Origin of the sequence: Paenibacillus sp. KS-LC4, from assembly GCF_036894955.1 — a bacterium.
GTDB lineage: Bacteria > Bacillota > Bacilli > Paenibacillales > Paenibacillaceae > Pristimantibacillus.
Genome location: NZ_CP145905.1, coordinates 4482373 through 4597715 on the forward strand (window position 1 = coordinate 4482373; position 115343 = coordinate 4597715).

The following is a 115343-nucleotide window of genomic DNA, read 5'->3' on the forward strand; positions in this document are numbered from 1 at the left end:
CCTATTGAGCGGAGTCGTCTCATTGACGGATTTGGCACATATTAGCGCCACCGTTAGCGGAGCAGCCATCACGATTATGGCGACGATCGTAATGGCAATCGTGCTGGAGAGCTTTGGCTTCTTTATTTGGGCTGCCGAAGGGCTTGCCATTCGAGCACGCGGCTCAGGACTCAGATTATTCTGGTATGTAAACCTAATGTGTTTTCTAATGACGCTATTTTTCAACAATGACGGCAGCATTCTTATTACAACCCCGATTTTGCTCATTATGTTGCATCATATGGGACTAAAAAATCACCAAAAAATTCCATACCTACTTTCAGGAGCTTTAATTGCTACCGCCTCCAGCGCCCCCATCGGGGTAAGCAATATTGTAAATCTGATCGCGCTGAAAATCGTCGGCATGGATTTGTACATGCATACCGTCATGATGTTTATCCCCGCTACAATTGGTCTGCTGCTGCTCAGCCTGCTGCTATTCTTCTACTTTTACCATCAGCTTCCCCGGCAAGTCCCCCATTCGATTTCAATTGTCCCTATTCAATCTGGCTACCATCCTCTACTCACGCCTAACGGAAGCAAGCCCGCATCTCCCAAATTCAGCAGCCGCTTTATGAAATTAATTCTGCTTTTTGTCTTTTCTGTCCGGCTAAGCTTATTTGCTGCCTCCTATTTGCATATCCCCGTTGAGTGGGTCGCTGTTTTCGGCTCCTTGCTGCTCCTTAGTTGGCGCTGGGCTTACTTGAAAATGCCGCCGAACGACATTTTGCGTAAAATTCCGTGGCATATCCTCATTTTCGCCTTCGCCATGTATATCATTATTTACGGCCTGCACAATATTGGTCTGACGCAATTACTCGTGCAGGTATTCGAGCCGCTTGTCATGGGGAGCCTGATGAATGCAAGCATTTTAATCGGAGGGCTTGTGTCCGCCATGTCTACACTCGTCAACAATCACCCCGCGCTCATGATCGGCACGATCACCCTCACCGAAATGAACCTCGATCCGCTTTCACTCAAAATCGCCTACCTCGCCAGCGTCATTGGGAGCGATATAGGCTCACTCCTGTTACCAATAGGCACGCTAGCCTCTCTCATTTGGATAAATCTTGTTCAGAGAGCCAAAATAAAAATCAATTGGAAGGATTATGTCAAAGTGACGATTGTCGTCATTCCGCCTGTTCTGCTGTTTACTCTCGCTCTTCTTGCTTTATGGGTTGGCTGGATCTTCCCTTCGCATTAGCTCACGACAGCTTCTACATGAACGGTCAGTCCACAATGAACTGCTGTATTCATTATTCATCTGTTATTTCTACAAAATACGAGCGTTGCCTCCAAATAACGGCAGCGTTCGTTCTCATTTGAAGCAGCAGCACTTTTATTTCACTGCTAAAAGGTTTACAAATGAGCCATTAAGGTTTAATATATATCCCTAGCCGAATTCTGGCACTCTATTATTAATCGCTTAATTTTTCAATTGAAAAAGCGGGGGAACCAACGACGTGATTGAAGCGACAGCTTAAATCGCAAGGGGTGAATCCGGTGCGTTCGCGCACTGGTAGGGCAGCTCTCTGGCCCGAATCCGACAGCTAACTCCGTAAGCGAACGTGAGGAGAGATGAATATGATTGTCCTTCATGCGCCGGACGCTCCGCCTAAGGCGAAGCACGCAATGAAGCTTAAGGTCAAGCGCATTGAGCTGTTTGTTATTCCAGCACTCAATGTAGACGCCGCTGGAAACCGGGCCTGCTTGCGGGTAACGACGGACAAAGGCATTGGCTTTGGCGAAACTTTTGTAGACGAAATGGAACGTCCTAACGATTGGGGTCTGTGGTGCAGCGCGCTGAGCAGCTTTATCGGCACCTTGTCCATAACAGGCCGTTCGCTTCGGGGCGAGCAAGCGGATCAGCACAGTGTGTACAACCTGTTCGATCACGCCATTCACCATCTCAAACAGTGGACGGCAGAAATTGAACCGGATGACAGCACCTCCGAGGAGCCTATTTTACTTAGCCGCTCGTTATTCTATCTTTCTATTTTTTAACTTATTTTGAATCAACCTAACACAAAAGAACCTTTCCCACCATCATTCAGCTGACGGGAAAGGTTCTTTTTTATCGGCTATCTAACCTTCCTTGCTATTTCAAATAAAATCCGTCATCGAATGGACGGCAAGCTCGCCCGGCGATGCAGCAATGAAAGCCCGATCTCCTTGCGGATTGCGCGCATAAAACGTAATCGTACGCGGTTCATTCGGCAGTAAATCGAAATAATTGTCACTGAAAATACCCTCGATGGTCGCGGAAAGTCGAACCTGCTTCGCCAGCGTATTCGTCTCCAGAATAAAGGCCGTACCGCCGCTTCCTTCAATCTCACTTACCTTAATAACAGGAGCTATAAGTTCAAGCTCCTTCATCGGCCTGAAATAATGCTCCTTTTCCTCCACAAGCAGTCCATCCTGTCTAAGCTTGGCAGCAAGAACAACTGAGCCTAGCTCAATATCTTCTGGAAGCAGCGCCTTCAGCTCAATGGAGCAGGCCATATGACCCTTATTCGGCTGAAGCGATATGGGAACAGCAAACTTCTTCAGCACCTCGCCTGTGAAGGACCGCAGCTCTAGCCCAAGCTCGCCGATGAAGGGCTCATTTCGATCTGACAATACATAGCAATCGACACAGCTGCCGCTCGTATCATCGAAGGATACTAGCATGTCACGGAAGCTGCGCCCCGCATAATATTGCAGCGCCTTCCAGCGCCCATAATAGTCCATTCCCGCCCATGAGGCAACGGGCCAGCAATCGTTCATTTGCCAATATAACGTCCCCATGCAAAACGGCTTTTTCCGCCTATGAGCCTCAATCGCCGTCTTCATCGCTTCTGCCTGTAGCACCTGGCTCAAATACAGAAATGCCGAAAAATCCTTCGGCTGACGTAAATACATCTCCATATATTCCTTGATCAGTTGGTTGCCGCGTGCGTTTTTCTGATGCGCCAGCATCACCTCCGATTCAATCGCCATATCCGCCTCCACCGCATATTGCTGCACCGTTTGCAGCTCAGGGAAGGATTGAAAGCCGTATTCGCTCATAAAGCGCCCTACATGGACGTTATATTTTTCAAAAGGCTCTATGTTATGCCAAACGCCCCAGTAGTGTATATCACCGCTCCTCGACAAGTTGAAAGCATGCTGCTCCTTGTCTCCCGTCAGCCCGCGCATCGGCGATGAAGGCCAATACGCAATACCATTGCCAAGCCCGGCGACCGCCTGCGGCAAAATCCGATGGAATATCGCCTCATAATCGGCCCACAGCCGCTCACGCTGCTCTGGCGTGTAATCGCGTTTCCAGCCCCAGCCCATATTTTCATCATAATGCGACCAGGCTGTGTCGATTTCGTTGTTGCCGCACCATAAGGCGATACAGGGGTGATTGCGCAGACGCCGAACGTTTTCCTCCGCTTCCAGACGGACATTTTCCAGAAATGCCTCATCTCCGGGATACATGCTGCAAGCGAACATGAAATCCTGCCAGACGAGCAAGCCGTGCTCATCACAAAGCTCATAAAACGCATCCGCTTCATAAATGCCGCCACCCCAAATACGGAGCATATTCATATTCGATTGCACAGCACTCACAATTTCATGACGGTAGCGCTCATACGTCACATCAGGCAGAAAGCTGTCGTTTGGAATATGATTCGCGCCTTTAGCGAATACCGGAACGCCGTTTAGCTCGATATAAAAAGCATGACCCTGCTCGTCTTGATCGGTTACCAGCCTCACTGCCCGCAAACCCGTCGTTACGCTGCGACTGCTCACAAGCTGCTCGACTCCATCCTTTGCTTGCACAAGCCGTGCTTCAAAATGATAGAGCTCCGGCTTGCCTAGGCCTCGGCACCACCAAAGCCGCGGCTCGGTAATAGATGCCGTCAGCTCCACCGACTGCACCCCCGCGTTCAGCTTAACCTGCTGCTCCCAGCGTCTGCCGTCTGCCTCGACCCGTACCAGCCCTTGCCAAGCCCGCTCGCATTCGACCTCTGCAACTATTTTGAGAGCCGCTTGAGCGGACGTTATTTTCTGCTGCTCGATATATAGATCGGTCAGCCGTACTTCCGACCAGGCAACGAGCTTAACCTCCCTCCAAATACCGCTTGTCACAAAGCGCGGACCCCAGTCCCAGCCATAATGATACGGAGCCTTGCGGGCAAATACACTAAGCTTCTTATCGCCAAGTCCACCCAGCTCTGACTGATCATTCGTCGCTGGAAGCGAGTAGCCCAGCTTCTCAAGCTTTGGCAAATCCTCGTTTATAGGCGAACGAAATTTGACGGTTACCTCATTGCCTTCCAGCTTTAATAGCGGCTTAACATTGATTTTCCAGCTGCGGAACATATTGTCCGCCGACAGCATATGCTTGCCATTTACGTACACATCAGCATACGTATCTAGTCCTGTAAATACCAGCTCAAGCTGTGCGTGTGCAAGCATATCCGGCGTCACGCCGAACGTTGCCCGATACTCCCAATCCTGCTTGTCAATCCACTGCAATCCATGCTCATTCGTCCCGTAAAACGGATGGCCTATTTTCTCCTGCCGCAACAGATCTAAATGGACGTTTCCCGGCACTTTCGCTGGCAGCCAATCCTTCTCCCCGCAAGCTCTAAAGCTCCAATCACCTAAAATTATATTCGCTTCGTTCATCGTGTCCTCCAAAATCGTGATAGTAGATTAGAATAGATTAGTTAAAATGTATGTCGGCCTTGTCAGCATTGAGAGCGGACACTTCCAGCGTCTCAGATCGCAGAGGCTGCCCGTCTGCTTGCTGCAAGGTGACCGTAACCAGTTCACCCGGCAGCAGGTCAAAATAGTTATCGCTGAAGCGAACGTTGCCCTGCTTCACAGTGATTTTCACCAGACGCGCAACACCGCCCGAAGCCACGATTGTAATCGTCTGCTCCTGCTCATTAAACGTCGCTGCAAGGGTGCTGTTCGGCAGGCTGAGCTCCCGATGATCACGTAAATAATAATAATTGTCCGGCGCGTCCAACAAAGGAGCGGACAGCTTCACAATGACCTGCTCTGGCGCAGCATCGCCTAGCACTTCTGCCTCTGCAAGCTCGACCAATTGAATTGCCGTATTTGGCGGCAGCTTGACGTCAAAGCTCTGCTCATACACCAAGGCGCCATCAAGAGTAAAGCACTGGAACAGCACTTCGCCCTCATGCGCTGACAGCCGGTCATTAACAGCCCATACGCAGAGCGGCTGCCCTGGCTCATAATCGAGCGACAGCAGGAGCGGATGGTAAAACTTTTTCGCATAATAAAAAGAAGCCTTCGGCAGCAGCTCATAATCAATCAGCGACCAGCTCGTGCCTGGCCAGCTGTCATTATGCTGCCAGACGAGCGCTCCGCTCGTGCGATGCTTATTGCGCCTGTAATGCTCAATGCCATATTTTAAGCCCTCCGCCTGCGTGAGCATGGAGAAGTTCATATATTCTTCGATATTTTGCGGAATGCCTGTATAACCTTCCATGAGCAAAATGCCCTTCTGGTGGTTCGTATCCTTGTTGCGATGCGCCAGCTCTACGCTGCCCCAATAAAATTCGCCTTCCGGGATATAGCGCTCCAGCGTATAGCGGTTCGCCGAGGCGTGCATGCCGAACTCGCTGCTGAACAGGGTGAAATCCTTTTTATAATTTTTGAACGTGACGCCTTCAATACTGTAATCAAGCAGCGGCGCCTCGCCGAATTTGCGCGGGTACACCGAGCCATGCCATACTTGCCAATTGTGACGGTCACCGACATCAGGATCGTTGGCATCATTGCCGCCATAAGGCGACGAAGGCCAATACGGCCTGCTGCTGTCATATTGCTCCAGCACCTCCGGCAGCAGCTCATGGTAGATGCTCTCCCCATAGAAGGGACAAGTAATATCCCCGCCAGCCGACTTCATATCATACAGCCAGTCAATTTCGTTGTTGCCGCACCATAAGGCAAGCGACGGATGATTGCGCAGGCGCTTCACATTATCAATCGCTTCCTGCCTCACATTTTCCATAAAATTACGATTGAAATCGGGGAATAGTGCGTTTGCAAAGGCAAAATCCTGCCAGACGAGCACACCAAGACGATCGCATTCCTCGTAAAAAACATCCTTCTCATAAATGCCGCCAGCCCAAATGCGCAGCATATTCATATTGGAATCGACAGCCAGCTCGATGAGATCGGTATAACGCTTGTCCTTCACCGCTCCAATAAAGCTGTCTGCCGGAATCCAGTTGGAGCCTTTAGCGAACAGCTTGACTCCGTTCAGCAGGAAGGCAAAGGCGGGCTTTCCAGCCTTATCCTCCAGCTGCAGCTCAATTGTTCGAATGCCGCAGCGCTTGCGATAGCTGTCAACCTGCTCGCCAGCCGCAAGCAGCTGCACCTCAAGCTCATACAAATACGGCTCGCCAAGATCATGCGACCACCATAGCTGCGGTTGCTTTACGACCAGTTCCGCCGCCGTCTCGCGTCCGCCTTTTACGGAAATCGCCGCAGATGCCGCGACCTCGCCCTCCCTCGTAAACAGCTTGATTTCAGCAGTCAGCTGCGCCTGCTTATGATAGGCAACCGCATCAACGGCTACTCTCAAGGCTGCTGCTTCCTTGCCAGCCGATAACGTTTGAACGAATACACTGTCGAGCTTAGCGACACGTCTGCGCTCCAGACGAACGCCGCCCCAAATGCCGACGGTCACCATTCGCGGTCCCCAGTCCCAGCCGAAGTTCATCGCAGCCTTGCGCAGCCATGGACGTTCCTTCGTATAGGAGGACCACTGGAATTGCTCCTTATCCTGATGATGCAAATGCAGCGGGTCAAAGCGGACAGCAATCGCATTTTTGCCCGGACGCATGACCCTCGTCACATCAAAAACATAAATGCGGTGCATATTTTCCGCTGTTCCGATTTCCAGTCCATTGACGAAGATCGTCGCAAATGTGTCCAGCCCTTCAAAAATCAGCTCATGCCGCTCCCCGTGACCGTCATGCCGCTCATGAATCTCATAGTCGAACTGCGCTCGATACCACCACTCCTTCTGCTCGATCCAGCGGCATTTGATGTCGTTATGCCCAAAATAGGGATGCTCAATAATGCGCCGATCAATCAGTGTGGAATGCACATCGCCGGGAACGTTCGCCGTCATCCAAAAACGGTCGTCAAGTCCTGGTGCCGCTACCTGAAGAGGAGGCTTCTCCCCTACCTCAAAATGCTGCAATCGCCAGTCTGTTATTTTCATAGGGCTCTCATCCTCCAATTTATCTCTAGCTGTATGTTGAAAAAAATACGTGAAACGCGAAAAGACCCGCCTCCAATCGCTTGCGATTTATCAGCTGGGCCTTCTCCGCGCTATGGCTGTTCCACCGTGCTTTTTTTTACAATTTCAATTCGCTATCCTTATTTGCTGAGCTTCGCTTCTGCGTCTTTCCCTTTATCGAGCAGCGTTTGGTAAGCTTCCTCAAGCGTTACTTGTCCGAACATAACCGCTTCCATCTCGGATTTGTACGTTTTCACGAAATCCTCGGCACCTGCTGGAGCTGGATAGAAAGGCAATGCTTTCGGTTTGGCCGCTTCCAGCAGCTCTTTAGCAAACAAGTCACCGGACGTAAGTGTCGGCTCAAGCTCCTTGAACACCTCTTCATTGATTGGAATACCGCGTGTCAGTCCAAGCGTCTTGCCGGATTCTTTATCGGCCACGAACCATTTAATGAACGCCTTCGCCTGCTCCTTGTTAGCCGAGCCTTCGCTCACAGACAGGAAAATCGTCGATTGCGCCCAGCCGCCGCCAGCTTCGCCAATCGGAATACTGCCTACTCCAAGCTTGCCGGGAAGCAAGGATTCAATAACGCTTGCCGAGCCGACAGATGCGGTTCTCAGCATCACTTTGCCTGAAGCCATCGAATCGAGCTGCGGATCATTTTCCTTAAAGGATAGCTGCTGGTCTGCTGCGGGCACGATGCCAGCTTTGCGGAAGTCCGCATAAATTTGCTGGAACTTCATCCAAGTATCTTTATCGAGATTAAACGTCGTACCGTCCTTGAAGATTGGCCCTTTGCCTTGAGAGGTTTGATAATATTGATAAAATTCCCAAATGTTCGTCATATCGTCAATGCCGTATTGGCCCTTCGGCAGCTTCTCGTGCGCCTCTTTCGCATAAGCGAAAAAATCATCCCACGACCAGTTGCTCGCTGGAAGCTTAACTCCCGCCGCATCCAGCGCCTCTTTATTGTAGACGATGCCTTGTCCGTTATAGCTGAGAGGAACGCCGTACACCTTGCCGCCAATTTTAATATTTTCCAAAACCTGTGCATCTACGACGCCAGACAGATCAATATCGGAAAGATCCGCCAGCAGACCCCGTTTCGCATAGCCTTGAATGTAAGCGGCATCCATCTGCAGCACATCTGGCAGCGTGTTCGATGCAGCTAGCGTCGGCAGCTTCTCCCAATAACCGTCCCATGCTGTATACTCAGGCGCGAACGTCACGTTCGGATTTTTCGATGTATACAGCTCCAAATCCTTAAGCGTGGCATCATGTCTTGCCTGCGAGCCCCACCACATCATCTTCAGCTTTGCCGCAGCATCGGCATTTCCCGCAGACGAAGCCGCTGGCGCCGTACTCGCTGGAGTTGTACTGCCACCGCTGTTTGAGCCGCAGCCAGAGAGAACGAGGGGAACCGAAATCAGTGTAACAGGCAGCCATTTCAACCATTTTCTTTGTGTTTTCATGCGTAGAACACTCCCTTTTTTATATAAATGTTGTTGAAGCCGATCGTTAAGCGCAAACAGCCGAAGCCGTCCTTTGGCGGTAAAGCTAACGTTTCGCGGTAAAGTTTCGCGGTAAAGTTTCGCGGTAAAAGGCTTGAAGCTTTACCCTTTAATCCCTGTTGTCGCGATGCCTTCTACGAAATGCTTCTGGGCGACGAAGAACAATATCGCCGACGGAACGACAGATAATAGTGACATCGCAAGCAATTGTCCCCATTGGACTTCGAATTGGTCAATAAACATCCGCAACGCCAGACCAACCGTAAATTTCTCGACTGAGCTGAGGTAAAGCAGCTGCGAGAAGAAGTCATCCCAGCTCCATAGGAAGGTAAAAATCCCTACAGTGACAAGCGCTGGCTTAATGAGCGGTGCGATAATGCGGAAGAAGATGCCATATACCGATGCCCCATCAATTTGCGCCGCTTCATCAAGCTCACGCGGAATGCCCCGTACAAACTGGACGACCAGGAAGACGAAGAAGGCGCCGCCGCCGAAGAAATGCGGGAGAATAAGCGGAACATAGCTGTCCGTGAACCCTAGCTTGTTGAACAATATATATTGCGGCACGACGGTTACTTGAGCCGGCAGCATCATCGTGAGCAGCAATATGGAAAACCAGAAATTGCGAAGCTTGAAGTTCAGACGGCCAAAGCCGTAGCCAACAAGCGCTGCTGTGGCGACGCCGCCAATGACGTTCCAAAACTCCATCATTAAGGTGTTTGCGAAGAAGGTGGCAAAGGTGAACTGGGGCGAGAAGCTCCAGCCGTTCGAATAGTTTTCCCACATGAAGACGGTCGGCCATAGCGACGGCTCTCCAAGCTCAGCCATGCTTTTGAACGATGCCCCAACCCACCAAATAACCGGATAAAGCATCAGCAGCGAAAATGGGAGCAAAATCAAATGGGTACGAAGTCCAGCTAGCTTTTCTGATCTCATTTGGCTTTCCCCCCATCCGATTCATAGAACACCCAATATTTCGATACTAAGAAATTAATAGCTGTAAAGGCCGCGATAATGACGAGCAATATCCAAGCAAGCGCTGATGCATAACCCATTTCATACTGCTTAAATGCCTTCTCGTATAAGAACAGTACGTACATATAAGTTCCGTTTGCCGGGCCGCCCTGTGTAATGATGAAAGCAGAGGTAAACATTTGGAAGGCGTTGATAATGCCCAGCACAAGGTTGAAGAACATAACAGGCGAGAGCATCGGAATCGTAATTTTGAAAAACTGGCGAAGCTTGCTCGCTCCATCAACGGAAGCCGATTCATAGAGGTCTTTCGGAATTTGTTTAAGCCCCGCTAGAAAAATAACCATCGTTGATCCAAACTGCCAAGCGTTCAGCAAAATCAATGTGCCTAGTGCCGTATCCGGATTGGATATCCAACCAATTCCTTCAATGCCGAACCAGCCAAGCACATGATTGACGTAGCCATCTAGGCCAAACATGTTTCTCCACAGTGCGGATACCGCAATGCTGCCGCCGATTAGCGATGGAAAATAAATGGCCGTGCGATACCAGTTGAGGCCTCTTACCTTCTTGTTAAGTAAAATCGCAACCATTAGCGAGAAAAACAGTTTAATCGGAACGGCAAGCAATACGAAGGTGAAGGTGACCGTTAGCGATTTTATAAACAGCCTATCCTTCGTAAAGATGCTCTCGTAATTATCCGTCCCGGTCCACGTTGGTGAATCCAGCAGCGAATAATCGGTGAAGGACAAGTAGAACGATTGTAAAATCGGCCACAGCGTCAGCAGCAGAAAACCGATTAGCCAAGGAGAGATAAATACGTAGCCGGCAATATCATGCCCCGTAATTTTCCAGCGGCTTTGTTTTTTTTCAAGCATGGCAAGACCTCTTTTCAGCGCGGGATAAATGGTCGAACTTTGTTGAACCCTGTATATCGTAAACCAATAGTAGTATGAAAGCGTAAACAATGTCAACCTAATTTTTATTGAATGTTATGTTTATAATAAATAACTGAGGTTTACTTAAAGCGTTTACAACAATAACAAGAAACAAAAATCTGCTTTATCCCGCAAAAAAAGACGGTTTAACGAGGAGATTTCCCCGCTAACCGCCTTTTAGTGAAGCTATATCGCCTTTGCTGATCTACAACTTAAAACCTAACAAATTTATCTTTATTAATTTACAGGATCACCTACACTTTCCCGAATAATTAAATCGCTTTGCAGCAAAATTTTCGCATAGGGCATAGGCGCGTTTTCCAGCCGCCATTGCAGCAGTTCAACGGCCTTAATACCAAGCGCCTCCTTCTCTGCATTTACCGTCGTAATCATTGGCGTTTCGCCTAATATTTCAAGATTGTTGTCAAAGCCCGTTAAGGAGCATTGCTCGGGAACCTGCTTGCCAAGCCGCTGCAAAGCATTCATTGCGAGCAAGGCAATTTGGTCATTTGCACATACGAATGCAGTTGGAAAACGGCTGGCTTCAAGCTCTATCAGACTGGACTGCAGCAAATTCAAATTAAACTCGTCCAGCGTCGGCTTTACTTTAAGCAAGCCCTCATTAGGCACATATTCAAGCCGGCACTCGTCCATAACCGAGCGGAAGCCGCTCCAGCGATCAATAAAGCTGCGGGAATAACCAAGCTCCCCGATAAATTGAATGCGAGTATGGCCTTTGCCGATCAAAAACTTGACCAGCTTGCGAATGATATCATAGTTGTTCATAAAGATGCTGTCGCATTCCAGCAGCTCATCCTCATGGTCAACCAAAATAAACGGAATGGCCTTGTTGCGCAACTCGACCAGCATCGGTGTAGCGATCAAGCCCACACCAATAATACCCATTAAGCCTTCAGGCTTCATGACGAGGTTGAAATTTCGCGGCGAATCATCCGATATAAGGACGGAGCCCAGCCCCTTTGCCTCCAAGCTTTTGGAAATGCCATCAAGCACTTTGCCCCAATAGCCCGACTCCTTGTTTTGGCTGCGAATATTCGGAATGAGTATGCCGACAATTTGATGCTCTTCCTCGTTCGTATGCTTGCTGCTTGGCAGCTTTTTGGCACTTTTCTGGTTCATGTAGCCAAGCTGCGAGGCCATTTCAAATATTTTGCTTCGCGTAACGGCGCTAATGCCCGATTTTCCCGATAGAGCTTTGGATACCGCATATTTGGATACGCCTACCCGATCCGCAATTTCCTGCATCGTAACCTTTTTTTGCTTCCCCACGGTCAATCACTCCAAGTCTAAACCAATGTAGTCAACTACTATTTTGTAAACCAAATAATTTATTGATTATCATAACAAATCCACTCCTCCCTGTACACAAGGTAATATTTAGTAATATTTTACCATTCTGTAGTTGCGGCGGCAGGACGATCAATGGCCTTATCCGACTCCCCCGCATTGCGACTTGCTTCCTCACGGTTGCTCTGCATTTCTTCAACCGATTTTGTTTTCAGACGCGCTGCTCCTTCATAGCTGCGCACCGGAATGGCAAGACCATTTTCCAAACGTTTTTTTGCGGCAGCAATTGCCTCTCCGTATTGCGGAAGCCATTGCTCCTGGGCAACAAGCATTTCATCGACCATTTGCCAAATCTCATTCGGGTTACAAACGGCTCCGACCAGCGGGTCCATCATCATCGCTTGGCGCAGCAGCTTGTCATCGCCCTGAATCGCCGCTTCGACAGCCAGCCGCTGAACGGAAATGCTCACATTGCACAAAGCCGCGCAGCCTAACGGTAAATCACCGACATGCGGCATGCTGATGCCGTTCCGATCCGCATAGCCCGGCGCTTCTATAATCGCATCATCCGGCAAATTGGCAATTACGCCATTGTTAACGACGTTGAAGTGGCCGCGGTACACCCGTCCCGTCTCCAGCCCCTCGATAATGTACGAGCCATGCTCCTGACCCCGATGCTCCTTGGCGTAGACCTTAGGCTCTTCCTTCATCCAGTTCGGGAAATCAGTCTCGAACCAGTTGCGCCCTTCTGTGCATACGCGCAAGTAACCGCCCGTTTCACCATTAATCCACGTTCCAAGATCGATCCAGTCGCGAATTTCCTCAGGACGCTTGCGGTACCAAGGCACATATTCGCTCAAATGACCGTTGGATTCCGTACTGTAGTAGCCGAAGCGGCGCAGCATGTCGATGCGCACCTTCTCTGTTTTGCTGAATTCCGGATGCTGTTCAAAGGCCTCCAGCAGCTTGCCCGTCATATCCTCGCCATTATGTTTAATTTGCACATACCACGTTTGATGATTGATACCTGCGCAAATAATGTCAACCTCTTCCCGCGGAAGGCCAAATACTTCAGAAATTTGCGCATGTCCGCCCTGAACACCATGGCATAAGCCAATCGTTCGTACACCGCCATATTTATTACAGGCCCACGTCAGCATCGCCATCGGGTTCGCATAATTCATCAGCAGGCAGTTTGGCTCCGCCACCTCGCGGATATCCTTGCAAATATTCATCATTTCGACGATGCCCCGCTGACCGTACATAATGCCGCCCGCACAAATCGTATCGCCCACACATTGGTCTATGCCGTATTTGAGCGGGATGTCCACATCGGTCTGAAAAGCTTCCAAGCCACCGACACGAATCGTTACAAAAATGTAACGTGCATCCTTCAGCGCTTCGCGGCGATCGGTCGTAGGCTCGATCTCAATTTCTAATCCGTTCTCATTAATATCGCGCTGGCAAAGCTGGGTAACCATGTCGAGATTTTGCGGATTAATATCCTGAAAAGCGACTTTGATATGATTAAATTCTGGTACAGTCAGCAAATCACGCAGCAATCCTCTAGTAAAACCAATACTTCCTGCTCCAATAAATGCAACTTTAAATGACATTGATTTACGCCTCCAATGGCTCGCAATGTAGTAGTGAACAATATGCTAATTGTAGCACCGGCAGCATGAAGGCGTTTGCACAATTATAACTTCTATTTTGCTTCTTTGTATAAAATTCTAACTTTATATCCTAAACGAACAATTAGCGCTCCACTTCCTTGCGCACCGCGCGGCGATAGGCAAGCGGCGTTTCATTCGTATATTTTTTGAAAAGAGTACTGAAATATTGGCTGCTGTTCACGCCAACATAATGGCAAATATCACTGACCGGAATATCGGTCTGCTCCAGCAGCATTCGCCCCTTCTCCATCCGAAAGCGCATGACGTAGTCCATAACCGAGCTACCCGTACCCGCTTTAAATATACGGTGGAAATACCCCGGATGCAGCCTTACCGCAGCCGCAATATCCTTAACCTGAATATCGCGGTCATAATTTTGCTGAATAAAAGCGAGGCTCTCGCCCACATAAAACTCCGATGCATCATGCGACTGGCTGGAGGCCTCCTGTGCAAGCCTGCCAATTTGAACAAGCAGCTGCGTCAGCTGAAGTGCAGTGAGAAGCGGCTCCGAGCGCCGCTTGCCGTCCAGTTCCAGCACGAGCGCCTTCAGCATTTGATACACATCGCTTGGATCGTAAAGCAGCAAATAATCATGCTGCACAGCAAGCAGCGCCGCAAGCGCATGATCTGTCTCCGCCAGTTGTTTAAGGGAAGGAAGTCCCACACCAGTATGGCTAAAAATAAATTCAACATTGAGCATCCGGCATGCGGTGCCCTCCGCAACAAGAAGGCGGTGTGCGACCATCGAGTCGATGACGATGAAATGCCCTTTTTCCATCGGGATGGATTTATTCGGCAGCTCTACCGTGCAATCGCCTGATATGACATACATAATTTCAACAGCGCTATGCTGGTGGTAAGCCATTTCGAAGCCATTCCATTCCTTAAAATAATAAGCTACTACACGAGGATGCTGCTCGGCCTGCATGAGTTGCCCCTGAAAAATACCCCTTCTTTCCACTTCATCGTCCCTCCTCTAAGTAAACACCTTCCAAGCTGCTTACAGCAGCCTGCCGTTATCTTTAGCGAACCACAGCTGCATCGTCAGCATGCTGAGCACAATTGACGTCAGAGACGACGAAGCCGACATCGCAAAGACGATCAATATTTGATAGCGGACCGCCTCAATCGGGTCTGCCCCAGCGACGATCATTCCTGTCATCATGCCTGGCAGCTGTACGAGTCCAACCGTCTTCATGCCGTCCAGCGTAGGAATGAGACTGGAGCGCACTGCCCGGCGCACGGCTTGGCGAATCGCCTGCTTTGCGGTCGCTCCAAGCGCCAGCAGCGTCTCAATCTCTCCCCGCGACGCTTCAAGCTCCCGTTTCATATGGTTTAAATAGAGGCCGCATACGATCATGGAGCTGCCGATAATCATCCCGCTGACCGGGATGATATACCTTGGCTCAGGCTCAATAATACGAAGCGAGAGCAGCAAGGCCAGCGTTACCGCCTCCGTGCCTGCCAATGTAAGCGCAATGCGCAGCCGGATGCCCTTAACCGGCATGGCACGGGAGCCGGCATTCCATGACGCAACCGTAATCATCGAAATAATAATGAGCACAATAAAAATCGGATGATTCGTCTCAAAAATAAAATGCAGCAAAAAACCGATAAACAGCAGCTGCACAGCGGAGCGAATCGTACCGGTAATAATCTCCTTCTCCAGGCCCAGCTTTTGCTTCATTGAGATAAATGTCGTAATGGCAACAAATACTAGCGTACAGGCGAGCGCAATATTATTCATGGGGGTCCTCTCCTTGCTCCCGCGCATGCTGACTTTCTAAAAAGCTGCGCCCCTGCTCCGATCCGGGATTTGTGAAAAAAGCTTCCGTAGCGCTTTGCTCCAGCAGCCTGCCCTCCGCCATAAACCAGATACGCTCGCTTATTTGCCGTGCCTGCTCTAGATCATGAGTAATCCAGATGAATGCCGCGCCTTCCTTCGAGCACCATTCGCGTAGAAACTGCTCTACCTGCCGCTTGCTCTTCGGATCAAGCGATGAAGTCGTCTCATCCAGCAGCAGCAGCGGGGAACGAAGCACTAATGCCCGCGCAAGGGCTGTCCGTTGTTTTTCTCCGCCAGACAAGCTTTCCGCCTCTTTGCTCCATTCGATATGCTCAAGGCCAACGCCTTCCATACACCGCCTCGCCAGCGCTTCATCGAACGGCTTCCCTTGCAGCTCGCTTACCGCTCGCAAGTTATGCTCGACCGATCCCGGCAGCATGCTCGGCGTCTGAGCAACGTAACACACGATGCGCCGCCACTGCTCGGGCTTCCACTCGCTGCTTGTCCGTCCCTTCAGCAATAGCGTTCCTGCATCCAGCTCACCAAGCAGCGACACGATTCGCAGCAGCGTGCTTTTGCCCTGTCCGGATGCGCCTAGCAGCGCAATACGTTCCCCGGCCTGCACCTGTGCTGTAATCCCCTCAAAAATCCATTCGGGAGGTTTTCTATATTTCGATACGTTATCCAAGGTTAATAAGGGGGTCACCTAGCTCTCTCCTTCATCCATAGCCTGCATTTCACCATTATACTCTGCTCCCTGTCTGCTCGAAAGGGAATAGCCAGACGACGATTGGGAGCAGTTGTTGGACTGTATCGGCACTCATAAGCAATTGTGTCATTTTCGCGGCTGTCCTTCGGCTAATGCGGCAAGAAACGGAGGTTTTTTAGTTGACAACAATGGGGGCTGCATGTAATGATAATGATAATTGTTATCAATTGTGAATATAAACATAAAGATGAGGTGTGGAGCCATGGCATTTCAGCAGCCATATAGCATTCTGATTGTGGATGATGAGGAGCATATCCGCAAGCTGCTCAAGCTATTTTTGAAAAAAGAAGGCTGGATCGTTGAAGAAGCCTCGGATGGCATCAATGGCTTGTTCAAGGCGATGCAATACAACTATTCAATGATTTTGCTGGATCGTAATTTGCCAGGGATGGACGGGCTTGAATTTTGCCGCGAGCTCAAGAAGAAAAAATCGACACCCGTCATTATGCTTTCCGCCCGCGGAGAAGAGGATGACCTGCTCGACGGCTTCCAAGCGGGCTCCGACGATTATGTCGTTAAGCCATTCAGCCCGCGCGAGCTGATGTACCGCATTAAAGCGATCATTCGCCGCACCTCGGAGTTTGCTTATCGCGCCTTGCAGCGCAAGCAGACGCCCGATCTCACGCTGCCAGGACTCGTGTTCGATTATGATTCGCGGCAAGTGATTGCGGGAAACAGCAAGGTGAAGCTGACGTTCCGTGAATATGAGCTGCTCCGGTTCATGGCAGCCAACATTAATCAGCCCATTTCCCGCGAGGATTTGATGCGGCGCATTTGGGGCTACCAATCACTCGGCGATTACCGAACGATTGATACCCACGTGAAGCGGATTAGAGAGAAGCTGAGCCGCGTCCACCCCGAATCTGCCTCCCTGCTTCAGACGGTATGGGGCATTGGCTATTGCCTGATGAATCCCGCGGCAGAGACCATTTAGATGAGCGGCTACAGCAGGCAGCATGGCATGACCTATCTATATTAGCCTGTTTTCCTGCCTGCCTTGTCCCCGCTCCCCCGGCTTGACCAACCCCGCTTCAAAACAAAGCAAAAGCTCCGCATTCGCCAATTAGCGCAAGCGGAGCTTTTTTAATATCTGTTAGATTTTACAGCTTCTTTAAATTGTGCGAGCGTGCGCGGCGCCTGCTGTTCTCCTCGCAGCTCAAACGGCAATGCTTCCCAGGCTTCCAGCACCATTGGCAGCGTGAGCCCAAGGCTTCTGAGACGCTCTCCTTCACCAAATACAGTCTCAGGCGTCCCCTCCAATATACAGCAGCCCTCATGCATAATAAAAATCCAGTCCGCCCAAGCATAGGCCATATTCATGTCATGCGTTGCCATAATCGGCGTTATGCCGCTGGCATGAATACGATCAAGCTCAGCTACCAGCCGCTGCTCCGATATCGGATCGAGATAAGCAGCCGGCTCATCAAGCAGCACCAGCTCCGGCTCAAGCGCCAACACGCCGGCAAGAGCGACGCGCTTCTTTTGTCCAAGGCTGAGATGATGCAGCGGCTTATGCGCCAGCTCCTGCAAGTTCAGCTGCTGGACGATACGCCCCGTACGCCTGTTTATTTCCTCTTCATGAAGCCCCGCATTGCGCAGCCCATAGGAAATATCCTCATAAGCGGTATTCAGGATGAGCTGATGCTCTGGGTCCTGAAAAACAAGACCAACACGCCGTCTCAAGCTGGCAAGCTCTCTGGGCTTGTAAGAAAGCGGCTCGCCGCGCCAGCTGACAAAACCGGATTGCGGACGATTAATGCCAATAAGCTGCAAAAAAAGCGTCGACTTTCCCGAGCCATTATGCCCGCACAACGCTATCTTCTTGTTCGCAGGAATGCGCAGCTTTAGCTCGTTTAAAGCGGCCTTGTCCGTTCCGGGGTAAGTATAGCTTACACTATTCATTTCCATGATTGTTGATGCCTGATCGTTGCCTGCCAGCTTATTCACCTCCATTCCGAAGCCATAGCTCTACTGCCAGTAAAAGGGTTAAGCCCAGCCCAGCTTCCGCCCAATATCGGAGGCGAACCGTCCGCTTTGCAGCAGGCGCAAGGCGGATCTCATTCGTGAAGCCTCTCGCCATCAGTCCGTTCGATAGCCCCTTATAGCGATGCATCGTCTTGACGAACAGCCTCACGGCAATAGCTGCCGTACCTTGCAGCTTGCCCTTGAAGCTGTTTTGGCCGCCGCGCGCGCGCTGTGCGATCAGCATAGCGCCCGCCGTATCCAGCAGCAGAAAGATGAAGCGATACATAATGATCATGAGCTCCAGTACAATTTGCGGCATTTTCAACCGCTTCAGCACCTGCAGCAGCTCGGGAAACGGGGTCGTCAGGGTGATGAAAAACAGGCAAGCCAAGCAAGCAAGAATACGCGTGAAAATATGTCCGGCCATCCCTAAGGATGCCTCCGGCACATACAGACTGATCGGCTCCCATGAAGCGAGCACCCAGCCTGTATTCTCAGCTGCCAGCCCTCCTGCTGCGCTGCCGCTGTTACCGCTGCTAGTGAATTCAATAAGCAGCGCTGGTAAGCTGAGAACGAACAGCAGGCAAGAGGAGAAAAGCATCACCATATAAAGCTTGGCGGGCACCCTTGCATAGCCAACCGTCCACAGCATAAGCCATCCAAAAATAGCCAGCTGCACGATCGGATGAGCAAGATAGGCAAGCAGCAGCAGCAGGGCTGCAAGTCCGCATTTCCAAAAGGCGGATAAATCCCGCAGCCGATTGGAATAAGAAATCGTATCCAGCCATTTCATCATTGCTGCTTTGTTTTCTCCGACTTCCCTTTAAATAGGCCAATCACATAGCCGATAATGCCAGCGCCTATCGCAGCTTGCAGCGCGAACAGCATGCTTTCTGTTTCTCCCGGCACCTCTGTCAGCGGAGACGCCCATGGCTCATAATGGGGCGCAATCGTCTGGATCATTTCCTCCGCTGCCCCATCCGCGCCGCCGAACTCGGCATTAATGAAGATTAATGGCGCAACGGCAAGTAAAATAACAATGGCTAAAATCCAAATATTTTTGGCACTGCGGCTCATTATACGCGTTCCCCTTTCATTCTCCGCTTCAAAATAGACAGCTCGTCCGTATTAAAAGATTGCAGCCAGTTCCAAATCAATACCGTCAGCAAGCCTTCACTAACAGCAAGTGGAATTTGGGTAATCGCAAAAATACCGCCAAATTTCATAAAGGACGCGATAATGCCGCCTTCGACAGCCGGAAAAGCAACTGCGAGCTGAATGGAAGTGACGATATAAGTTGCCAGATCGGCAACAGCAGCCGCCGAGAAAATCGCCAGGCCTTGCTTGCTGCCTGAGCGCATCAGCAGCCGATAGATCGCATAGCCCGCAGCAGGACCTGCAACCGCCATTGAAAAAGCATTCGCCCCAAGCGTCGTCAACCCCCCATGCGCCAGCAGCACCGCTTGAAACAGCAATACCATTGAACCCAATACGCTCATGGGCAGCGGCCCGAACATGACTGTTCCAAGCCCCGTTCCCGTCGGATGCGAGCTGCTTCCTGTAACGGAAGGAATTTTCAGCGCGGACAGCACGAAGGTAAAGGCAGCTGCCAAGCCCAGCATCAGCTTAAGCTCTGGCGCTTCCTTGGTAATCTTCCGAATAGCACGTACACCTAAGATGAAAAAAGGTATAAAGGCTACCCACCAAAAAATCGCCCAGCCTACAGGCAAAAATCCTTCCATAATGTGCATCGCATAAGTAGCTTGCGGCTCATTCACCAATAAAAAAAGCGTGAAGCCGATAATCAGCAAAGCGGTGCTTGCTGCCGTCTTTCTTTTTAACTTGACCATTTGTTTCATTACCCTCCCCATTGTTCTGTAAAGCTTGCAAGGTGAAACGGCCGAATGCCATCCTCTGGCGATCCGGAGCGGTTCAGACCGAGAAATATAGAGTAAGGATGGAAACCTCCTATCCGTTCTCTATATATTGAATAATAAAAAAGACCGCCTCCCCTTCGCCGGGAAAACGGTCATGTGTACGCAGAAATAGACGGTTGCGCCAGCAAACAGACTGGTAGCAATCGCTTTCGTTCGTACACCTATCCTTTCCGCGAAGGCACTGTGGTGCTGGAACGAGGTAGGTCTCCTGGCTAGCAGATCATCATTTTCCTTCGTCTTCCCCGGCTGCCCTTAAGCATGGCCAAGTGACTCCTGCTGGTGAAGGAAAACTCCCTGATTACAGTGGCGGGACCGCTCGGGATTTGCACCCGATTCCCTGTTACCCTTTGACGTGCGCAAAGGCACCTCGTTCCATGTCAATCCTCTTTATCATTCATTGGTCATTTTGTAGTTTGATCTTATCACAAAAGATTCAGGCTGTCCCCTATAAATGTAAATGGCCGAAATTGCTATTAGAAAAAGGACAAAATGACGCCTACGACAAAGCCGCATAATGCGCCGTTGACGCGAATCCACTGCAAATCGTTGCCGACCTTTTCCTCCAGCATCGAGACGAGCGCCTTGTCATCCATCCGTTCGAGATTATCCCGAACAAGCGCACCGATGCGGTAATGATTATTCTCAATAAGTCGCACGAGATAGCCGCGAATGCCGTTTTCCCAATTGGCTAGCATCTCTTGTTTGCCGTTCAAATAATCCGTTGCAAAACGGTATCCCTGTACGATTGCGCGCCCACCGCTGCGATGCTGCTCCTCCAGCTTATCCAGCACAAGCTGCCGCAGCTCCTCCAGACGCAGATGGATGAAGCGTTCCGTTTCTACGCTGTCCGCACCCTGTTCAATTAGCTGCTTCAGCTTGAGCATGAGCTCTTCGTTATCGGCAAGCTTCTCCGCCTGGGCTCTTACCTCAAGCAGCAGCTTCTGCCGATGCGGGCTCCCAGGATAAGAAAGCTCCTGCATCGTAGAGAGCAGCATGTTCTGAATCAAGCCGCCGAGCTTTTCCTCGTTCATAAAGCCGACGAAGGCTTGCAGCGCAAACCCCATGAAGCCGCCGACCTTAAGCTCCTCCAGCTTCTTAAAAGCGAGCTTGCCGAGCATTTCCTCGGTTTCACGCTTGCGAATCCAGTGGCCTACATGCTCAAGGCCATAATCCAGCGCCCGTTCATCCCAGCGCTCATGGACGAAACGATCCGCCAGCTTGCGTACGATTGGCGTAAAATCCTGCTTTTTCACATAATCCGCCAAAAAGCTATGCAGCACGCTGCTAATACGCTCCAAAGGCAATCGCTCAACAGCCGACTGGGCAAAATCGACAGCCGCCATTCTGAACCTGCGCTTGCCAATCAGCTTGGTCGCTGCCGATGCCGCACCAGCGAACAGCTTAAAGCCCGACAGCTTGCGGGTAATGCTGTCTTTATTCAGCAGTTCATTTTCCATCGCGCTAATGAGCGAGTTAACGATTTTCGCCCGGTTTTTGAGCAGCAAGGACGTATGCGGAATAGGAATGCCCATCGGATGGCGGAACAGCGCGGTCACAGCAAACCAGTCGGCGATCCCGCCAACCAGACCTGCTTCGAAGCCGCTTTCCAGCAAATGCGTCCAGGCGTTGTCTGGCAGCCACCATCTCGTCGTAATAAAGCCTGCCCCCATAACGGCAAGCGAAATGCCTGCTATATATCTTGATTTCATTATTGTCCTCCCTAATCGCGGCGCCCCAGCGCCTCCTGTTGCATATTGGCCTATTATACCAGATAATGAGGTGGCAAGCGCAAACGGCTGTGCCTGCCCTCGGCAGCACAAGCTCGTTTCGCGTAGAAATATAAGTATTAAATAAGAATAAAACTTATTAGTCTTATATTTCAAGCGCAAACGGCGTTGTCGGTTAATGACAACAACAGCTCGTTTCGCGTAGAAATATAAGCATTAATAAGAATAAAACTTATTAGTCTTATATTTCAAGCGCAAACGGCGTTGTCGGTTAATGACAACAACAGCTCGTTTCGCGTAGAAATATAAGCATTATAATAATAACAATACTTATGCATCCTTATATTTCAAGCGCAAACGGCTGTGCCTGCCCTCGGCAGCACAAGCTCGTTTTTCAACTACACCATTGTTTCGTTACCTATAAAGGGGATTAACTGTGTGCTCAGACTACGAACTATTTTTCTAAAAATGACTCCGCCGCAAATTCTTACGCTCGGCTTTCTCGCGATTATTGCGGTTGGTACTCTATTGCTTTCCCTGCCTTATGCCTCGGCAAACCATCACGCAACGCCGCTCATTGACGCATTGTTCACAGCCACCTCCGCTGTTTGCGTAACGGGGCTTGTCGTCGTCGATACCGGCATCCACTATTCGACCTTTGGCGAGCTCGTTATTCTCGTACTTATGCAAATTGGCGGGCTTGGCTTTATGACGATGTCTACGCTGTTCGCCCTTGCATTGCGCAAACGAATATCGCTGCGCGAGCGGCTGCTGCTGCAGGAGTCAATGAATCAATCCTCGCTGGAGGGGATCGTCCGCTTCATTCGGCGCGTGCTCATTTATGCTTTTGCAATCGAAGGGGTAGGCGCTCTCGTTCTCGCACTGCGCTGGTCAACGGAAATGCCCTTTGGCAAGGCGCTATACTTCGGTATTTTTCATAGCGTGTCGATGTTCACCAATGCTGGATTTGATATTATGGGCCCGATGAACGGTCCGTTCAGCAGCTTTGTCAATCATGTCAACGACCCAATCATTAATGTGATCGTCATTGCGCTTATTTTTCTCGGCGGGATCGGCTTTATCGTTCTGGCGGAAATGTGGGATTATCCCAAAACGCGCAAGCTGTCGTTTCACTCCAAGGTTGTGCTGTATGCAACAGGCATTTTGTTTGTTGCAGGTGCAGCCGTTATTTTTATTTTTGAGTTTACGAATACCAAAACACTAGAACCGCTTAGCATAAGCGGCAAGCTGTACAGCTCATTGTTCCAAAGTATATCGCCGCGTTCAGGCGGCGCCAATACGCTTGATATTCCATCAATGCGCCATGCAACGCAGTTTCTCATTATTTTGCTCATGTTCATTGGTGCGTCACCCGGCTCTGCGGGCGGCGGCATTAAGGTGACGACGTTTGCGATTCTGATAGGAGCGGTGTTTGCGATGATTCGCGGCCGCGAGGATGTTGTTTTTTTCCGCAGAAGACTGGCGAAGGATCGCGTGTACAAGGCGCTGACAATTACGATTGCATCGCTGGCGGCGATTATTTTATTTACAATGATTTTATCTACGACCGAGGATGTCGATTTCCTCGTTCTGCTGTTTGAAGTGACGTCGGCTTTCGGTACAACCGGATTATCGCTTGGCTTGACACCGCATTTGACCGTAATCGGCAAGGTGCTGATTATCATTATGATGTTCGCTGGGCGGCTCGGGCCGCTGACGCTGGCGTTTACACTCGTTCCAACGCAGGAGAAGAAGGAGCTGTATCGTTATCCGGAAGGTAAAATTATGATCGGCTAGCAACTGGCGTGGCAAAATTATTTTTCAAAGGACAGGCTACCGCATTATATATGCTCTGAGCTAGCTGAATACGTTCAGCTCTCAGGGTATTTTTTTTGCGCTGAAAATCTAGTATTATACATTTTTGGTGTTCATAATCCGATAAAAAGGATAGGACTATTTTACTAAAATGCTGCAAGGGAGAATCATTGAATGTCTGATAGGTTGAAAAATATTTTGAAGCTGCTGCAAGAGCTATGGTTTGTGCCATTTGTCGTTTATACCGCCGGACTTGTGTATGTACAAGGCTCCTTTCATCCTTATTTCGGTGATCTGTTTATATTCAAAAATATTTTAACATTTTACCCTGTATCTCAAAGCCTGTATTGGATTAACGGTATTTATTTCTCCTTCTTTTTAGCACAACCTGTTATAACGATAGCTATATTGGAGTCGCAAAAGGCTAGAAGAAAGCCGCGTAAGGCACCGAACCGCTCAAATGTGAAACTAAGGCGTTTTTTGTTTTTCTTATTCCGAAATCGGAGACATCGCTTTTTTTACCCACTACATAGTGTCATCTTTTTGGTCTTAATCTTTTCAATGCTTTTATTTCAAATTTTCACGTTGAATAAAGATTTACATCTGCCGTTAAGTATGCAAAATATACTTTTTTATAATGTTTTTTTCTTTATCCTATTTATTTCATATCAAATTAAAACCAAAGAATCAACGGCTAAAATAAGCATTATTTTCGTTGCAGCTCTCACTTTAGTTATTTCGATATACCTTAGCGGCATTCATGCGCAATATATTAATCTTACGAAATACGACGCTCAGAAGAGCAAGATTGAAATGTCCAGAGTCTCATTGGATAACGAAACGCTGACACTCATTAAAATGGATATTTCAGCTGATTATTATATCGGATACCACCTAAGTACTAATCGAACCATTTTTTTAGCTAAGGATAATATTAATAAAATCGAAAATTTTCAGGCCTCTTATGCAGGAAAAAAACAGCTCGCTGATCCATCTGCTGTAAACGATGAAGAGGCTGCCATTATTAAAACGTTGCAAAGCTATTATGATTTTAGAATCCACTCTGGGAAGTACACGAAAGCTTGTACACAATCATGCGCCTCATTCGACGCATTCAAGCAGCTTCAATCAAATGCCTACTTGGGCAAAACATCAGATTCCATTCAGTTAAAGTATTTGCAGAACAGCCCTTATCGCGGCAAAGATGTGAAAAACTATTATGGAGTAGACTTCTCCCTGCCAGAACAGATTGAAGGCGACGCGAATGTAAGAGCCGTCTACGTCAAAGAATATTGGAAGGACGACATTTTCTATCTAAAATATACACTGCAAAATGTCGCTGCATCGGATAAAAACCCATGGATCATCATTAAAGATGAGGACATATTCTTTGACTTTCAATAATGGAGCTCAAGAGATCGAATATAGCCTGGATACGCAGTGAGGATGTCTGTAGCAACAGAAGAATAGCAAACAGGAATTTGGCGGACACAGCAGCAGCTATTTGTTGCAGATAAGGGGAATGAGTAGGTTCGCGGACTCAGAAGCCGCTAAACGCCCACTTTATGAATATTTATAGCTACAAAAAACGTCTTAACGGCTTCCCTGTCCGTTCACCCTCCAAAATCGCCTAAAATAAGGAAATAGCGGCACCTGAGTCCGCTTAGACTAAAACCATCCCCCCTTCTGGGGGAGCATCATCTTTTATGCTTTCGCCGCTATCGCTCAGCACTGCACTAGGTTTACTGATTACCGGTTGTTGCGGCCGCACGGCACAGATAAACACAATGCCATGCTAGCCATCATCTGCTATGCGTAATGCATCCAAGCCATCTACTAAATTACTGCCCACTCGTCCCATTGTCATCACTTGGCGACAAGCGAATATGAAACGTTCGGTCATATGGCGTTAGCACATTGACGACAAGCGTCTGGCAATCTGACGGGAATGCCGCGCCACGAATCGATTTAGCCCAATGCTCATGGGCAGCGCCGTCCATTTCAATCCAATCATCGCCAGCCGTATATTTAACAGTACCCGCTTTCCAAAATTGCGTGCCTGTTTCCGCAGGAGCCAATTCGCCGCCAGCTAATTGCCCTTCCTTACCGAAGATGAAGGAGATTTGGGTTAAAAGTACATCCGGCTTGTCACATTGAACTCGAATATGCCAGCCGTCTGGTGATTCAATGAGCTCAATGCGTACATCATGCTTCTGAAGATGCGTTACTTCACGCAATTGATGCGGCAGCAAATACCATGGGCTGACAGCGCTGCTCGCTATTTCAGGCAAACGATCCGTCGGAATCGGCCCATAATAGCCCTTTGATTCCGTCCCCGTCAGAATGAAGCCCGATTCAAGCTGCTCCATATCGTTCATTTTGATAAACCCTGGCTCGAACGAGCTGCTAACCTGCACACCAAGCAGCCGCGCCGCTCCATGCCGAAGGGCAAAAAACGAATTCGTCTCCGTCATAACCGTTACACTCGTTTGACCCTCTCGCTGCCGGGCAACAGGTGCGCCGAATTCGGGATGCAGACGGCTGTGATAGATTTTTCCATCATGACCAGCAGACGCCATCTGATTTAAATAATATGGACGATTAAATTTTCCATTGATGACAACGCGATAATGATCGGGTAGACTGCCGCTTTCCACACCAGACTCTTTCAGCTCCGGATGAAGCAAATACCCTAGAAATACATTGTTCGAGATCGCTCCCGGATGGTTAAGCGCCTCGATTCCAAGCTCAGCCAACGCAGCAAATAGAGCATTCTGATCACGATGCGCCATAAGACTTGCTACGAGTGCATAGCTGGACATGTCAAACAATTGTCCAAAATCCTGGCGTCCGGAATAATCCGTTACGACCTCTCCATCCGGGTGAATGAGATAAGCCATCATCCGCAAATTGCGGCGAACCGGCTCCAGAAGCTCGGGTCTTCCAAGCAGCTCAGCAGCGTGGAACAGCATGACGTCGCTCACGCCGTTATAAATACCATTGCTGCGCTCCGTCCATTCTCCATCCTCCGTGCAATCCATACCCTCAGCCAGCCATTGATCGGCGCGAGCTATCAGCTCCGCATGGCCAGTCAAGCGATGCAGAAATGCAAGTGCCGCTGTCAAAACCCAACGATGGTTCGGTGTATGACAGCCGCCTGTCAGCAATGCTGGCGCAGAACGCTCCAGAAATTTTCTAATGTCCGCCCTAGCCTGTTCCAGCTCTGTCCATTCATGCTTCATCAGCAATTCAAGCAGCTGAGCAAGTCCAACAACGGCAAAAGCAGTATCTGGCGGCGAATGCATATTGGTCCAGCCGGGCGATATCGTTCCATCCTCGTGCTGTTCGCGCACAATAAATGCCGCAGCCAATTCCAAACGGCGCAGCAGTTGTTCGTCATGATAATAGTTGGAGCGTTCATCCACTAATGAGCACGCCCACATCGCCATAATCGTTGGCGTTCCCATGTGGGTCGGCCAAGCAACTCCATTATCCGGTTCGGCTATACCACCATAGAAGCGGCTGCCGATATCCATTATTTGATTGTCGATTCCTTGCTTGACCCAGCCATCGTTGACGGCAACCAGCTTCGCATGCATGTTCATCTTCCTTCCTCTTCATCCTTTAATCCACTAAGCGCAAGCCTTATAGCAGCCAGCTCCGCCTCAATCCGCACAGGTATTTCTTCGTACAGCTTTTCCCAAGGAACGAACAACGGTTCACGCTCCGCAAGCTCGTAAGGAACGAGCTCAAACGATGGCGTGAACCGATGATACGCCTGCTGATAAAAATATTCATCGTCCTAGATTTCAGACAGCTTGGCGAGCAGCAGCTCGTGGCTCTGTTCGATTTCCTCTGGTGTACATGCGGCTTTTAGCTCATACACCTTCACAGGAGCCGCCTCGATAATAGGAAGGAAGCGGTCGAAATAATGCATGTCCCCACTGTGTACATATGGACACCAGTGATCCGACAGCCCTACCGTCTCATGAATATGAATACCGACCACATTGTCCTTTATAGCTTCCATATCCCGTGCATTATCGTACAAGCCCATACGCTCCATCATCATGCCGTGGCCAAAATCGTACCACAAGCCGACTGGGGCGCCCTTCAGCCGATCAAATACCGTTTTCGCCTCGCGCAGTGTCGGCATCTGATAACAGCGTGAACGCGTCTCAATTCCAATGGATACGTCCCAGCCCTTGGCTGCGATGATTTCGCAAATTTCTTCCAGACTGTCGCCAATTCGCTGCACATAGTGCCCCGACAAGGACTCTCTGCGCTCCAGCATCTCGTTCCACAGCTTTACGTATGCAGGGGAATCCGGTCCATGGTCATGGTAAATTTTTTTGAGCTCATTATCAATGTTATAATCGAACGGTACTTCGCCCGGGTGGACGACAACAGCCTTCGCCCCATAACGATTCGCATATTCCGCCGAACCGATCAGCAGCTCAATGGCACGCTTTCGCTTCTCTTCATCCTCAAAGCCGAGCAGCACCGAATCGGTACCGTAATCAGGGTCTGGATCATGCGGAAACGTATTGTGGACACTCGATACTCCGATTTCTCCCCCTTCAATCATTGGCTCTATCGTGGTCAGCAGCTCTTGTGTAACGTTATAGTTCAGCTCCACGTAGCGAAAGCCGAGTTCCCGAATTTCATTGATCATGCTGCTGCCGACATCATGACGTTTAATATTCCAGCATGTCGAGAACGAAAATTGTCCTTTATCCTTTCCCATAAGCTCCTCCTGAAATAGAGACTCGTTTAACCTTTGACCGCCCCGAGCATAACGCCGCTAACAAAATACCGCTGCAGCCACGGGTAGACAATCATAATCGGCACGGTTGCGAAAATAACGCTCGCCGCCTTCAAGCTTTCCGGCTGCAGCTTCGCCTGTCCAGTTGCGCCCTCCATTACGAGCAGCTCGCTGACCATGTTGTTTTGAACGAGCTGATAAAGCTTTAATTGCAGCGGATACATCTCCGGGCTCGTAATATACATAAGCGTATCTGTAAAGCCGTTCCAGCGACCTACCCCATAAAACAAGCTTAGTGTAGCAATAACAGGCAGCGAGAGAGGCACGATAATGCTAACCAAAGTGCGCAGATACGTGCTTCCGTCAATCTCTGCCGACTCCTCTAGCGAATCGGGAATGTTTTGAAAGAAAGTAATCAAAATGATCATATAAAATGGGCTAATGAGACCTGGCAGCATAAGCGCCCACATGGAGTCTAGCAAGCCTAAATTACGAACGAGCATATACTCCGGAATAAGCCCACCGCTGAAAAACATTGTAATGATAATAATGAACATGACTAGCTTGCGTCCCTTTAATTTCGTTTTGGCAAGCGGATAGGCCGCCGCAATTGTCATGACCATACACATAATTGTAAATAATACCGTCAGTATAATGGTGAAACCGAGTGAACGAATCATCGACTGATCTGAAAATACCTTGCTGTAGGCATCCCAGTTCATTTCGACAGGAAAAAGGCTGACCTCGCCAGACATGATGGAACGCGTTGAGCTTAATGAAATGGAAATTATGTGAAGAAACGGAGCCAAGCATAGCAGCACGAATATTAAAATAGCGATTGTATTGACAATATCAAAGGATCGGCTGGCTTGTTGATCTCTCATGTCATATCGCTCCTTTCTAATCTGAATCAAAATAAAAGTTTATACATTTTTATATTTTAAATGATGCTTTGGTCTGCCAGTTTTTTCGATAAGTAGTTGGCGCCTAATACAAACACAAGCCCGACAACTGCCTGAAACAAGCCGACGACCGTAGCAAGCGTATATTGTCCAGATTCAATGCCGATACGGTATACGAAGGTGCTGAGCACATCCGAATAATCCCGTACAGCGGTATTACCAATAATATAAGGACGTTCGAATCCGATGGCGATCATATTGCCCACGTTAATAATAAGGAGGGTAACAATGGTCGGCTTTAGGGATGGCAGCGTAATGCTCCAAATTTTTCTCAGTCTGCCCGCTCCGTCAACGTCAGCCGCCTCGAACAGCTCCCTATTGATACCTGTAAGAGCTGCCAAATAAATGATCGTACCCCAGCCGGCACTTTGCCATACGCCGACGATCAAATACGTAATTAACCAATCGTTTTTGTCCGTTAGAAAAGGAATGGCTTCAAATCCTAGCGAAGTAATGAAATTGTTTACCATACCGGATTGAGTACCAAAAACCTGGTAGACGATCCCGCCGATAATAACCCACGAAATAAAATGCGGAATGTACAAAATCGTTTGTGAAATCTTTTTGAACCAAGCCGTTTTGAGCTCATACAGCATAATTGCGATAAACAACGGTGCTGGGAAAGATACAAGCAGGTCCAAGAAATTAAGCATGAGCGTATTGCGCAGCGTCTTGTAAAAGTCCGCCATCGCGAATACTTCCTTGAAAGCATCAAGCCCTATCCACTCAGAACCATTAATACCTTGGAAAAAGTTGAAATCCTTAAATGCGATAATGATGCCATACATCGGCCCGTATTTGAAAATTAAGAAATAAGCAACCGGTAAAATAAGCAGCATATATAATTGCCAGTATCTGCGTAAATACACGCTCATGTTCAATATTATCCACTCCTATCTGCTAACGATTAAGCTCGGGGACAGGACTTAGATTATCCATCGTCCATTGTCCCCGAACTGCTTATTGCAGGCGTTCTATTTATTTCATAGCCTCATAAGCTTTTGTGCGTTCATCCAAAATCGCTTGACCGCCTGCTGCCATGTAGTCCTTCATAATCGATTCAAATGTGCTCTCGAATTGATCCGGCTTCACCATCGTTGTTTTTACGACAATTTCATTGAACTTGTCACGCAGCGCCGCACCATATTTGGCTTGGGCTTCAATTGGATGGTCGAACAAGACAGGCTTAATGGTATCCGTTCTGGAAATCGTCAGTGCTTTGCGAGTTTCTTCTTGGAATTTCTCAGGCATCCCTTGAACATAGGCTTCAACGTTGCGCTCTGTATCGCCCAGTTGCTTTCCGTTGGAGATAATGGCCATGTCACCGCCGTTGTATACGCGGTTTTTCACATCTGTAGGAGCATCTTCATTCAATACCGGGATACCATCCTTCAGTGTATAATTTTCGCCTGCTACGCCGTTTTGAATGGTAAGCAGATTATCTCCTGAGGCCATCCAATCCAAGTACTTGACTGCTTCTACCGCGTTTTTGCTGCTCTTCGGAATCATGAGATACATACCAACTGGCGCATATTCCGGCTTCGGATGCTTGCCCTCAGAATTGGTGTACACATCAACGGAGGACAGCTTCGCGTCTGGAATGTTCGTTTGCAGCGTCGAGTATAAGCCATCTGGGTAGAATGGGTTCATATCATCTTCGCTGAAGAAACCAACCAAGCCCTTAGACGCATCCTCGTTCAATTTCTTCTTGTCTTCATCAAGGCTAAAGTCTTTGCTCATTAGTCCTTCGTTATAAAGCTTGTTCATGAATTTCAAACCGTCTTTGAAGCCCGGAAGCAGGATCGGAAAGTCATTTGATCCGAGCTGCTGGATTTGCGTGTAGCGCTGTTCGTCAGTGACAGGTTGAATGAAGGACCATAGGAGCGGCTCATATTGAGCAGATGCTAATGCCATACCGAGCGGAATAACTTTGCCGCCTGTTTGACCCGGATCTTTTTCTTTAAACGCTTTCAAAGTCGTGTAAAGCTCATCTGTCGTTTGCGGTACAGGCAGGCCTAGCTTGTCAAGCCAGTCTTGACGAATAAAAGAGGAATATTTCCCCAAATGCGAACGTTTCGCTGGCAATGCAAATTGCTGGCCTTTATAGTTTCCGTAAGCCAATGTTTCATCGCCCAGGAATTTTTTGAGGTTAGGACCATACTGATCAAGCAGCTCGCCAAGGTCAGTCAAACCGCCTTGCTGAGCGTAACGGTAAAAAGTACCCGAATCATATGTGAATACAATGTCTGGAACATCGCTTCCGCTCGCCATAAGAACGTTAAGCTTCTGAATTTCCTCCGAACGTGGAATCGGAACAAACTGAACATCAATGTTATTTGGCGTGCCGAAATTGTCCTGTACGTATTTTGTTAAATAGTTATTTGTAATCGTCAAACCGGATGGCGTATTGCCCCGATCGAATACTTCCACCTTAAGTGTAGCTTTCTTGCCGGTAGTCGCTTCGCCCCCTGCTGCTTCGCTGCCCTTTTCATTGTTACTTCCACATGCACCAAGCAGCATCGTACCTGCAAGCGTTAGTGCTAGTAAAACGCTGACTTTCTTTTTCCCCTTTAGAACTTTCATCATTTGATTCAACCCCTCTTTCTTTTCGATTATTTTGCTCCCTTCACTCGATTATTAAACGAGAGTATAAAGCGTATTTGAACACGCTTTCATTCGTCGCTTGCAAACCGTGATTAGGAAGTGGCCTCAGTATGACACGCTATTTGGTATGCTTGCAATAAACCAGTTTCGGAGCGGCAAACCGTTATGCCGAACCCTTGCGCTGCATGGCTTTTGAGGATTAGAATAGATCATTTTCCCGACATAAACCGATTTCCATAAACACCGAAAAAGCCCGTCATAAAGCCATTTCCGAGGATAAACTCTTTTCGTGACAAACAAAAAGAAGCAGCCGCTCGAACATACTATCCTGTTCGAGCGGCTGCCTCTAAAAAAGCTCATCCATTCGTATTTAGATGTAATTGATAAGGTAATTGATAAGCTGAACGACTATTTCTTTGCCGCATTAGTTCAGAGCTGAAGGACGCATTTTAAGCTTGCGAAATTCGCCTGGCGTTACACCAGTTACTCGTTTGAACACTCGGCCGAAGGTAATGGAGTTCGCATAGCCAACCTGAAGTGCAATGCCTTGAATCGTCTCATCGGTATTCACCAGCAAGCGTTCGGCTTGCTGCATGCGAAGCTGAACAAGAAAATCAACAAACTTCATATCGTACTCCAGCTTGAACAAATAGCTTGCGTATTTGCCCGATATTTGAAAACGGTCGCTCAAATGATTGAGGGACAGGTCGGGATCAGCGAAGTTTTCCTGAATGTAGGCCTTCATATCCGTTATCATCGTTTTGTAGCTTTTCGTCTCACTCATGGCTACATAAGCATCGTAGAGATCAGTCAAATATTCTAGCAATAGCTCCTTCATTTCCAGCAAGGTCGAAGCTGTCTTCAGCTTGGCAAGCAGCGCAGCAGTGCGTTCTCCTTCCAAACATTCATTGAGTGCTTCTGATAAATCCTTCAGCTCACGGCTCAGCATTTGCATGAAGAGCTGCATAAGCGAATGAGTATCTTCATCTTTAATGGCTTCCGTACCGAGTCGTTTAAATAATTGCTCTAAAGTATTGCGCCAGCTTTCATTCGTCGCTCTAAATTCCTGCAAACAATCGGTACACATTTGGATGTAATTAAACGTACCGTGCTGTCTTTCCTTTGGAATATCGCCACTAAACGTAATGGCATCCTTTCCAATGCAAAGCTGATATTCCATACCGTTAAGGGCATCGCGATAGGATTGTCCAATTCGGCTCCATTCGTTTGCGATTGAACCAATCCCAATCGACAAATTAAACCGCAAATGCTCCCCAACCCATTGCCGCGCAACCACAGCAGAAGCCTGAAGCTGATCCAGCATCCGGGAATCGTCATTCGAAACCGCGAACACAAAGGTGATGAGATTTGGCGCCAGCCATTCTCCCCATCCCTGCAAGCCTTCGTTGTGTGCAAGCTCCTGCATGACATTGCCGAGCGCAAATTTTAGAACATTTTGCTCATTAAGCGTGTTTTCAGACTGAAATTCATCGTAACGGTTCAGCTTTACAACCATAACGGCATACCGTCCAGCGACCGGCAGCAAAGCCAGCTTTTGCAGGCGCTCTTTCGTTTGCCCATTTTGCTCCCCGCTTATCAGCTCGTTAAAAAGCTGCCTGCGCTGAAGCAGCATGCTTTCACGCTGATTCTTTTCGTGATCCAGCGACTGAACGATTAGATTTTCTAGCGCACGGTCAATCATCGTCAAATCGTCTGCCAGAACCGCTCCTCCGTCACCGCTCCGCAGTTGCAACGCCTGTATTCGATTCATCATTAAGCGAATCGGCTTATAATTGCGGCGCGTCACCCAAATAATATAAACAATTGCAGCTACAAAAGTCAGAACCGCCATAATCACCCACGCATAGGAAACGACCGATACCCAACCAAGCAAATGGCCGTCCTGGATACCACTTTCGAAAGTCCAGCCAAGTGAGTCTGAGGTAACTGTCGTTAGAACACTGCCTTCTTCTGATTCTCCAAAGCTATTGTTTATAGGATACACAGGCTTATTTTCTCCATCGGTAATTCGCATAAATGAAACCTGATGGCTTGTCATACTGTTTATCAATTGCTCAACTACGTACAAATCAATATTAATAACTAATATGCCTTCTTTGCCGAATGGGAAAGGCGTCCTCTTATGCATCGTAATGACCCTGACGGGCTTTAGTATGTCGAATTCCCGATACTCTCGGCTCGCCGACCATCCTTGATAATCCAGATTTTTTTTCGCCTGCTTAATAAAATCACGATCTCCAAAATCCGGGAGAAAAGTCTGTCCGCTCGACGTAAGCACCAAACCATCGGATTCCCTATAAAGATAGGCTGAATCAATAAAGTCGTTTTCCTCCACCAGCGAACGCAAACTATGAACGACGCCATATGTGTCGCTCGTTTCGGAAGATCCGTTTAAAAACGCAGCGTAGCTTTTATTTTTGGAGGCCTCGTTCATTGTATTAAACTCTGCTCCACGTATAGCACGCTCGACGCTTTCCACCACATAGCCGGTGGTGATGTTGTCTGCCTTTGCCGTTTCAGACCGTGATATCTCGTTAAGTGCAATGAACGATAAAAAAATAATCATTGACACAGTAAGTACAAGAATCGGAAAATAAGATACAAGCAACCGGAAGTACCAGTTGTTTAGCTTAAGCATGTTAAACCCCCTACAATAGCATTGATTTTTGTAAGCGTTACCATTTCGTCAAAACCGAAACAAGTTAAGCGGTATACTTTGTTAATCTATTGTAGCACAGCCCCTCTAAAATCGAAACACTTCATGACAGCCAAAATAGTGGTTACTAAAAAGAAAAAAGCACAGGCTAGCCACCAGTGCTTTAAGTAAGCGAGACAACACAAACCGAAAAATTAGTTAGTAATATTATGCAAAGCTAAAACAGCAGCCTGTTTGTCCCGTAAAAAAAATATCTGATTTCCATTATTGCACTCATAAATAAAATCCTTCAAGCTCTTGCTGGCATAGCTATCAAAATCACCAACAATGGCCAGCTTCACATTGTAGTTTACATATTTTTGTAATATCTCGCCTGCAAGCCTGGTTTTGAGGTCGAAGAAATCCTCCGTTAGGTTTGCTTTCTGCAACAAAATTTTATTGCATTCATGGTGGTAATTAACAGAAGCCATTAAATCCAATGCATCTTGAGCATCGCGGATAATCACATCCATACTTTCTATAACCGCAACTTTAGAGCTGCCTTGCCGGTCTATGGTTATGTTCATTTTTAATAAGTCTCCCCTTTTTAATTTTTCATGCCTTTTTTTCTGCAATTGCATGGATTGGACTGAGCAGGTAATTTTACAAGAAAGATGCAGCCTTCTTATTTCTAGATTATAGAAAGATAAAAAGCGCCCCGTTTTGCGGACGCCTTGTATCTTTCTATGATTTGCCTATTCGACTGCTAACCATGCTGAACGGTATTTAATCTCACAAACTTTAGTAAGAAGCCTGCTTGACTGGGCCCCGTTCACTGTTTAGACCAAGCGTCTGTGCAGTCGACGTATGAATTTCGTTTATAAGCTCTGGGTTTTGCAAAAGCTGCATGCCATAAGAAGGAATCATTTCTTTTATTTTTGGTTCCCATGCCTTCATATGCTGCGGGAAGCATTTCTCCATCAGCTCCAGCATAACGGATACCGCTGTAGAAGCACCTGGAGATGCGCCAAGCAAAGCAGCAATCGAGCCGTCAGCGGCATTAATCACTTCCGTACCAAATTGAAGCGTTCCTTTGCCAGCCGCTGTATCTTTAATGACTTGTACACGCTGGCCTGCTATTACAAGCTCCCAATCCTCGCTTTTCGCATTCGGGACAAATTGGCGTAAAGCCTCCATCCGCTGTTCTTTCGATTGCATAACTTCCTTAATCAAATATTGGGTCAAGGACATATTTTTGACGCCTGCCGCCATCATGGTTACCAAATTATCTGTTTTGACAGAAGCCAGCAAATCCATCATAGAACCGTTTTTCAAAAACTTTGGCGAGAAGCCCGCAAACGGTCCAAAAAATAATGAAGCCTTCTTGTCAATAAATCTGGTGTCAAGATGCGGAACCGACATCGGAGGAGCTCCGACTGGTGCTTGACCATACACTTTCGCATGATGCTGCGCTACAATCTCAGGCTTCTTGCATACCATGAATATGCCGCTTACCGGGAATCCGCCAATGCCCTTTCCTTCAGGAATGCCGGATTTTTGCAGCAAATGAAGGCTTCCGCCTCCGCCGCCAATAAAGACAAATTTCGCAGTACGGCGCTCGACAGCACCGCTGTCTACATTGCGTACTTTCAATTCCCACGAGCCGTCGCTTGCACGTTTAATATCATCCACATTATGCTTGAATTTAATATCGACATTTTTACTTTTCAAGTGTGTAAACAACATCCGCGTTAAAGCGCCAAAGTTTACATCCGTACCGGATTCGATTCTAGTGGCCGCTATAGGACCATTCAAAGTCCGTTCCTTCATAATAAGCGGAATCCAATCCAGCAACTTTCCCGGATCTTCGGAATATTCCATTCCTTGAAACAAAGGGTTGTTAGACAATGCTTCAAAACGTTTCTTCAGAAACGCGACATCTTTTTCCCCTTGTACTAAGCTCATATGAGGCAATGGCGTAATGAAGTCTCGCGGATTACGAATGAGTTGGTTGTCCACAAGATAGGACCAGAACTGCTTGGATACTTGATACTCTTCATTAACTTTAATAGCTTTGCTAATGTCTACGGAGCCGTCTGGCTTCTCCACGGTGTAGTTAAGCTCACACAAGGAAGAATGACCCGTTCCTGCATTGTTCCATTCGTTAGAGCTCTCTTCTCCTGCGCTTGCAAGTCGCTCAATCACTGTAATTTCCCAGTCCGGTACTAATTCCTTCAGCAGTGACCCCAAAGTCGCACTCATGATACCGGCACCAATTAAGATAACGTCTGTTTTGGTTTGTCTGTTGCTCATTTCTACCGTCCTTACACACTAATATTTGAAGAAAAAATGTAAGCTATCCCGCCTGCTCAACCTATTAAGCGAGTTAATCAAACATCTTTCTGATTCACGTTCTATTTTTCTTATCACAGCAAGTTTCATTACTATTATTAAAGTATTAAGATATTTACTATTATAAAGCCTTTACATATCATTCACAACAATAGGGAACATGTTACAATGTGCTTCTGATATCTTACGTTCCCAGGGGAGAAAGGAATAGCTAAATACATTTGTACATTACTACTATCATATCACAAAAATCACTCACTGTTAGCACTGATTTTGAATATAACTAGCCAATAAACCCCAGGGCCAGTCTGTAATGATAATCAGCGAGACCTTTAGCAAATGGCTGATCGGGAAATCCTCTATGAAGCAGCTTTAATCCACCAGAGGTTAACGAAATATGATGATGAAAACGATAAAATGACATTCGGTTTTGGTCAAGCTGATCCTTTTTCAAATAACGGTAAAACTCACCAAAACGAATTTGTAAAAAAGTGTGCTCATGTTCAATATCGTAAAATTCAGCGCCTTCAATATCTATGAAATAAGGCTCTAATCGGTCGGTGACCAAAATATGATCTGGACCAAGCTCACCGTGTATAAAGCCGTAGCGGTTTCTAGCTTCAATTCTTGCCTCCAGCTCATATAATTTTTCGAGCAGCCTTGATTCATTTCTCCGAATATCCTCCATATGTTGCGACGCATAGGATAACTGCGCTTTCGCATTTTCCAGCTGTAATAAATGGCAGTTTCGCAACTGCTCTTCCTCTTGATTAGGCTTTCCATAGCCCTGTCTTTCGTTGGCATGCATACCAGTAAGCATATCTCCGATACGCTCAAATAATTGGTCTTGAACCTTTGTATCGGAGTGTTGAAAATAGTGTTCCGCCTTATGTCCATTTACGTACTCCACGAGGGCATAATCAAAGTGGTAGCGGCTTCTTTCCGTATTTAAATGATAAAGAGCAGGGGTCTGAATGCCATGTTCTTTTAAATAGCGATTATTCATTTCAAATAAATGACTGCCATAGGATTGGTCAGCTATAGAAGCGCTTGCTATTTCCTCTTGAAAAAAATTCATGCTAAGATCCCATACATATAAAACGCAGGAAAAACGATTGGTGCAGTCTATTTTGTAAACCGCTTTTTGTGCACCACCATGCATTTTAGTTACGTTAGCAACGATATAATCAGTACCAAAAACCTTTCCCACATACTCCTGTAAATCTTTAAGCTTGAGATGGCAAAATAAAGCCACGGATCAACACTCCATTCATCTTTTTTTGCCGGCATCTCAAATTTATTACAAATTTCACCAAAAGTATAGACTGTTTCTTTACGTTCTGCTATAATGTTGAATAAGCTCTCGAAAAAAATAGCCCTACATAAATAAGTAACCGCCAACAGCAGGCCCCTTGAGGAGCCGCTCTGGCGGTTACTTTTTTTAGTCTAATGAATGAAAACTAACGGTTCATCCATCCGCCATCTACGCAGAGGACGTGGCCATTCATATAGTTCGATGCAGCGGAGGCGAGGAAAATCGCCGGCCCCATCATATCCTCGGATTCACCCCAGCGCGCGGCTGGAATACGGTCGAGAATTTGCTTGCTGCGAACCGGATCCTCACGAAGTGCCTCGGTGTTGTCAGTGCTCATGTAGCCTGGAGCAATCGCGTTCACCTGCACATTTTTTGAAGCCCATTCGTTGCCCAGCGCCTTTGTCAGACCAGCTACTGCATGCTTGCTCGCCGTATAGCCCGGCACATTAATGCCACCTTGGAAGGACAGCATGGATGCAATGTTGATGATTTTGCCTGAGCCCTGCTCAATCATATGGCGACCAGCCAGCTGGCTGAGCACATAAACCGAATTCAGATTGACATCAAGCACCGCTTGCCAGTCTTCAAAGCTGTGATCCGCAGCAGGCGTACGACGGATAATGCCCGCATTGTTAACCAAGATGTCGAGGCGTCCAAGTCCCGACAGCGTCTGTTCGATAATGCCCGGCAGCAGGCTGCGGTCCGATACATCGGCTTGAATGGATACCGTTTTGCGGCCAAGCGCCTGAATTTCCTTCTCTACGTCAGTTGGAGGCGTGCTGTTCGTCACCAGCGCAATATCTGCTCCCGCTCTTGCCAAGCCTACAGCAATTGCCGCGCCCAGACCGCGTCCAGCACCTGTTACAATCGCTGTTTTTCCAGTCAAATCGAAAAAGCTCATCTCTGCACCATCCTTATCATCCTTCAAAATCAGGCCTTCTCTATACGCACGCCCTGCTGCTCGTATTTGTCAGCCACAGCTGCATCAATGTGCGAATCGGTTATAATCGTATGAACATCCTTCAAAGCGGCAAACGTAAGCAGCGCTCCCTTGTCGAACTTGCTATGGTCGGCTATGCAATAAATATCGCGGGCGCATTCCATATATACCTGCTTGAGCTTGGCCAGCTCCTCGGTGAAAATCGTCAGCCCGTACTCCAAGTGAATACCCGTCGTCGATAAAAACAGCTTATGCACATTTAGCCGCTTGACCCATTCCTGCCAGTCCGTTCCAATGAGCAGATTTTGAAAGCGATAGCCGCCGGGTATAACGAGGCGGATCTGCTCCTTCGCCGTCAGCTCGCGAATAATGAGCAGATCGTTGGTGAGCACGGTCAGCGGCATGTTTTTGAGCCGCTTCGCAATTTCCAGCGTGGTGCTGCCCGCATCCAGCGCGATAATATCATTTTCAACAATATGGGTTAACGCCTGCTCGGCAATTGCGACCTTCTCCTGCTGATGCTTGCTATTCGGATACTGCAAAGGCAGTAAGCTTTCATCATCTGGAGGGAGCACCGCTCCGCCATGCATGCGCTTGAGCAGCCCCTTCTCCTCCAGCTTCTCCAAATCTTCGCGTACCGTCTTTTCCGTCACCTTGAAACGCTCGCTCAGCTCGGATACTTTGACGCTGCCCTTCTCCTCCAGCTGAATAATAATTTGTCGATGACGTTCAGCGGCAAGCATGTTACTTAAGCTCTTCCATTTTCACAGCGTCCATATCCGTGAACGTGTAGTTTTCGCCCGCCATCGACCAGCAGAACGTATAATTGCTCGTGCCAACACCCGAGTGAATCGACCATGGCGGCGAAATAATTGCCTGCTCATTGGCAACGACCAAATGTCTCGTCTCCGAAGGCTCGCCCATCATGTGGAATACGCGTGCATCCTGGTTCACATCGAAGTACAGATAAGCTTCCATACGACGGTCATGTACGTGCGAAGGCATTGTGTTCCAAACGCTGCCTGTTTTGAGGCTCGTTACACCCAGCATTAATTGACAGCTTTGAATGCCATCGCCATGGATATACTTGTACAATACGCGCTCGTTGGACGTTTCCAGAGAACCAAGGTGAGTAGGGTTCGCTTCTTCCATCGTCATTTTGCGAGTCGGATATTCCGCATGCGCCAGCGCAGAGCAGAAATACAGCTTCGTTGGGTTCGCTTTATCCTTGCTTGCCAGTTGAACGTCACGCTTGCCTTTACCTACATACAAAACATCAAGACGGCTAAGCTCGTACGACTCGCCATCAACCGTAATAATGGCATCGCCGCCAATGTTCAGGAAGCCAATTTCCCGGCGCTCCAGAAAATATTCGGTTTTGAGCGTATCTCCCGCTTCCAGTACAAGCTTCTCGTTCACAGGAAACGCGCCGCCTACAACCATACGATCATAGTGCGTGTAAACCGAAGTAAGGCGATCCTGCTCAAACAGGCTTTCGATCAAAAATTCCTGACGAAGACGCTCCGTCGTATATTGCTTTACATCCGTTGGGTTAGTTGTGTGACGAATTTCCATATTAATAGTTCCTCCTCAAGGATAATAAAATGAAATGATCAGGCGCACCTGAATAGGTTTGAAAATGTTCGTTTTAATAATAGCACACTTTTTCAAACTTAAACAATCCCCTTAAAGCATTCTTCGCAAAAGGCACTAAAGGGGCGGCAACGACGCTATTCAAAAATGCCTTTTTTTATGTTAGGGTATATATCATTAAAGATCGCCATTAGAAGCGGAGCGAGCTGAATGTATTCACTATTTCGCAATGAAAAAATACAAATGGTCGGCATCGCGCTCGCAACAGCCGTCGGAGCCGAATTCAGGATCACTCCGTTTAGCGGGGATTTTTACCGCATCGGGCTCGGCGTCAGCATCTTTTTATTTTTTCTGCTGCAATTTCGCCATCTTTCGTTTGTGAAAACAGGCTTTCTAGCCGGTATTGCCGCTGTCATCTTCCAATCCGTGGAGTGGCTGATCTACACGAATTCCACTTCTCTAATAGCTGGCCTGCAAAATAATGCTCCAGCCGCCCTATACTATACCTTCTTTGCCTGGTGTCTTAGCAAGCTGCTGGGACGCGCCAAGGAAATTCAGCCGCTGGCGCTGGGCGCACTCGTTACAATTGTGGACTTCTCCTCCAATTTACTGGAGCTTCTGTTCCGTAATATTTTTCTCGGCACAGCGCCCTATCACTTCGATGAACTAGCCCTGCTGCTTATGACGGCTGTTATTCGCAGCTACTTTGTCATCGGTCTGTACAATAGCATGGCCATCCAGCAGTTCAAAATGCTTCATTTCGAGCAGGAGAAGCGCATCGAGCAAATGCTGAATGTCGGCTCCAGCTTGTATGGAGAAGCGTTCTACCTGCGGAAATCAATGGATAATATTGAAGGCATTACGGCGAGCAGCTACGAGCTGTACGACAAGCTGCGGCAGGAGCAGCCTGTGCTCGCCAAGCAGGCGCTCATCGTCACCCAGCAAATTCATGAGGTAAAAAAAGATACTCAGCGTATTCTAGCCGGGCTGCTCAAGCTGTTTGATCATGAAACGCTTACCCAGATGAGCCTCGTGGAGGTCATGCATTATGTGAGGAAGGGCACTATGGAATATAGCGAGATGCTGGGGAAAAAGATTGCCTTTCAGCAGCGGGTGGCGGTTGATTTGATTACGCCTCATTATATTGCACTGCTCTCTATATTGAACAATTTGGCGGCAAACGCCGTTGAAGCGATTGAAAGCAGCGGCTCCATTGATATTGAAATCAGCCAGCATGGCGACAAGCTAATGTTGATCGTTGCCGATTCCGGCAAAGGCATACCGCCAGAGGAGATGGAGCTCGTTTTTGAGCCAGGCTTCACCACCAAATTTGATCAAACGGGAATCGCAGCAACCGGAATCGGCTTGTCCCATGTGCGTGATATTATTTCTTCATTTGCGGGCTCGATTCGCGCAAAGTCGCTGGATGATGGGCCAGGCACCGCCTTTATTGTCGAACTGTCGCTTGCTGCGCTAAACCATCCTTATACAACGCCAAACTTGAAGGAGGCACACCATGTCCATTAGCTTCGTAATTGTAGATGATGATGCCGTCAGCAGGCGTATGCTGCACAATATAATTGAACAATCTAGTTTAGGCGAAGTATTGGGTACGGCTAAAGGAGGAATCGAGGCTGTCATGCTGATTGATGAGCTGAAGCCCGATGTTGTGCTGATCGACATGCTCATGCCCGATCAGGACGGCATTACGACGATCGACCAGCTCCGGGCTATGCGCTACGGCGGCAAGTTTATTATGATCTCGCAAATTGACAATAAGGATATGGTTGGAAAAGCTTATCGCAGCGGCATTGAGTTTTTTATCCATAAGCCGATTAATCGCGTGGAAGTGCAGGCTGTTCTACATAAGATGAATGAAAGCTGGAAATATGAGCGTTATGTAACGGAAATGAAGCAGTCGCTCGCCAAGCTTGATATTATAGAGCGCCCGCCAGCCGTACAGGAGCGCAGCATCCGCGAAGCAGCCCGCCACATTTTAATGGATATGGGCATTATTAGTGAGGCTGGAAGCCGCGATATGATTGCTGCCGTCGAATATTTATCCGAGCTGCCTCAGCCCGCTGCTTTCCCTCCATTAAAGGGATTGTATGAAGCCGTTGCGCGTACAAGCAAGCAGAGCCAGAGTGATATAGACAAGGAAAGCAAAGCAATTGAGCAGCGGATGCGCCGCGCCGTCATGACGGCGCTAACCAATATCGCCTCCATTGGACTGACGGATTACAGCAATCCGAAGTTTGAGCATTATGCTCCGCTTTATTTTGATTTCAAGGATGTCCGGCTGAAGATGAAAATGATGGATGAGGAAGCCACGCCCGATAAAGGCAAGGTTAATATTAAAAAGTTTCTTCAAGTGTTTTTTATGGAAGCAATGGAAAAAAACAAACAAGCGTAATCTTTCCTATATTTCAAGCGTAAACGGCTGCCGCCTTCCTCAGGTGGTCAGCTTACCCCTTTTTTCTCCAAAAAGATAAGGGAAAGCCGATAGGAAAGGAAAAGCAGCAAAACGCCTACCGCCAGAAAGGCTGCACTAGCTGCCGCTGGAAAGCTTAGCGTATCCGAGCTGCTGGACACCCCCCCAAAAACCATAAGAAAAGTCACAGGAAGGGCAACTGCAACCAAGCCAACTATCCGACTTGCACTAAAACCAAACCGGTAATAGATTGGATAATAAAGCGAAGCATAAACAGCAATAATGAAAAAAATGATTGGAATAAAGGAAGCCGCATACACCATTTCCCTTCCTACTAGTGCTATATTGATGGCGTATACGGAAGCGCTCGCGACAATCCCTATGAGTGCAAATAAAAGGACAGCTGCATATTTCGCCTGCACGATTGATTTACTGCTGACAGGCAGGCTGGCAATGACGATCATGCTTTTATTTTTGGCATCCAAGGTAGCGGAAAAGGTCATGAGCATAATAGCAGAAAGCGCAGCTACCAAAATGAAAGAAGCTTGGTTATACATCAAAAATCCAAATAAATACAAATAGAGCAGCACATACAAAAAGTAATAGCGCAAAATAAACAAATCCTTACGTAACAGCAGCAGCATGGCCCTTCTCCCCCTTAGCGGTAAAGTACATAATATCCTCCAGCGTAGGACGACTAAGCTGCGCACCATCACCCACCATAGCAGCTATTTCATGTCCTCGATCTGTCAGACCTTCAAACCCGACGAGCGATTCCCGAATGCCGATAAACGCTGCTTTAACGCTTGGAGCTTCAAGCAAGCCTACCGGCCCTTTCACTAACACATACCGCTCCTGAATTTGCTCCCTCGACTCGTTAAAGACGAGCTTGCCGCGATGCAGAAAAGCAATATAATCGGCAATTCGATCCAGATCGGTTGTAATATGCGTCGAAAATAAAATTGATTTCCGCTCATCCAGCATAATTTCGGCAAGTAAATCCAGCAGCTCGCGCCGGAAAACGGGATCTAGCCCCGCTGTCGGCTCATCCATTATAAGCATATCCGCTTGATGGGATAGCGCAAAGGCAAGCGCCAGCTTCATTTTCATCCCTTTGGAAAGACTGCTTATTTTCATTTTGGGAGACAGCTCGAAGCGCTCAAGCAATCGGGAAAAAGCGTGATCGTCCCATTTTTTATAAAACGGGGCAATAATATTTTTCATCGACTGGATCGATAAATGCTCATAATAATGGCACTCATCGGATACAAAGCCGATTCGCTGCTTAATTTCAGCCGCCTGTAAGCTTAGGGACTGTCCAAAAATCGTTATTTCCCCCGTATCCGATCGGGTAATGCCCATAATCATTTTAATTAACGTCGTTTTGCCTGCTCCATTCGGGCCAATCAGCCCGGTTATGTACCCCTGCTTAAATGCGCAGGACAGAGGCTCGATGCCGAACATTTTAAACTGCTTGGATACTTCGTTCAGCTTAATGATGTCGCTCATATGTCCAAATCTCCTTCCTCATATAGCAGCTCGATGTGCTGCTGAAGTTCACTCAGGCTCAGACGCAGCGCCTTCCCTTCTTTAATGACGGCGAGCATTTGCTGCTCCAGCCGCTTCATGCGCTGCTCTCTAACAAAATCGGCATTCACACCCGTTACGAACGAGCCTTTGCCAACGACCGAGTCAATAAGTCCTTCCTTCTCCAATTCCTCATAAGCCCGCTTTGTTGTAATGACGCTGATCTGCAAATCTTTGGCAAGCTGCCTAATCGAGGGCAGCGGCTGCCCTGAGCTAAGTGTGCCGTTTAAAATTAGACTGCGAATTTGCTGGGTGATTTGTACATAGATCGGATCATTTGAAGCGTTGGATAAAATAATGTTCATTTCCATCACCATGCTTAGCCGTTTAATGTATATATAGTATATATACACTATATTCTTCGTATATGTCAATAACGCTTGGCTATACTAAGCTGCGAGCGAAATAAACGCCGATTTTCTGTCTTAATAAATAGCTGCTTCCAGTTGCGTAACCTTATCTAACAGGATTTTTGACAGCTTTGTAAATGGAAAGCGCTTACCTTTTTCCCCGACATTATTTTCTGTCGGATTTTATTATTTTTTATAGTCGGATCATTAGAATAGGTGACAGAAGGTTAATAAGTCTAACATTAATGGAAATGGGGTTTTCATTTATGAAGAAAATCGGCTCACTTTTAATGACCAGCTTGCTTGCTCTTACCCTTAGTGCATGCGGCAGCAGCAGCGAAAATGCACCAGCCGCCTCGGATGGCACGGGAGCATCGAATGAAATTGTAACGTACACCATTGGAACCGATGCTACGTTTCCACCCTTCGAATACGAGCAGGATGGCAAATATGTCGGCATCGATATTGATTTAATTAATGCTATCGGTGAGCTCGAAGGCTTTAAGGTTGATTTGAAGCCGATGAACTTCAAGGGCATTATCCCCGCTATTACAGCTAATCAACTGGACGCTGCTATTGCCGGCATCAGCATTACCGACGAACGCAAGCAGGTTGTGAATTTGTCCGATACTTACTTTGAAGCAGGTCTGTCTCTGGTTGTCCATTCGGATAATGATTCAATTACGAAGCCGGAGGATTTGAAGGGCAAAGTCATTGCGATTAAAAAAGGAACGGCCGGCTCTGAAAAAGCTGAACAATTAGCTAAGGAATACGACATTACCCTAAATTATTTTGATAGCAGCCCTGCCATGTTCCAAGAGGTAGTCAACAAAAATGCGGATGCTACTATCGAGGATTTCCCTGTCATTTCCTATAAGCTTGCTGTTGATCCAAACGCTCATTTGAAAATCGTTGGTGAAAGGCTCACAGGCGATCAATATGGCATTGCAGTGAGCAAAGACAACGAGGAGCTGCTGCAAAAAATCAATGACGGCATCAAAAAGCTGAAGGAAAGCGGCAAATACGATGAAATCATTAACAAATATATAGGAACGTCTGCAAAATAAAGACGAAGACATCCTGTGAAATGAAGGAGCTGTGACTTTCATGATGTCCTCATGGCAAGTTATTGTAGATGCGATGCCCTTGCTGCTGCAAGGGTTATGGATAACGGTCAAAATTGTTGTCATCTCGCTGCTGATTGCATTCGTTATCGGATTAATTACGGGACTGATAAATACATCATCGAATAAAATTTTAAAGTTTATTGCAACGCTCTATATTGATATCATTCGCGGTACGCCGCTGCTCGTGCAAATGTTTTTCATCTATTTCGCCCTGCCAGCCTTTCTCGATATTCGCATACCTGCGGAGACAGCTGGGATCATTGCAATTAGCGCCAATGCTGGTGCCTACATTGCGGAAATTTTCCGCGCTGGTATTTTGTCGATTGACAACGGGCAGCGTGAGGCTGCTCGTTCACTCGGTCTAAGCCAGGTGCAGACCATGCGCCTCGTTATTTTGCCGCAGGCGTTCCGCCGCATGATTCCCGCATTCGTCAACCAGTGTACGATTAGCATCAAGGATACTTCGCTGTTGTCCGTTATCGGCATCAGGGAGCTAACGCAGAGCGGTGAAATTATCATTTCTACCAACTACCGCGCATTCGAAATTTGGGGCACCGTCGGCATCCTTTATTTCATCATCATTTACAGTATCTCACGCCTGTCCCGTGTACTTGAAAGGAGGCTGAGCCTGAAATGATCATTGTAGAAGGCTTGAAGAAAAGGTTTGGCGACAACGAGGTGCTGCGCGATATTTCCACCACCATTACCGAAAAGGAAGTCGTCTGCATCATCGGCCCTTCCGGCTCTGGAAAAAGCACCTTCCTTCGCTGCCTTAATTTACTGGAGGAAGTGACGTCCGGCATTGTGAAAATCGGTGACGTTACCGTCACAGCGCCTGAGACGAATATTGACAAGCTGCGGCAAAATGTCGGCATGGTGTTTCAGCAGTTCAATCTATTCCCGCATTTGACGGTGCTGGAGAATATTATGCTGGCTCCCAAGCACATTAAGAAAATGAACAAAGCAGAGAACGAGAAGCAGTCAATCGCGCTGCTCAATAAAGTAGGTCTTGCGTCCAAAAAGGATGAATATCCTGCTCGCCTGTCCGGCGGCCAGCAGCAGCGTGTCGCAATCGCTCGCGCACTGGCGATGAATCCGCGGGTCATGCTGTTCGACGAGCCAACGTCTGCACTCGATCCGGAAATGGTCGGCGAGGTGCTTCAGGTAATGAAGGATTTGGCTCACGAAGGTATTACGATGGTCGTCGTCACTCATGAAATGGGCTTCGCCCGCGAAGTCGCTGACCGTGTTATTTTCATGGATGGCGGTTATATTGTTGAGCAGGGTCCGCCCGCTGCGATCTTTGATACGCCGCAGCATGAGCGCACGCAAGCTTTTCTGAGTAAGGTGCTGTAGGAAAGCCATTCCCATAACATAACGATGGCTCAATAAAAAAGAAGCTCTCGCTCCCCATAGTCATGAGGAGTGAAGCTTCTTTTCATATTTTAGCTCAAAGCTGCTGGTTAGAGGCATCTTGTTATACCGCATATTGAACGGTCTTGCCATCCAAATCCAAATACTCAATGACAGACTTATTTGTTATTAGATTTATAAACAAGCTGCAGGCCTTATTATCCTTTTTCCATGCCAGTCGCACTTCATCCTTAGATGAATCCATTACGGTAAATTCCCCATTAAAAGCTTCATACTCATTTCTGAACCTGATTAGCTTTAAAAGTCTCTGCACGACTTCTTTTTTTAGCGACTGCTCAATTTCCTCCAGGCTGAAATTGTGGCGGTTAATTTCACGGCCCTCTCCGCTTTTCTTGACACCCTCCAGGTCATTTTCCCCTGCAAGTAAGCCAACATAATAAACCTGAGGTACTCCTGGCGCAAAAAATTGAATCGCTCTAGCAGCTAGGTATGCATCGTCCTCCCCATTCAGAACAGAATAAAAGCTGCATCTTATTTGATGTACGTCAAAACCATCGTCAGCCTTGTGCTCGTCCGATAAAATAAGACTGAGGTTGGAGCCTCTTTCTAAGCACACATCCACTAGCTTCCTTGCCTCTTGTGTATCAATGAGGTCATCCATATCTGGTTTAACTGGAATGCCATCATGACAGTCAAGCATAGTGAACTGCTTCTGAGGCCGGGTTCTCAGATAATGACACAGCTCATGGCTGGATTTATTCATTAAAGCATCGAGCACTCGGTACGGCAGTATAAAATCATAAATCCAGTAGCCGCGCTCTGCCAGCTTGTATTGGGTCGTATAATGTGCGTGTACCTCAGGAAGCAAATCTATATCTAACGAATTGGCTAGCTCCATCATCCAATCAAGAAATTCGTATATGTCCGGCTCTACGAAGAAACAGCTCGTTCCAAGCTTTTTAATGACATAGCCGACCGCATCGAGTCTGACTATTTTTACATTTTGCCGCTTAAAATTCATAAAAAAGTCTATCATTAATTGTTTGAACAGCTGAGATTTTATATCTAAATCAATTTGCTCCGAAGGATCTGTTTTTCCAAACGTCGTCCAAACCTTCTCTTCTTCGCCTGTTTCTGCAATCGTATAGGTGGAATAGGGAAGCGGCCGCCGCAAAAACATTTTGGCAATATCCTCTTGAACCGGCTCCCCGGACTCCCAAAGCTTATCCAACGTTAAAAATAAATCAGCATATTCGGATTTCCGTCCTTTTTGGAGAAAGTCCTGAAAATACTCCGATTGCCTTGAAATATGGTTAACCATTAAATCAACCAATACATCGAATTTTTCTCCAATAGCTCTAATATCATCCCAAGTGCCGAAGCTAGGCTCGATTTCCAGATAAGTCAATGGGGCGAATCCTCTGTCTCCTGACGATGGGAAAGGCGGTAGGATATGAATGCCGCCTTTAAACACATCTGCAAAATGCTTAAGAAGGACATCGTTTAGAGCCTTCAAGTCTCCTCCCATTGAATCGGGATAAGTGATGAGCTGTACCTGATTTTTCACGGCCATATTGCGCGCCTCCTATATTCCATAGCTTTCTTTTATGACCTCTAGCTTTGGCAAATCCACGACTGCACCCGTATATTTCAGCTGATAGGCGCTGACTGCCAAGCCTAGGCTTATCGCGTCTTTAATAGTGAAGCCTTTAATGGCCGCCGTATAAAAGCCTGACCAGAACGCATCTCCTGCTCCTGTCGTATCCACGACATCGGTCGCCAAGGAGCTGTATTTAAGCGTCTCCACTCCATTTGAAACGATTGCGCCATCCTTACCCAAGGTCAGAATGACTAGCTTTGCACCCAGCTCCAGAAACTTTTTCAACTGGTTCTCAGGAGTGTCTTTTCCAAACAATCTTTCTGCATCATCCTCAGAAGGCTTAATCACATCAACCTTGCCAATGATCGACTTCACATATTCGGTTCCATCCTCGCCACTTTTCCAGATCATAGGATGATAGTTAGGATCAAATCCTATCCAGATATGGTTTTCACTCGCTATCTCAATAACTTTTTCGATCGTTTGACGCGCGGGCTCCATGGAAAGAGGCCAGCATGAAAAGTGTACGATTTTTGATTTCAATAAGGATTCATGAAGAACGGTATCAAAGGTCAAATGATAATCAGCCCCTCTATAAAAAATAGGGACTGGTGTTGCTGTGCTCTTCGTTAAAACAACCATACTCGTTGAAGCATTAACTCGCTGGATCCCACTCGTATCAATATCCATCTTTCGCAATTGTTCGATTAAAAAAGACCCTAAACCATCTTCTCCTACAGCAGAGGCCACAAAAGAATGGATGCCTAGCTTCTTCACATTCATAGCGATATTCGAAGGCGACCCGCCGAAAAACTTATGAAACGTATCGCCTTCAAAACTTTCATCATAATCAGCAGCTATCATATCAATCAGAAGCTCACCAACCGTTAATAAATCATTCCCTTTATTTCCGAACGCTATTTTATCTTCAAACCCAAACACGTCATCTACTCCTCTTGTCTGTGCTTTATTTCAGAGCTCCCTCTGTAATTCCTCTAATGATTTGTTTTTGGAGCACAAGATAAAGAATCAGTACTGGAATAATCGTCATGATTAACCCGGCCATTAATGGGGAAAAATCGACGGAATAGGTTGAGAAAAATCCATAGTTAGAAAGTGGCAATGTCCTCATAGAGGGCGATTGCAAAATTAAACTTGGCAACAAATAGTCATTCCAAATCCAAAGCGTGTCCAGAACTATAAGAGTGACCATGACTGGCTTCAGCAACGGGACAACAATTTGAAAAAAAGTTCTTAATCTTGAGCTTCCGTCGATGAAGGCTGACTCCTCGAGCTCAAGCGGCACACCTTTCATAAATCCATGGAAAGTAAATACTGCAAACGGAACACCGAATCCTAAATACATAAAGAGCAGGCTTCCTTGTGAATTCAGAAGGCCAAGCTCCCCATAAATCAACACTAGAGGAATCATCAAAGCCTGAAAGGGAAGGGTCATAGAGGCCAGCATGGCAAAAAACAAGATAGAATTAGCCTTCCATTTAAAGCGGACGAACATATAGCCCGTCATGGACGAAAAGAAAATAATAATAAATACACTACTAATCGTAATGATGCTTGAATTTAATAATCCGGTCATAAAGTCCATATCATCAATGGCCTTCATGTAATTATCGAAATTAAATTGCTTGGGCCAAGACAATGGATTTTCTACAAATTGCTGAGTGGTTTTAAACGTATTCAATATGACTAGTAAAAAAGGCAATAAAAACAGCAATAATACGATATAAAGCAGGATTGATTTCAAAAAGGCTAATGGTTTAGGACTCCGCATTACGCTTCGACCTCCAATTTCTTCAAAAAGTACGCTTGGGTCAAAGCAATAACCGCCACCACGACGAATAATACAACGGCTTCTGACTGACCTACCCCATATTCATTGGAAAGAAAAGCTTTTTGGACAACATGATAGGAGGACAACTCAGTCGAATTAAAGGGCCCCCCCTTGGTTAAAGCCAAATTCAGATCGTAGGTCAAAAAAGAACGTGAAATGGAAATGAAAATACAAATGACAATCGCTGGCGCAGTAAGCGGCAAAATGATTTTACGAATTTTATCAAACCCATTTGCTCCGTCAATACCTGCAGCCTCTATAACATCAACAGGAACACTCATAAGTCCAGAAATATAAATAATCATGAGGTAGCCGATGAGCTGCCATGCCGAAACGATAACGAGTGCCCAAAAGGCTTTGTTCGTATCGGTCAGCCACGAGGTTTCAAATAGGGCCCAGCCGTATTTCTTTCCTAAATATGGTAAAACCTGAGAAAACAGAAGCTGCCACAAGTAGCCAAGCACTAGACCACCAATAAGGTTAGGTGTAAAAAAGCCTGTTCGGAGTAATTGCTGTCCTTTAAAGCCACTAGTTAAAGCAAAAGCAAGAAAAAATGCAGCAACATTGGCGATAATAACGGTGAAAAGCACATATTTCAAGGTAAACCATAATTGAGTGAGGAAGGTCTTATCTTGAAATACCTCCACGTAATTTGCTAAACCCAAAAAAGTATGGTCCCCGCTCCGTACATCCCAGTTTGTAAACGTGAGATAAAGTCCGAATAGAAAGGGGATCAGAACAACGGCAAAAAAGGCAAATATAGAGGGGCCTCCAAAAATTAGAAAGGTGCCTGTGTTATGCAGCAATTTCTTGTTTGTCATAGCTATTACATCCTCTTATCATTTAATTGGTAAATTCAACTACAGACCAGAGAAGGGGATCAGCCTATGCGCCTCACCCCTTTGATCTGTCAGGATTGATACTTATTTATTATTTCCCAGCGGTTGATTTCCAATAATCCTGCACTTCTTTTGTAAGGCCTGCCCGATCGACTTTATCCACTAAATATTTTTGCATAGAAGCTCCGGTTTTCGACCACCAGTCCGAAGGGAAATAGTTGATAACCCCGATATTAACCGTTTTACCTTCAGCCACATATTTCGAAATCGCACTAGACATCGGATTCGAGCTTTCCACCTTACGATCTTTATATGGCATAGCAAGGCCCGCTTCACCGATAATTGCTTTTTGACTTGCTTCGCTTGTAATCATCCATTCAACAAAAGCTTTAGCCGCTTCCTGCTGCTCTGGTGTTGAACCCGAATTATCAATGGCAAACAATTTTGGCTCCGTATAAGCCACTTGCGAATTTCCAAAATCAGCAGCATTATCGCTGATCGGAACAGGAATGATGCCGAAATCCTTATCACGTCCCTCAAGCGGTCCAATAACGGCCCATGACCAGTCACCCATGAAATAAAAGGCTGCTTCTCCCTTTGCAAAATCAGCACTGTCTTTATTGTAGTCGGCAACTAATGGATCAGCTTTCCTTGCATTGTATTTTTTCAACAGGTCGAATGTATCCATCAAACCGTTGTATGCTTGATTCGTTGACAAATCGACAGTGCCTTGTTTAAGCTCTTCTACAAATTTACGATTTTCCTCCACATTGTTGGATTGCAGCGAATAGGCCAAGCCTTGATAGTGAGCAGCTAAGGACCAATCTGCGCCGTGGATAATAACCGGAGCTTTGCCGGCAGCCTCAATTTTTTTGAATAAAGCCTCAAGATCACTTCTTGTTGCAAACGTTGACGGATCGAAGGAGCTGCCGATCACTTCATCAATGACGCGTTTGTTGTATAGCAATCCATACCCTTGAGCCGTATAAGGTACGCCGATGAATTTGCCGTCAAGCAATGCGCCATCTACAGCACCTGGCAGAGCAAGACCTTCATACTTTGCTTTCTCCGACTCCAGATCAAGGAACTTATCTTTATATTGATGGATCGTTCCTGCATCGAGATTGGCAATCGTTGCCGGCTTGCCGGAAGCTAGAAGAGATTGGAATTTTTGAAGCTGTTCTCCACCAATAGCTGTGGGAATCAGTTCAATCGTTACATTTGGATGCTCCTGGTTGTAGACTTTAAAAAGATTTTCAAAAACCGTATTTATTTCAGCAGAGGTATTGAAAAAGGTAAGCTTCACTTCCTTGGACGTTTGGGATGAGTTTGGCTCGCTGGACGCTGCTGCTTCATTACTGGTGTTGTTATTTTTAGAGCATGCAGCTAATAACGAAAGCACTAACACCATACAAATACCTAAAATAATTACTTTGGATCTTTTCATTGTGACTCCCCCATCATTAGTTTTGAAAGCGCAACCATCTTGCTTTCAATTTATATGTTAACCGTTTGACATATGATGTGTCAAGCGGTTGACATATAAATTATTATTGTATCGTTATTATCTCTCTACACGGCAGAAATTATTCCCGCCAGACGACAAATATGGACTATGAGGCTGAGGTTTCTGAATATGAAAAAGGGGACTTGCTCATCGCTCATCCCCGCCTTTCTAGGTCGTCCCTCTTTCAACTAAAGAGACGCCCAGCATATAATCTTTTTTTACTTCCTCACCGTTAATTTGCTGAATAATAATTTCTACCGATAGTTTGGCCATTTCCTCAATCGGCTGCTTCACGCTTGTTAATCTAGGCATGATTAAGGAGGCTAGAGCCACGTCATCATAGCCAATAATTTTAATATCGTCAGGAATTTTCCTGTTCATCTTTAAGCACGCTTGGATGACATAGGCGGAAATAACATCACTTGTTGCAAAGATGCCATCAACATCCTTATTTTCTTGCAAAAAATCCATTAGAAGCTCTACACCATTATCAATATCCGTATAATCATTGATTTCCAAGTAAAAGTTCATAATCTCGATGTTTCTTTCCTTGCACTCAGCTGAAAATCCTTCATATCTAAGTCCTGAAAATATGCTTTTATTATTTAATAAATCACCATTATAGCCCTTTATGCCTCCATATATAAATGCCAGCTTGCGGCAGCCCTTATCAAGCAATAATTTTGCCACCATTCCCCCGCCAGCCTTATTGTCAGAGGTCACTAGGGGGACATGCTCAGCGATACTTCTGTCAAATGATAATAAAGGCAATTTCAATTGCAAATAATCATCTGTCTCTAACAGCATACTCCCCATGATGATGCCATCCACTTGATTTTTTTTCAACATATCAATATATTGCTTTTCTTTTGTCCGATCATTTTGCGAGTTGCACAATAGTAATTTATAATCGTTTTGAAAAGCATAATATTCTATATGCTGCGTTAATTCACTGAAAAATGGGTGAGCAATCTCTGGAATAATAAGCCCAATCAAATTCGACTTTTTCCTGAACAAGGACCGCGCAAGCTCATTCGGTTGATAGTTCAGCTCCTCCATCACCTGGTAAACTTTTTCGCGTGTAGTATTGCTTATGTAGCCTCGATTATTAAGAATGCGAGACACAGTAGTGACTGAAACTCCCGCCTTTTTAGCCACATCATCTATTTTAGGCATCCGTTTCCCTCCCTTATCGTTTATACAGTATAACAGGAATGCTCCGCACACTTCCATTTTGAATACCTATAAGAAATCATTTTTTCCAACATTATACTCATTAGAAAATAAAAAACGGCTGCGAAAGCAACCGTTTTGTCGAAGCTTAACATCATGAACCAGCCATCAGCCTTGCATGTTCTGCGGATTTAATGCTCGATTTAAAGCATCAACGTAGGCTTTACTAGCCCGCTTACTGACTTCCGCTTGCGGTGCAGCTAATTCGAAAGCGTGGAAGCAGCCGGGATACATTTGAAACTCTACTTCTACACCCGCTTGAGCCAGCCGTGCCACATATTCAATCGTTTCATCCCGAAAAGGATCTAGTTGCCCAACACATGTATACGTAGGCGGCAGTCCGGCATAGCTTTCTGCACGGGAAGGCGCTGCATAGGGGGAAATGGTGCCCGAAGCATGCTCGCCTAAATACATGCTCCACGCTGCCCTATTATTGTCTCGATTCCAAACCGCACGGTTTGTGCTAATTTCATGACTGGAGGCTGTTACATTACGATCATCAATCATCGGATACAATGGCATTTGAAAAGAAATAGCAGGTCCGCCTTGATCACGGGCCATTAATGAAAGTGCCGCCGTTAAACCACCGCCCGCGCTAGCCCCGGCGACGGCCAATCTTGTTATATCTATGTTTAATTCACTTGCAGAAGCCATCCACTTTAGTGCGGCATAGCAGTCATCTATCGCCGCAGGATAAGGATGCTCAGGAGCAAGACGATAATCTACGGATACGACGACACACTGGGTGTCCAGAACAAATCTTTCGCACAAAGCATCGTCTGAATCTGGATGCCCAAGAACATACCCCCCGCCATGAATCCATAACAGGGCAGGCAAGGCTGTTCCCGTTCTGTTCACAGGTTCATAAATCTTAAGCAGCAAATTGGAGGCTGGACCTGAAATCATCTGGGTTCTCGTTGCCACATGAGGAGACTTCTCTACCTCTTGTACCGGGACGCCTCGAAAAAGCTGCAAATCATTTGGCAGGTCCAATGGTGGAAGCTGCTCTAACGTTGCTCGCAGCTCCGGTAATACTCTGCTTTCGAAATTCATATTCATCCTCCTTATATAATGAGCGTTTAGGTTGTTTCTCTCTCAATCAATTCAATCGGCAATATATTTTCCTGTGATACAGCTTCGCCTTGTATCTGACCCATGATGAGTCTCACAGCCATTTTTCCAATTTCCTTCGTTGGCTGTTTAATCGTTGTAATAGCGGGGGTTAGAAGCTTTCCTAATTGAATACCATCGTACCCTACAATCTTCACATCGTGAGGAACGGACTTCCCTAGTCGATGGCATTCCTTCAAAACCTGAGCGGCAATGATGTCACTGCTTGCGAAAACCCCATCTATATCTGGATTTTCTAAAAACATTTTGGTGACAAGCTGATCATATTCAGCATAATTAAAACCGTTCAAATCCGTTTGTAAAATGATATGCTCAATGCCTTTGATTGTAATCACTTTCTTAAACGCATCATGTCTCAATGTTGCCAATAGATTAAGATGAAGATTTCCGCTGATGTGTGCAATTTTTTTGCAGCCCTTTTTGATCAGCAAATTTGTAGCCAGCTCTCCGCCCTTATAATTATCGGATGAAATATAGGGAATCGTATCCGCGATTTGACGATCCAAGGTCACCATTGGCAGCTTGATAGAGGTGTATTCTTTAATGTCCATCGTATGGCTACCCATAATAATTCCATCTACCTGGCTGGCCTTGAGCATATTAATATACTCTTTTTCTTTGACCATGTTTAATTGCGAATTACAAAGCAATATTTTGTATCCGTGCTTGTCAGCATAATATTCGATATGTTTAGTCACTTCCCCGAAGAACGGGTGTGAGACGTCTGGAATAATAAGACCGATAATATTGGATTTCTTCAGAATCAAGGATCGGGCAACTTGATTGGGCTGATAGTTGAGCTCATCCATTGCTTCCTGCACTCTCTTCTTAAGCTTTCCGCTGATGTATCCTCTATTGTTGAGTACTCTAGAAACAGAAGTGACGCTCACCCCTACTTTCTCCGCGATATCTTTAATCGTCGACATTGGGCTTCCTCCAAACGTTATCCAGCAATTCGGCCGAACCTATAGCGTTTACTTCCAAAATGCCTAGCAAATATACATCGAGCTGTTCCTTTCTCACATTTTATTGCTTACAGATGTACCCCTAGTATATGGTTGGCATTTCCGTATGTCAAGCGGTTGACATACAGGATAAAGCCAACAGTGATTCGCTTTCTTTTCCATTAAAAGCAGCCTATCCTCAATCAAGAATAGGCTGTTTTCGCTCTTTTAGTCCAGTGAATAAAAGTATTAGACTGCCGCTGTTATTGAGCTGTTATTAAGCTGCCATTTTCCGTTAATTGCATCATATCTACGGACTCAGTTCCAAAAATATATCATTCTCCTATACCCAACATCCCATATTTTTTCGTTCCCCTCAATGGTTATCGTGAGCTCACTGCCCGCCTCGATAGGAATTTCAAACATCGCCGGGAACAGTTCCGGATAAAGGCGTTGATCCTCTCCTGAGCTGGTCAACACCTCGCGTCCATTAACGAAAACACGGACACTACCAGAATAGTCCAGCTGTTCAGGTATCCCATAATTTAAGAAGAAAATAATCTCCTCCTTATTCGTATAAGTGAACGTTTTTAAATTTCCACTTTCAGCCTCATACATATTATAGCGGGGGCTTACGTCTTGACCGCTTAATTTAAAGCTATTTGCTTGTATTCCGGCTGATAGGTTTCCAGAGTTGTCCATCAATTCCTTTATCGCTACAAAGGGGCCTGCTTCTTTAGTCAACGCTTTATCCACAATCCCACACAAGCCCCATACCCCTACTAAAAGAACCACAGAGGAAATGGCGGTTATTATCATATTGCTCCAACCATTTTTTGAACGAAAACCAAGCTTATACGCCCCAAAACCAATTACTGCACCTAATGAGTTTTGAATGGCGTCGTTAATATCGAAGCTGCCGAGAAACGAAATTGCCTGTGCGGTTTCCAGTACAATAATAGACAAAAAGAACAATATAATAAATCGAACAAAAGTGATTCGATATAATAATGGAATCCATAATCCAAAAGGGATAAAGGCTATGATGTTCCCAATCCCTACAAGATCCATGAGGTTAGGATGTAGAAGCTCAGATAGAGTTGGCAGCTTAAAAAAACTGTCAGGTAAAAAGATAAAGGTGTAGCCAGCGGTTTGCTCAGAGGCACCTGTTCTACCGAAAGCGAGAAACATAAAATAAAAAATTAGAACGGTATAGAGTATGGTTATGGTAAAAATAAGCTTACGTTGTTTTGTCATGGTTATCTCAACCTCTTTACTATAATCACATATGTAACGTTTTGTATCGCAAAATCATTAAACTTCTATGTGCCGTTAAAAAAGATATTCAATAGTTACCTAGGGAGTGTCTGAGAACTCTGAGGGCAGCCAATTTTGCCGAATTTTCGTTCCATGCAAGGCGCGTTTGTGAAGGCGTACCGGGGGTGCGCCTTCGCAAACGGAACGAAGCAGGGGGCGGAAAGGCGGTGAAAGGGGCCACTGAACGGGTTTTCAGACACTCCCTAAAAGGCTGTCGATTTCTCGACAGCCTGGACAGAAGAGTTACTTCTGCTGTTCCTTATATTTCAAATGTAAAATGGGGTAAGGGCGGCCTGCTCCATCCGTCAAATCTTCACCGATTATTCCGAAGCCGTTTTTTAAGTAAAACCTTGTTGCATAAGCATTTTGTTTATTCACATCGACGGAAGTGATCCCAAAACGATTGATGCATTTTTCTAAAATTTGTTTCCCATACCCTTTGCCCATTTTATCAGGATCGAGAAATAGTGCTTCCAAGTGATTTTCATTGATGGCGGTAAAACCAATGATAGAGTTTTCGATATACCAAAGACATACATCAAGATGAGGAAAATACATAGGTAATTCTTTTTTGATTTCCTCTTTATCCTTGACGCTCAAAAAATGATGAGTGGCCATTACCGACCGTTCCCAAAGATTTATAATCATCTCATAGTCATTAACGGTTGCTTTTTTGTTTTGTATCATTTCGTTCCGCTCCTTTTTCTTTTTAATTTATCACGCTCCTTTCATCACTTTTTTGTAGATGGTGATCGTAGTCCTCCAATTAATATATGATTCCACCCTTATCACTCCTTCCACAATTAAATTAATACACTGACATGCGCTAGCTTGCAGCTGACAGCTTCATAACTACAATGTTAGGACGATTGAACAGGCGCTGGGGAATAACACTGTTGCCGAGTCCTCTGCTGACCAGCATATTCGTCTGACCGCTTGTATATTGGCCCGCATCGTACACGGGCAGTAAACCTTGCCCCGGAGCGACAAGCCCGCCAATGAACGGCAGCCTGACCTGCCCGCCATGGGCATGTCCCGAGAAGGTCAAATCTATTCCAGCACGAGCATAGACATCAAACAATTCGGGACGATGAGAGAGCAGTATCGTGTAAAGTCCCTCCTTGACTTGCTTTCCTCCCTCCGCTTTTGTGGAGGCACCTGCATTCTCTTTCCCGGCTATGTTGTCAAAGTCTTCAATAGCTGTTTGAATATTTTGCTCCACCGCCTCCGCAGCATGTCCGCCATACGCTGAAAATTTCGGATCGTCGATGCCTAGCAATCGAATTTCCCCAGCTCCAGCCACTGTCCCATCACCAGCTCCATTTCTATTCAGCAAGGGTATGCTTGCCGCTTCATTCCGCAGGACATGAACGCCTAGCTCAAGCAGCCTTTTCTCCAGCTCCGGGTAACGCGAATAAGCATATTCATGATTGCCCGTCACATAATAAACCGGAGCCAGCTTCACGATTTCTGCCATTAGCTCAAGGCTTTCCTCCTCACCTCCACGCCTGCTATCTATTAAATCGCCTGTAACGACGATAAGGTTAGGCTGCTGTTTTGCCACCTTGCGAACGAGCCGCGTCTGATTATTGCCAAATCTTTTGCCATGCACATCAGACAGCTGCACAATCGTAAAATCTTTCAATCCCTGCGGCAGCTTGGACGATGACAGCTGAAATGATGACACCGTCAAAGCATTATTTTGAAAATAAAGAAAAATGACGATAGCAGTTGCTGTAGCTAGGTATATCCCCACTCTTTTTAACGGCCTGCGCATAAGCTCCTCCTCTTCTTGCTATTCCTTTATGAATTCCAGCTCTTTCCTCTTGTCTATTATACCTGTTTCTATTTCCGAATAAAAATAAGCGGGACGCCCGGATGCGCCCCGCTCTTGTTCTAGTGCCTTATACGTTGACCTTCTTTACGGCTTCACTCATCTCATGTGTCTGTTGCCGAAGCAAACTCGACGTTTGAGCCACCTTCTGGAACATGACCGACTGCTCGCTGGTCAAACGGTAAATCTCATCCGAGCGTTCCGAGACGCCCGATGCAATATGCGCTATCGCATGTACGGACGCCGCCGCTTCCTCAGAACCTGCTGTCATCTCCTCAGCCGAAGCCGAAACTTCTTGAATGCGCTGCGTCACGATACGGAAGGCATCCACCACTTCGGTAAAAGCCTGCTCTGCTTCCGCCGTAATAACTACGCCTTGGCCAATTTCTTGCGCGGTAACGCCCATCTTCGTACCGATTTGCTGAGACTCCTGCTGGATGCCGAGAAGCAGATCCGATATCATCTGCACCGATAGACTTGAAGCTTCCGCCAGCTTGCGCACTTCATCGGCCACAACCGCAAACCCTTTGCCGTGCTCGCCAGCATGTGCCGCTTCAATCGAGGCATTCAGCGCCAGCAGCTTCGTCTGCGTGGCAAAATCCCTAACCGCTTGCAGCGCCCCGCCAATTTCCTGTGAGTAGCCGCTCAGCACCTCCACCATCGCAGCTACATCGCCAGCTACTACAGATATGTTCTCCATCTGGTTTTTCATCTCTGTCATGCTTTGCTTGCCGGATTGCGCTGTAGCTAGTGCGCTTGCTGCTGCATCTGAAACTGCAGTAGAAGACTCGGATATGCTGGTAATTCCTTTTGCGATTTCCTCCATCGCATTCGCGCTGTCGCCTGCGCCTTGCTTCTGCGTATGCGCCCCCTGCCGAATATGCTGTACGGAATGATCAACCGTCTTGCTCATGACGAGCATCTCCTCCGCATTACGGCTGAATTGCTCTGTCGAATCTACTAATATATCCGTCGTTGCCGCCACACCTGCAACCATATCGCTAATGATTTTGTTCAAGTTGCCGGACATATGAATCATCGCTTTAAACGTGCTGCCGATTTCATCCTCGCTTCTGAGATGATACGCCGTCAAAATTTGATTGGCCTGTGCGAGCTCGCCATGCGCCATTTTATCGACACTGTCCTTCAATACTTTGAGCGGTCTAAGACCCTTCACGACGAAGCGCGATACAATCGCTATGGCCGCAATCGTAATGAACAGCAGCAGCGCATAAAAGGGAATGCTCGACTTAATAATATCCTCTTCAATATCGCCTATAACCGATATAGCCGTATCAATGCCGATGACACCAATTAAAGCACCATTGCTGTCGGTAATTGGAGCATACGAGGAAATGTATTTTCCGTATTCCTCATTATCAATAATTTGTGAGCTCGCCGTTTTCCCTTGGAGCAGCGCCTGAACTGCTTCAACAGGCATATCCGTCACTTCATTGATCGGCGATGCCTTATCGACATCCTTCATGCCGTCTACCATAATAAGCGGCGTGCCCTTGTCATCAATTTTCACGAAATAAACATACATGGCGCCTATGCGCACCCGAAAATCATCAAGCTCATCACGTATAGTCAAAAACAAATCATTTTCCTTCGGCTCTTTGGCAAACTCAGCATAAGTAACGGTATTCAGCTGGTTGACGTAGCTTTGTGCAATCTGGATGTTATAGCTGGAAATGGCCTCCTGTGCAGCTGACTTCATATTTGCCAACTGCAGCACGACGCTGCCGGCAGAAATAACAACAATGACTAGCGTAACGACCGCAACAATGCGCGCCACTAAACGTTTCTTGAAAAATCCGATCATTCGATCCTCTTCCTCCCGCATCAAACCCAGCCTTTTTTAAAATATAAGCATGTATAAGTTTTACACCTATAAAACGCTTATATTTCTCGGACTGAAACGCGCCACGCCGCCAGAGGACGGCTTTTGCCATTTCACCTTGCTAGTCCGCTACCCAAACCTAACATGCTTCAAGCACTATGTATGGTGAAAATATTAAACGAATATGTCGAAATTCGCAAGAAAATATTGGACCGCTAATTGCAATCGCTTAAGAAAGAAAAGTAGATTGCAGCGTCCATTTTTCAAAGTTGCTGCTTTAGCTGCCTACTTTTAGTTTCAGCAGCGATTTCCCTAATAAAAGGCGTTATCGCAAAAACATTTTCAATGTCCATCTCATCAAGTTTCGCCCAATAATAAATGGTATTTATATGAATATTAATATCCTTTGTTAGATGATATTTTATGAGCGCAGCTATATTTTTCTCTGTCTTGTTTTCCGAAATGGCATCGTTGTATGATTCAATAATAATGATCATTAAAGCAAATTTTTCTTCGAGATTTAAGTCCATGTTTTCATATGCATGCAGGAATTCAGCGACTCTATTGGAATCAGCAACCTCGTATTCCCAGTCTTGTGTGTATTCACTTGGGGATGGCAGCTTGATTTTCTCTACAAGCCCCTCCACAGCGCTTCGTGTAACATATTTAGGATGTCTATTGTCCATTATTTAGTGCCACCTCTGTATATCATAATTAAAATGAACACCGATATTTTTCTATCTATATATTAGGACAGGCTTTGTGGACACAGCAGGCGCTATTTCAACAAAATCACGGGTTTTGGAGCAGTATGCGGACTCAGGCGCAGCTATTGTGCTGCCGATCAGCATTTTGACGGGATGAAGAGGGGCATAACGGATCTCCTGTCCGCGTACGGCCTTAAATCGGCCCTATAGAAGCAATAGCGGAACCTCAGTCCGCAAAAAAGGAGGGGCTAACACTAGTGGTGCAGTTGCGGCTAGCTGTACCGTAACAGCAACAATCCCATACGGCGGCTTACTGAGCCTTGAATGGTTCCTTGCCCGAAGCAGCATGCTGATTCTAGTAGACTCCCACAGCCAATAAAAATGACGGAGCCCCTAAGCCCCGCCCTCTGCCTCTACCTCTACCTCTACCTCTACCCTATACTCCGGCTCTTCCTCTTCATTTTCATCTTCCTTGCTTACGCCTTCTCCACTTTAAAAACGAACTTCCATTTAGCGACGTTGCCGGAATATCGGCCTCGGTTTTCCACGACCACCACGTCCAGCGTATGCTTCTTGCTCGCGGCCACTGTTGAAGCGTTGAAAGATTTGTTAGCCGCACCCACATCAGGAATTTTGTCCTGCTCGACTGCCGTCGCCTCCAGCTTCACAAGCTCGCTTGGCATTAGCACGTTATTCACTATTTCCCCTTTTATACCATTATTCCATGGGCATATATTCTATAATGGCGGCTTGCAGCCGCTCTATAAGGTCTGCATTCATATATTCGTATTCATCGGGGATGTGGAGGCAAATGACCCTTTTCTCACTTAAAGCATGAGGAAACTTCTCCTGTATACGGCGCAAATGCTTTTTCTCCATGACAAAAATAACATCAGCCCAGCCGATGTGGCCTTCGGTCACTCGCACTCTAGCCTGCGGCTCCGTTCCGGCAGAACGCACCTCATGCCCATCAACACCACTCAGCACCGTTTCAGCCGTCAAACTGCGCCATTTGTTCCGGCTGCAAATAAATAATAGCTTGCTCATTCTACAGCTCGATGCTCGTGTAATGCTCCACGACCGGAAACGGATCATAATAATGATGCAGCAGCCGCTTCCACTCCTGATATTCCGCAGAGCCGCGGAAGCCCTCGGTATGATCCTCCAGCGTCTCCCATTTCACGAGCAGCACGTATTTATTTTGCTCCTCCAAGCAGCGCTGAAGCTCATGGTGGACATAGCCCTTCATACTGGATATAATTTGCGAGGCTTCCTTGAAGCTGGCCTCGAACGAATCAGCGAGTCCCGCCTTAACCTGTAAAATAGCAACCTCCAAAATCATAATTGCACGACCCTCCCGCTTTGTATTCAACCAGTTATTACTATGTTGCCGAAACAAATTGAACGATGCCAATAGACATCAACATCAATAACAAGACAACAACAAAGCCGATGGCAAATTTCAGTCCACCAGGCAAGCCTTGCCGTCTTCCATGCTCTTGCTCCAGCTTCTCCAGCCGCAGCTTAATTTCATCCAGCTCTCTATCCTTGTTCTCCTCCATCATGCGCCACCTCTTCCTCTCATGAATATCCTTATTCTACCACAATAGGAATGTCTATTTTTCACCTTGCTTATCCAGCAGCTGTTTTAATCGTCCGGGAAAATCAGTAATAATGCCATCTACCTGCTTATCAAGCAATGTCAGAAAATCCTGCTCCATATTCACTGTATAAGGATAAACCGCAATATTCGCCTTAGCCGCTTCCGCCGTATCCTCGGCATCAATGCCGCTGTAATGCGGGTGCAGCGAAAATACTTCGCAGCCCATCAGCCCAGCATAAGCTGCTGGCGCAATTAATGCCGCTCCATAAAGCAGACCGATCCGCAGCTCCGGCATACGTGCCTTAAGGCGCGCCAGCAGCTTATGATCGAAGGAGGAAACAATCGTGCGCTCCATACGCCCAGGCTGCTGCAAAAAAGCGTCCAGCGCTTCATCCAGCGCTCCGTTATACGAATCCTTTGCTTCCACATTAATTTCAATATGCTTGGGAAGCAGCGCATAAACCTCCTCCAGCAACGGCGCTCGTTGTCCGCGAAATGCTTCGGCAAATTTGCTGCCCGCATCAGCCTTGCTAATCTCCTCATAATTCATGCTCCGAATCAGGCCGGTCTGTGTCGTCGTGCGATCCAGCGTCGCATCATGGCAGACGACCAGCTTATCGTCGGCTGAAAGATGAATGTCCAGCTCGACCATATCACAGCCTTGATCGGCAGCTAATTGAAAGGAAACGAGCGTATTTTCCGGCGCTTCGCCCGCAGCTCCCCGGTGCCCGATAATAAGCGGGCGCTTCGCCTGTTCTTTGTTCTCTCCAGCTTTTCCTGCCGGTTGCTTATTCATCCTGCCATTATCCTCTCTACCACGTATTTGTGCATTTACAAACATTTATAAGCATTTATAAGCTTCGAACTGATGATTGGCTTATCCCTAAATCGCTAAACAGCGGCTTTGCCGCCAAAGAACGACGACAACCGTTTATGCTTGCTATCCTTGCTATTATAGCAAATGCTAACCGCCAATGTCGGCCTAGATGCTGCTACCCTGTAGCTTCATTCCGCATCCTACTGCAATTCGCTTGGCGTGACCACTATATTCGCTTTGATCATGGTGCCAGCTGGTCTAGTGCTTAGGCTTATTACCGCTTATTACCGCTCAATAAAGCCTTATAAAGCTGCGCGGAATGAAAATATTTCAATGCCTCTTCTCCCTGCCTGCCGCATTATTCCCGGGGAAAATGATGAACAGCGCGAAGCCAGCTTGCCCCTCAGGCCTGCCATGCTCAGCAAATAAGCAGCTGTGTGTTGTATTTTTATTTGTTAAAGTGTATATTTATACACAACAAGACTTTTACGGAGGTTAGACTATGCTTAATTCGAAAAATAAAGATACAGCTGCCTTGCTGGCAGAAGCCAAACAATCTGTGTTATTTACAGCGAATAGACCTGAGGTCGTCATGGAACGCGGGGAAGGCATGTACTTATGGGATACGGAGGGCAAAAAATACCTCGATTTCAGCAGCGGCTGGGCGGTCACCAGCTTAGGGCATTCCCCTAAGGCTTTGCAGGCGGTGATTGCCAAGCAAGCAGGACAGCTCGTGCATGCAAGCCCCGCTTTTTATAATAAGCCAATGGTTGAATTCGCTGAGCTGCTCACAAGCGTGTCCGGCTTTGATAAAGCTTACTTCACCAGCAGCGGCGCCGAAGCGAACGAAACCGCGATTAAACTCGCCCGCAAGCATGGTGCCCTAAATTTAAATGGCGCTTATGAAATCATTACCTTGACGAACAGCTTCCACGGAAGAACGCTCGCCATGATGTCCGCAACGGGCAAAGCGCATTGGGAAAGCCTTTATGCCCCTAAGGTTCCGGGCTTCAAGCATGTTCCTATTAATGATTTTGATGCGTGCTTCGCTGCGATTAGCGACCGCACCTGCGCCATAATGCTGGAGCTCGTCCAAGGGGAAGGCGGCGTCCATTCGGTAGATGCCCCTTACCTGCAAGCGCTGCGCAAGGCATGCGATGTATACGGCATTTTGCTTATTTTTGATGAGGTTCAGACCGGTATGGGCAGAACTGGCAAACTATTTGCCCACGAGCATTATGGTGTTAAACCAGACGTCATGACACTGGCGAAAGGTATTGGCGGCGGATTTCCGCTATCCGCGACACTAACCATGAAGCAATACGATATTTTTGAGCCTGGTGATCAAGGGGGAACGTATACAGGCGGACCGCTTGCAATGGCCGCAGGTCAGGCAGTCGTAGAGGAGATTATTCGTCTGGATTTGGCCACCAATGCGAAGCTGATGGGGGATTTGATGACGGAGAAGCTGGTCGAGCTATCTCACGAGTATGCAATCACCGATATACGCGGCAAGGGCCTGCTGCTCGCCTTCAGCGTCGCAGAAGGGCTAGCGCCACAGCTGGCAGCATGCTGCATGGAGGATGGGCTGATCATCAATGCGCTTAATGCCTCCACGGTTCGGCTTACACCAGCACTCACAGTAGTTGAAGCAGAGATAGACGACCTGTTCAAGCTGCTGGAGCGCGCAATGAGCAAGCTCGGATTGAAAGTGACGGAGAAAGCAACAGCTAGCGCCTAGCTGCAATAAATAATCGGCGTTGTGGAATCTCTGAAAGAAGATTCCACAACGCCGATGCGGCTAAATATAATGATTAAAATTTAAAATAGCTTTTCGCATTGTTGTAGCTGATGTTGCGGACAATGTCGCCCAGCAGCTCACGGTCATCCGGCACCTCGCCGTTTTCCACCCATTCGCCAAGCAAGTTGCACAAAATCCTGCGGAAATACTCATGCCGCGTATACGACAGGAAGCTGCGCGAATCCGTCAGCATGCCGACAAAACGGCTCAGCAGACCGAAGTTCGCAAGCGCCTTCATCTGTACGACCATCCCGTCGCGCGTATCATTGAACCACCAAGCGGAGCCCAATTGGATTTTGCCCGGGATGCCGTCGCCTTGGAAGCTGCCGATGATCGAGCCAAGCACTTCATTGTCCATGGCGTTAAGCGAATATAATATTGTGCGCGGCAGCGCTTCATCCTTCGCCAGCTCATCAAGCAGCTTAACGAGCGGATACGCAAGCGGGCTGTCACCGATGGAATCATAGCCCGTGTCCGGTCCAAGGCGATTAAACATCGCCGTATTATTGTTGCGCGCTGCATTAATATGCAATTGCATCGCCCAGTCATGCTTCGCATACAGCTTGCCGAGGAAGACGAGCGTATACGTTTTGTATTTTTTCTCATCCTCTAGGCTTACGCGGTTTCCAGCAAGTGCGCTAGCAAAAATCGCCGCTGCCTCATCCTTCGTCGTCTCTCCGTAAGGCACATAATCAAGGGCATGATCCGAAACGCGGCAGCCCACCTCGTGGAAAAAGGAAACTCTTGCTTCCAGCGCAGCCAACAAAGCATCGTAGCTATCCAGCTTCTGGCCCGCTGCCTGCTCAAGCTTCGCGATCCATTCAAGGAATCCAGCGCGATTAATTTCCAGCGCCTTATCTGGACGAAACGAAGGCAGCACCGCAACTGGAAAGTCCGACAGCTCTTTAATTTTCAAATGATATTCCAGCGAATCCGCAGGATCATCCGTCGTGCAGACGACCTCAACCTTGGAATTCACAATAAGATCGCGCGCTTTGAAGCCCTCGCCCGCAAGCTTGGCATTTACTTTTTCCCAAATAACCGGCGCATTGCGCTCATTAATTATCTCATCAACGCCGAAGAAGCGCTGCAATTCCAAATGCGACCAATGGTAAAGCGGATTGCCAATCGTCTGCGGTACCGTCCTTGCAAAAGCAAGGAAGCGATCATAGTCACTGACGCCTTCGCCGCCCGTTACATATTTTTCTTCAATGCCGTTCGAACGCATTGCCCGCCATTTATAATGATCGCCATACAGCCAAGCCTCCGTTATATTCGAGAAGCTGATGTTGTCGTAAATTTGCTGTGGGCTCAAATGGCAATGATAATCGATAATCGGCATATCCTTTGCATAATTATGATACAAATCCCGTGCAGGTTCATTTGCCAGCAAAAAATTATCGTCCAAAAACTTAGCCAAGTTAGTCCCTCCTGAATTTAACTAGTTCATCCACCTTCACAGCCAGTCCCGTCTGAATCGATTTATTGGCAGCGATTCCTGTCAAAATCGAACGGGCACCGTCTACATGATTCGCCGCACGGTTAAATTTATCCTCTAAAGGCGTGCCAAAAATATCGTTAAGCAATACCGGATCGCCGCCGCCATGGCCGCCGATTCCTTCTTCAACCTCCACATTGTAAGGAGCGCCGAACATTGGATATACGATAATGCGCTTGCCTTTCAGCGCACCCTCTTGTGATTTTTCACCGCCAGAATTAACATAGGATTGCTCGACAATTTCCATCTCAATCCGGCCCTTCGTGCCGTTAAACGCAATGCGGTAGCCTTCCCATGGCAGATACGCATTAAGCGAATAAGTCAGAATCGCATTGTTTTTGTATCGCACCATGACGCCCATCGTATCTTCAATATTGATGCCATCGCCGAAAACGCTTTGGTCGCGGCGGTATCCATCCTCATGCTCCGCATCAAGATACATCGCCTTGAGGTTCTCATTGCTGTCCATATGCAGTGCGAACGGATCTTCCTTCGCATTCGGATGGCCCGTTGCACGTTCATAGAACTTCGTTTCGCCGCGCGCTTCGGCATTTTCCTTACCATAGAACAGCAGGTCTCCGAAGGCAAAAACAGTGTCTGGCTGCGAGCCGATCCAGAAGTTGACCAAATCGAAGTGATGCGTCGATTTATGAACAAGCAGGCCGCCGCTGTTATTTTTATTGCGGTGCCAACGGCGGAAGTAATCCGCGCCATGCTGCGTATTGAGCAGCCATTCAAAATGCACCGAATTGACCTTGCCAATCGTGCCATCCTCAATTAGCTCTCTCGCCTTCGTATGATGCGGCGCATAGCGATAGTTGAACGTTACGCGAACATTTTTCCCTGTACGTTCTACGGCATCCAGAATTTCCTGGCATTTCTTCTCGTCCACCGTCATCGGCTTCTCCGTAATGACGTCACAGCCCAGCTCCATAGCACGAATGATGTACGTATGATGCGTGCGGTCAACACTAGTTACGATGACGGAATCCGGCTTTTCCTTCGCAATCATCTCGTCGAACTGCTCCGCCTTGTAGGTGTTTACAGCGTGGTAATCATATTTATCGGTTAAACGCTTATTGGCATGGTTTAATCTCGTTTGGTTTGTATCACAAAATGCAAGCAGCTCCGACGTATCTCTGAAATCGGTTGCAATTGCAGCGTAGAAAAACTCAGCTCTTCCTCCCGTTCCTACCAATACGTACTTTTTCTTTTGTGTCATTGCGGCTCACCCTTTGTCTGATTTTTTGAAACGCGCTGCGCCGTTAGAGGTCGGCGACAGCCGTTTTACCTTGATTGTTTAATACGCTTTCATTTTATCGCATATAAGTGTTATAATTCTCCTCATATAGTGCTTAAATAATAAAATATGCCGCATATTTTGCGTTTACTTTGAAAGGAGCATGGAAGGCTATGATTGAAAAAACGCCCGCTTCCTTTGATTATGGAAATTTATCGGATTTGTACATTGAATATATGAAGCGCTCCGAGCCGTTCACGATGCCCAATGATCATTTTCATGACTATTATGAAATTTATTATTTGCTCAGCGGCAAGCGCATTTATTTCGTCCATGACCGCTCTTACCCGGTGGAGCAGGGCGATCTAATCTTCATCTCCCGCCAAGTCGTTCATAAAACGCTGTACGCTGGCGAAGCCTCGCATGAAAGGGTCATTATCCACTTCGATCAGCATTTTCCAGAGTCCTTTGCGCCTGAGCTTCGCGAGCTGATCCTGTCGCCATTCGATCAGCATATTCATGTGCTGCGGCTGCCTCGCCAGGAACAGCTTGTCATGGAGCAGCTCATTCGCAGACTGCTGGAGGAAATTCAACAGCGCCCTCCCGGCTTTGAGCTGTATCCGCCAATCGCAGTTACCGAGCTGCTGCTGCATGCGGCCCGTTATTTGCAAAAGCACGAATTCGTCCCGCTTTCCCATGCTACACCGATGCATGCGAAAATTACCGAAATCGTGCGTTACATTAACCATCACTTCAGTGAAGAGATTAGGCTGAGCGCCATTGCCGAGCAGTTCTATATCAGCTCGTATTATTTAAGCCGCATCTTTAAGGAAATAACCGGCTTCTCCTTCTCCTCCTACTTGACCATTACCCGCATCAAGGAAGCCCAGCGCCTGCTGCGCGAAACCGACCAATCCATAACGGAAATTGCCGCCGCCACCGGCTTCGACAATTTCTCCCACTTTGGCAAAACGTTCAAAAAAATAACGCGCCTCTCGCCGCGGGATTATCGGAAGCATTTGTAGACATTTAGGCGAGGTAGGCCCAATGAAATGGAAAAAGCAGCTCCTGTTTAGGAGACTGCCTGCCTTTTCTATTTCAATTTCATAATGATGCTATCAAGCTCTTTAATCAAATTTTCTTTACTGATCGTTCGATCCTGAATAAAGGAGGTCATGACACCCCAATCACGAATTTTCTCAATCCATTCCAATATCGCATCCCGAGAGTAACCCTTATCCTGTAATAAGTAAAAAATGTATGAAAGCTCATTGCTAATGCTTGTATTAAAAACGGCTGGATCATCCGAATTAATTGAAATGACTAAGCCTTTGCCTGAGTATCTGTCATTTTCCAAACCATTCGTATTAAAGCTTGTCACCGGATGACTAAATAGTTTTTCAATTCCAGATATGGCCAGGTTCGACGTTGGATTGGTTTCAACGACAATCCCTTTATCGTTTAGTTTATTTCTAACGTAGCTTTGTAAGCTGTCTAACAAGCGGGCTTCGTTTTCCCCTATCTTTATTTGAATCACTTCGTACATGCGTTCTAAAAAACACTTGCAATGATTGGCATGAATCAGCTTGGACTCATTCCAATAAGAGGCTTCCCCCGTTCCTTGCTTGCAGAAATGCTGCTCTGGCAACGTCCATTCATTTCTCCACTTACCCGTTCTTCCTGTTTCAGAAACACATACCTGATGAATCATGGCTTCATCCGTTTTAAACGGCTTGAATTTCCCTTGATAAGCCTTCCACAGCACAAATAAAGTAATGCCCTCAACGTTATAATAAATCTTCTCGACCTGCAGCATAATTTCCCGTTCTATACCCAGCAGGTCTATTTCTAAATTGTGCTTTTTCTCTAAAAAAGCTTGTCCCCACAGCCAAAGGAGATTTTCCATATATTCAATTCGAGGTAGGACAACGACGGGATTTTCCTTGCACCAGCCTTCTGCATCAACCCCTAGAGCAAGACCATGACCGATTCGATCCGACACTCGATAATTAAAATGCTCGATAACCTCATCAACATGACGCAGGCCTGATAGAAGATGCCTGAATTCCTCGCCAACATGGTAGGTAAAGCCTAAGGTTTGAATCGGTTCTCCTGATTCCAACAGCCTGATTTTGCTAACGGGACTATTGCGAACGTGACGAAAAATAGGAGCAAACACCCATGGCTCTGTATTATTTTCCAGACTTGCAGCATCAAGCCCTACTATATATCTGGATAAGCCAGGGATTCTCTCTCTTAAATCATTAATAACGTCGACTGTTTCACGATATTTCTTCTGCAGGCTGCCATAAAAATAGTTCTCATGTCGTAAAAATGCTCGATTGACATCAGCATACCAGCATTTTTCATAAAACGTTTCATCTTGTGCTTTAAGAAAATGAAAAACGACACCCATCTGAGGAATTTGATCGTAGGGCAATTTATTATCCTGCACAATGCTCTTATACGTCTCGAAAAAAATGATTAGATTGCGCTTGAGTGACTGACTCATCTCATGAGCCGTACCACGAGTCGGAGGACTCACTCGGATTTCCAGCTTCTTTAAATTATTGTTGTAGATTTGATTTCGAATGGCATGCTCTAGCTGATTTTGAGAAATGGAGGTAGCTGCGGAGAAAAAATGACGAAAATAATCCAGCCCCTCCACAAAGTTGCCTTGTGTTACCCCTTGGTACACGATATTTTTAATACGCAAATATTGCCAAAACAGCTGGGTCAAGTGAGGGTCTTTATCCCTATCCGATTGTTCCATTATGTACTTCATTACCTGGAATAAAAAAACATTTTCATCGGTTGTGTGCAGATCCTCCAGACCAAATAAAAGCTTAACGATTTCCGTTGATGTATCCATATTTTTTCCAGAGTCGTCCGTAATGTCGCTTAATAGCTCTTTGTGCAGCTTTTTATAATTTTGCTCAATTGGAGCTCCGTTTCTAGTTAAATACCACTCTATACAACGATTGTATTTATCAAACTGCTCGATGAAGCAATCATGCTCCGCATTTGCTAAATATTTCGAAATCATAATGCGAATCAGGCCGCTCATTCGAATCGAATGCTCCAAATGAGGATCCGCAACCATTTTATCTAATTTAGTCAGTTTAATTTTGCTGCTTTCCAGATTGATATTCATTAAATCCTGCCACATCATATTGAAATTGATGCCTGCGCTAATATGAATATGCGTTTCTGCCAAACCACGCTCCATTATTCTGTCCAACTGCATGTCTCCAAGATTAATCAGCCAATAATAGCCATTCAAATACTCGGGCTTGGTCATCTTATTATTAAGCAAATACATCACTACTAATATGTCAATGCAGAACATACGGGACAGCACATTCCAAACCTCGATTTTATTGAGGCCCTCAAAGGCACTAAACAGCTTTTCATCGTTCTCGCTTTTCCAATATTTCAAAGCTATTTTGCCATTTCGATGAGTAATGAAGGACTTAGTGAGCTTATTTAGCTGCCCAATATAAATTTCATCCTCTGAATAAACCTCGGCAAACACCTTCATCGGAAAATATTGCTCCAGCAGCAAATTTATCGTATCAAAGCTTTTAATATAGTGGCTTCCCACAAGCTCCTGCTGCACTTTCTTTTTCAACTGCTCGTACTGCTCATACTTCTTGTATTTCTCCTTACCTTCCCCCGAATTAGTCGAAACATGAATTAAATTTCGGAACAACGGCTCCTTTACAAACAGAAATTCGGTAAGCGGAAGAGTCGCCATCTTGGAAATTAGCCCTGTAAAATGCTTAATCATTGCTGTTACCAACTGACATTTCTTTATTATATAGATAGGCTAATGCCTGAATAAGAAACTCCAACTCCTCTTGGTAGACACGTCGCTTAGCATCATTCTCTACTCGCCTTATTTCCTGACTCACTTCGTTTGGCGTACTCTCGTATATTAATCCTCTTAATAGCTCTTTAATTTCAATAATTTCTATTGGGTTGTGATTCTTATCTTCATTCAAATATTTTTCAATTGTGCGTACAAAGCCATCAAGCTTGATTTTTTTTATTTGGCCATTTGACAATAGCTTTCTCTGAATACCTCTAAGCTCCAGAACAATCTGTTCTTCTTGGAACTTATTAATTAAAGTATTCAGACGAGAAATGTCAATATCCTGATTCGAATATTGTTCCTCCAGCTCATCGAATTTAGAAAGCAATTCATCTTTAATTCTATATATTTTTAATAACGCATTATCCTCAGTTAACACTGCCGCTATTTCGCTGAATTTGAATAATCCAATATTACGAAAGAAAATCTCCATAACCTTCTCGATATTTTCCCCTTCTATCGACATTTCTTCAATTATCCCATCCGATATTTGAAGCTTTACTCCTCTCCTTTCAGCAATGGTATTAAGCTTTAAAGACAATTGCCCATTATTGAGCTTACTAATCACGTTGTTCACAATCTCATATATATAGCTGTAAAAATTGACTACAGCAAAGTTTCTAAAGGCGTTATACGACTTAGTTCGTGTTGCAGATTTCATACCCTCTTCCAAATAAATCAATGGCTCAACATACGCCCCATAGTATAAATCCTCTTTTTTCGCTATTAAAAATGAAAAGTCATGATACTTCTCAATTTGTAAATCTCTATACTCTAAATCTTTTACACGCTGTTCGCTATAATTAAATGAATGCAAGTAATTCTTAATGTTTTCAGGAATTCCTTCAGCGATAATTTTAGAATAAACTACTCTCGCTCTTTTCTCTTTCAATCTATTTAATAAAATTGTCTCGTTTTGTTTACTATGATTTATTATAAACATATTCATTCTTTCAACAAGAAACTTTTGGAAAATACCTAACTTTTGTATGGCGTTTTCCACATTAAAATCAAATTCATCTTGTTGTCTTCGTCCTAACTTCATTAAATTATCATAGTCAATGTATAAATCAACTTTCATAATAAATCTGTTATCCCAAATAATATTGTGTATGTTTTTAAGGATATCCTCAAAAAAGCTTTTTTCTTGCACTTCGTTCAATTGATCTGGAAAAACCGTCGCAAAATAATTACAAACCGTAAGATCAACTAATGTTTGAAGTCTCTCGTTGTAGTCTTCAAAATCGATCATCAGAGAATTGTAAATCTCCCTTTTTGAATAATCTAAGAATATCTGATAGGACGGATTTTTCTCTTTGAAATCAAAAGCATAATGACTGATTACTTCTCTATATCTACTCTCGTAAAAATCAAAATCTATTTCATCAAAAAGAGTTTGATGTATTGGTGAACTAATATCTTTGAAGTCCTCTAATATTTTAATAATGATATCTACTTTCATCTTTGAGGAATTGTTTGATATCGATTCATAATGCTCTAGCCAGACAGGATCATCAAAAAAACGTTCACTATAATCAGAAAATTCATTATTAATAATTTCTATGTATTTGCTTGAATAAATACGTCTCGAATAAATATCCTGCATTTGTTCAACTTCAAAAAGCCCATTAAGCCTTGAATATACAGCAAATACGTCTCTCACATTAAAGGTTGCAGGAATCAAACGTTGATACTCCGACATACCTAACACTAAATTCAAGTCTATTCCATATTCTTTTCCTGAAATGCTGCTGACTTTAGTAGTCACCCAGCACTCGACAAAATACAGAAAATGAACAATTAAAATCCATTCTTTTTTACTTAACTTATTTTCTGAAGCAGCGTAAAATCTTAATTTTTGATGATGGATTTCAACAACAATATCACTACGATCTGACATTTGGTAAGAATTCAATGTATACAATTGTTTAATTAAATGCTGATTCTCGCGCAATGTGAGATTGGTTTCAATGATGATTTCAAATAATTTCTCGCAATAAAAAAGAAATTCAGCTCTTTTTTTGATTTTTTTACTACTCTCATCAAAATGAATAGATATATTAGAGAGTAAATAGCTGTACACGTTCAACAGCCCTCGCGGCTTGTCGTCGAAAATTTGAAAAAATGCTGGGATTTCTACTAACTCTTTTATTTCTCCTACTTCATTACTGCTAGTATAGTAAAAAGGAACTTCTGCTTCATCAAACAAATTGCCTACTAATTCTTTCATCGTAATGACTTCCGTCGCATCTTGATTTACATCTTTAAACACAGCAAAATCCATTTTTGAACTATTTGTCAGCTTTCGCAAAGAAAATCGGCGGGAGTAGGGCATAATTTTTTTTAAAAAGTCATAAACCAATTCTCTTTGTGAATCCAATATTATCCTTTCTTTTACTATGTGATTATTCATAAATCTGTAGCTGCCTTGTTGCAGCAAAAGCTCACTTATCATATCCTCCTGAAATTTTAGGATATCGCCTGAAATAAACGTAACGATATTGGGATGATTGAAATACTTCAATACTACGTTAAGAACCTCATTGCAGCGTTTGGGGTTAAGGTCAACATCATCAAAGAAAACAAATATTAGATGCTTCCCTGCATTATCGCCGTTTAACACCTCAATAAGTGTGTCGAATAGCTCGCCCAATTTTGCAGTCAGCTCTAGTTCCGAGACCAAGGCTTCCTTTCTCTCTTGTGTATAATCCGACACGCCGGAAAAATGCTCCTCGATTACTTTGTTGTAGCCCTTTTTACGATATATATACAGGGAAAATACCTTATCCCACAACATATCAAGCTTTGTTTTCTCTTGATAAATACAGCTAGCTAGCGTATCTGATGTACGGGAAACATTAGGACGTTGTTTTTTATAATACTTTTCAATTCTCTCCTTGTTTGTATCAATGAACGCTTTTATATTCAACAAAATTACCCCTAATATATCAGAGGTATCCTCCAGCATTTCAGGAACAATAACATCTAGAAAAACATCCGTTTCATGATGCTGTTTCATTAGCATTCTACGAAGCGTTAACATAACAGAGCTTTTCCCGCTCCCTCGCTCCCCCAAAATACTAATGACATTATTAAAGTCCAGTTTCTCTTCATCCTCTTTCCTTCCTTTACGTGAAGCCGCCACCTCAACAGCTGTCTCCCTTATTTGCTCAATCTGCGTAATGACCTCCAGCCAATTTGGCAACACCATAGCCATACTCTCTTCATTCAACTGATGTTCACCAATTTTAATATTTTGAGGTTTAATTCTCTTATTCATTTTCAATATCTCCCTCGTGCGCTTTCGCCAGCAGCAGCAGCGCTTCATTTCCTGTTCTTAATCTTTCTGTTAAATAAAACTCAAAAAACAGATTTGCTACTACAGTGCATATTACACCTACTATAGCGGCTATCGTTTTTTCAATAGAACTGATTGAACTTAAATTAAGTAATTCATTAATCCCAAAACTAGCAACAATAACAAAGAGATAAGTCGCAATGATTAAAAAAACGAGAAAAAACGAACGATATAAAATCATTTTTGTAAGGAGAATATTTAGTCCGGAGGATTCTTCCCTGCTAGTCGCGCAAACATTAGCCCATCTGTACAGCGTAACCCATTTATTTCTGGGGCTGACGTTCCGCATATTGATTTTATACTTGCGAGTAAGTACACGCTCGACAGTTTGTAGCAGATTTTCATTTTCTGAATATACAATTTTAGTAATATTAACCATATATTTAGATTCTATGTATTTAGCACATTTCTCTGAAGTAGCCGCAATGACCAAACCTGTTATATAGCACATAATGATTACACAAAGGATCATCACCGTCTTTTCACTATCGAGAAACTGCAAGAAGGAGCTATATCCCCCACCTGTATTCCAGCCTGTCAAGTTAAATGTTCGTTCAACAAAATTGTTATTAAATAAATCAAACGTAATTATACGTAAAGAAAATAACAGCAAAAAACCCGGTATAAAAATTCCTGCAAAGTCATACAGAAAATCTTCCAGTCTTTGCATTTCCCCACCCCTCTACTAGTAATAAAGACTCATCTATATTACCATAATTTCCTTTTTCAATACACAATTCTACAAAAAACGACTATATGTTTTTTCTTCACAAAACATCAATTTCTTTCACGTGATCAACACGATGCCTCAATTAACTTAATATTTCAAAAAACATTTTAATTAACTCAAAACCTCCAACGATTTCAAATGTGTTTACTCTGTCATTACATTCAAAAACACGTCGTAATCTTATACACAGAAAGTCACTTAATTAGACTAATAAAATTAAAATCTCTGTGCTAAATTTACTGTGATGTCTCAATTTTGTATACTAGGTTGGGAGAAGTGATGAGATGATTAAAATAGGTAAAATTAGCTACTGGCATGTACATGCTTGGGATTATACGAAGGAAGCGCAGGCGCATCCGGATACAGAAATTACAGCGGTATGGGATGAGCTTCCAGAGCGCGGCCAAGCGGCTGCTGACAAGCTCGGCGTTCCTTTCTACAGCAATTTGGATGATATGCTCGCAAGCGACATTGATGCGGTTATCGTAGACGCTCCGTCCAACATTCACCGCGATGTTATGATTGCGGCTGCACGTGCAGGCAAGCATATTTTCACAGAAAAGGTTATCGCTCCTACGCTTAAAGAAGTAAATGAAGTCATCGAAGCGGTATCTGAGAATAAGGTGAAGCTTACCGTTTCCCTGCCAAGGCTGAATGCAGGCTATACGCTGGCGATTCAGGATATTTTGGCGCAAGGCCTGCTCGGCAAAGTTACGCTAGTACGGGTTAGATTGTCGCATGATGGCGCTACGAGAAACTGGCTGCCTGAGCACTTCTACAGCTTGGAGCAATGCGGCGGCGGCGCCTTGATCGACTTGGGCTGCCACCCGATGTATTTGACCCGTCTGTTCCTCGGTGAGCAGCCTGTTGAAGCATCAGCGCAATATGGTTATGTAACCGGGAAAGAAGTCGAAGACAACGCTGTTGTCCTGTTAAAAACAGCATCAGGCGCAGTCGGTATCGTCGAAGCAGGCTTCGTCAATGCCCACTCCCCTTTCACAATCGAAATTCACGGCACGCAAGGCACCTTAATGTACGGCACACCGGATGACCGCCTGCTGCTGCGGACGAACGTGAACGGTGAAGACGCTGCGAAGCAGTGGCAGGAGCAAGTGCTCCCCGACTCGCGTCCAGGCGCTTTCAATCAATTTGTCGATCATATTGCAAGCCATACCGAAGCTGTGGAAAATGTTCAGCTTGCTGTTGAGCTAACGAAGCTGGTTGAAGCAGCGAACCGCTCCTCGCGCGAAGGAAAAGCAATTCGTATTGATGAGCTGGCGCAATAATAGACTACAGCATTATTTTTTTACATTAACGGCTTGAAGGGAGGTTTGGCGCGATTGCAACCTTTTCCATATGAAGTGATGCGTGAGCGCCAGGATGCGCTCGAGAGGCTTGATCTGCGCATCCGCTGGGGCTATTACGATATTCATGTTCTGCGCTTTCACCTGACCCAGTTTCTTCCTGGAAAAATCGTCAACTTTCATAAGCATGCCGAGTTCGAGTTTCATTTTATACCACAGGGAAAAGGGACTGTTATTCTGGTCGATATGCCGTATGCCCTGAGCGAAGGCATGTTTTATTTGACGGGACCCGATGTGCTTCATTATCAAGAGGCAAGCCCGGATGACATTATGGATGAGCTGTGCCTGCATGTCGATATTATTGATCGCAGATTGTTGCCCGGCCCCTCCCCTGCGACGGAAGCGGATGATTGGGAAATTGCCGAGGCAGATGATTGCATCAGCAAGCTGCGCACGCTGCCCCTGTTTCCAGCAGAAGATGTCCATCAGGCTATGCCTTTGTTTTTAGAAGCTTATGAAGCTTGCTCTAGACAATATACAGGCAGTTATACGACGATCAGACAAAATGTCATTCAAATTCTGCTGCGAGCCGTGCGTGCTTATGACACGGTGAAGGAGCCGGAACAGGCCCACCTACCGACACGGGATATGAAGGCTTACCGCTATCGTCTTGCTATGGAATATATACAGGCCAACTACTCCGGCGAGGTTACGCTTGAGGATGTAGCCGACAAGCTGAATTTAAGCTCGCGGCATATTCAGCGGGTGTTCAAGGAGGCGGGAGATGGTCAGTCCTTCAGCGCCACACTCGAAAACATGCGCCTCAAGGCGGTATGTCATGCCCTTGCCGAAAGCACGCAGTCGATTGAAAAAATCGCCCAGCAAACGGGCTTTGCCAATGCCAATTATTTACATGCGGTGTTTCGCAAACGCTTTGATATGACCCCTTCTGAATACCGTGCTCAGCAGATGTCTATTATGTAGTAAAGGATGATAATCGCAATGTCCAAGACGCTAAAAATCGGAATTATCGGCAGCGGCGGCATCGCAGGCGCCCATGCTAGAGCGTACAAGCAAATGCTAGGCGTAGAAGTTGCAGCTGTCGCCGATATTATTCCAGGCCGCGCCCAGCAATTTATTGAGCATTGGGAGCTGCCTCAGGCTACAGCTTATGACGACTATCGCCAACTGCTTGATACAGAGCTTGATGGTGTCAGCATCTGTACGCCGAATGTTGCCCACTACCAAACGACGGTCGATGCGCTAAATGCAGGCAAGCATGTCATGCTGGAGAAGCCAATGTCGGTCACGCTTGAAGAAGCGGTAACGATGGCAGAGACGGCACTCAAAACGGGCTTTATGCTCAACATCGGCTTCCAGCCGCGCTATGACCCGAATATGGCGATCATTCGTGATCTCATCTCGTCTGGCGAGCTGGGCAAAGTGTATTATGTAGAAACAGGAGGCGGTCGCCGCCGCGGCATGCCAGGCGGAACCTTTATCCGCAAGGATATTGCCGGAGCGGGTGCAATGGCCGACATTGGCTGCTACTCGCTCGACATGGCGATGAATGCGCTTGGTTATCCGAAGCCGCTGACGGTATCCGCATTTACGTCTAACCATTTTGGCACGAACCCGCTGTATCATAAGGAAGCAGACAAATTTGACGTTGAGGATTTCGGCGTAGCAATGATTCGTTTCGAAGGCGATATTGTACTCAATTTCAAAATTTCTTGGGCGATGCATATGGACTCGCTCGGCGCCGCCCTCTTCCTCGGCACTAATGCTGGGCTCAAGGTTACGCCTTCCGGCTCAGGCCCTTGGAGCGGTGTATTTGATGGCAGCGTAGGCTCCATCACGATGTTCCATGATGTACAAGGACATCATACGGAAAGCCCGATTCCGATTATTCAGCATCAAACGGATCTGTTCCACGCCAAGGTGTGGGATTTTGCAGAAGCAGTGCGCGACGGCAGGCCGGCCCCTATTCCGGGCAGCCAAATCGTCCGCAATCAAGCCGTTATTGACGGCATTATTCGTTCTGCTCAGACGAAAAAGGAAGTCGATATCTTTTTGCCTTCGCCGTTTGCGTAAAAGGCTATTTAAAGGCAGCTCCGCTGCGTAAAAGATTTGGTTTTCGATCGCTGTTGCCCTTGGATTTCCTTGAATTAGAACGCTATAGCGGTGGAAATCCAAAGGCAAATGCGAGCGCTGTCGCTTCTCAAATCCAAACCTTTCACTCCGGTCGCCTTTTAAAAACTTTTAAAACAATTGCGGAAGTGCTCAAATTCAAACCAAAATTAGAGGAGGATTTCTATTATGTCTACAACTCATCGCATTGCGATTATCGGCTGTGGCGGTATTGCGAATGGCAAGCATTTGCCGAGCCTTAGCACGATTAAAAACGTACAAATCGTCGCGTTCTGCGACATCGAGGAGCATCGTGCACAGGAGGCTGCTGCAAAGTATGGTGTGGAGGGCGCTCGCGTTTACACCGACTATACGGAGCTGCTGAAGGACGATTCCATTGAAATCGTTCACGTCTGTACGCCGAATGATTCCCATGCGGTCATCGCAATTGCCGCACTGGAAGCTGGCAAGCATGTCATGTGCGAGAAGCCAATGGCGAAAACAGCGGCAGATGCGAAGCTAATGATGGAAACGGCTCGTCGTACGGGCAAAAAGCTGACAATTGGCTACAACAACCGCTTCCGTCCAGACAGCCAGCAGCTGAAGAAAATTTGTGCTAATGGCGAGCTGGGCGAAGTGTATTATGCGAAGGCACATGCGATTCGCCGTCGCGCCGTACCAACATGGGGAGTATTCCTTGATGAAGAAAAACAAGGCGGCGGCCCGCTAATCGACATCGGTACTCACGCGCTGGATCTGACGCTGTGGATGATGGACAACTACAAGCCGAAGGTTGTGCTTGGAACGGCTTACCACAAGCTGTCGCAGCGTGAAAATGCAGCCAACGCTTGGGGCCCTTGGGACCCTGCCAAGTTCACCGTTGAAGATTCCGCTTTCGGCATGATCGTCATGGAAAATGGCGCTACGATTTCCCTTGAATCCAGCTGGGCGCTGAACACACTGGATATTGACGAAGCAAAATGCTCGCTCTCCGGTACAGAAGGCGGAGCTGACATGAAGGGCGGCCTGCGAATCAATGGCGAAAATCACAGCCGTCTTTACACGACAGACATTGAGCTGAAATCCGGCGGCGTCGCTTTCTTCGATGGCGCAGATTCCGGCCGCGACTCCGATCTGGAAATGAGAATGTGGCTGAAGGCGATTGAGGACGACACTGATCCGGTCGTAACGCCAGAGCAAGCATATGTCGTTTCGCAAATTTTGGAAGCTATTTATGAGTCGGCTCGTACCGGCAAAGCCGTCTATCTGTAAAGGCTCGCTGCTTCATCAAGCACAGCATAAATGATACAAGCCTGCTCCTATCCGTTCGCGGAAGGTGCAGGCTTTTTTTTCCAAACGACTATAGTTGTTCTGCGAAAATAAATTTTTAGACTGTAGCTGTTTTGGTTTAACTGACCTTGACTCACCGTATGTTATATCAGAAACAATCCAGCTAAATTCCGCATCGTCACAGTCGAAAACCCACTTAATTGGAAAAATGAGTTTTCACGTATTCCAAAGCATTGCGTGGACTGTCTCAATATATTTTTTGAAGTCATATCGGAAAGCTCAATGTGACTTACAAGTTGTTGTATATTATGGAGTAAGTGAATTTCTTGTCGCAGGAGAGACCGAATTTATTCGAGAGCTCATCAATCATGTTATTATAGAGCTATACTCATCTTGGAAGGAGGAGCAGGCTCATGCTTCTTATTGGCATTTTACTCATCTGCATTGGTTTATTATTGGTGATACGACCTGCTTTCGTATGGGCGCTGACAGAGAGCTGGAAAACGGGTGACGGCACAGAGGCGTCAAGCCTATACCTTATCTCAACAAGACTCGGGGGCGTTTTATGCACGCTGGCGGGGCTTGGAGCTATCGTTGCTTATTGGCTTTAGGGGATATTCGTTAATTAAGCACACAAATTTAACCGATCCGAAGAAAGGCTACCCGTTCGGAGAGGTGCATAGATAGGGGAATTTCGTTGCAGGGCTATCAGGAAAAAAGAGAGCTAGAACGCACAGCTGTCCGCATTTTCATCCATCTCTATAACCAGAATTATGAGAGTAAGCTCCGGCTGCTCTATCAACGCGAACGCCCGGATGCCGTGCTTCAGCATCGGAACCATCATATTATAGGTGTTGAAATTACTCATCTGTTTTATGATTCCGAGGAAGCGAAAAGATTGCTCGGCCGCTCCAAATCGCCTAATCTTAATCTGGAGGTTGTCGAAATGCTGATCGCCGAGCTGAATAAGCGCATCCAGACGAAGGAAATGAAAATAAACAATTACGCGACTGCGTATCCGATTGCCTTAATCATTCGAAATGCTTCCCCCGCCTTCGGCATGTCCGACATTTTGCGTGCCAAGGAGCTGATTTATAAGCCGCAAGGCCGCTTTACCCATGTGTGGTTTTTATCGCGCGATGGGTCTGACGAGTGGTTGATGAAGGATTTGCAGCAGCTTTAGGCCTAAACCTTAGAGCTGCCCTGCCCTTACACTCACATTCATAGCCGCGCCAATTTTACTATAGGTGTAAATGGACCAATCCCCGCTCATGCCATCAGCCCCTAATTGTTCAAAGGTGTGCGTCATTTGCTCTCCTTTGCGGATAGGCTTAGCCGTCACTAGTTCTTCTTCATTCCTTTTTATATTCAAATAAATCGTGGATTCCCCTTTGTTTTCTAAAGATATGCTCAAAATGTTGCCGTCCTCCGGCATCGTTGTAAGCGACCCCGTATAAGCGCTTTGACCACTGTGATGAGTTAGGGCAATCCGTTCTTTTTTGTAAGATATTGTGCTAGCCGCCTGATCCACGCTCTCCGTCACTTGAATGCTTAATGCTGTCGAGGCCGCACTTGCAGTTGGTATGGAATCAGCAGCTTGCTCTGGCGCATTACGATTACCAAAGCCCATAAAAGCAATCAAAATAATAAGTACAGCCATACTAAAAAAAATTAATATTTTATTTTTCATAACATCGTAACTCTCCAATCGTATATATAAAAACTCCAATTCTCTTACGACCGTCACGCCTCAATCTGCTCATACAGCTGCCGCGAGAGCGCTGAGGGCTGAATGTTTAGCTCGCCCAATTGCTCCGTTAGTTTACGATAGACACAGTGCACTTGATGGTGCTCGCCCATGAACATATAGGCATGCATGGCGCAGCGATAAGCCTCTTCTTCGTACGGCGAGTGGCGGATTGCGCGCTCTGCGTACTCAGCTGCCTTTCTCCCATTGTTTTGAGCGAGATAGTGGGATGAAAGCTTAAGCAGCCACTCCACTGAAAGATGCTCCAGCCGCTGCCGCCAATCTGCCGCCCAAGCATAATCCTCTTGTGCAAGCAGCTCTTGCTCATGTAATTGCAATGCTTGTTCCAATTGCGCGATAGATGCCTCAGCAGGATGCGCCAGCTCCAGAGGGGCGGTTATAATAGCAAATACATCCGCCTTAATCCTTTTCATATCCAGGCTATATTGCTCGTTCTGAAAGCTGACCAGTTGTTCAATACCGATCTGTCTCAAGCCCTTCCGCAGCAGGCTGATACACGTGTGCAAATAAACTTTAGCCTTCTCATAAGGCTCATCAGGCCAAATACTTGCAATGATACGATCTCGATGAACACCTGTTGTCGTGTAACCATTCAGCAGCAAATAAGCAAACAGCTCTTTCTCCTTGGCCGTTCGCCAAATCAGCTGCTTGCCGCTGGCAGATTGGGCTTGTAAAATTCCAAGCATATGTACGTCAAGCTCCTCCTTGCAGCCAGCTTCCAGGTCATGTGCTTCGAATGGTCGCCTTGCGTTCTTCTCCCTTGTCAGTCGCTCGATTGTTCGTGACAGGCGATCCATTTCAATCGGCTTAAGCAAATAATCAATCGCCTCATGCTCAAAAGCTGCTATAGCATAATGATCATAAGCCGTCGTAAAAACGATAGCCGCATCAGGATCTGCTTCATTAATGTACGCAGCCAGCTCCAAGCCGCTCATTTCGGGCATTTCAATATCTAGAAACCAAATATGCGGCCGCTTATTCCGAAGCGCTTCCAGCGCCTCAAAGCCATTGATATATCGTCCTTCGACGGTCACCTTCCCCGTTCGAGCAAGAAAAATGTCCAGAATGTTCAACGCATGAAGCTCATCGTCTACCAAATACGCTTGCAGCACCGTAATACTCCTCTCCTTCTACTACTGGAATGGGAACAATATTGTAACCTTCGTGCCTGCTCCTGGCTCACTGCTAATGGAGGGCTCTTGTCCATTCAGATGCTTTAGCCGCCGCTGCACATTTTGCAACCCAATGCCCTGCCCACCAGCACTTTTATTTAATAGAGATTGTACCTGCTGCTGCGGCATGCCAACGCCATCGTCCTCGACTATAACCTGCACCATATCTCCGAGTCTTCGAATCGAAAGCCGCACGCTCCCGCCGCTTATCCTTTTCGACACGCCATGGCGAATTGCATTTTCTACCAGCGGCTCAATGAGAAGCGGCATAACTTTACACGTTTGCAGCGCTTCATCCACGTCAAACTCTACCTCAAGCCGACTGCCAAAGCGCTCCCGCTCAATATCTACATAAGCCCGAACAAGCTCCATTTCTTTGCTTAGCGGAATCGTTTCTTCCGAATTATCCAGATGAAAAAGAATACGCAAATAACGGCTAAAGCTGCCCAGCAGCTCACCTGCCCTCGGACCGTCTGTAAAGCATAATGACATAATCGTACCCAAGGCATTGTACAAAAAATGCGGCTTGATCTGCGAACGCAGAAACGCCATTTCATTGTTTGCCGCCTCTTTGACGAGCCGTTTCATGCCAAGGAGCGTATGCACGCGTACAAAAATTTCACCCGCATCCAGCGGCCGTGTAATAAAATCATTTCCGCCTGCGCTCATACATGCTTCAATATCTGCGGGTGTGCTTCGCATATTAATAAATAATACGGGGAGCTCTGCTTGGGTAAAATCATTTCGAATTCGTCTGCACAGCTCATAGCCGGTTGTAGGTGGAAGCAGCGCATCCACGATTACCAAATCTGGCTGCCTTTGTCGGTCCAGAAGCCATTGTGCCTCCGTGCCGGAGCTGGCAAACATCAACGAAAAGCCTTCTGTAGAAAGCAATGTACTCAAATGCTCCATATCTACAAGATCAGCGGTAGCAAGCAATATGACTGCCGAGCCCGAAGTTGCCCCAGGTCTTCCTTCGGCATGCTGCTCAGCCTTCTCAAGGGAAGCAGCTACCTCTGCATCTGCTTCCTTGTCTGCTATCGTTGCAGCCTTCAGCTCAATTTGAATAAATTCCTCCGCATCACTAGCAAGCAGCTCCCCACCCATTAAACGAACAAGCTCCGGAGCAATAAACAATCCTGCGGCAGCGCTGCTTGGCTCCTTCGAAGGAATAGTCTCTTCCAACTTTGAGCCTATTGGCTCCGCAGCACGGGGCTTGTACCTTAGAGTAATTCGGACGTTGTCAACATGCTTCACACACTCGAATACCAGCTCCCTATGGCTCTGCTGGCCAATCATATGATAAACGATACTGTATAGTACCTGTAGCAGCCTGCTTTCATCGGCCATAATATATCGGGCCTCGGGCTCTATTTTTCTCAACAGAACGATCCCTTTTCCATTCGCCAGGAAGCCCAGCACCTCCATAACGACCGAAATTGAGGTTGCTAGATCAACCGTGCCTAGAACGACCTTCATACTGCCATCTTTAAAACGCGACATGTCAATTAAATCATTTACGAGATTGGACATTCGGTGGGCTGTATTGCGTATGAGCTGCAGCTTCTCACGTCTGTCCATCTCATCCGTGTGGCGCAGGGGCATGCTCAGGAGCGCTTTGGATAAATGGAGAATGCTGTGCAGCGGCGAGTTCAACTCATGTGAGGTAAGCAGCAAAAAATCATCCTTAGCTTTATCTGCCAGCTGTAATTGATGAGTAAGCTGCCTCATTGAATCATAAGCGCCAACATATTGATAAACGATCATCAGCGCAAAAGTGCCTAGAAGCAGCAAAGTCGTTCCGTTCAGTAAAATTTGGCTTAGCGGGTTCCCTATCACTACGACTGCTAATACGCTGTTGATCAGCATCATCCATACACATATCATGAGCAATTGAAACTGCGCCTTGCCGATACTGCCGTATTCCCCCCGGGCATACTGCCGCAGCAGCATGATAGAGGCTGCAGCATAGGTAAACAGCAGCATAATATATATACTGTCTTGAGCATACGAATACATGCGGAACGGCAGTACCGCTACCAAGATCACATATAGAGCTAATAGAGCACTCGAAACCTGCAGCCATCTCTTAATCATTCGCCGGGCCGCAATTCGCGATACGATAACAAAAACAATAGCAGGTACACTATACACCGCCATATACTTCAGCTTGAAGGCTGCCTCGAAAGGCATTTCCGGAAAAAACTGCAGCAGCAGCCGTTCCCCATTTGTAAATACAATGAGCGCAAAGCCAATAAAGAAAAACGTGTACAGCAATTGAAGCACGTCCCGATGCAGACGAAAGTACAAATAAAAAAACAAAAGCGCCAAAATTAAAACAATTCCTATCGTCAGCAGCTCCAGCCCCGATTGCAATATCGCTCTCGCTTCTATTCGCTGACTTAAGCCAAGATCAATGGAATCGTTAATACCGCCGCTATGAAAATCAAAATTAGCCACCTGCAGCACAATTTCGACTTCCGTCCCCTCCGATTGAAAATAAACCGTATAAGGCACATTGCGCGGTTGATAGGTTTCAGTGGAAATCCCTGGCTGGCCAGATTGCCCTAACAGCTGCCCATTTACATACAACGCATCGGAAAAACGAATATAACGCTTGGCAATTGCCAAAGGCATACTCTCTGGCACATTTCGCACAAGCAGCCGATACGTTCCATAGCCTTTTCCACTCATTATTTCGCCATCGTTGTGTTCCTCATCGTTCCAGTTCCCCGGCACATGCATGATTACAGGTCTATCCTTTGCCTGCTTAATTTCCTCAGGCGACAAAAGCTGATTCGGATAAAACGCCCACTCCCCATCCAAGGAAACGACTCTCTTATCCAGCCATTCGATACTAGGCAAAGTTAAAATGCCCTGCTTCGCCGTAAGCGTCTCCCGCCCACCTAGCATTTGCTGCATAAATACAAGCAAGAGGAGCAGCGTTATGATGCCAATTCCCAATAGAAAGCGATCTGTTCTTATGCTGCCCACCCTCAAGTCCCCCTGCTAGCGATAATCGTTCAAGCACAACTATTTAAAGCCGTGCTGCTTTATTATCTCATTCTCAATTTGCCCTGTATATCCTTTAAACGTCCGCAGACAAAAAACAATCTCAACAAACGGACATCTATGGGATACTAGTGTCAGTTTGTTGAGATGCTTCACTATCTATTAAACAAGCTATAACGATATAGCCCGATGGGGTTTACTGTAATGGCTAGTTCCTCCGCCGCCTACCAGTATTTTTCCGCCTTTGTTAAACACCAGCAGCTTCCTCTGGTTCCCTGATAGCAAAACCTCAGCTTTCGCATGATTTGAAGTTGCAATATAGATGACATATCCGCTTCTGGAAATAAACGTCCGCCAGTTTTTATCAAACTCGGATCTCAAAACACGACTGGAATACACCTGATTTTCTACCCTTCCTAATCGAGAACGCTTCATCTGCACAGCCTCCCTTTCGATACATGCCATATTAGATTCAGAAGAACGGTGCTTGGAAAGGGACATCTGTGCAAAAATAAAAAGGGGGCGGCCCATGGTCTAGCGGCACTCCTATTAATTTACTTTCACCTTGCCTCGAAAATACTTCTTCACCACTTCATAGGCCAGCTTCGGCCTGCGATAGCGGTCCACAATGCCTTTGCTGTTCTGCGTCCCAGCTCGGGCGAGCAGCCAGCCCGTGCCTTCGGTTACCCGGCAATCGCAAAACTGCCAGATGAACATGCCGGACATATACTCCCGCGACGTGTACGCCTGCAAATTCGCTTCAATAATATCTGCCTGGCGCTCCTCCGTGCCGCGTACCCGGTTCGGGTCGCGCAAGCCGTAATGGCCGTCGCCGCCGAACTCGCTCATAATCATCGGCTTGCCCGCACCGCCTGCGGCATCGGCCCAGCCTCGCGCTGCATCGCATAGCTCGCCTGGATCTTCATCGCCATACCAGCCCGGATACAAATTACAGGACACAATGTCGGCAAGGTCAAAGCAAATTTCCTGCTCGCGGTGATGGGAAGCAAACGTTAGCGGCCTGCTGCTATCCATTGCCCGAATTTGCTCCAGCTGCCGCTTATAGTGAACGCGTCCTTCCTCCAAATCGCTGGCGCATTCATTCAGAATCGCCCAAATGACTATGGATGGATGGTTAAAATGCTGCTCCACCATCTCGCGGTTAACCTGCTCACACTGCCAAATAAAATTTGGGTTGCGCATTTGCTCAATCGACAAGCCGCGCGCATGATTTTCTTCCCATACCAGCACGCCTTGCTCATCGCATAAATCGAGAAACCGCTCATCATTCGGATAATGGCTCGTACGCACCGCGTTTGCGCCCATATCCAGCATCAGCTGTAAATCCTGCGCCATGAGCGGCAGCGGAAAAGCTGAACCGGTCAATGGATGATCCTCATGCCGATTAAATCCTTGCAGCACGATATCCTCGCCGTTCAATTGAATGCGTCCACGCTCCGTTGTAACCGTGCGGAAGCCTACACGCTCCACCAAATCATCGACGGGAGCCGCCTGGCCTTCAATTTGCACCACAACCTGAAGGAAATACAACGATGGATTTTCCTGCGACCAAGCCTGTACCCGATCAATACTGAAAATGCCGCCTACACTCGCCGTATCTCCCGGTTGCAGGCTTACGCTGCCAAGCTCCAGCGTCTGGCCAGCTATCGTTGCCGTCAGCTTAGCATCCAACTTAAGCTGTGTATGCTTCTTCGACAGCGCCGGATAGCGTACACAGGCGTGAATCTCTGCCTGCCAGCTGCCAGCACCTGACTGTCCTGACCCGGATACAGCTTCTATTTCCGTGTCATTTTCCGCCTCATTGTCTGCTTCTATATACGCGTCTGTAGTTAACCTTTTTAATGGGGTAAATGCTATACGCTCAACAAACAGCTCCTGAATTTCCTCCAGCATAACCGGACGAATTATTCCGCCGTATGTATAATAGTCGTTAGGTACGTGAAGCGAGGATGCTTCGCTAAAAGAATTATCCACGAGCACGGCAAGCTCATGTGTACCCGCTTCAACATCTCGAATGACGGCATCGAATGCCGTATACGCATTATAATGGCGGGCAACTGGCTTTCCATTAAAAAACACATTGGCTGTATGGCTCACGCCTTTAAAAACAAGACGAAGCGACGTCCGTTTCTCCAAGGTCACCTTGGTGCGGTAAACGCCTCTGCCACTGTAGGTCAGCAGCTCTGGATGCGTCTCCCAGCAGCCCGGAACCGCCAGCCTATACCGATATTGGAGCGATTCCAGCTGAATTTCTCCATCCGGAACCGTGACAAAATCCCACATACCGCCGAGTTCTCTTACTTTTCGAACTGTATTAGTCTGAAATAATCTGGACATGCTGTGCCTCCCCAATATGGCTTTAACGCCCCTATTGTAAACGCTATTATTTTACTCACTATTTCCGCTTTTTGCAAGGCGCCCTTTGCATGGTATATGAATGTAAACAGCAAAACACGGGCCCGTGCAGTGAACATTTCCCAAAAATATCCAGAATGCCGGTGCCCGTGTATGCTCCAAACGGGATGACTATTTTTTATTGTCCGATCAACAGCTCAGAAATGCTGTTTTAAGCTTTGCTTAGCGCTTTTGCCGCATAGCGATTCTCAGGAATCGGCAGCTCCAAATTGCCCCGAAGCGTATCGTGCTCATACTCTGTGCGGTAAATGCCGCGCTCCTGCAAAATCGGCACAACGAGATCGACGAAGTCATCGAGTCCCTTCGGCACCGAGGAATGGATAATGAAGCCGTCGGCTCCCTCCTCCTCATGCCATTGCTGAATAAGATTGGCGATTTTCTCCGGCGTACCGATAAAGTCAGTACGCGGCGTTGCTACACTCAGCGCAACCTGGCGCAGCGTCAAGCCGTGCTCCCGAGCTTTGCTCTTGATTTTGTCCGTGCCGCTGCGGAAGCTATTGCTGCCAAGATCGCCGATGTCCGGGAATGGCTCATCAAGCGGAAACTGCGAGAAGTCGAAATGCTCGAAGAAGCGGCCCAAAAATTGCAGCGCCTTATCAATTGACACGAGGCTCGCCAGCTCCTCGTATTTGCGGTCTGCTTCCTCCTGCGTATGTCCGATAATAGGTGAAATGCCTGGGAAAATACCTATTTCATCTGCCGACCGTCCATACGCTGCCGCTCTATTTTTCACATCGAGATAGAAAGCCTTCGCTTCCTCCAAGGTTTCATGCCCCGTAAATACCGCATCGGCGCTTTTTGCTGCCAAATTGCGTCCATCCTCCGAGGAGCCCGCTTGGAAAATAACCGGCTGCCCCTGCTTCGAGCGAGCAATATTGAGCGGCCCCTGCACGGAGAAAAACTCGCCCTTATGATTCAAGCGATGCAGCTTCTCCGGGTCAAAAAACACGCCCGACTCCTTATCCCGCACAAAAGCATCATCTTCCCACGAATCCCAGAGGCCGCGCGTTACCTCCAAATATTCCTCAGCAATGCGGTAGCGCTGCGGATGCGTCGGATGCTCTGCCTTGCTGTAGTTTTTCGCCGAGCCTTCAAGTGGGGAAGTAACGACATTCCAGCCGCCGCGCCCACCGCTAATATGATCGAGCGAGGCGAACTGCCGGGCTACTGTGAACGGCTCGCTATAAGACGTTGACAGCGTGCCAACTAAGCCGATCCTCGAAGTAACCGCCGCCAGCGCAGAGAGAATGGTCAACGGCTCAAACCGATTCAAAAAATGTGGCAGCGAATGCTCGGTAATGTAGAGTCCATCAGCAATAAATACAAGATCGAATTTGCCTGCCTCCGCCTTCTGCGCCTGCTGCTTGTAAAATTCAAAATTAACGCTGGCATCCGTCACAGCCTCCTTATGTCTCCAGGCTCCAACATGCCCGCCAACCCCATGAACAATTGCCCCAAATTTGATTTTTTTCCGCTTAGCCATAACCGATTCCTCCTCTGGATGTTTATGAAGACAATAATGCCGTTTCCTGAAGCTTCAGCTTGTAGCATTTCACCAGCACATCGCCATTGTACATTTCCTTATCCGTCGCCCGTTCAAAGCCAAGCCGCTCATAAAGCTTAATGGCAGACGCCATTAAATCAGAGGTGTGCAGATGCAGCGTGGAGGCTCCCAGCGCGAGCGAACGGCGAATGCTTTCCTTGATCAGCTCTGTCGCAACGCCAAGCCCGCGAGCCTCTGGCGCTACTCCAAGCAGGCGGATAATCGGGGAATCGATTTTCAGCTCTGGACGGCCGTAGGCGGTTTCCGACGAAGTGAACAGCAGCACACTGCCGACGATTTCCCCATTTACCTCAGCAACAATGCGCGCCTGCGGTCCCTCCTTATCAACCGATGCAATGATAGAAGCCTTATACTCGGCCCAGCGATCGGGTGACATAACAGCCTCGTACTGCGAATAAGCAGCTACGACGATGCGCTTAATCGCTTCACGGTCTTCCGCTGCCGCTTCCCGAACATCAACCTTGATTTTCGTCACATTATACACACCTTTCGCATGATTTTTGTCGGAATTAAAAGGTGAAAAAGAGCCTGAACTGCTTCATCTACAAGATGATTGCTCTATTCCTTCTATTTCACATATATCGGGCTGAAACGCGCCGCGCCGCCTAGAGTTGGCGACGGCCGTTTCGCCTTATCCGTTTCATTTATACTGTATTCGTTTCACTGAACAGTTCTAAATAACGACTCGCCAGGTTGGCAAAATATACAGCCGTCAGCGGCAACGCCTGCTCATCAATATCGAAGGCAGGATGATGCCATTCCTGCGGGCCCGCGGTTCCCATGAAAAAAAACAAACCCGGCACTTGCTTCTGATAGAAAGCGAAGTCCTCGCCCGCAGAAGACGGCAGCGGCTCAACCATTTTAAGCTGCGTGTCTTGAGCTGCTGCGGCGGCGGCTGCGACTAAAGCCGCGTCATTTTGAACCGCTGGCGGCCCTTTAAGCCAGCGTACCGACGCTGCTGCACCGAACGCTGCCGCAACATTTTCCACCACCTGCTTGAACCGCTCCAGCACCTGCTGCCTCACCTGCTCGTCAAAGGTGCGAATCGTCCCGTCGAAGACGGCCTTTTCCGCGATGACATTCCAAGCGGTGCCGCTCTGAATACGCGTCACGCTAACGACCGCGCTGAGCAGCGGGCTGACATTTCGGCTGACGATTGATTGCAGCGCCGTCACAATATGCGCCGCCGTCACAATCGGATCAATGCTTGCTTCCGGCACAGCCGCATGGCTGCCCTTGCCCGTCACCTCAACAACAAAACCATCGGCTGCCGCCATGATCGGTCCCGGCTTAATGCCAATCGTCCCGACTGGCAGATCCGGCTTATTGTGAATGCCATAAATCGCCTCAACCCCTTCGAGTGCGCCGCTGGCAATGACGACCTGCGCTCCTGTCGCCTTTTCCTCAGCCGGCTGAAAAATAAAGCGCACCGTCCCCGCAAGCGTCTCTTCGCGCTGCTTCAAGAGCAAGGCTGCGCCGATGAGCGAAGCGGTATGATAATCATGCCCGCAAGCATGCATTTTCCCTGCTACCTGCGAGGCATAGGGCAGCCCCGTCTCCTCTTGGATCGGCAATGCATCAATATCGGCCCGCAAAGCGAGAACCGGCCCGCTGCGTTTGCCGCCTACTTCGGCGACTACACCTGTTTTCAGCCCATAATCGACGATGCGGACGCCCGCTTCCGTCAGCCAGCCTTGAATCGCCTTCGTCGTGGCGAACTCTTCATTTGATAATTCAGGATGCTGATGCAGCTGGCGCCGTATTTCAATCAGCTTTGCGCTTAGCTGCTGCGTCCTCTCCACCGCCTGTGTATCCGCCATGCCAAGTCCTCCTTTCGCATCGTACTTTTTCTCCAGCCTATTCACGCTGCCTGCCCTACAATTCACCTTTCACAATAACCGTTCTGAACGGTCTAGCTTTCTACAGCAAGCTCCGCAAAAGCTTCCGATAGCAGCTCATAGGAACGAATTCTCGCTTCAAAATCCTTAACTGCCGTCGTTATAATAAACTCATTGACGTGATGCTTCTCCTGCCATTCCAGCAGACGCTTGCGAACGGTCTCCTTCGAGCCTTTCGTAATTTCCGCTTCCTTCACTTCTACGGTATAAGGCTGACCCGATTGTCTGCCGAATTCCTCCGCCTGCTCGACCGTTCCAACAGTCAGCGTCTTGCCATTTTCCAAATGAATTTTAACGTTTTTATGATCAGAGGCCAGCAGCGCTGCCTCCTCATCGGTATTAGCGGCAATAAGCGACAGCGCCAAAATCGCCTGCGGCTGCTTTCCTTTATCCGAACGAAACTCCGCATGATAAGCGTTCAGAGCCTCCTCTGCAATGGCAGCATCGCTATTAATAAATTGGGCAAATACATACGGATATCCTGCTTCCGCAGCCAGCTTTGCACTAGCCACACTAGCGCCTAGCACGAAAATTTCGGCTGGCTGCTCCGGCACAGGAGAAGCCTGCAAGCCGGCCAGCTCATGATCAGCAGGCAATGTATTTTGCACAAAATGCTCTAATTCCACCAGCTTATCCTGCAGCGACTGCTCCTGCGAAATGCCCTTCTGCAAAGCCTGAGTAGAACGCGGAAGTCCTCCCGGCGCGCGGCCGATGCCAAGATCGACGCGGCCTGGAGCAAGCGTCGCAAGCAAATTAAAGTTTTCCGCTACTTTATAAGGGCTGTAATGCTGGAGCATAATACCGCCTGAGCCAATGCGGATACTTTCCGTTTGAGCAAGCAAAAACGCAATCAGCACCTCAGGCGAGGAGCCGGCAACCTGCGCCGAATCATGATGCTCGGAAACCCAGAACCGGTTGTAGCCAAGCTGCTCTGCTTTTTTCACTAGCCTAAGCGTATTTTGGAAAGCCTCTGCCGGGGTGCTCCCTGGAAAAACAGGGCTTTGATCTAAAATGCTAAGCTTAATCGCCATATCTATTCTCTCCCATCATCAATTGCCTTGTCATACTCGTTTATATGCTGTAGCTAGGCTCTGGCGCGATTCGCTTTAGAAACTGCTTCGTTCTCTCTTCCTTCGGCCTGCCGAACAGCTCGCTCGGCTTGCCCTCCTCGACGATTACACCGCCGTCCATAAAGACGACATGGCTTGCGACATCGCGTGCAAAGCCCATTTCATGCGTGACGACGATCATCGTAATGCCTTCTCCAGCGATTTTGCGAATGACGTCAAGCACCTCGCCCACTAGCTCCGGATCAAGCGCCGATGTCGGCTCATCGAACAAAATCACTTCCGGATTCAGCGCAAGCGCCCGGGCGATGCCTACCCGCTGCTGCTGTCCGCCGGAAAGCTCGCTTGGGTAAGCGTCAAGCTTCGCCGCAAGCCCTACCTTCTCCAGCATTAGCGTGCTGCGGCGCCTTGCTTCATCCTTCGGCAGCTTTTGTACGATTAGCAGCCCTTCCATGACATTTTCCAGCGCCGTCTTATGCTTAAATAAATTGTAATGCTGGAACACCATCGCAGAGCGCTGGCGCAGATTATGAATTTCTTTTTTCCCTGCTGCCTTGAAATCCAGCTCGAAATCGCCAATGCGGATTTGCCCATTATCAGGCTTCTCCAAATAATTGATGCAGCGCAGCAAGGTTGTTTTACCCGAGCCGCTTGGGCCCAATATGACAACGACCTCGCCCTTCTCCACCGTCAAGTCGATGGATTGAAGCACCTGATTTTTCCCAAACGACTTGGAAATTTGCTTCAGTTCAATCATGCTACGCCACCTCGATTGTATTTATTAATTCTCCGCTCCAGCCATGCTGTCGCCTGCTCGATTAATATGGTCATGCCCCAGAACAGCACCGCAGCTGCAATGTAAGCTTCAAGAAACTTCCAATTTGTTGCAGCTACAATTTGCGCTTGGGCATTGATTTCAACGACGGATACGGTAAAAGCGAGCGTCGAGCCGTGCAGCATCCCGATCAAATTGTTGGATAAATTCGGTAAGCAGACAGCCAGCGCCTGCGGCAGCACAATTCGACGCAGCGCCTGCGGAGTTGTCATTCCGATGGAATAAGCCGCCTCCATTTGTCCGCGGTTCACGGCAACAATGCCTGCGCGCACAACCTCTGACATATAAGCGCCTGCTGTAATCGAGAAGGAAATATAAGCAAACCCGATTAACGGAATAACGGTTGAATGAAAACCAAGCCCGAGTGCACCGGCCAGCCCGTCGATTATAATTGGGAGACCGAAATAGATCAGCAGCAAATGCATGAGCATCGGCGTTCCACGAATGAATAATACATAGGCGCTAGCCAATGGATAGAGTACGGGAACCCGATAAATACGAATAAGAGCTATAGCTGTACCAATAATAAAACCGACGAATACCGAGACAATCGTAATATAAAGCGTATTCGGCAGCGCCTTGAACAAGCTGAGAAAGGCGGTCCATATAAATCCGGGGTCTAGTGACATTAGGCTCAGCCTCCTTTCTCAAAGCGCGCGATGAGCGTCCGCTTCCACAGCCTTCTTGTTCCATATTGCTGCGCTGGCTCAGCCACTTGCTTCTCATGACGCAGCAGCCTGCGCTCTAAATAATGGAACGTCCGCTCCAGAATCGTGCTAATTACAAAATATATAAGCGACAAAGCAATGTAGGTTTCGATAAAATGCTGGGTTGCCGAGGCTAGCGTCTGCGACTTGCCCGTCATTTCCATGGTGCCCAGCGTGAACGCCAGCGACGTGTCCTTCAGATTGCCGATGACGAGATTTGCCAAAATCGGGATGGATATCGCCAGCGCCTGCGGCAGCACAATTCGGGTAAACGCCTGATAGCCGCTCATTCCAATCGCATAGGCCGCCTCCACCTGTCCACGATCCACCCCATTGACAGCCGCCCGAATCGCTTCGGATATAAAGGCGCCACTATGGAGCGCATAAGCCAAAATAACGAAAACGAGCACATTGGCTCGCGATACATCAATATGAACCAATTTGAGCAATTCCGGGAGGCCGTAATAGATGAGAAAGAGCTGAATCAATATCGGCGTTCCGCGGAAAAAGGATACATACACCTGAGAAGCACGCTGCAAGACGGGAACTTTGTAAAGCCGGGGCAGCGCGATGATGAAACCCACCACGATGCCCAGCAAAATAGATGCAGCTACAATAAACAAGGTAATATGCAGGTAAGACAGCAATTTGGGTATAAAATCTAGCAAGTAATGAATATCAAATTTTCTGCCCACTCGGTTTCCCTCCGTCTTACACCCTTGACCAGCAAGTTAGTAGCACCATTTATTTTTTTACAGCTTCATCAAGCGGTTTTGTGTAGTCTTCGCCAAGCCACTCTATGCTCAGCTTCGAAAGCGTTCCATCATCTTTAACTTCTTTTATTGCTGCATCCAATTTGTCTGCAAGCTCTTGACTGTCCTTGCGAAGCACGAACAGCACGTCGGATTGAATGAGTGGATCACCTACTGTTTTCATCGCAGGAGAGCCATCTGTATCCGGGTAGAACGGAAGCGAGAAGTCCGTAGCAAGCGTCGCATCTACGCGGCCGCTTTTCAGCAAAGCAATTCGGTCGTTCGCTGCGCCGCTGGAGTACACAATTTCAAACGGATTGTTATGATCCTTGTTGTATTGCTCCAGGAAGAAGGCCTGATTACTCGTTGGCGAAGTGAATACTTTTTTGCCTTTAAGATCGTCAATCGAATGAATCGTGTTGTTGTCTCTATAGACTGCAATTTTGGAAAGGAAAATGCTGTATGGCTCTTTATTAAATAGGAATTTGGCCTCACGCTCCGGGTTTTTCTCCATTTGGTGAGCGACAAAATCAATTTTTTTCGTCTCTAGGCTTAGCAGCAGGCTTGAGAACTCCTGCGTTTGGAATTCAAACTCATATTCTGGCAAGCGCTTATCCAGCTCTCTAACTAGCTCAACGTCGAAGCCCGTCAGCTTACCGTTCTCATCAATAAAGCACACGTTCGGGAATTGCGTGCCCGTGCCGACAATAATTTTCTTCACTTCCTGCGCCGGGCTTGCACCTGCTCCTGCTCCGCTATTCGCTGCTTCATTCGCTCCACTATTTGCAGCACCGCATCCTGTCAGCGTGAAAGCCAATACTAGCAGCGCAGTTAAATGTGTTCTTTTTTTCATAAAAATCGTTCCCCCATGTCATCTCGTTTTTATAAAAACTATAAAACCAATAATTCCTACCCACTAAGTATGAATTAATCTGTCACTAATTTATCATCCGCCCAGCAAACCGTCAATGCCCCAGATAATAGAGTTTTTCTATTCCCTTATCTAAACCTTCGATAGGTCGGCTTTAGCGCAAATCCACTCGTGTGCCGAATCCCCTCGAATTACGTTTTACTTTCTACGTTTTAAGCCCCGCTGACGAAAGGCAATGCTTTGACAAGCTTCACCAAGCTTTCGAAAAAAGGACTGCTCTCCCCGTTAAGCATAATCAGGTTCGTATCCAGCGACAGTCCCTCCACTTCTGGAATCGCAATCGGGAAAAGCTGACCAGCCTGAACCTCGTCATAGGCAGACAGACTTGGCAGGAAGCAGATCCCCAGCTTTTGCAGCACGAGCCTCTTCGCGGTTTCCAAATTATCTGTATGGCAAGACATTTCCGGCGGTTCATTAAGGGACTCAAAAACCCGCTGCAGCCTTACCCAATCGAGCGCTCCACATTCAAAAAACACCAGCGGCTGGTTGCCTATCGCCCGCAGCGTAATCTGCTTTTCTTTTAGAAAAGGGTGGCCCTCATACACATGAAGCCGAATAGCGTCATCCAACAGCTTAACCGAGCGTAGTCCGGGATGGGTCGTTTGACGGACAAAGCCGATATCAACCTCTTTGCTGAGCACCTTTTCCACAATATCATCTGTAGGAGCAGTCACCGTCTTGAAGCGAATGCCGGGATGCTTCTCCTTCAGTGCTGGCAGCAGCCTTGGCACCAAATAGTTCGCCGTTGATACCGTACATCCAATTTTGAGCTGAGTGGGCATCTCCTGCTTCTGATGCAGCTGTTTGCGACCTTTTTCCAGCGTCTGCAAAATTTGCTGGGCGTACGGCAGAAATCGCTTGCCTTCCTCGGTCAATTGAATTTGCTTGCCCATACGGTCGAACAGCTTGCAATCAAGCTCACGCTCCAGCGACTGAATTCTCGCCGTTACGGACGGCTGGGAAAGAAACAAGCTTTCCGCAGCCTTATTAAAGCTGCCGTAGTAAATGACATAGACGAATGCTTCTATATTTTCGATATTCACCGGGAGAGCCTCCTCGCAAAATACAACTTAACCAACTTGTTAACTTGGAATTATGTTGTGATAATGGTAATCCACTTCTACCTAGGTGTCAATGGGCGGCGGAGAAAAAAATAGCCCCATAGCCAGACCATTATAAAATGGCCGAACTATGGGGACCTGTGCAATAACCAAGCTTGCTTTGGGCTGGCGCAATCGTTACTCTATACAGCACGGCAAACGCTCCAACATTAGTCCAAAAGGGCGAAGATATGAATGCTCGCCACTTTCTTATCAACAATATGGAAATTCATCACATCCACATAATTGACTGGCGAATAGCGGTAATCATCCTCTTCGTCGGACACCTCTCCCCCAAGCAAAGTACCTTCGGGATAAGCCTCCTGCAGCTTCTCAATACTGTCCCCGACCTTAATATTGCGGACCGTCGTATATTTAGAATCTGTTATTTCAATATTAAAAATATAAAACTGCTTCCCTTCCGCCCCATCAATGGTCTTGATGACAATGCCTGGATAGGTGTACTGCTTCTCCGTGAATCCAATCAGGTTATCCATATTCGTGCCATCATCCGCTGTATAGGTATGGGACTTAATAGCTGTTGCTTTGCCTAGCATGCCTTCAAGCTTGGCATCGTCCACAATGTCAGAGATGGCAATGGTCTGGTCATTATGCACAAAAGACAACTCCTTCAGCACTACGTTGCCTTCCTTTTTAATGGTACCTTCCTTAATAACCTCCGAATTGGAGCTGGACGATTGGCCTGCTGCGGGAGAATGTGGGGCGGCGCTAGTCTTATCCTCAGGTACTGCCGTTGTTCCCGTCTGGTTATTCTGGCATGCTGCGAGAAGTGTCGTAGTAAGTACAATTGTCATTCCTATAGCTGCCGATTTCCTCATTTTTTTCATCATTATCCCTCCAAGAGTTATGGTTTACGTCTTATGAGGTCATTATAGGAAAACCATTTATTATTGTCGTAGCATTCTTGTATCAATCTTGTAACTTCGCCATTCATAACGAAGGCAGAACGATGGACACAGTGGTCCCGACACTCAACTCGCTCTCAATAACTATAGAACCGCCGAGCTTTTCAGCAATTTCCTTGCAAATGGACAGCCCTAGCCCTGAACCCTTGGCTACATTGGCATTTTCCGCCCGGTAAAATCTTTCCTGTACCCGTGCCACATCCTGCTTGGAAATCCCCATTCCCTGGTCAGTGACCTGAATGATCGCTTCATGCTGCCTGATGAAGGTCTCCACCCGAATAGGAGTGTTGGCATGCGAATACTTGATGGCGTTATCGAGAATATTCGCAATGGCATGCGATAACAATATCGAATTAGCATATACAAAAGCTGCTTTTGCCAGCTTTACTTCCATTGTTATTTGTTTCTGCTCCGCTTTAGGTCTCATATCGGCAACAACTCGCTCCGTCAGATCCGATACATTCATCTTTTCTGTACCTGCCTCTTGGGGGCCAGCTTTGTCGAAACTAGCCAGCAATAACAACTCATTAATGAGCGCGGTGAGCCGTTCCGATTCATTAACAATATGGTAGTAAATCTTCTGCAAATCCTTGTCCTCATTCTCACCCTCATACAAATATTGAGAAAATCCCTTGATTGCGGCGAGAGGTGTTTTCAGCTCATGAGATACGTTAGAGACAAACTGCTTCTGGTATTGAATATAGTCGTTCAGCTGAATGCCCATCTGATTCAATCCTGACGCAAGCATGCCGAGTTCATCCTTTCTGTTCAACTGGACTTGCTCAAATTGCTGCTTGGAAAATTGCTCTGTAGCCGTCAGCAAATATTTAATCGGTCTGGTCGTAGTGCGGGCAATGTATAGGCTTGATAACGTCATTAATACGAGGAAGCCGCCTGCACCCATAAATAAAATAAAGCGAATTCGATCCATTATATCGTAAAAATAAGAGAGGTCCTCTACAAACTCAAACACAAACACATTTTGATAATATTTATCCTGAATGGGAATCGAGAAATAGAGCAATTTATTTTCGGTGACCGAATACGAATAATTTCCTTGCAACGCACTTTCTATATTCTTCTTGAAAATGACAGGCGTCCCGTCGTTGACGATAATGCCTTCCTCCGCATGCCCTAATAGCTTCAACTGACTGTCATATATCCGCACTTCCTTGCCTGTAGCCTTTAATGTTTCCAGAGCCGTTCTGTATATGTCGGTGGTTTGCTCCTGACCTGACGATTCTGTATCATGCTTGGCGAGTATTTCCCGAAATGACAGCTCGCTTAAATCAGCCTTCTCCATCATTTGCTTCTCAATGGTCACGAAGCTATAGTAGTCAATCGCTTTTTCCACCGATACAATAATGACCGCAAAGGATAATATAGAGAAAAATAAATAATTCAACAAAAGTCGGGTTGCATATTTCAGATGGAATCACCGCCAAGCTGATAACCGAAGCCATAGACCGTCTTCACATATTTCGGACTTTCCGCATCATCCTCCAGCTTTCTTCTGAGCCTCATAATCGTCATATCGACGCTGCGGCTGTCACCCAAATAATCGAATCCCCAGACGATTTCCAGAAGCTCATCTCTTGTATAAATTTTATCGGGCCTTCTCAATAGCGCTTCGAGAATTTTGAATTCTTTCGCCGTCAAAGCAACCGGATTTCCATTCTTCAGCACGACTCGGGTCTCCAGATTAAACGCTAGTTCCCCATAATTGATTTGTGGCTCTTCATTCGATTTATTCATATGGTTAGGCTCGTATCGTCTTAGCACTACTTTAATACGGGCGATGAGCTCGCGGTTATCAAAGGGCTTTGTCATGTAATCCTCTGCCCCAAGCTCCAGCCCCAATACTTTGTCAATGGTTTCATTTTTGGCGGATAACATAATAACGGGCACCACTTGCTTCTTCATGATCTCCTTGCATAAATCATAACCGGAATAGTCCGGCAGCATTAAATCCAATAGCACCAAGTCCGGCTGGAATGCATCCAGCTCTTGAAGGCCTATCCGGCCATTTTCCGCAGTTTTTACCTGAAAATTTTCCCGTAGAAGCACAAGCTCGATCAAGTCTCTAATAGCTGCCTCATCATCTATCACCAGAATTTTTCTCACTTCTCTTCATCCCTCCTCCTGTATTAGAACGCGCTGCACAATTTATGAGCATTAGGAAGCTTTCTGTAAACTGTAAATGCAAGAAAAACGGACACCTCACTGGTGTCCGTCAATGGAGTATACCATAATTCGATAAAAACGGAAGGCTCTGAGCCTCAGGTCTATCCTTGTAGCTCCTCTTGGCTCATCGTCAGACCGCTCTCATCCGAATCGGCCATATCCAGCAGTTCACTGGTGGTAACAAAACGATATCCTTCGGCAGCCAGCTCCTCCACCAGAACACGAACCGCTTCTATGGTCTGGGAACGGTCCCCGTACCCGTCATGAAACAGCAAAATACTGCCGGGCGCGACCTTTGACCGTGTATGCTCCAGAATATATTCGACGCCTGGCGTTTCCCAATCCTTAGCCTCTCCATTTACCGTGCCGATTGAACGGTATCCGTACTGTGCAGCCAGTGACAGAATGCTGTCATTCACGCCAAAGTATGGCGGTCTGAAGCTATGTACCTTTTGCCCTGTAACCTTCCGCATAAGGACATCTGTTCGTTGCAGCTCCTCATCAGCTTCCTCCAACGTCAGTTCGGTAAGGTCTGGATGGGAATAAGTATGATTCCCAAGCTCGTGGCCCTCCTGATGTACAACGGCCGCCATTTCTGGATGCGCTTCCATCTCCTGACCAATCATAAAAAAGGTAGCTCGTCCCCCCACACTGCGGAAAATATCAAGCAATTGGCTCGTGTATAACGGATTCGGACCATCATCAAATGTGAAGGCCACTGCCTTTTCCCTTACTGAAACCTGATGTATCATTGATAATTTGCTCATGAAATAACCGACTCCTCTTCATCATTATTGCTGGGGTGCGATTTGCTTCGAACGGAACCTAAATCCAAAATCTGATTCGGTTGTGTGTTTTTACATATGAAGGCGAACCGTGGGAGTGCAAAACCACAATTAGCCGCAGTGTGATGATTCGGATATTTGGGGGAGGTAGCTTAATAAGAAGCATACACTCGCATCTTATTGGTATCAATTATGAGCCCTGCTGTCCGAATGAAATCGAATTCTAGTATCCCATCAATTTCTATCCATAATCCATAGCGCCAATTTCTACTTTACACTCATTCACTGCCCAATCGCCTAAAACCACAGCATCAAACCACTTTGTAAATACAATTTCCGTTCCACCAACACCATGAATAATTGCCGTGCGATCCGAACCTTCCGGTCTTACTCCGATTTCTGCCACCTTATCTGCATCTAAGATTGTTCCAGCCGTGCCAGTATCCAACAACACATTTTACAACCGAAGTTGACGCCCGGAGAACATGACATCAATACACTCAATGGGTAATCCGTGCAACAGTCTCAAATCTATCGCCATCTCTTGAATCCTAACCACTTCTCTTCATTTTCAAATCTGGACGCGACGTATGCAGAAAGTAAATTTCTTTCCCCGGTTGATCTTTATGCAATTGCTTGTATCGTTTCATCGCTTTAAGTGAGTCTTCGTAACGATCAATAACAGACACCGACTCAATGAACCGGAAACCGTCTTCCGAGTGAGCCGACACAGCTTCGAATACTACCCATTCTTCAAGAAACTTTTCTTGAACCTCTCCCCAGCGCATCCCAATCCCTCCTACACTCCGATTGATAGCTTGATTATAGCATAACAAAACTCGACCGGATAACATCCAGGTCGAGTCGTTTTAAGTGCAACGTTATTGAGCCCCTGTCCGAAGATCACGACACACAAGCTTCTACGGGTGTAGTCATAGTTTTGATGTCACAAGAGTATTAGTATGGAGCCAGCACAGGCTTAGCCCAATTAGGAATGGCATCCACACGATAGACCAAGTGACCTTGCATTACTTCCGCTACAATTAAAGGCTCGTATGTATTATCTATGATGATAACTTGATCCGCAATGGCTAGAGCTGGTGTAAGATTCTTCAATGACTCACCATATCGATAACGTATATCCGCTTCAGCGATCCAATGTCCACCCTGCTCAACACGAGAAGCTACACGATCTATATGCATCTGGACATCTTGTAGGCCGATGTAATACAGAACAATTTCGTAACTTCGCTCTTTAGCGATTTCCATATGTTTCAGAACAAATGATCCAGACAATGTCGTTTCTATGGCAAAGTTCTCACTATTTTTTATGAGCGATCGAATTCTCTTTACAGCTTCCCTCCCAGCAGACAGGTCAGCACTACGAGGATTATCTGGCTTTAACTCTCTTGCAATCTGATCGGGATCTACCAGTTCACCAAGCCAATCTCTCATCTGCATACTAAGTGTGCTTTTCCCTGCTCCATTGGTTCCAGCAAACACAGTCATAACTGGTTTCGTTTCACTCATGATATTCATACTCCTGACGTTTCCCACGAGCATCAAATATGATTTCAAATTTATTACCTTCAGCATCCTCACGAACGCGTTTGTTATTCTTAATATAATAAATAGAAGCACCCGAATCTTTAGCCTGCTTCCGCGCATATTGATTTGCCTTCTTTAAAATTTCTTGGAGCTGTTCTCGATTCTCTAACATCGTTGAATCCCCCAATCTAAATATATACTTTATTATATCATAAACAAAAAAACGGCAAGGAATGTACCGAAACATTCCTTGCCGTTTTCCCTATTGAACAAGCTATTTAATAACGCCTTTTTTCAAAATAATATTCGCATACAGCGCCTGCTCGCCAGTTGCCACAATCGCATAAGCCTTCTTCGCCCGCTCATAGAAGGCGAAGCGCTCCACTTCCTCCGGCTTTTCGCGTACGGGCGTATGCTTCTCAATAATAAGCTGATACTGCTCCCATATTGGCGTCTGTACCGTATCGCCAGGAACAACCTGCATAAGCGCCGCCGGCCGCTCCACATATTGGTCCAGCGGAAGCAGCGGCAAGATCGCCTCCAGCAGCTCCGGAATGCCGTGGCCGTCGGCCCGGACAACGCGCTGCGCGTGGCTCATGACTGGAAAATTGCCGTCGGCCAGCACGATTTCGTCACTGTGACCCATTTCCATTAATATTTTCAGTAGCTCTGGTGAAATTAATTTGGATATGCCATACAGCATCTGGAACACTCCCTTAAGTATGTTAAAAAAAATGATTAAAGCGAAGAGCTCGCTTGCCATGCGACTAAGCGCAAGTAAGCCTCGTAAGCCTGCTCCCACACATGCTGCTCCGCTTGCTCCGGCTCATAGGTATCCGATTCAAATGATACCGCCGCTAGCTGCCGCGCCTCCTGCAAATCCGCACATTCCCCTTGAGCAATGAGTTGAACGAGCATATTGCCGATTGCACTCGCTTCGACTGGGCCCGCCCATACCGAGCGGCCAAGCGCATTGGCCGTAAAGCGGCAAAGCAGCTTGTTCTGAATGCCGCCGCCAACCATGTGCAGACCAGAATACACCTCTCCGGTTAGCTGCTCCATCTGCTCCAGCGCGTAACGGTATTTCAGCGCCAGACTTTCGAGAATGCATCTCGCCACTTCGCCCCGGGTCTGCGGCACAGACTGCCCTGTTTCCTCGCAATATTGCTGCACCTTCCTAATCATGCCGGACGGGCTGTAGAAACGCAAATCATCCGGATGAATTAAGCTGCGAAATGGCTCCGCCTGCTCTGCCTCCGCTGCAAGCTGCATGAACGACAGCTCTTGTTCTTGCGATGCCCATTCATGGTGACACTCCTGCAAAATCCACAAGCCCATAATATTTTTGAGCAGCTGGTAGGTCCCGCCAACTCCGCCTTCATTGGAAAACTCGAGCGCCAGCGCCTCTGGCGTCAGCAGCGGACTTGCAAGCTCGGTGCCGAGCAGCGACCACGTGCCGCATACCAAATAGGCAAAAGCTTTCCCGCCTGCCGCTGGCACAGCAGCAACCGCAGATTCCGTATCATGCGTGCCTACGGCAATGGCGTCAATTGGCGGTACAGCCAGCTCCTCGCATACTTCCGCTGTAAGCGGCCCAATCCGTTGTCCCGGATGAATCGGCGCAAGAAACAGCTTCGCTGGAATGGCGAGCTGCTGCATCAGCGGCTCATTCCACTGCTGCCGCTTTGGATGAAACAGCTGCGTCGTCGTCGCCATCGTAAATTCGCACACCTTCTTGCCCGTCAAAAAATATACGAGCAAATCCGGTGTCAGCAGCAGCGTCTCGGCGGCCGCCAGCTTAGGCGAGCCTGCCTTGCTCATCGCATACAGCTGATAAATCGTATTAAAGGGCATGAACTGGAGCCCGCCCTGCTGGTATTGCTCCTCACGGCTCAGCAGCTGCTCCACCTCTTCAATCAACCCTTTCGTCTGCGGGTCGCGGTAATGATAGGGATTGCCCAGCAGCTCGCCTTGCGAATCCAGCAGGCCAAAGTCTACTCCCCACGTATCCACGCCAAAGGTGGCGGGCTGATAGCCCTGTTGGAATGCCTTGCAAATAGCTGCCTTCATCTCCTGTAATAAGCGCAAAATATCCCAGTGCAGATGCTGACCTACATGCACGGGATAGTTGGGAAAACGATGTAGCTCGGTCACCTCTAGCGTGCGGCCGCCCTCTGCATTCACAGCAAGCTGTCCGATTAGCGCCCTGCCGCTGCTTGCGCCTAGATCAAAGGCAAGCACAGTCGCCGCAATTTTCGCTGTATATGCCATCCCTGCATGCCTCCTCTGCCTAGCGGATTCAACATATGACTACTGCATTTTTTGCAGCAGCTGAATGCGGTATGCCTCGCTCTCCAGCGATGCGATTTCTTCAAATTGTTCCGTCGTCAGCACTTTCGGCTCCTTAATCGCTTTGGCGATCAGGAAAATTTTTGCGCTTTCCTCTACAACCTCTGTGCGGTAGTAGGCTTCACGCAGGTTGCGCCCTGTCGTTACCAGTCCGTGATTGCCTAGCAATATCGAGCTTGCAGCATTCACTTTCTCCACTAGCGCATCAGCAAGCTTATCTGTAGTCGGCAGAACATATGGAATATATACCGTCTTGCCTACAAGCGCAGCCTGATCGGGAAACATAATCGGCAGCTCCTGCTCCACAAGGGTAAAAGCGATGCAATAAGGGGGATGCGTGTGCACGATAGCTCCAATATTCGGATTCGCGCGGTATGCATAGAGATGCATCAGCACCTCGGACGATGGACGGAAGCCCGTATCCGTTACCGCTCCAGCTTCAATATCGACCTCTACCCACTGCTCCGGCTCTATTTCATCCAGGGCAAAGCCGCTCGGAGAAAGATACATTTTACCTTCATGCTTCGCGCTAAGGTTTCCGCCTGGACCAACTACCAGACGGTTCGCTACTGTCTTTTTTGCGTATTTACATAGTTCCTCTCTTATTTCCATACTGCTCATTTCTCCATGCCTCCTCGCTCTGCTTGAACCGATGAAGCTGCCGCCCCAAATGATCGGAACGACAGCCTGTAAATGACTCATTCAATTATTAAAGAAAGATTATAAATTTTTCACGCACAAATAGGCTTATATTTCACGGACTGAAACGCGCCGCGCCGCCAAAGGACGGAGGGCAACCGTTTCATCTTGCTATTTATACAAGGGTCCGAAGTTGTCGCAAGCGCGGTAATCTGCGCTTTCCGCATTACTCGTGCCAAACAGCCCCCAAGCACGTGGACGGAATAGCTTCTCCTCTGCCACATTGTGCATATTGACCGGAATACGCAGCATCGACGCAAGCGTAATTAAATCCGCGCCAATATGCCCGTAGCTGATAGAGCCATGATTAGCTCCCCACTGGTCCATCACCTCATACACGCTGCGGAAGGCACCGCTGCCTGTCAAAATCGGAGCGAACCACGTCGTCGGCCAAGTCGGATCTGTCCGTTTGTCGAGCACATCATGAACGCCTTCTGGTAGCTCCACGGAATAGCCTTCAGCAATTTGCAGCACGGGGCCAATGCCCTTCACCAAATTGATTCGGGACATCGTCATCGGCATGCCACCGCGAGTTAAATAGTCGGAGGAATAGCCGCCGCCGCGGAAATACTCGACCGATGCCGGACGCCACGACGTTGCTTTCAGGCAATCCGCCGCCTCCTGCTCGGAAATTTCCCAATGCGGCTTAAGCGCGGGCTTGCCATCTCGCTGCTGCTCGCCTGTTCCATCAAGCGTTGCTGAGCCCGAGTTGATCAGGTGCAAAATGCCGCCCGCTGCATGCCCTTCCAGCTTATGCCCCGTTACGCGCTCTACCGAATCCGGACTCCAATACGTCCGCACATCGGCGAATATTTGCGCCGTATTCGTCAGCAAATTACCGAACAGCATCGCAACGCCGTTCAAGCTGTCATTTTCTGTTGCTACCGTGTAAGGTGCACGTATACCGTTCCAGTCGAACGAGGAGTTAAGCAGCGTTTCCATGAAATCGCCATTTGGAAAATGATCCGTCCATTGGCGCTGCCCCTGAAAGCCGGACACAATTGCATTGTGGCCCATCGCCTCTTCCCCGAAGCCTAGCTCCGCAAGACGCGGATTGCCGACCATCAGGTCGCGGGCAATCATCGTCATTTTCACAACCGTTTCCCAATCCTTGTCCTTCTGCTCTCTGGAGGTCTGAATTTGCACCGGATTGTTGTCTGCGCCCTCTGGGCAATTTTCCTTCACCCATGCCAGCGCGCGGACAAATTCTTCGCCATCATAAATTTCCTCTTCAAAGCGGCGGACGAATTCCGACATATCCACATACTCGGTACGCATGCCCAAATACTCTTGGAAAAAGGCATCGTTTACGATTGAGCCTGCGATTCCCATGGATACGGAGCCCATCGACAAATACGCTTTGCCGCGCATATAAGCGACGACAAGACCCGCTTTCGCAAAGCCCAGCAGCTTGCCCTTCACATCTTCAGGAATGCTCGTGTCGCCAGAGTCCTGTACTTCCTCGCCATAAATGCCGAAGGCCGGAAGGCCCTTCTGCGCATAACCGGACAATACAGCGGCCAAATATACCGCGCCTGGACGCTCTGTGCCGTTAAAGCCCCAAACCGCTTTCGGAATGGACGGGTCCATATCCATCGTCTCGGTGCCATAGCACCAGCACGGCGTTACCGTGATAGACACGCCTACGCGCTCGCGGACAAATTTGTCTGCGCAAGCTACCGCCTCCGCCACTCCGCCAATGCAGCTGTCCGCGATGACACATTCGACCGGCTCGCCGTTCGGATAACGCAAATGCTCGCCAATGAGCGCTGCGACTGATTTTGCCATATTCATCGTCTGTTCCTCGAGCGATTCGCGCACGCCCATGCGGCGTCCATCAATCGTAGGACGAATACCTATTTTAGGGAAACCGCTTTCAAAACGATGCATTTCTTGTGTCACTATTATCCCTCCATATATAAAAATAGTGCATAACCAGCTGCTTGAGTTATTTTTGAGTTATCGGTAACTCTAATTTAGCAAGCTTGAGGGTTGCTGTCAATGGCTCTCTTTTGTAAGATGGTAGAATAACTACGATTGGGATGAAGCAGATAAGGAGCAAGCCGCATGGTTACGATTTACGATATCGCTCAGCGATCTGGGGTTTCGGCGATGACCGTATCGCGAGTGATTAATAACACAGGACGAATAAGCGACAAGACGCGGGCAAAGGTCAAGAAAGTGATGGAGGACATGCATTATGTGCCGAACCAGATGGCGAGAAGCCTCGTGCTCCAGCATACCCGCCTGCTGTTTCTGCTTATTGCCGATATTACAAACCCGTTTTATACGACGCTGTCACGGGGAGCAGAGGATGCTGCTACGAAAAATGGCTACAAGCTGCTGTTCGGCAACAGCGATGAAAATTTAGACAAGGAATCGGATTATATTCATACGATTCTAACGACGCGGGTCGACGGCGTGATGATGGCACCAACTGGCGACCCTTCCCTGCCTAATCTGGAGTCGCTGCTTCAGCATCAGACTCCATTCGTGCTTATTGACCGCGAGGTGCCGGGGGTTGAATGCGATATCGTTATTGGGGACAGCAAGGAAGGCGCACGCCAGCTTGTGGATCATCTGGTGGAGCAGGGACATAAGCGAATTATGATGGTCAATGGCTCGCTGTCGAGCTCCAGCGCCCGCCTTCGCTTGCAAGGGTACAGGGAGGCGCTTCAGCTCAATGGGCTTCCATATGAGCCTGATTATTTATTCGAGACCAGCTTCGGCCCGCAAAATGATCTTTCTGCCATGAATGCCTGGATCGACAGCATAAACCCGCTTCCAACCGCAATCATTGCCGGAAATAACGTCATTGCCATAGAGCTGATGCGCCTGCTCCAGCAGCGCGGCCTGCGCATACCAGACGATATTTCTATCGTATGCTTTGATGATTTTGGCCCTTATGCGGAGATTAATCCGTTTGTGACCGTTGTCGCCCAGCAAGCCTACCAGTTCGGTTATCTCGGCATGCAAATGCTCATAGATCGCATCCAGAATGGCAGCGCCTCTGGGCCGTGGCGGAAGGTCGTGCTGCCTGCGGAGCTCATCGTAAGAAGCTCCGTCAAACAGCTCGGTTAACCAACTCGGTTAAGCGGCTCCGTCAAACAGCTCGGTTAACCAACTCGGTTAAGCGGCTCCGTCAAGTAGCTCAGTTAAGCAGCCGAAAAAAGCCGTTATGGGATAAAAATATACAATGAATTAGGAGACATGAATAGAAATAGCGGCGGCCATGGACAGGAAAATTAGTCCTCAGCCTCCGCTATGCTAGTAAATAGGCTTTAATTATTAGTCAGAGCCAGATGATCTACTATTTTTTGAGCGTCATATTTTACCCAGCCCAGCAGTGCCGACCCCCTGGAGGTTTGCCATGGCAATCCGACAAAATACAAGCCCTTTACCGGCGATACGCCTTCAATATGCTTAATGAGTCCATGCGAATCAAAGGCATCGTGAATATCAATCCACTGATCGTCTCGTTTAAAGCCAGTGGCCCAGATGACATTTTTCACCTCGATTTCATTTCCATCCTCACCTATAACTCGGTTACCATTCGCGTTCATTATACGAGAAAAAACCTTTACTTCCCCCTTCTTCATAAGCTGCTTCAGTTCGAAGCCGTATACTTGCTCGGGCTGTTTTTTCAACCATTTCCCAATCGAGCTTTGCTTATTTGCACGAAGAAATCCGAGCTTTTCAAAATACCAGAAAATGCTTCGATTCATCACGTGCAAGGGCATGAAAGAAATATCGCGAGCAATAGATAGATAAACGGCTCTGTCATCCGCCCGATCCTTGGCCAGCTCAACCGCTATTTGAGCGCCTGAATTTCCGCCGCCCACAACAATCGTGTTCCCTGGGCTCAGTTGATTTGGGCTTAGGTACTCTGAGGAATGCAGCTGATTGACGCCCTCTGATAATAAGCTCGAAAAGGACGGAACATTTTTCACTTGGAATGGCCCCGTTCCCACGATAACGCTGCGAGCCTCAAGCACTCCATCTGCTGTTTCCGCTTTAAAATGAACCTCTCTCCAAAGTCGTTTAACACGACTATTCAGCTTTAGAGGCAACGCCATTTTTGTCGCATAGGCTTCAAGATAGTCCGCGATCTCATCTTTACTCGGCAGACCATTCTGATTTCCTTCTAAAGGCATGCCAGGCAATCCATCATACCTGCGTGGTGTAAAGAGCTGAAGCGAGTCATAACGCCGCCGCCAGCTATCCCCGATAGATGCTGCTGCTTCTAAAATGATAAAGCTTAATCCGCTCTTTTTCAAAAAATACGCTGCTGCCAGCCCTGCTTGTCCTGCCCCTATAATCAATACATCGTACATATGTATCATCCTTCCCGTTACTCATTTGAGTATCCTGCCTCCAGTTTTAAACAAACACTCAAACATGTATTTGATTGTTTAATTATAATATGATAAGCTAACAACAATCAAACATTAATTTGAATAAGGAAGCGGGAGCGGTATGAAAGATAGCTGTGAAATATATTGTTACGACGAGCCCAAAGTACGTAAGGTGCAGCATGCTTTGGAGCAGCAAAGTATTCAGGAGATGGCTAAGATTTTTAAAGCACTGTCCGATGAGACGAGGCTAAAAATCGTCTTTGCTTTATGCGAGGAGGACGAGCTGTGCGTGTGTGACGTGGCAAATATTATAAATTCCTCGCTCGCAACTACATCGCATCATTTGCGAACGCTTAAGCAGCTTGGATTAGCCACCTTTCGGAAGGAAGGTAAGCTTGTGTTTTATTCCCTGAAGGATGATCACATCCGCCAACTCTTGCAGATTGCAGCAGCACATAGCCAGGAATAGCTTGCAGCAGCATGAGCGTAAAATAAGGGCCACCCTTATATCCAGTTGACCTAAACATAGACATTTAGTGAGGTTGGGTAAATTTCGGGCTTGATCTTCGATTCGTGGACTCGAGCGTCTGCATCTCTTAATAGCCAGAAATTGGCGAGGTTATCGGCCTTCATTAGCGGAGAGCAGAGTTGCAGAGATGACTAAGACAAGGTTTAAGACTTAGATTCAGATTCAGACGGAGCCTGAGACTCTAACCAAGACTGAATCTGAAAACATATGATTTGGAGCCTCCTTCCTTTTTCAGCGGACTGAGGTTTCGCTATTTTGGCTTATCATCCGATTTCATACCTTAAGCGGTCAGGAGAGGCGCTATTACCCTGACATTCATCCCAAAATGTTACTGGGCAGCGAAATAGCGGCGCCTGAGTCCGCAGTCTGCACCAAAACCCGTGATTCAGTTAAAATAGCGGCCGCTGTGTCCTCCAAGCTATGTCCACGAAGTCTATCTGAATTGGGGCATGCACGGCACGAACCTTTAAAGCAAGAAGTATGGAACATAAAATATGAAGCATGAAACATTAAACATTAAACATTAAACGAACAGGTATGAAGCTCGTCTAAACCGTCCGCGTACCCTCCATTCAGACAAAAAACCTTCAGCACTTCGCTTATAGGCGCAAGACTGAAGGTTACATACAGCAGCATTAGCCAAGCTAGCTGCGTTTAGGGCGTGTCTGAGAACGCTGAGGGCAGCCAATTTTGCCGAATTTTCGTTCCATGCAAGGCGCGTTTGTGAAGGCGTACCGGGGGTACGCCTTCGCAAACGGAACGAAGCAGGGGGCGGAAAGGCGGTGAAAGGGGCCACTGAACGGGTTTTCAGACACGCCCTAGTATGAATGAGGGAACAGGGCAATATTAATTTAATTCTGCGAATTTAGGCTTAGCCAGCGGCAGCGTAATTCGCACCTCCGTGCCCTCGCCATGTCGACTAGCGATATGTAGTGTACCATGATGAGCCTCAATAATTCTGGAGCTAATCATCAGCCCAAGACCCGTGCCTTTTTCTTTTGTCGTAATAAAGGGCTGTCCAATTTTCCCAATAATAGAGTCGGTCATCCCGATCCCCTCATCGCGGATGGTCAAGCAAACGCTATCAGAAGCATTTGTGCAAATGGCAATCGTAACGCGGCCGCCATCGGGCATTGCTTCGATTGCATTTTTGATCACATTAATGAATACCTGCTTGAGCTGATTGGCATCCGCATGAATCATCATTAGGCTGTCTTCCACCTGCGTCTCAATACCCACATTGGTCATAATCGCCTGTGTTTCCAGCACCGAAATAACGCCGCGCAAAATATGCACCACATTCTCATCGTTGAATCTAGTAAAATGCGGCTTCGCTAAAGTCATAAATTCATTGACGATTAAGTTAATTCGGTCCAGCTCATTGGACATAATATCGAGATACGAGCCGTAACCTTCGTTTTTGGTTTTCAGCAATTGCGTAAAGCCCTTGAGCGCCGTTAGCGGATTGCGAATTTCATGGGCTACTCCCGCAGCAAGCTGTCCGATAACCGACAGCTTCTCGGAGCGCACCAGCATATCCTCAGAGCGCTTGCGATCGGTTAAATCCCGGATTACCGTTAAAATAACCCTTTTTCCCATATAGTTATTAATGCGAATGCTCGACATTTCAACATCTATCGTTTGCCCATCTCTGCAAATCACTTGCCGCTCCTCAAATTGGCTCGGCTCCTCCTCGAACATAATGAGATCCATCCTTCTAAGCATATCCTCATGATCGTCAGGATGAATATATTCGAATACTGAATGGCCGATCACTTCGTTTTTGTCATCGGCTTCAACGAGCTTGATTGCCGAATTGTTGGCGTAAATAATGATCCCGTGATCGCTTAGCACAATTGGCTCTGGCAACAGCTTCATGACACGCTGGTACATCTCGGCGCTTTCCCGCAAGGAACGCTCAAGCGCTACCGATGAGGTTACATCCTTGGCGGAGCCCAGCATCGCCGTTCTGCCTTTGTACACAATGAGCGAGAGATTGACTTCCAAATAAACGAAGCCGCCCTCCTTCTTCTTGCCGCGTACGGTAACGGTATAGCGTGGCTCACGCTTTTTAATCAAAATTTCCGCTACCTGGCGCTTAATGGTGAACAGCTCAATCGCATCAATGTAGTCGGCGGTTTTCAGCCTAACAAATTCCTCTCTCGTGTAGCCCAGCATGGCCGACATATACGAGTTAATATATACCATTTTGCGATCCTGCCTGACGAAAACGCCGGCTAGCACATTTTGCGTCAGATGGCTGTAAAGCTGCTCCGTCTCCCGAAGCGCCTTCTCGGTCTGCTTTCGTTTCGTAATATCGCGCTCTATGGCCACGATTCCGGTTATCTTGCCGCTGCTGTCTCGAACAGCCGACAGAGTAATACTCACATGCAGATGCTTGCCGTTCTTGCATAGCTTTGGGTATTCCGCTGCGGCTACCTTCTTGCCCTCAATCACCTGATCATATAGCCTGGCAAACTCCTTATACAGATGAGCTGGACCGACGGGAAGCTTCCTGCC

Annotated in this window: 101 protein-coding genes and 2 riboswitches (2 of these 103 only partly in view); of the genes, 20 read left to right on the plus strand and 81 right to left on the minus strand. The window is 47.1% G+C overall.

Annotation, left to right across the window (positions count from 1 at the left end):
- Together V5J77_RS18905 and V5J77_RS18910 are read left to right on the plus strand one after the other, a co-directional pair.
- Positions 1-1243 carry the 3' portion of an arsenic transporter gene (locus tag V5J77_RS18905; RefSeq protein WP_338552371.1) on the plus strand. The gene continues 122 nt to the left of window position 1, outside the view, so the window shows 1243 of its 1365 coding nt (coding positions 123-1365); its start codon lies beyond the left edge, outside the window; it ends in the stop codon at positions 1241-1243.
- Positions 1244-1452: 209 nt separating this feature from the next.
- Positions 1453-1619: riboswitch (cyclic di-AMP (ydaO/yuaA leader) on the plus strand.
- Positions 1620-1623: 4 nt separating this feature from the next.
- Positions 1624-2043 carry a hypothetical protein gene (locus V5J77_RS18910; RefSeq protein ID WP_338552372.1) on the plus strand — a complete coding sequence of 140 codons (420 nt, stop codon included), beginning with the start codon at positions 1624-1626 and terminating at the stop codon, positions 2041-2043.
- Between the two features lie 99 nt (positions 2044-2142).
- Here the strand turns inward: V5J77_RS18910 and V5J77_RS18915 are convergent, their stop codons facing one another.
- From V5J77_RS18915 to V5J77_RS18960, 10 genes are all read right to left on the minus strand, one after another.
- On the minus strand, positions 2143-4698 hold the full coding sequence (locus V5J77_RS18915; RefSeq protein ID WP_338552373.1) for a glycoside hydrolase family 2 protein: 2556 nt from the start codon (positions 4696-4698) through the stop codon (positions 2143-2145).
- A 37-nt stretch (positions 4699-4735) separates the two neighbouring features.
- Complete coding sequence (locus V5J77_RS18920) at positions 4736-7276, minus strand: glycoside hydrolase family 2 protein (protein ID WP_338552374.1); 2541 nt, start codon at positions 7274-7276, stop codon at positions 4736-4738.
- A 158-nt stretch (positions 7277-7434) separates the two neighbouring features.
- The gene (locus V5J77_RS18925) at positions 7435-8766 is read right to left on the minus strand and encodes a sugar ABC transporter substrate-binding protein (protein WP_338552375.1); all 1332 of its coding nucleotides are present in this window, start codon (positions 8764-8766) and stop codon (positions 7435-7437) included.
- 141 nt (positions 8767-8907) lie between these two features.
- Positions 8908-9741 (minus strand): carbohydrate ABC transporter permease, encoded by an 834-nt coding sequence (locus V5J77_RS18930; protein WP_338552376.1) that lies wholly within the window; start codon positions 9739-9741, stop codon positions 8908-8910.
- Positions 9738-10655 carry a sugar ABC transporter permease gene (locus V5J77_RS18935; RefSeq protein ID WP_338552377.1) on the minus strand — a complete coding sequence of 306 codons (918 nt, stop codon included), beginning with the start codon at positions 10653-10655 and terminating at the stop codon, positions 9738-9740. Before V5J77_RS18935 ends, V5J77_RS18930 begins: the two co-directional genes overlap by 4 nt.
- 297 nt (positions 10656-10952) lie before the next feature.
- A complete protein-coding gene (locus tag V5J77_RS18940; RefSeq protein WP_338552378.1) occupies positions 10953-12005 on the minus strand; it encodes a substrate-binding domain-containing protein in 1053 nt (350 codons plus the stop codon).
- A gap of 119 nt (positions 12006-12124) precedes the next feature.
- Positions 12125-13639 carry an alpha-glucosidase/alpha-galactosidase gene (locus tag V5J77_RS18945; protein WP_338552380.1) on the minus strand — a complete coding sequence of 505 codons (1515 nt, stop codon included), beginning with the start codon at positions 13637-13639 and terminating at the stop codon, positions 12125-12127.
- A gap of 142 nt (positions 13640-13781) precedes the next feature.
- Complete coding sequence (locus V5J77_RS18950; RefSeq protein WP_338552381.1) at positions 13782-14660, minus strand: AraC family transcriptional regulator; 879 nt, start codon at positions 14658-14660, stop codon at positions 13782-13784.
- Positions 14661-14699: 39 nt separating this feature from the next.
- A complete protein-coding gene (gene fetB, locus V5J77_RS18955; RefSeq protein ID WP_338552382.1) occupies positions 14700-15446 on the minus strand; it encodes an iron export ABC transporter permease subunit FetB in 747 nt (248 codons plus the stop codon).
- Complete coding sequence (locus V5J77_RS18960; protein ID WP_338552383.1) at positions 15439-16191, minus strand: ATP-binding cassette domain-containing protein; 753 nt, start codon at positions 16189-16191, stop codon at positions 15439-15441. Before V5J77_RS18960 ends, fetB begins: the two co-directional genes overlap by 8 nt.
- A gap of 265 nt (positions 16192-16456) precedes the next feature.
- On the opposite strand from V5J77_RS18960, the gene V5J77_RS18965 reads away from it, so the two are divergent.
- Positions 16457-17188: a response regulator transcription factor gene (locus V5J77_RS18965; RefSeq protein WP_338552384.1), complete on the plus strand. Its 732-nt coding sequence runs from the start codon at positions 16457-16459 to the stop codon at positions 17186-17188.
- Positions 17189-17337: 149 nt separating this feature from the next.
- Here V5J77_RS18965 and V5J77_RS18970 read toward each other — a convergent pair whose 3' ends face one another.
- From V5J77_RS18970 to V5J77_RS18990, 5 genes are all read right to left on the minus strand, one after another.
- Positions 17338-18207 carry an ABC transporter ATP-binding protein gene (locus V5J77_RS18970; RefSeq protein ID WP_338552386.1) on the minus strand — a complete coding sequence of 290 codons (870 nt, stop codon included), beginning with the start codon at positions 18205-18207 and terminating at the stop codon, positions 17338-17340.
- Positions 18194-19015: a cobalt ECF transporter T component CbiQ gene (gene cbiQ / locus V5J77_RS18975; RefSeq protein WP_338552387.1), complete on the minus strand. Its 822-nt coding sequence runs from the start codon at positions 19013-19015 to the stop codon at positions 18194-18196. Before cbiQ ends, V5J77_RS18970 begins: the two co-directional genes overlap by 14 nt.
- Positions 19012-19296: an energy-coupling factor ABC transporter substrate-binding protein gene (locus V5J77_RS18980; protein WP_338552388.1), complete on the minus strand. Its 285-nt coding sequence runs from the start codon at positions 19294-19296 to the stop codon at positions 19012-19014. Before V5J77_RS18980 ends, cbiQ begins: the two co-directional genes overlap by 4 nt.
- Positions 19296-20069, minus strand: coding sequence for an energy-coupling factor ABC transporter permease (locus V5J77_RS18985; protein ID WP_338552389.1), 774 nt, complete (start codon positions 20067-20069; stop codon positions 19296-19298). Before V5J77_RS18985 ends, V5J77_RS18980 begins: the two co-directional genes overlap by 1 nt.
- A gap of 267 nt (positions 20070-20336) precedes the next feature.
- A riboswitch (cobalamin riboswitch) is annotated at positions 20337-20541 on the minus strand.
- 88 nt (positions 20542-20629) lie between these two features.
- Positions 20630-21865, minus strand: a complete 1236-nt coding sequence (locus V5J77_RS18990) for a DUF445 domain-containing protein (RefSeq protein WP_338552390.1) — start codon at positions 21863-21865, stop codon at positions 20630-20632.
- Between the two features lie 486 nt (positions 21866-22351).
- Here V5J77_RS18990 and V5J77_RS18995 point away from each other — a divergent pair, with 486 nt between their 5' ends.
- Positions 22352-23680, plus strand: coding sequence for a TrkH family potassium uptake protein (locus tag V5J77_RS18995; RefSeq protein WP_338556922.1), 1329 nt, complete (start codon positions 22352-22354; stop codon positions 23678-23680).
- A 192-nt stretch (positions 23681-23872) separates the two neighbouring features.
- Positions 23873-25102, plus strand: coding sequence for a hypothetical protein (locus V5J77_RS19000; protein ID WP_338552391.1), 1230 nt, complete (start codon positions 23873-23875; stop codon positions 25100-25102).
- Between the two features lie 437 nt (positions 25103-25539).
- Here the strand turns inward: V5J77_RS19000 and V5J77_RS19005 are convergent, their stop codons facing one another.
- From V5J77_RS19005 to kduI, 12 genes are all read right to left on the minus strand, one after another.
- Positions 25540-27303 (minus strand): hypothetical protein, encoded by a 1764-nt coding sequence (locus V5J77_RS19005; protein ID WP_338552392.1) that lies wholly within the window; start codon positions 27301-27303, stop codon positions 25540-25542.
- Positions 27304-27500: 197 nt separating this feature from the next.
- The gene (locus V5J77_RS19010; RefSeq protein ID WP_338552393.1) at positions 27501-28445 is read right to left on the minus strand and encodes a TIM barrel protein; all 945 of its coding nucleotides are present in this window, start codon (positions 28443-28445) and stop codon (positions 27501-27503) included.
- Between the two features lie 26 nt (positions 28446-28471).
- On the minus strand, positions 28472-29347 hold the full coding sequence (locus V5J77_RS19015; RefSeq protein WP_338552394.1) for a carbohydrate ABC transporter permease: 876 nt from the start codon (positions 29345-29347) through the stop codon (positions 28472-28474).
- A 56-nt stretch (positions 29348-29403) separates the two neighbouring features.
- On the minus strand, positions 29404-30306 hold the full coding sequence (locus tag V5J77_RS19020) for an ABC transporter permease subunit (protein ID WP_338552395.1): 903 nt from the start codon (positions 30304-30306) through the stop codon (positions 29404-29406).
- 97 nt (positions 30307-30403) lie between these two features.
- On the minus strand, positions 30404-32011 hold the full coding sequence (locus tag V5J77_RS19025) for an extracellular solute-binding protein (RefSeq protein WP_338552396.1): 1608 nt from the start codon (positions 32009-32011) through the stop codon (positions 30404-30406).
- Between the two features lie 442 nt (positions 32012-32453).
- Positions 32454-34688, minus strand: coding sequence for a helix-turn-helix domain-containing protein (locus V5J77_RS19030; RefSeq protein WP_338552397.1), 2235 nt, complete (start codon positions 34686-34688; stop codon positions 32454-32456).
- Between the two features lie 212 nt (positions 34689-34900).
- Positions 34901-35272: a DUF4180 domain-containing protein gene (locus tag V5J77_RS19035; protein ID WP_338552398.1), complete on the minus strand. Its 372-nt coding sequence runs from the start codon at positions 35270-35272 to the stop codon at positions 34901-34903.
- Between the two features lie 214 nt (positions 35273-35486).
- Positions 35487-36998, minus strand: a complete 1512-nt coding sequence (locus tag V5J77_RS19040) for a malate:quinone oxidoreductase (RefSeq protein WP_338552400.1) — start codon at positions 36996-36998, stop codon at positions 35487-35489.
- A gap of 322 nt (positions 36999-37320) precedes the next feature.
- Positions 37321-38247, minus strand: a complete 927-nt coding sequence (locus V5J77_RS19045) for an aminoglycoside phosphotransferase family protein (RefSeq protein ID WP_338556924.1) — start codon at positions 38245-38247, stop codon at positions 37321-37323.
- Positions 38248-38497: 250 nt separating this feature from the next.
- Entirely contained in the window at positions 38498-39253 is a 756-nt protein-coding gene (kduD, locus tag V5J77_RS19050) for a 2-dehydro-3-deoxy-D-gluconate 5-dehydrogenase KduD (RefSeq protein WP_338556926.1), read from the minus strand.
- A 29-nt stretch (positions 39254-39282) separates the two neighbouring features.
- A complete protein-coding gene (locus tag V5J77_RS19055) occupies positions 39283-40035 on the minus strand; it encodes a DeoR/GlpR family DNA-binding transcription regulator (protein WP_338552401.1) in 753 nt (250 codons plus the stop codon).
- Position 40036: 1 nt separating this feature from the next.
- Entirely contained in the window at positions 40037-40867 is an 831-nt protein-coding gene (kduI, locus tag V5J77_RS19060; protein ID WP_338552403.1) for a 5-dehydro-4-deoxy-D-glucuronate isomerase, read from the minus strand.
- A gap of 228 nt (positions 40868-41095) precedes the next feature.
- Between kduI and V5J77_RS19065 the strand changes: the two genes are divergently transcribed.
- Together V5J77_RS19065 and V5J77_RS19070 are read left to right on the plus strand one after the other, a co-directional pair.
- The gene (locus tag V5J77_RS19065) at positions 41096-42412 is read left to right on the plus strand and encodes an ATP-binding protein (protein ID WP_338552404.1); all 1317 of its coding nucleotides are present in this window, start codon (positions 41096-41098) and stop codon (positions 42410-42412) included.
- The gene (locus V5J77_RS19070; RefSeq protein ID WP_338552406.1) at positions 42402-43298 is read left to right on the plus strand and encodes a response regulator; all 897 of its coding nucleotides are present in this window, start codon (positions 42402-42404) and stop codon (positions 43296-43298) included. The genes V5J77_RS19065 and V5J77_RS19070 overlap by 11 nt, the downstream gene beginning before the upstream one ends.
- A gap of 47 nt (positions 43299-43345) precedes the next feature.
- On the opposite strand, the gene V5J77_RS19075 is transcribed toward V5J77_RS19070, so the two are convergent.
- Genes V5J77_RS19075 through V5J77_RS19085 form a run of 3 tightly spaced genes read right to left on the minus strand, consistent with a single transcriptional unit; the run spans position 43346 to position 45208 of the window.
- Positions 43346-43960, minus strand: coding sequence for an ABC-2 transporter permease (locus V5J77_RS19075; protein ID WP_338552407.1), 615 nt, complete (start codon positions 43958-43960; stop codon positions 43346-43348).
- Positions 43941-44825: an ABC transporter ATP-binding protein gene (locus V5J77_RS19080; protein ID WP_338552408.1), complete on the minus strand. Its 885-nt coding sequence runs from the start codon at positions 44823-44825 to the stop codon at positions 43941-43943. Before V5J77_RS19080 ends, V5J77_RS19075 begins: the two co-directional genes overlap by 20 nt.
- Entirely contained in the window at positions 44822-45208 is a 387-nt protein-coding gene (locus V5J77_RS19085) for a GntR family transcriptional regulator (protein ID WP_338552409.1), read from the minus strand. The genes V5J77_RS19080 and V5J77_RS19085 overlap by 4 nt, the downstream gene beginning before the upstream one ends.
- Before the next feature lie 311 nt (positions 45209-45519).
- On the opposite strand from V5J77_RS19085, the gene V5J77_RS19090 reads away from it, so the two are divergent.
- From V5J77_RS19090 to V5J77_RS19100, 3 genes are read left to right on the plus strand one after another with little or no spacing between them, the layout of a single operon-like run.
- A complete protein-coding gene (locus V5J77_RS19090; RefSeq protein ID WP_338552410.1) occupies positions 45520-46320 on the plus strand; it encodes a transporter substrate-binding domain-containing protein in 801 nt (266 codons plus the stop codon).
- Positions 46321-46360: 40 nt separating this feature from the next.
- Positions 46361-47017, plus strand: coding sequence for an amino acid ABC transporter permease (locus V5J77_RS19095; protein WP_338552411.1), 657 nt, complete (start codon positions 46361-46363; stop codon positions 47015-47017).
- The gene (locus V5J77_RS19100) at positions 47014-47736 is read left to right on the plus strand and encodes an amino acid ABC transporter ATP-binding protein (RefSeq protein WP_338552412.1); all 723 of its coding nucleotides are present in this window, start codon (positions 47014-47016) and stop codon (positions 47734-47736) included. The genes V5J77_RS19095 and V5J77_RS19100 overlap by 4 nt, the downstream gene beginning before the upstream one ends.
- Before the next feature lie 121 nt (positions 47737-47857).
- Here V5J77_RS19100 and gtfA read toward each other — a convergent pair whose 3' ends face one another.
- From gtfA to V5J77_RS19190, 18 genes are all read right to left on the minus strand, one after another.
- Positions 47858-49327, minus strand: coding sequence for a sucrose phosphorylase (gtfA, locus tag V5J77_RS19105; RefSeq protein ID WP_338552413.1), 1470 nt, complete (start codon positions 49325-49327; stop codon positions 47858-47860).
- A 12-nt stretch (positions 49328-49339) separates the two neighbouring features.
- Positions 49340-50296 carry a carbohydrate kinase gene (locus tag V5J77_RS19110; RefSeq protein WP_338552415.1) on the minus strand — a complete coding sequence of 319 codons (957 nt, stop codon included), beginning with the start codon at positions 50294-50296 and terminating at the stop codon, positions 49340-49342.
- Between the two features lie 25 nt (positions 50297-50321).
- Positions 50322-51146: a carbohydrate ABC transporter permease gene (locus V5J77_RS19115; protein WP_338552416.1), complete on the minus strand. Its 825-nt coding sequence runs from the start codon at positions 51144-51146 to the stop codon at positions 50322-50324.
- Positions 51146-52027, minus strand: a complete 882-nt coding sequence (locus V5J77_RS19120; protein ID WP_338552417.1) for a sugar ABC transporter permease — start codon at positions 52025-52027, stop codon at positions 51146-51148. Before V5J77_RS19120 ends, V5J77_RS19115 begins: the two co-directional genes overlap by 1 nt.
- A 109-nt stretch (positions 52028-52136) precedes the next feature.
- On the minus strand, positions 52137-53492 hold the full coding sequence (locus V5J77_RS19125; RefSeq protein ID WP_338552418.1) for an ABC transporter substrate-binding protein: 1356 nt from the start codon (positions 53490-53492) through the stop codon (positions 52137-52139).
- A 228-nt stretch (positions 53493-53720) separates the two neighbouring features.
- Positions 53721-54728 (minus strand): LacI family DNA-binding transcriptional regulator, encoded by a 1008-nt coding sequence (locus V5J77_RS19130; RefSeq protein WP_338552419.1) that lies wholly within the window; start codon positions 54726-54728, stop codon positions 53721-53723.
- A 165-nt stretch (positions 54729-54893) separates the two neighbouring features.
- A complete protein-coding gene (locus V5J77_RS19135) occupies positions 54894-55838 on the minus strand; it encodes an alpha/beta hydrolase (RefSeq protein WP_338552420.1) in 945 nt (314 codons plus the stop codon).
- 26 nt (positions 55839-55864) lie between these two features.
- Positions 55865-56842, minus strand: coding sequence for a LacI family DNA-binding transcriptional regulator (locus tag V5J77_RS19140; protein ID WP_338552421.1), 978 nt, complete (start codon positions 56840-56842; stop codon positions 55865-55867).
- 336 nt (positions 56843-57178) lie between these two features.
- Positions 57179-58117 (minus strand): VanZ family protein, encoded by a 939-nt coding sequence (locus V5J77_RS19145; protein WP_338552422.1) that lies wholly within the window; start codon positions 58115-58117, stop codon positions 57179-57181.
- A 303-nt stretch (positions 58118-58420) separates the two neighbouring features.
- A complete protein-coding gene (locus V5J77_RS19150; protein WP_338552423.1) occupies positions 58421-58864 on the minus strand; it encodes a GNAT family N-acetyltransferase in 444 nt (147 codons plus the stop codon).
- Positions 58865-59003: 139 nt separating this feature from the next.
- A complete protein-coding gene (locus tag V5J77_RS19155) occupies positions 59004-59954 on the minus strand; it encodes a metallophosphoesterase (RefSeq protein ID WP_338552424.1) in 951 nt (316 codons plus the stop codon).
- Between the two features lie 127 nt (positions 59955-60081).
- A complete protein-coding gene (locus V5J77_RS19160; protein WP_338552425.1) occupies positions 60082-61836 on the minus strand; it encodes a HAMP domain-containing methyl-accepting chemotaxis protein in 1755 nt (584 codons plus the stop codon).
- Positions 61837-62117: 281 nt separating this feature from the next.
- Positions 62118-62540 carry a hypothetical protein gene (locus tag V5J77_RS19165; protein WP_338552427.1) on the minus strand — a complete coding sequence of 141 codons (423 nt, stop codon included), beginning with the start codon at positions 62538-62540 and terminating at the stop codon, positions 62118-62120.
- A 497-nt stretch (positions 62541-63037) separates the two neighbouring features.
- The gene (locus V5J77_RS19170; protein WP_338552429.1) at positions 63038-63259 is read right to left on the minus strand and encodes a hypothetical protein; all 222 of its coding nucleotides are present in this window, start codon (positions 63257-63259) and stop codon (positions 63038-63040) included.
- 19 nt (positions 63260-63278) lie between these two features.
- Entirely contained in the window at positions 63279-63608 is a 330-nt protein-coding gene (locus tag V5J77_RS19175; protein ID WP_338552430.1) for a protein tyrosine phosphatase, read from the minus strand.
- A 1-nt stretch (position 63609) separates the two neighbouring features.
- Positions 63610-63903: an antibiotic biosynthesis monooxygenase gene (locus tag V5J77_RS19180; RefSeq protein WP_338552431.1), complete on the minus strand. Its 294-nt coding sequence runs from the start codon at positions 63901-63903 to the stop codon at positions 63610-63612.
- A gap of 40 nt (positions 63904-63943) precedes the next feature.
- Positions 63944-64126, minus strand: coding sequence for a hypothetical protein (locus V5J77_RS19185; protein WP_338552432.1), 183 nt, complete (start codon positions 64124-64126; stop codon positions 63944-63946).
- A 51-nt stretch (positions 64127-64177) separates the two neighbouring features.
- Complete coding sequence (locus tag V5J77_RS19190) at positions 64178-64960, minus strand: glycerophosphodiester phosphodiesterase family protein (protein WP_338552433.1); 783 nt, start codon at positions 64958-64960, stop codon at positions 64178-64180.
- A 523-nt stretch (positions 64961-65483) separates the two neighbouring features.
- Here V5J77_RS19190 and V5J77_RS19195 point away from each other — a divergent pair.
- Positions 65484-66722, plus strand: a complete 1239-nt coding sequence (locus V5J77_RS19195; RefSeq protein ID WP_338552434.1) for an acetylornithine/succinylornithine family transaminase — start codon at positions 65484-65486, stop codon at positions 66720-66722.
- Positions 66723-66795: 73 nt separating this feature from the next.
- Here V5J77_RS19195 and uxaC read toward each other — a convergent pair whose 3' ends face one another.
- On the minus strand, positions 66796-68202 hold the full coding sequence (uxaC, locus tag V5J77_RS19200) for a glucuronate isomerase (protein ID WP_338552435.1): 1407 nt from the start codon (positions 68200-68202) through the stop codon (positions 66796-66798).
- Position 68203: 1 nt separating this feature from the next.
- Positions 68204-69502, minus strand: coding sequence for a Gfo/Idh/MocA family oxidoreductase (locus V5J77_RS19205; protein WP_338552437.1), 1299 nt, complete (start codon positions 69500-69502; stop codon positions 68204-68206).
- Between the two features lie 191 nt (positions 69503-69693).
- On the opposite strand from V5J77_RS19205, the gene V5J77_RS19210 reads away from it, so the two are divergent.
- Positions 69694-70545, plus strand: coding sequence for an AraC family transcriptional regulator (locus V5J77_RS19210; protein WP_338552438.1), 852 nt, complete (start codon positions 69694-69696; stop codon positions 70543-70545).
- Positions 70546-70613: 68 nt separating this feature from the next.
- Here V5J77_RS19210 and V5J77_RS19215 read toward each other — a convergent pair whose 3' ends face one another.
- Genes V5J77_RS19215 through V5J77_RS19225 form a run of 3 tightly spaced genes read right to left on the minus strand, consistent with a single transcriptional unit; the run spans position 70614 to position 77422 of the window.
- Positions 70614-73310: a hypothetical protein gene (locus tag V5J77_RS19215; protein ID WP_338552439.1), complete on the minus strand. Its 2697-nt coding sequence runs from the start codon at positions 73308-73310 to the stop codon at positions 70614-70616.
- A complete protein-coding gene (locus tag V5J77_RS19220) occupies positions 73303-76674 on the minus strand; it encodes a hypothetical protein (protein WP_338552440.1) in 3372 nt (1123 codons plus the stop codon). The genes V5J77_RS19215 and V5J77_RS19220 overlap by 8 nt, the downstream gene beginning before the upstream one ends.
- Positions 76667-77422 carry a hypothetical protein gene (locus V5J77_RS19225; protein ID WP_338552441.1) on the minus strand — a complete coding sequence of 252 codons (756 nt, stop codon included), beginning with the start codon at positions 77420-77422 and terminating at the stop codon, positions 76667-76669. The genes V5J77_RS19220 and V5J77_RS19225 overlap by 8 nt, the downstream gene beginning before the upstream one ends.
- A gap of 344 nt (positions 77423-77766) precedes the next feature.
- Between V5J77_RS19225 and V5J77_RS19230 the strand changes: the two genes are divergently transcribed.
- The 6 genes from V5J77_RS19230 to V5J77_RS19255 all read left to right on the plus strand — a co-directional run bounded on the left by V5J77_RS19230 (position 77767) and on the right by V5J77_RS19255 (position 83389).
- Positions 77767-78768 carry a Gfo/Idh/MocA family oxidoreductase gene (locus V5J77_RS19230; protein WP_338552442.1) on the plus strand — a complete coding sequence of 334 codons (1002 nt, stop codon included), beginning with the start codon at positions 77767-77769 and terminating at the stop codon, positions 78766-78768.
- A gap of 54 nt (positions 78769-78822) precedes the next feature.
- Positions 78823-79770, plus strand: a complete 948-nt coding sequence (locus V5J77_RS19235) for a helix-turn-helix domain-containing protein (RefSeq protein WP_338552443.1) — start codon at positions 78823-78825, stop codon at positions 79768-79770.
- 18 nt (positions 79771-79788) lie between these two features.
- Positions 79789-80880, plus strand: coding sequence for a Gfo/Idh/MocA family oxidoreductase (locus V5J77_RS19240; RefSeq protein WP_338552444.1), 1092 nt, complete (start codon positions 79789-79791; stop codon positions 80878-80880).
- 225 nt (positions 80881-81105) lie between these two features.
- Entirely contained in the window at positions 81106-82188 is a 1083-nt protein-coding gene (locus tag V5J77_RS19245; protein ID WP_338552445.1) for a Gfo/Idh/MocA family oxidoreductase, read from the plus strand.
- 431 nt (positions 82189-82619) lie between these two features.
- Positions 82620-82817, plus strand: coding sequence for a DUF6199 family natural product biosynthesis protein (locus V5J77_RS19250; RefSeq protein ID WP_338552446.1), 198 nt, complete (start codon positions 82620-82622; stop codon positions 82815-82817).
- Positions 82818-82903: 86 nt separating this feature from the next.
- On the plus strand, positions 82904-83389 hold the full coding sequence (locus V5J77_RS19255; protein WP_338552447.1) for a hypothetical protein: 486 nt from the start codon (positions 82904-82906) through the stop codon (positions 83387-83389).
- Positions 83390-83398: 9 nt separating this feature from the next.
- Here V5J77_RS19255 and V5J77_RS19260 read toward each other — a convergent pair whose 3' ends face one another.
- From V5J77_RS19260 to V5J77_RS19385, 26 genes are all read right to left on the minus strand, one after another.
- Positions 83399-83896: a hypothetical protein gene (locus tag V5J77_RS19260; RefSeq protein WP_338552449.1), complete on the minus strand. Its 498-nt coding sequence runs from the start codon at positions 83894-83896 to the stop codon at positions 83399-83401.
- Positions 83897-83949: 53 nt separating this feature from the next.
- Positions 83950-85086, minus strand: coding sequence for a response regulator (locus tag V5J77_RS19265; RefSeq protein ID WP_338552451.1), 1137 nt, complete (start codon positions 85084-85086; stop codon positions 83950-83952).
- A 21-nt stretch (positions 85087-85107) separates the two neighbouring features.
- Positions 85108-88140 carry a histidine kinase gene (locus tag V5J77_RS19270; protein WP_338552453.1) on the minus strand — a complete coding sequence of 1011 codons (3033 nt, stop codon included), beginning with the start codon at positions 88138-88140 and terminating at the stop codon, positions 85108-85110.
- Positions 88141-88329: 189 nt separating this feature from the next.
- Positions 88330-88593, minus strand: coding sequence for a hypothetical protein (locus V5J77_RS19275; RefSeq protein ID WP_338552454.1), 264 nt, complete (start codon positions 88591-88593; stop codon positions 88330-88332).
- Between the two features lie 114 nt (positions 88594-88707).
- Positions 88708-90516: a glycoside hydrolase family 2 TIM barrel-domain containing protein gene (locus tag V5J77_RS19280; protein ID WP_338552455.1), complete on the minus strand. Its 1809-nt coding sequence runs from the start codon at positions 90514-90516 to the stop codon at positions 88708-88710.
- Positions 90517-90745: 229 nt separating this feature from the next.
- Complete coding sequence (locus V5J77_RS19285; RefSeq protein ID WP_338552456.1) at positions 90746-92077, minus strand: LLM class flavin-dependent oxidoreductase; 1332 nt, start codon at positions 92075-92077, stop codon at positions 90746-90748.
- 22 nt (positions 92078-92099) lie between these two features.
- Positions 92100-92633 (minus strand): GNAT family N-acetyltransferase, encoded by a 534-nt coding sequence (locus tag V5J77_RS19290; protein WP_338552457.1) that lies wholly within the window; start codon positions 92631-92633, stop codon positions 92100-92102.
- A gap of 169 nt (positions 92634-92802) precedes the next feature.
- Entirely contained in the window at positions 92803-93978 is a 1176-nt protein-coding gene (locus tag V5J77_RS19295; RefSeq protein WP_338552458.1) for an amidohydrolase, read from the minus strand.
- Between the two features lie 92 nt (positions 93979-94070).
- A complete protein-coding gene (locus V5J77_RS19300) occupies positions 94071-95087 on the minus strand; it encodes an LLM class flavin-dependent oxidoreductase (protein WP_338552459.1) in 1017 nt (338 codons plus the stop codon).
- Between the two features lie 40 nt (positions 95088-95127).
- A complete protein-coding gene (locus tag V5J77_RS19305; protein ID WP_338552460.1) occupies positions 95128-95880 on the minus strand; it encodes an amino acid ABC transporter ATP-binding protein in 753 nt (250 codons plus the stop codon).
- Positions 95877-96587, minus strand: coding sequence for an amino acid ABC transporter permease (locus V5J77_RS19310; protein WP_338552461.1), 711 nt, complete (start codon positions 96585-96587; stop codon positions 95877-95879). Before V5J77_RS19310 ends, V5J77_RS19305 begins: the two co-directional genes overlap by 4 nt.
- Positions 96588-96592: 5 nt before the next feature.
- Positions 96593-97360: an amino acid ABC transporter permease gene (locus tag V5J77_RS19315; RefSeq protein WP_338552462.1), complete on the minus strand. Its 768-nt coding sequence runs from the start codon at positions 97358-97360 to the stop codon at positions 96593-96595.
- Positions 97361-97409: 49 nt separating this feature from the next.
- Complete coding sequence (locus V5J77_RS19320; protein ID WP_338552463.1) at positions 97410-98270, minus strand: transporter substrate-binding domain-containing protein; 861 nt, start codon at positions 98268-98270, stop codon at positions 97410-97412.
- Positions 98271-98500: 230 nt separating this feature from the next.
- Positions 98501-99391, minus strand: coding sequence for a LysR family transcriptional regulator (locus V5J77_RS19325; protein WP_338552464.1), 891 nt, complete (start codon positions 99389-99391; stop codon positions 98501-98503).
- 227 nt (positions 99392-99618) lie between these two features.
- Positions 99619-100299 carry a hypothetical protein gene (locus tag V5J77_RS19330; RefSeq protein WP_338552465.1) on the minus strand — a complete coding sequence of 227 codons (681 nt, stop codon included), beginning with the start codon at positions 100297-100299 and terminating at the stop codon, positions 99619-99621.
- A 100-nt stretch (positions 100300-100399) separates the two neighbouring features.
- On the minus strand, positions 100400-101779 hold the full coding sequence (locus tag V5J77_RS19335; protein ID WP_338552466.1) for a HAMP domain-containing sensor histidine kinase: 1380 nt from the start codon (positions 101777-101779) through the stop codon (positions 100400-100402).
- A gap of 20 nt (positions 101780-101799) precedes the next feature.
- Positions 101800-102498, minus strand: a complete 699-nt coding sequence (locus V5J77_RS19340) for a response regulator transcription factor (RefSeq protein ID WP_338552467.1) — start codon at positions 102496-102498, stop codon at positions 101800-101802.
- 161 nt (positions 102499-102659) lie between these two features.
- A complete protein-coding gene (locus tag V5J77_RS19345) occupies positions 102660-103325 on the minus strand; it encodes a polysaccharide deacetylase family protein (protein ID WP_338552468.1) in 666 nt (221 codons plus the stop codon).
- A 259-nt stretch (positions 103326-103584) separates the two neighbouring features.
- On the minus strand, positions 103585-103794 hold the full coding sequence (locus V5J77_RS19350; RefSeq protein WP_338552469.1) for a retropepsin-like aspartic protease: 210 nt from the start codon (positions 103792-103794) through the stop codon (positions 103585-103587).
- 100 nt (positions 103795-103894) lie between these two features.
- Positions 103895-104131 carry a hypothetical protein gene (locus V5J77_RS19355; protein WP_338552470.1) on the minus strand — a complete coding sequence of 79 codons (237 nt, stop codon included), beginning with the start codon at positions 104129-104131 and terminating at the stop codon, positions 103895-103897.
- A 169-nt stretch (positions 104132-104300) separates the two neighbouring features.
- Positions 104301-104873 (minus strand): zeta toxin family protein, encoded by a 573-nt coding sequence (locus V5J77_RS19360; RefSeq protein WP_338552471.1) that lies wholly within the window; start codon positions 104871-104873, stop codon positions 104301-104303.
- Entirely contained in the window at positions 104866-105063 is a 198-nt protein-coding gene (locus V5J77_RS19365; protein ID WP_338552472.1) for a hypothetical protein, read from the minus strand. The genes V5J77_RS19360 and V5J77_RS19365 overlap by 8 nt, the downstream gene beginning before the upstream one ends.
- Positions 105064-105165: 102 nt before the next feature.
- Positions 105166-105594 (minus strand): L-fucose mutarotase, encoded by a 429-nt coding sequence (gene fucU / locus V5J77_RS19370; RefSeq protein ID WP_338552474.1) that lies wholly within the window; start codon positions 105592-105594, stop codon positions 105166-105168.
- A gap of 35 nt (positions 105595-105629) precedes the next feature.
- Complete coding sequence (locus tag V5J77_RS19375; RefSeq protein WP_338552475.1) at positions 105630-107162, minus strand: rhamnulokinase family protein; 1533 nt, start codon at positions 107160-107162, stop codon at positions 105630-105632.
- Between the two features lie 39 nt (positions 107163-107201).
- On the minus strand, positions 107202-107861 hold the full coding sequence (locus V5J77_RS19380) for a class II aldolase/adducin family protein (protein WP_338552476.1): 660 nt from the start codon (positions 107859-107861) through the stop codon (positions 107202-107204).
- A gap of 189 nt (positions 107862-108050) precedes the next feature.
- Positions 108051-109829, minus strand: coding sequence for an L-fucose isomerase (locus V5J77_RS19385; RefSeq protein ID WP_338556928.1), 1779 nt, complete (start codon positions 109827-109829; stop codon positions 108051-108053).
- 177 nt (positions 109830-110006) lie between these two features.
- On the opposite strand from V5J77_RS19385, the gene V5J77_RS19390 reads away from it, so the two are divergent.
- The gene (locus V5J77_RS19390; protein ID WP_338552477.1) at positions 110007-111020 is read left to right on the plus strand and encodes a LacI family DNA-binding transcriptional regulator; all 1014 of its coding nucleotides are present in this window, start codon (positions 110007-110009) and stop codon (positions 111018-111020) included.
- A gap of 200 nt (positions 111021-111220) precedes the next feature.
- Here V5J77_RS19390 and V5J77_RS19395 read toward each other — a convergent pair whose 3' ends face one another.
- A complete protein-coding gene (locus tag V5J77_RS19395; RefSeq protein WP_338552478.1) occupies positions 111221-112282 on the minus strand; it encodes an NAD(P)/FAD-dependent oxidoreductase in 1062 nt (353 codons plus the stop codon).
- Between the two features lie 133 nt (positions 112283-112415).
- Between V5J77_RS19395 and V5J77_RS19400 the strand changes: the two genes are divergently transcribed.
- Positions 112416-112763 (plus strand): metalloregulator ArsR/SmtB family transcription factor, encoded by a 348-nt coding sequence (locus tag V5J77_RS19400; protein ID WP_338552479.1) that lies wholly within the window; start codon positions 112416-112418, stop codon positions 112761-112763.
- A 906-nt stretch (positions 112764-113669) separates the two neighbouring features.
- On the opposite strand, the gene V5J77_RS19405 is transcribed toward V5J77_RS19400, so the two are convergent.
- Positions 113670-115343, minus strand: partial view of a PAS domain S-box protein gene (locus V5J77_RS19405; RefSeq protein WP_338552480.1) — the 3' portion only. 159 nt of this gene lie beyond the right edge of the window; the window shows 1674 of its 1833 coding nt (coding positions 160-1833); its start codon lies off the right edge, out of view; it ends in the stop codon at positions 113670-113672.

Coding starts and splice junctions, on each gene's coding strand:
- V5J77_RS18970 (WP_338552386.1), bottom strand. CDS start 18,207: ATGGAGGTGAATAAGCTGGCAGGCAACGATCAGGCATCAACAATCATG.
- V5J77_RS19280 (WP_338552455.1), bottom strand. CDS start 90,516: ATGTCCAGATTATTTCAGACTAATACAGTTCGAAAAGTAAGAGAACTC.
- V5J77_RS19400 (WP_338552479.1), top strand. CDS start 112,416: ATGAAAGATAGCTGTGAAATATATTGTTACGACGAGCCCAAAGTACGT.
- V5J77_RS19065 (WP_338552404.1), top strand. CDS start 41,096: ATGTATTCACTATTTCGCAATGAAAAAATACAAATGGTCGGCATCGCG.
- kduD (WP_338556926.1), bottom strand. CDS start 39,253: ATGAGCTTTTTCGATTTGACTGGAAAAACAGCGATTGTAACAGGTGCT.
- V5J77_RS19135 (WP_338552420.1), bottom strand. CDS start 55,838: ATGAATTTCGAAAGCAGAGTATTACCGGAGCTGCGAGCAACGTTAGAG.
- V5J77_RS19240 (WP_338552444.1), top strand. CDS start 79,789: ATGTCCAAGACGCTAAAAATCGGAATTATCGGCAGCGGCGGCATCGCA.
- kduI (WP_338552403.1), bottom strand. CDS start 40,867: ATGGAAATTCGTCACACAACTAACCCAACGGATGTAAAGCAATATACG.
- V5J77_RS19155 (WP_338552424.1), bottom strand. CDS start 59,954: ATGCGCAGGCCGTTAAAAAGAGTGGGGATATACCTAGCTACAGCAACT.
- V5J77_RS19030 (WP_338552397.1), bottom strand. CDS start 34,688: ATGCTTAAGCTAAACAACTGGTACTTCCGGTTGCTTGTATCTTATTTT.
- V5J77_RS19285 (WP_338552456.1), bottom strand. CDS start 92,077: ATGGCTAAGCGGAAAAAAATCAAATTTGGGGCAATTGTTCATGGGGTT.
- V5J77_RS19305 (WP_338552460.1), bottom strand. CDS start 95,880: ATGATTGAACTGAAGCAAATTTCCAAGTCGTTTGGGAAAAATCAGGTG.
- V5J77_RS19300 (WP_338552459.1), bottom strand. CDS start 95,087: ATGGCGATTAAGCTTAGCATTTTAGATCAAAGCCCTGTTTTTCCAGGG.
- V5J77_RS19385 (WP_338556928.1), bottom strand. CDS start 109,829: ATGCATCGTTTTGAAAGCGGTTTCCCTAAAATAGGTATTCGTCCTACG.
- V5J77_RS19195 (WP_338552434.1), top strand. CDS start 65,484: ATGCTTAATTCGAAAAATAAAGATACAGCTGCCTTGCTGGCAGAAGCC.
- V5J77_RS18935 (WP_338552377.1), bottom strand. CDS start 10,655: ATGCTTGAAAAAAAACAAAGCCGCTGGAAAATTACGGGGCATGATATT.
- V5J77_RS19190 (WP_338552433.1), bottom strand. CDS start 64,960: ATGAATAAGCAACCGGCAGGAAAAGCTGGAGAGAACAAAGAACAGGCG.
- V5J77_RS19330 (WP_338552465.1), bottom strand. CDS start 100,299: ATGATGAAAAAAATGAGGAAATCGGCAGCTATAGGAATGACAATTGTA.
- V5J77_RS19380 (WP_338552476.1), bottom strand. CDS start 107,861: ATGAGCAGTATGGAAATAAGAGAGGAACTATGTAAATACGCAAAAAAG.
- V5J77_RS19275 (WP_338552454.1), bottom strand. CDS start 88,593: ATGAAGCGTTCTCGATTAGGAAGGGTAGAAAATCAGGTGTATTCCAGT.
- gtfA (WP_338552413.1), bottom strand. CDS start 49,327: ATGGCCGTGAAAAATCAGGTACAGCTCATCACTTATCCCGATTCAATG.
- V5J77_RS19095 (WP_338552411.1), top strand. CDS start 46,361: ATGATGTCCTCATGGCAAGTTATTGTAGATGCGATGCCCTTGCTGCTG.
- V5J77_RS19375 (WP_338552475.1), bottom strand. CDS start 107,162: ATGGCATATACAGCGAAAATTGCGGCGACTGTGCTTGCCTTTGATCTA.
- V5J77_RS19145 (WP_338552422.1), bottom strand. CDS start 58,117: ATGACAAAACAACGTAAGCTTATTTTTACCATAACCATACTCTATACC.
- V5J77_RS19115 (WP_338552416.1), bottom strand. CDS start 51,146: ATGCGGAGTCCTAAACCATTAGCCTTTTTGAAATCAATCCTGCTTTAT.
- V5J77_RS18990 (WP_338552390.1), bottom strand. CDS start 21,865: ATGAAATCAAGATATATAGCAGGCATTTCGCTTGCCGTTATGGGGGCA.
- V5J77_RS19295 (WP_338552458.1), bottom strand. CDS start 93,978: ATGGCGGATACACAGGCGGTGGAGAGGACGCAGCAGCTAAGCGCAAAG.
- V5J77_RS19250 (WP_338552446.1), top strand. CDS start 82,620: ATGCTTCTTATTGGCATTTTACTCATCTGCATTGGTTTATTATTGGTG.
- V5J77_RS18995 (WP_338556922.1), top strand. CDS start 22,352: ATGACTCCGCCGCAAATTCTTACGCTCGGCTTTCTCGCGATTATTGCG.
- V5J77_RS19100 (WP_338552412.1), top strand. CDS start 47,014: ATGATCATTGTAGAAGGCTTGAAGAAAAGGTTTGGCGACAACGAGGTG.
- V5J77_RS19005 (WP_338552392.1), bottom strand. CDS start 27,303: ATGAACATGCATGCGAAGCTGGTTGCCGTCAACGATGGCTGGGTCAAG.
- V5J77_RS18945 (WP_338552380.1), bottom strand. CDS start 13,639: ATGTCATTTAAAGTTGCATTTATTGGAGCAGGAAGTATTGGTTTTACT.
- V5J77_RS19185 (WP_338552432.1), bottom strand. CDS start 64,126: ATGATGGAGGAGAACAAGGATAGAGAGCTGGATGAAATTAAGCTGCGG.
- V5J77_RS19085 (WP_338552409.1), bottom strand. CDS start 45,208: ATGAACATTATTTTATCCAACGCTTCAAATGATCCGATCTATGTACAA.
- V5J77_RS19125 (WP_338552418.1), bottom strand. CDS start 53,492: ATGAAAAGATCCAAAGTAATTATTTTAGGTATTTGTATGGTGTTAGTG.
- fucU (WP_338552474.1), bottom strand. CDS start 105,594: ATGCTGTATGGCATATCCAAATTAATTTCACCAGAGCTACTGAAAATA.
- V5J77_RS19320 (WP_338552463.1), bottom strand. CDS start 98,270: ATGAAAAAAAGAACACATTTAACTGCGCTGCTAGTATTGGCTTTCACG.
- V5J77_RS18925 (WP_338552375.1), bottom strand. CDS start 8,766: ATGAAAACACAAAGAAAATGGTTGAAATGGCTGCCTGTTACACTGATT.
- V5J77_RS19390 (WP_338552477.1), top strand. CDS start 110,007: ATGGTTACGATTTACGATATCGCTCAGCGATCTGGGGTTTCGGCGATG.
- V5J77_RS19345 (WP_338552468.1), bottom strand. CDS start 103,325: ATGAGCAAATTATCAATGATACATCAGGTTTCAGTAAGGGAAAAGGCA.
- V5J77_RS18965 (WP_338552384.1), top strand. CDS start 16,457: ATGGCATTTCAGCAGCCATATAGCATTCTGATTGTGGATGATGAGGAG.
- V5J77_RS19210 (WP_338552438.1), top strand. CDS start 69,694: ATGATTGAAAAAACGCCCGCTTCCTTTGATTATGGAAATTTATCGGAT.
- V5J77_RS18920 (WP_338552374.1), bottom strand. CDS start 7,276: ATGAAAATAACAGACTGGCGATTGCAGCATTTTGAGGTAGGGGAGAAG.
- V5J77_RS18910 (WP_338552372.1), top strand. CDS start 1,624: ATGATTGTCCTTCATGCGCCGGACGCTCCGCCTAAGGCGAAGCACGCA.
- V5J77_RS19395 (WP_338552478.1), bottom strand. CDS start 112,282: ATGATACATATGTACGATGTATTGATTATAGGGGCAGGACAAGCAGGG.
- V5J77_RS19140 (WP_338552421.1), bottom strand. CDS start 56,842: ATGTCGACGATTAAAGATATCGCGGAGAAAGTAGGGGTGAGCGTCACT.
- V5J77_RS19165 (WP_338552427.1), bottom strand. CDS start 62,540: ATGGACAATAGACATCCTAAATATGTTACACGAAGCGCTGTGGAGGGG.
- V5J77_RS19225 (WP_338552441.1), bottom strand. CDS start 77,422: ATGCAAAGACTGGAAGATTTTCTGTATGACTTTGCAGGAATTTTTATA.
- V5J77_RS19175 (WP_338552430.1), bottom strand. CDS start 63,608: ATGAGCAAGCTATTATTTATTTGCAGCCGGAACAAATGGCGCAGTTTG.
- V5J77_RS19010 (WP_338552393.1), bottom strand. CDS start 28,445: ATGGGAAAGGATAAAGGACAATTTTCGTTCTCGACATGCTGGAATATT.
- V5J77_RS19245 (WP_338552445.1), top strand. CDS start 81,106: ATGTCTACAACTCATCGCATTGCGATTATCGGCTGTGGCGGTATTGCG.
- fetB (WP_338552382.1), bottom strand. CDS start 15,446: ATGAATAATATTGCGCTCGCCTGTACGCTAGTATTTGTTGCCATTACG.
- V5J77_RS18980 (WP_338552388.1), bottom strand. CDS start 19,296: ATGAGCCGCAGTGCCAAAAATATTTGGATTTTAGCCATTGTTATTTTA.
- V5J77_RS19015 (WP_338552394.1), bottom strand. CDS start 29,347: ATGAGAGATCAACAAGCCAGCCGATCCTTTGATATTGTCAATACAATC.
- V5J77_RS19230 (WP_338552442.1), top strand. CDS start 77,767: ATGATTAAAATAGGTAAAATTAGCTACTGGCATGTACATGCTTGGGAT.
- cbiQ (WP_338552387.1), bottom strand. CDS start 19,015: ATGATGAAATGGCTGGATACGATTTCTTATTCCAATCGGCTGCGGGAT.
- V5J77_RS19205 (WP_338552437.1), bottom strand. CDS start 69,502: ATGACACAAAAGAAAAAGTACGTATTGGTAGGAACGGGAGGAAGAGCT.
- V5J77_RS19365 (WP_338552472.1), bottom strand. CDS start 105,063: ATGTTAGAGAATCGAGAACAGCTCCAAGAAATTTTAAAGAAGGCAAAT.
- V5J77_RS19130 (WP_338552419.1), bottom strand. CDS start 54,728: ATGCCTAAAATAGATGATGTGGCTAAAAAGGCGGGAGTTTCAGTCACT.
- V5J77_RS19055 (WP_338552401.1), bottom strand. CDS start 40,035: ATGCTTGCCGCTGAACGTCATCGACAAATTATTATTCAGCTGGAGGAG.
- V5J77_RS19090 (WP_338552410.1), top strand. CDS start 45,520: ATGAAGAAAATCGGCTCACTTTTAATGACCAGCTTGCTTGCTCTTACC.
- V5J77_RS19310 (WP_338552461.1), bottom strand. CDS start 96,587: ATGTCACTAGACCCCGGATTTATATGGACCGCCTTTCTCAGCTTGTTC.
- V5J77_RS19075 (WP_338552407.1), bottom strand. CDS start 43,960: ATGCTGCTGCTGTTACGTAAGGATTTGTTTATTTTGCGCTATTACTTT.
- V5J77_RS18930 (WP_338552376.1), bottom strand. CDS start 9,741: ATGAGATCAGAAAAGCTAGCTGGACTTCGTACCCATTTGATTTTGCTC.
- V5J77_RS19215 (WP_338552439.1), bottom strand. CDS start 73,310: ATGATTAAGCATTTTACAGGGCTAATTTCCAAGATGGCGACTCTTCCG.
- V5J77_RS19080 (WP_338552408.1), bottom strand. CDS start 44,825: ATGAGCGACATCATTAAGCTGAACGAAGTATCCAAGCAGTTTAAAATG.
- V5J77_RS19260 (WP_338552449.1), bottom strand. CDS start 83,896: ATGAAAAATAAAATATTAATTTTTTTTAGTATGGCTGTACTTATTATT.
- V5J77_RS19355 (WP_338552470.1), bottom strand. CDS start 104,131: ATGCGCTGGGGAGAGGTTCAAGAAAAGTTTCTTGAAGAATGGGTAGTA.
- V5J77_RS19025 (WP_338552396.1), bottom strand. CDS start 32,011: ATGATGAAAGTTCTAAAGGGGAAAAAGAAAGTCAGCGTTTTACTAGCA.
- V5J77_RS19160 (WP_338552425.1), bottom strand. CDS start 61,836: ATGATCGGATTTTTCAAGAAACGTTTAGTGGCGCGCATTGTTGCGGTC.
- V5J77_RS19120 (WP_338552417.1), bottom strand. CDS start 52,027: ATGACAAACAAGAAATTGCTGCATAACACAGGCACCTTTCTAATTTTT.
- V5J77_RS19180 (WP_338552431.1), bottom strand. CDS start 63,903: ATGATTTTGGAGGTTGCTATTTTACAGGTTAAGGCGGGACTCGCTGAT.
- V5J77_RS19360 (WP_338552471.1), bottom strand. CDS start 104,873: ATGAGTGAAACGAAACCAGTTATGACTGTGTTTGCTGGAACCAATGGA.
- V5J77_RS19070 (WP_338552406.1), top strand. CDS start 42,402: ATGTCCATTAGCTTCGTAATTGTAGATGATGATGCCGTCAGCAGGCGT.
- V5J77_RS19035 (WP_338552398.1), bottom strand. CDS start 35,272: ATGAACATAACCATAGACCGGCAAGGCAGCTCTAAAGTTGCGGTTATA.
- V5J77_RS19000 (WP_338552391.1), top strand. CDS start 23,873: ATGTCTGATAGGTTGAAAAATATTTTGAAGCTGCTGCAAGAGCTATGG.
- V5J77_RS18915 (WP_338552373.1), bottom strand. CDS start 4,698: ATGAACGAAGCGAATATAATTTTAGGTGATTGGAGCTTTAGAGCTTGC.
- V5J77_RS18985 (WP_338552389.1), bottom strand. CDS start 20,069: ATGGTCAAGTTAAAAAGAAAGACGGCAGCAAGCACCGCTTTGCTGATT.
- V5J77_RS19040 (WP_338552400.1), bottom strand. CDS start 36,998: ATGAGCAACAGACAAACCAAAACAGACGTTATCTTAATTGGTGCCGGT.
- V5J77_RS19220 (WP_338552440.1), bottom strand. CDS start 76,674: ATGAATAAGAGAATTAAACCTCAAAATATTAAAATTGGTGAACATCAG.
- V5J77_RS19150 (WP_338552423.1), bottom strand. CDS start 58,864: ATGATACAAAACAAAAAAGCAACCGTTAATGACTATGAGATGATTATA.